105 protein-coding genes and 1 other annotated feature (2 of these 106 cut by a window edge) are annotated in these 115343 nt (G+C 46.9%); of the genes, 74 read left to right on the top strand and 31 right to left on the bottom strand.

What is annotated here, in order from left to right; genetic code table 11:
• A protein-coding gene (locus tag PTQ21_RS28575) for a right-handed parallel beta-helix repeat-containing protein (protein ID WP_274567995.1) crosses the window boundary here: on the bottom strand, nt 1-1247 show its 5' portion. Its footprint begins 244 nt before the window's first position; the window shows 1247 of its 1491 coding nt (coding positions 1-1247); it begins with the start codon at nt 1245-1247; its stop codon lies beyond the left edge, outside the window.
• Nucleotides 1248-1378: 131 nt separating this feature from the next.
• Between PTQ21_RS28575 and PTQ21_RS28570 the strand changes: the two genes are divergently transcribed.
• Nucleotides 1379-2035 carry a DUF2625 family protein gene (locus PTQ21_RS28570; RefSeq protein ID WP_274567993.1) on the top strand — a complete coding sequence of 219 codons (657 nt, stop codon included), beginning with the start codon at nt 1379-1381 and terminating at the stop codon, nt 2033-2035.
• Nucleotides 2036-2067: 32 nt separating this feature from the next.
• Nucleotides 2068-2532 carry an SMI1/KNR4 family protein gene (locus PTQ21_RS28565; protein ID WP_274567992.1) on the top strand — a complete coding sequence of 155 codons (465 nt, stop codon included), beginning with the start codon at nt 2068-2070 and terminating at the stop codon, nt 2530-2532.
• A gap of 118 nt (nt 2533-2650) precedes the next feature.
• On the opposite strand, the gene PTQ21_RS28560 is transcribed toward PTQ21_RS28565, so the two are convergent.
• Together PTQ21_RS28560 and PTQ21_RS28555 are read right to left on the bottom strand one after the other, a co-directional pair.
• Nucleotides 2651-3994, bottom strand: a complete 1344-nt coding sequence (locus PTQ21_RS28560; RefSeq protein ID WP_274567991.1) for an MFS transporter — start codon at nt 3992-3994, stop codon at nt 2651-2653.
• A 154-nt stretch (nt 3995-4148) separates the two neighbouring features.
• Nucleotides 4149-6800: a cation-translocating P-type ATPase gene (locus PTQ21_RS28555; RefSeq protein WP_274567989.1), complete on the bottom strand. Its 2652-nt coding sequence runs from the start codon at nt 6798-6800 to the stop codon at nt 4149-4151.
• 331 nt (nt 6801-7131) lie between these two features.
• Here PTQ21_RS28555 and PTQ21_RS28550 point away from each other — a divergent pair, with 331 nt between their 5' ends.
• The 4 genes from PTQ21_RS28550 to PTQ21_RS28535 all read left to right on the top strand — a co-directional run bounded on the left by PTQ21_RS28550 (nt 7132) and on the right by PTQ21_RS28535 (nt 12314).
• Nucleotides 7132-8490, top strand: coding sequence for a PTS transporter subunit EIIC (locus PTQ21_RS28550; RefSeq protein ID WP_274567987.1), 1359 nt, complete (start codon nt 7132-7134; stop codon nt 8488-8490).
• 83 nt (nt 8491-8573) lie between these two features.
• Complete coding sequence (locus tag PTQ21_RS28545; RefSeq protein ID WP_274567985.1) at nt 8574-10184, top strand: helix-turn-helix domain-containing protein; 1611 nt, start codon at nt 8574-8576, stop codon at nt 10182-10184.
• Nucleotides 10185-10301: 117 nt separating this feature from the next.
• On the top strand, nt 10302-11276 hold the full coding sequence (locus PTQ21_RS28540) for an ABC transporter substrate-binding protein (RefSeq protein ID WP_274567983.1): 975 nt from the start codon (nt 10302-10304) through the stop codon (nt 11274-11276).
• Nucleotides 11277-12314 (top strand): NAD(P)/FAD-dependent oxidoreductase, encoded by a 1038-nt coding sequence (locus tag PTQ21_RS28535; protein ID WP_063565413.1) that lies wholly within the window; start codon nt 11277-11279, stop codon nt 12312-12314.
• Nucleotides 12315-12430: 116 nt separating this feature from the next.
• Here PTQ21_RS28535 and PTQ21_RS28530 read toward each other — a convergent pair whose 3' ends face one another.
• Nucleotides 12431-13144, bottom strand: a complete 714-nt coding sequence (locus PTQ21_RS28530) for a MerR family transcriptional regulator (RefSeq protein WP_274567980.1) — start codon at nt 13142-13144, stop codon at nt 12431-12433.
• Between the two features lie 111 nt (nt 13145-13255).
• On the opposite strand from PTQ21_RS28530, the gene PTQ21_RS28525 reads away from it, so the two are divergent.
• Nucleotides 13256-14209, top strand: a complete 954-nt coding sequence (locus tag PTQ21_RS28525) for an alpha/beta fold hydrolase (protein ID WP_274567978.1) — start codon at nt 13256-13258, stop codon at nt 14207-14209.
• Between the two features lie 2 nt (nt 14210-14211).
• Here the strand turns inward: PTQ21_RS28525 and PTQ21_RS28520 are convergent, their stop codons facing one another.
• Nucleotides 14212-14982 carry an undecaprenyl pyrophosphate synthase gene (locus PTQ21_RS28520; RefSeq protein ID WP_274567976.1) on the bottom strand — a complete coding sequence of 257 codons (771 nt, stop codon included), beginning with the start codon at nt 14980-14982 and terminating at the stop codon, nt 14212-14214.
• Between the two features lie 363 nt (nt 14983-15345).
• Here PTQ21_RS28520 and PTQ21_RS28515 point away from each other — a divergent pair, with 363 nt between their 5' ends.
• Nucleotides 15346-16116, top strand: a complete 771-nt coding sequence (locus PTQ21_RS28515) for an SDR family NAD(P)-dependent oxidoreductase (RefSeq protein WP_274567975.1) — start codon at nt 15346-15348, stop codon at nt 16114-16116.
• Between the two features lie 39 nt (nt 16117-16155).
• Here the strand turns inward: PTQ21_RS28515 and PTQ21_RS28510 are convergent, their stop codons facing one another.
• Nucleotides 16156-16812, bottom strand: coding sequence for a TetR/AcrR family transcriptional regulator (locus PTQ21_RS28510; RefSeq protein WP_274567974.1), 657 nt, complete (start codon nt 16810-16812; stop codon nt 16156-16158).
• Nucleotides 16813-16967: 155 nt separating this feature from the next.
• On the opposite strand from PTQ21_RS28510, the gene PTQ21_RS28505 reads away from it, so the two are divergent.
• The 3 genes from PTQ21_RS28505 to PTQ21_RS28495 all read left to right on the top strand — a co-directional run bounded on the left by PTQ21_RS28505 (nt 16968) and on the right by PTQ21_RS28495 (nt 20782).
• Entirely contained in the window at nt 16968-17510 is a 543-nt protein-coding gene (locus tag PTQ21_RS28505; protein WP_072734587.1) for a CueP family metal-binding protein, read from the top strand.
• 231 nt (nt 17511-17741) lie between these two features.
• Nucleotides 17742-18737, top strand: a complete 996-nt coding sequence (locus tag PTQ21_RS28500) for an ABC transporter substrate-binding protein (RefSeq protein WP_072734586.1) — start codon at nt 17742-17744, stop codon at nt 18735-18737.
• A complete protein-coding gene (locus tag PTQ21_RS28495; RefSeq protein ID WP_063565417.1) occupies nt 18734-20782 on the top strand; it encodes an iron ABC transporter permease in 2049 nt (682 codons plus the stop codon). Before PTQ21_RS28500 ends, PTQ21_RS28495 begins: the two co-directional genes overlap by 4 nt.
• A 124-nt stretch (nt 20783-20906) precedes the next feature.
• Here PTQ21_RS28495 and PTQ21_RS28490 read toward each other — a convergent pair whose 3' ends face one another.
• On the bottom strand, nt 20907-22091 hold the full coding sequence (locus PTQ21_RS28490) for an aminotransferase class I/II-fold pyridoxal phosphate-dependent enzyme (RefSeq protein WP_274567973.1): 1185 nt from the start codon (nt 22089-22091) through the stop codon (nt 20907-20909).
• A gap of 181 nt (nt 22092-22272) precedes the next feature.
• On the opposite strand from PTQ21_RS28490, the gene PTQ21_RS28485 reads away from it, so the two are divergent.
• Entirely contained in the window at nt 22273-23298 is a 1026-nt protein-coding gene (locus PTQ21_RS28485; protein WP_274567972.1) for a hypothetical protein, read from the top strand.
• Nucleotides 23299-23374: 76 nt separating this feature from the next.
• Here PTQ21_RS28485 and PTQ21_RS28480 read toward each other — a convergent pair whose 3' ends face one another.
• Nucleotides 23375-25660, bottom strand: a complete 2286-nt coding sequence (locus PTQ21_RS28480; RefSeq protein ID WP_274567971.1) for a helix-turn-helix domain-containing protein — start codon at nt 25658-25660, stop codon at nt 23375-23377.
• Between the two features lie 264 nt (nt 25661-25924).
• On the opposite strand from PTQ21_RS28480, the gene PTQ21_RS28475 reads away from it, so the two are divergent.
• Genes PTQ21_RS28475 through nagZ form a run of 7 tightly spaced genes read left to right on the top strand, consistent with a single transcriptional unit; the run spans nt 25925 to nt 37147 of the window.
• Nucleotides 25925-26893 carry an ABC transporter permease gene (locus PTQ21_RS28475; protein ID WP_090953579.1) on the top strand — a complete coding sequence of 323 codons (969 nt, stop codon included), beginning with the start codon at nt 25925-25927 and terminating at the stop codon, nt 26891-26893.
• Nucleotides 26894-26906: 13 nt separating this feature from the next.
• The gene (locus PTQ21_RS28470; RefSeq protein WP_072734581.1) at nt 26907-27776 is read left to right on the top strand and encodes a carbohydrate ABC transporter permease; all 870 of its coding nucleotides are present in this window, start codon (nt 26907-26909) and stop codon (nt 27774-27776) included.
• A gap of 48 nt (nt 27777-27824) precedes the next feature.
• Nucleotides 27825-29384 (top strand): extracellular solute-binding protein, encoded by a 1560-nt coding sequence (locus tag PTQ21_RS28465; protein ID WP_274567968.1) that lies wholly within the window; start codon nt 27825-27827, stop codon nt 29382-29384.
• Nucleotides 29385-29443: 59 nt separating this feature from the next.
• The gene (locus tag PTQ21_RS28460; RefSeq protein WP_274567967.1) at nt 29444-31720 is read left to right on the top strand and encodes an Ig-like domain-containing protein; all 2277 of its coding nucleotides are present in this window, start codon (nt 29444-29446) and stop codon (nt 31718-31720) included.
• Between the two features lie 39 nt (nt 31721-31759).
• Nucleotides 31760-32542, top strand: coding sequence for a glucosamine-6-phosphate deaminase (locus PTQ21_RS28455; protein WP_079696274.1), 783 nt, complete (start codon nt 31760-31762; stop codon nt 32540-32542).
• Nucleotides 32539-33696 carry an N-acetylglucosamine-6-phosphate deacetylase gene (locus PTQ21_RS28450; protein WP_274567965.1) on the top strand — a complete coding sequence of 386 codons (1158 nt, stop codon included), beginning with the start codon at nt 32539-32541 and terminating at the stop codon, nt 33694-33696. The genes PTQ21_RS28455 and PTQ21_RS28450 overlap by 4 nt, the downstream gene beginning before the upstream one ends.
• A gap of 16 nt (nt 33697-33712) precedes the next feature.
• Complete coding sequence (nagZ, locus tag PTQ21_RS28445) at nt 33713-37147, top strand: beta-N-acetylhexosaminidase (RefSeq protein WP_274567964.1); 3435 nt, start codon at nt 33713-33715, stop codon at nt 37145-37147.
• A gap of 376 nt (nt 37148-37523) precedes the next feature.
• Here the strand turns inward: nagZ and PTQ21_RS28440 are convergent, their stop codons facing one another.
• The 3 genes from PTQ21_RS28440 to PTQ21_RS28430 form a co-directional block, all read right to left on the bottom strand.
• Nucleotides 37524-38381, bottom strand: coding sequence for a type II CAAX endopeptidase family protein (locus PTQ21_RS28440; RefSeq protein ID WP_274567963.1), 858 nt, complete (start codon nt 38379-38381; stop codon nt 37524-37526).
• Nucleotides 38382-38676: 295 nt separating this feature from the next.
• Entirely contained in the window at nt 38677-39396 is a 720-nt protein-coding gene (locus PTQ21_RS28435) for an SDR family NAD(P)-dependent oxidoreductase (protein WP_274567962.1), read from the bottom strand.
• Nucleotides 39397-39440: 44 nt separating this feature from the next.
• Entirely contained in the window at nt 39441-39803 is a 363-nt protein-coding gene (locus PTQ21_RS28430) for a winged helix-turn-helix transcriptional regulator (protein WP_063565429.1), read from the bottom strand.
• 199 nt (nt 39804-40002) lie between these two features.
• Between PTQ21_RS28430 and PTQ21_RS28425 the strand changes: the two genes are divergently transcribed.
• Nucleotides 40003-40557, top strand: coding sequence for an NAD(P)H-dependent oxidoreductase (locus PTQ21_RS28425; protein ID WP_274567960.1), 555 nt, complete (start codon nt 40003-40005; stop codon nt 40555-40557).
• Between the two features lie 291 nt (nt 40558-40848).
• Here PTQ21_RS28425 and PTQ21_RS28420 read toward each other — a convergent pair whose 3' ends face one another.
• Nucleotides 40849-42096 carry a hypothetical protein gene (locus tag PTQ21_RS28420; protein ID WP_274567959.1) on the bottom strand — a complete coding sequence of 416 codons (1248 nt, stop codon included), beginning with the start codon at nt 42094-42096 and terminating at the stop codon, nt 40849-40851.
• A 302-nt stretch (nt 42097-42398) separates the two neighbouring features.
• Here PTQ21_RS28420 and PTQ21_RS28415 point away from each other — a divergent pair, with 302 nt between their 5' ends.
• Both PTQ21_RS28415 and PTQ21_RS28410 read left to right on the top strand, forming a co-directional pair.
• Nucleotides 42399-43439 (top strand): NAD(P)/FAD-dependent oxidoreductase, encoded by a 1041-nt coding sequence (locus tag PTQ21_RS28415; protein ID WP_090809806.1) that lies wholly within the window; start codon nt 42399-42401, stop codon nt 43437-43439.
• 229 nt (nt 43440-43668) lie between these two features.
• Entirely contained in the window at nt 43669-44256 is a 588-nt protein-coding gene (locus PTQ21_RS28410) for an imm11 family protein (protein WP_274567957.1), read from the top strand.
• A gap of 61 nt (nt 44257-44317) precedes the next feature.
• On the opposite strand, the gene PTQ21_RS28405 is transcribed toward PTQ21_RS28410, so the two are convergent.
• Entirely contained in the window at nt 44318-45154 is an 837-nt protein-coding gene (locus tag PTQ21_RS28405; protein WP_274567956.1) for a sulfurtransferase, read from the bottom strand.
• A gap of 108 nt (nt 45155-45262) precedes the next feature.
• Nucleotides 45263-46207, bottom strand: coding sequence for a DMT family transporter (locus PTQ21_RS28400; protein ID WP_274567955.1), 945 nt, complete (start codon nt 46205-46207; stop codon nt 45263-45265).
• A gap of 229 nt (nt 46208-46436) precedes the next feature.
• On the opposite strand from PTQ21_RS28400, the gene PTQ21_RS28395 reads away from it, so the two are divergent.
• The 3 genes from PTQ21_RS28395 (at nt 46437) to PTQ21_RS28385 (ending at nt 49064) form a co-directional block, all read left to right on the top strand.
• A complete protein-coding gene (locus PTQ21_RS28395) occupies nt 46437-47339 on the top strand; it encodes a polysaccharide deacetylase family protein (RefSeq protein ID WP_274567954.1) in 903 nt (300 codons plus the stop codon).
• Nucleotides 47340-47380: 41 nt separating this feature from the next.
• Complete coding sequence (locus PTQ21_RS28390) at nt 47381-48034, top strand: YkyA family protein (RefSeq protein ID WP_063565438.1); 654 nt, start codon at nt 47381-47383, stop codon at nt 48032-48034.
• A 142-nt stretch (nt 48035-48176) separates the two neighbouring features.
• Nucleotides 48177-49064 carry a hypothetical protein gene (locus PTQ21_RS28385; protein WP_072734570.1) on the top strand — a complete coding sequence of 296 codons (888 nt, stop codon included), beginning with the start codon at nt 48177-48179 and terminating at the stop codon, nt 49062-49064.
• Between the two features lie 138 nt (nt 49065-49202).
• Here the strand turns inward: PTQ21_RS28385 and PTQ21_RS28380 are convergent, their stop codons facing one another.
• Both PTQ21_RS28380 and PTQ21_RS28375 read right to left on the bottom strand, forming a co-directional pair.
• Entirely contained in the window at nt 49203-50375 is a 1173-nt protein-coding gene (locus PTQ21_RS28380; RefSeq protein ID WP_072734569.1) for a mannitol-1-phosphate 5-dehydrogenase, read from the bottom strand.
• 47 nt (nt 50376-50422) lie between these two features.
• A complete protein-coding gene (locus PTQ21_RS28375; protein ID WP_072734568.1) occupies nt 50423-51091 on the bottom strand; it encodes an HAD family hydrolase in 669 nt (222 codons plus the stop codon).
• Between the two features lie 207 nt (nt 51092-51298).
• Between PTQ21_RS28375 and PTQ21_RS28370 the strand changes: the two genes are divergently transcribed.
• The 9 genes from PTQ21_RS28370 (at nt 51299) to PTQ21_RS28335 (ending at nt 58785) form a co-directional block, all read left to right on the top strand.
• Nucleotides 51299-51475, top strand: coding sequence for a hypothetical protein (locus PTQ21_RS28370; protein ID WP_274567953.1), 177 nt, complete (start codon nt 51299-51301; stop codon nt 51473-51475).
• A gap of 21 nt (nt 51476-51496) precedes the next feature.
• Nucleotides 51497-52420, top strand: a complete 924-nt coding sequence (locus PTQ21_RS28365) for an ADP-ribosylglycohydrolase family protein (protein ID WP_072734566.1) — start codon at nt 51497-51499, stop codon at nt 52418-52420.
• A 25-nt stretch (nt 52421-52445) separates the two neighbouring features.
• A complete protein-coding gene (locus PTQ21_RS28360) occupies nt 52446-53696 on the top strand; it encodes an MFS transporter (protein ID WP_274567952.1) in 1251 nt (416 codons plus the stop codon).
• 59 nt (nt 53697-53755) lie between these two features.
• Nucleotides 53756-54922, top strand: a complete 1167-nt coding sequence (locus tag PTQ21_RS28355) for a DUF3298 and DUF4163 domain-containing protein (protein ID WP_274567951.1) — start codon at nt 53756-53758, stop codon at nt 54920-54922.
• 148 nt (nt 54923-55070) lie between these two features.
• A complete protein-coding gene (locus PTQ21_RS28350) occupies nt 55071-55280 on the top strand; it encodes a hypothetical protein (RefSeq protein WP_063565446.1) in 210 nt (69 codons plus the stop codon).
• 49 nt (nt 55281-55329) lie between these two features.
• The gene (locus PTQ21_RS28345; protein ID WP_063565447.1) at nt 55330-55509 is read left to right on the top strand and encodes a hypothetical protein; all 180 of its coding nucleotides are present in this window, start codon (nt 55330-55332) and stop codon (nt 55507-55509) included.
• 130 nt (nt 55510-55639) lie between these two features.
• Complete coding sequence (gene sigK / locus PTQ21_RS28340; RefSeq protein WP_076288009.1) at nt 55640-56338, top strand: RNA polymerase sporulation sigma factor SigK; 699 nt, start codon at nt 55640-55642, stop codon at nt 56336-56338.
• A gap of 199 nt (nt 56339-56537) precedes the next feature.
• Nucleotides 56538-56660 (top strand): hypothetical protein, encoded by a 123-nt coding sequence (locus PTQ21_RS31535; RefSeq protein WP_420800347.1) that lies wholly within the window; start codon nt 56538-56540, stop codon nt 56658-56660.
• Between the two features lie 1069 nt (nt 56661-57729).
• Nucleotides 57730-58785, top strand: a complete 1056-nt coding sequence (locus PTQ21_RS28335) for a cysteine peptidase family C39 domain-containing protein (RefSeq protein WP_274567947.1) — start codon at nt 57730-57732, stop codon at nt 58783-58785.
• A gap of 799 nt (nt 58786-59584) precedes the next feature.
• On the opposite strand, the gene PTQ21_RS28330 is transcribed toward PTQ21_RS28335, so the two are convergent.
• Together PTQ21_RS28330 and PTQ21_RS28325 are read right to left on the bottom strand one after the other, a co-directional pair.
• Complete coding sequence (locus PTQ21_RS28330) at nt 59585-60139, bottom strand: ABC transporter substrate-binding protein (protein WP_274567946.1); 555 nt, start codon at nt 60137-60139, stop codon at nt 59585-59587.
• 5 nt (nt 60140-60144) lie between these two features.
• Entirely contained in the window at nt 60145-60648 is a 504-nt protein-coding gene (locus tag PTQ21_RS28325) for a TroA family protein (RefSeq protein WP_274567944.1), read from the bottom strand.
• Between the two features lie 166 nt (nt 60649-60814).
• Here PTQ21_RS28325 and PTQ21_RS28320 point away from each other — a divergent pair, with 166 nt between their 5' ends.
• A complete protein-coding gene (locus PTQ21_RS28320; RefSeq protein WP_274570581.1) occupies nt 60815-61891 on the top strand; it encodes a FecCD family ABC transporter permease in 1077 nt (358 codons plus the stop codon).
• Between the two features lie 2 nt (nt 61892-61893).
• Nucleotides 61894-62661, top strand: coding sequence for an ABC transporter ATP-binding protein (locus tag PTQ21_RS28315; RefSeq protein WP_063568424.1), 768 nt, complete (start codon nt 61894-61896; stop codon nt 62659-62661).
• A gap of 225 nt (nt 62662-62886) precedes the next feature.
• Here the strand turns inward: PTQ21_RS28315 and PTQ21_RS28310 are convergent, their stop codons facing one another.
• The gene (locus tag PTQ21_RS28310) at nt 62887-63441 is read right to left on the bottom strand and encodes a TetR/AcrR family transcriptional regulator (protein WP_274570580.1); all 555 of its coding nucleotides are present in this window, start codon (nt 63439-63441) and stop codon (nt 62887-62889) included.
• Between the two features lie 278 nt (nt 63442-63719).
• Here PTQ21_RS28310 and ssuD point away from each other — a divergent pair, with 278 nt between their 5' ends.
• On the top strand, nt 63720-64880 hold the full coding sequence (gene ssuD, locus PTQ21_RS28305; RefSeq protein WP_072734559.1) for an FMNH2-dependent alkanesulfonate monooxygenase: 1161 nt from the start codon (nt 63720-63722) through the stop codon (nt 64878-64880).
• A gap of 124 nt (nt 64881-65004) precedes the next feature.
• On the opposite strand, the gene PTQ21_RS28300 is transcribed toward ssuD, so the two are convergent.
• Nucleotides 65005-65571, bottom strand: coding sequence for a DUF421 domain-containing protein (locus PTQ21_RS28300; protein WP_072734558.1), 567 nt, complete (start codon nt 65569-65571; stop codon nt 65005-65007).
• 225 nt (nt 65572-65796) lie between these two features.
• Between PTQ21_RS28300 and PTQ21_RS28295 the strand changes: the two genes are divergently transcribed.
• The 14 genes from PTQ21_RS28295 (at nt 65797) to PTQ21_RS28230 (ending at nt 79614) form a co-directional block, all read left to right on the top strand.
• On the top strand, nt 65797-66288 hold the full coding sequence (locus PTQ21_RS28295; protein WP_161490660.1) for a HEAT repeat domain-containing protein: 492 nt from the start codon (nt 65797-65799) through the stop codon (nt 66286-66288).
• Nucleotides 66289-66369: 81 nt separating this feature from the next.
• Complete coding sequence (gene rnhA, locus PTQ21_RS28290; protein ID WP_274567941.1) at nt 66370-67032, top strand: ribonuclease H; 663 nt, start codon at nt 66370-66372, stop codon at nt 67030-67032.
• A 210-nt stretch (nt 67033-67242) separates the two neighbouring features.
• On the top strand, nt 67243-68112 hold the full coding sequence (locus PTQ21_RS28285; protein WP_274567940.1) for an alpha/beta fold hydrolase: 870 nt from the start codon (nt 67243-67245) through the stop codon (nt 68110-68112).
• A gap of 156 nt (nt 68113-68268) precedes the next feature.
• The gene (locus PTQ21_RS28280) at nt 68269-69258 is read left to right on the top strand and encodes a serine/threonine protein kinase (protein WP_274567939.1); all 990 of its coding nucleotides are present in this window, start codon (nt 68269-68271) and stop codon (nt 69256-69258) included.
• A 254-nt stretch (nt 69259-69512) separates the two neighbouring features.
• Nucleotides 69513-70826, top strand: a complete 1314-nt coding sequence (locus tag PTQ21_RS28275; RefSeq protein WP_274567938.1) for an ABC transporter substrate-binding protein — start codon at nt 69513-69515, stop codon at nt 70824-70826.
• A 68-nt stretch (nt 70827-70894) separates the two neighbouring features.
• Nucleotides 70895-71776: a carbohydrate ABC transporter permease gene (locus PTQ21_RS28270; protein ID WP_099859299.1), complete on the top strand. Its 882-nt coding sequence runs from the start codon at nt 70895-70897 to the stop codon at nt 71774-71776.
• Between the two features lie 26 nt (nt 71777-71802).
• A complete protein-coding gene (locus PTQ21_RS28265) occupies nt 71803-72621 on the top strand; it encodes a carbohydrate ABC transporter permease (protein ID WP_274567935.1) in 819 nt (272 codons plus the stop codon).
• Nucleotides 72622-72646: 25 nt separating this feature from the next.
• Nucleotides 72647-74200, top strand: coding sequence for a DUF4127 family protein (locus PTQ21_RS28260; RefSeq protein WP_274567934.1), 1554 nt, complete (start codon nt 72647-72649; stop codon nt 74198-74200).
• Nucleotides 74201-74217: 17 nt separating this feature from the next.
• Complete coding sequence (locus tag PTQ21_RS28255) at nt 74218-74925, top strand: N-acetylmannosamine-6-phosphate 2-epimerase (RefSeq protein ID WP_274570579.1); 708 nt, start codon at nt 74218-74220, stop codon at nt 74923-74925.
• Nucleotides 74912-75739 (top strand): MurR/RpiR family transcriptional regulator, encoded by an 828-nt coding sequence (locus tag PTQ21_RS28250; protein WP_274567933.1) that lies wholly within the window; start codon nt 74912-74914, stop codon nt 75737-75739. The genes PTQ21_RS28255 and PTQ21_RS28250 overlap by 14 nt, the downstream gene beginning before the upstream one ends.
• Nucleotides 75740-75767: 28 nt before the next feature.
• Complete coding sequence (locus tag PTQ21_RS28245; RefSeq protein ID WP_274567931.1) at nt 75768-76715, top strand: ROK family protein; 948 nt, start codon at nt 75768-75770, stop codon at nt 76713-76715.
• Nucleotides 76716-76717: 2 nt separating this feature from the next.
• Nucleotides 76718-78304: an FAD-dependent oxidoreductase gene (locus PTQ21_RS28240; protein WP_274570578.1), complete on the top strand. Its 1587-nt coding sequence runs from the start codon at nt 76718-76720 to the stop codon at nt 78302-78304.
• A gap of 230 nt (nt 78305-78534) precedes the next feature.
• A complete protein-coding gene (gene imm48 / locus PTQ21_RS28235) occupies nt 78535-78993 on the top strand; it encodes an Imm48 family immunity protein (RefSeq protein ID WP_274567930.1) in 459 nt (152 codons plus the stop codon).
• Nucleotides 78994-79077: 84 nt separating this feature from the next.
• Nucleotides 79078-79614 carry an RNA 2'-phosphotransferase gene (locus PTQ21_RS28230; protein WP_274567929.1) on the top strand — a complete coding sequence of 179 codons (537 nt, stop codon included), beginning with the start codon at nt 79078-79080 and terminating at the stop codon, nt 79612-79614.
• Nucleotides 79615-79802: 188 nt separating this feature from the next.
• Here PTQ21_RS28230 and PTQ21_RS28225 read toward each other — a convergent pair whose 3' ends face one another.
• The 5 genes from PTQ21_RS28225 to PTQ21_RS28205 form a co-directional block, all read right to left on the bottom strand.
• On the bottom strand, nt 79803-80660 hold the full coding sequence (locus PTQ21_RS28225) for an SDR family oxidoreductase (protein ID WP_274567927.1): 858 nt from the start codon (nt 80658-80660) through the stop codon (nt 79803-79805).
• Between the two features lie 137 nt (nt 80661-80797).
• Nucleotides 80798-81223, bottom strand: a complete 426-nt coding sequence (locus PTQ21_RS28220; protein WP_063567255.1) for an Rrf2 family transcriptional regulator — start codon at nt 81221-81223, stop codon at nt 80798-80800.
• A gap of 103 nt (nt 81224-81326) precedes the next feature.
• Entirely contained in the window at nt 81327-82151 is an 825-nt protein-coding gene (locus PTQ21_RS28215) for a carbohydrate ABC transporter permease (protein ID WP_072734532.1), read from the bottom strand.
• The gene (locus tag PTQ21_RS28210) at nt 82152-83024 is read right to left on the bottom strand and encodes a carbohydrate ABC transporter permease (RefSeq protein ID WP_072734531.1); all 873 of its coding nucleotides are present in this window, start codon (nt 83022-83024) and stop codon (nt 82152-82154) included.
• A 114-nt stretch (nt 83025-83138) separates the two neighbouring features.
• The gene (locus tag PTQ21_RS28205) at nt 83139-84440 is read right to left on the bottom strand and encodes an ABC transporter substrate-binding protein (RefSeq protein WP_274567922.1); all 1302 of its coding nucleotides are present in this window, start codon (nt 84438-84440) and stop codon (nt 83139-83141) included.
• A 176-nt stretch (nt 84441-84616) separates the two neighbouring features.
• On the opposite strand from PTQ21_RS28205, the gene PTQ21_RS28200 reads away from it, so the two are divergent.
• Both PTQ21_RS28200 and PTQ21_RS28195 read left to right on the top strand, forming a co-directional pair.
• Complete coding sequence (locus tag PTQ21_RS28200; RefSeq protein WP_274567921.1) at nt 84617-86497, top strand: cache domain-containing sensor histidine kinase; 1881 nt, start codon at nt 84617-84619, stop codon at nt 86495-86497.
• 11 nt (nt 86498-86508) lie between these two features.
• Complete coding sequence (locus tag PTQ21_RS28195) at nt 86509-87261, top strand: response regulator transcription factor (protein ID WP_274567920.1); 753 nt, start codon at nt 86509-86511, stop codon at nt 87259-87261.
• A gap of 52 nt (nt 87262-87313) precedes the next feature.
• Here the strand turns inward: PTQ21_RS28195 and PTQ21_RS28190 are convergent, their stop codons facing one another.
• Nucleotides 87314-87943: a YfbR-like 5'-deoxynucleotidase gene (locus tag PTQ21_RS28190; RefSeq protein ID WP_063567261.1), complete on the bottom strand. Its 630-nt coding sequence runs from the start codon at nt 87941-87943 to the stop codon at nt 87314-87316.
• A 251-nt stretch (nt 87944-88194) separates the two neighbouring features.
• On the opposite strand from PTQ21_RS28190, the gene PTQ21_RS28185 reads away from it, so the two are divergent.
• Nucleotides 88195-88902 (top strand): metal-dependent hydrolase, encoded by a 708-nt coding sequence (locus PTQ21_RS28185; RefSeq protein ID WP_090809895.1) that lies wholly within the window; start codon nt 88195-88197, stop codon nt 88900-88902.
• 150 nt (nt 88903-89052) lie between these two features.
• Here PTQ21_RS28185 and PTQ21_RS28180 read toward each other — a convergent pair whose 3' ends face one another.
• Nucleotides 89053-90126, bottom strand: coding sequence for a M42 family metallopeptidase (locus PTQ21_RS28180; protein ID WP_063567263.1), 1074 nt, complete (start codon nt 90124-90126; stop codon nt 89053-89055).
• Nucleotides 90127-90742: 616 nt separating this feature from the next.
• Between PTQ21_RS28180 and spoVAC the strand changes: the two genes are divergently transcribed.
• From spoVAC to leuS, 17 genes are all read left to right on the top strand, one after another.
• Nucleotides 90743-91246, top strand: coding sequence for a stage V sporulation protein AC (spoVAC, locus tag PTQ21_RS28175; protein ID WP_063567264.1), 504 nt, complete (start codon nt 90743-90745; stop codon nt 91244-91246).
• Nucleotides 91243-92259: a stage V sporulation protein AD gene (spoVAD, locus tag PTQ21_RS28170; RefSeq protein ID WP_063567265.1), complete on the top strand. Its 1017-nt coding sequence runs from the start codon at nt 91243-91245 to the stop codon at nt 92257-92259. The genes spoVAC and spoVAD overlap by 4 nt, the downstream gene beginning before the upstream one ends.
• Nucleotides 92260-92262: 3 nt before the next feature.
• The gene (spoVAE, locus tag PTQ21_RS28165) at nt 92263-92613 is read left to right on the top strand and encodes a stage V sporulation protein AE (protein ID WP_053781314.1); all 351 of its coding nucleotides are present in this window, start codon (nt 92263-92265) and stop codon (nt 92611-92613) included.
• A gap of 207 nt (nt 92614-92820) precedes the next feature.
• On the top strand, nt 92821-93777 hold the full coding sequence (locus tag PTQ21_RS28160; protein WP_063567266.1) for an AAA family ATPase: 957 nt from the start codon (nt 92821-92823) through the stop codon (nt 93775-93777).
• Between the two features lie 75 nt (nt 93778-93852).
• Nucleotides 93853-95028, top strand: a complete 1176-nt coding sequence (locus PTQ21_RS28155; protein WP_274570577.1) for a DUF58 domain-containing protein — start codon at nt 93853-93855, stop codon at nt 95026-95028.
• Entirely contained in the window at nt 95025-97238 is a 2214-nt protein-coding gene (locus PTQ21_RS28150; protein ID WP_274567913.1) for a transglutaminase TgpA family protein, read from the top strand. The genes PTQ21_RS28155 and PTQ21_RS28150 overlap by 4 nt, the downstream gene beginning before the upstream one ends.
• A 109-nt stretch (nt 97239-97347) precedes the next feature.
• Nucleotides 97348-97875, top strand: a complete 528-nt coding sequence (locus tag PTQ21_RS28145) for a YqeG family HAD IIIA-type phosphatase (protein WP_064636329.1) — start codon at nt 97348-97350, stop codon at nt 97873-97875.
• Nucleotides 97872-98999: a ribosome biogenesis GTPase YqeH gene (gene yqeH / locus PTQ21_RS28140; RefSeq protein WP_024628522.1), complete on the top strand. Its 1128-nt coding sequence runs from the start codon at nt 97872-97874 to the stop codon at nt 98997-98999. The genes PTQ21_RS28145 and yqeH overlap by 4 nt, the downstream gene beginning before the upstream one ends.
• Nucleotides 99000-99040: 41 nt before the next feature.
• The gene (gene aroE / locus PTQ21_RS28135; RefSeq protein ID WP_274567911.1) at nt 99041-99904 is read left to right on the top strand and encodes a shikimate dehydrogenase; all 864 of its coding nucleotides are present in this window, start codon (nt 99041-99043) and stop codon (nt 99902-99904) included.
• A gap of 316 nt (nt 99905-100220) precedes the next feature.
• Nucleotides 100221-100514, top strand: a complete 294-nt coding sequence (gene yhbY / locus PTQ21_RS28130) for a ribosome assembly RNA-binding protein YhbY (RefSeq protein WP_063567269.1) — start codon at nt 100221-100223, stop codon at nt 100512-100514.
• 15 nt (nt 100515-100529) lie between these two features.
• A complete protein-coding gene (locus PTQ21_RS28125) occupies nt 100530-101120 on the top strand; it encodes a nicotinate-nucleotide adenylyltransferase (RefSeq protein WP_063567270.1) in 591 nt (196 codons plus the stop codon).
• The gene (gene yqeK, locus PTQ21_RS28120) at nt 101104-101670 is read left to right on the top strand and encodes a bis(5'-nucleosyl)-tetraphosphatase (symmetrical) YqeK (protein ID WP_274567908.1); all 567 of its coding nucleotides are present in this window, start codon (nt 101104-101106) and stop codon (nt 101668-101670) included. Before PTQ21_RS28125 ends, yqeK begins: the two co-directional genes overlap by 17 nt.
• A gap of 22 nt (nt 101671-101692) precedes the next feature.
• Nucleotides 101693-102040 carry a ribosome silencing factor gene (rsfS, locus tag PTQ21_RS28115; RefSeq protein WP_072734522.1) on the top strand — a complete coding sequence of 116 codons (348 nt, stop codon included), beginning with the start codon at nt 101693-101695 and terminating at the stop codon, nt 102038-102040.
• Complete coding sequence (locus PTQ21_RS28110) at nt 102037-102942, top strand: CvfB family protein (RefSeq protein WP_274567907.1); 906 nt, start codon at nt 102037-102039, stop codon at nt 102940-102942. The genes rsfS and PTQ21_RS28110 overlap by 4 nt, the downstream gene beginning before the upstream one ends.
• Before the next feature lie 139 nt (nt 102943-103081).
• Nucleotides 103082-103852 carry a class I SAM-dependent DNA methyltransferase gene (locus tag PTQ21_RS28105; protein WP_063567273.1) on the top strand — a complete coding sequence of 257 codons (771 nt, stop codon included), beginning with the start codon at nt 103082-103084 and terminating at the stop codon, nt 103850-103852.
• A gap of 178 nt (nt 103853-104030) precedes the next feature.
• Nucleotides 104031-104987 carry a phosphotransferase family protein gene (locus tag PTQ21_RS28100; RefSeq protein WP_274567905.1) on the top strand — a complete coding sequence of 319 codons (957 nt, stop codon included), beginning with the start codon at nt 104031-104033 and terminating at the stop codon, nt 104985-104987.
• 98 nt (nt 104988-105085) lie between these two features.
• Nucleotides 105086-105352: a binding site (T-box leader), on the top strand.
• 71 nt (nt 105353-105423) lie between these two features.
• Nucleotides 105424-107868: a leucine--tRNA ligase gene (gene leuS / locus PTQ21_RS28095; RefSeq protein WP_063567275.1), complete on the top strand. Its 2445-nt coding sequence runs from the start codon at nt 105424-105426 to the stop codon at nt 107866-107868.
• Here leuS and comER read toward each other — a convergent pair.
• A complete protein-coding gene (gene comER, locus PTQ21_RS28090) occupies nt 107849-108694 on the bottom strand; it encodes a late competence protein ComER (RefSeq protein WP_063567276.1) in 846 nt (281 codons plus the stop codon). The two genes, leuS and comER, sit on opposite strands and share 20 nt — an antisense overlap.
• Nucleotides 108695-108881: 187 nt before the next feature.
• Here comER and PTQ21_RS28085 point away from each other — a divergent pair, with 187 nt between their 5' ends.
• The 3 genes from PTQ21_RS28085 (at nt 108882) to PTQ21_RS28075 (ending at nt 112806) form a co-directional block, all read left to right on the top strand.
• On the top strand, nt 108882-109469 hold the full coding sequence (locus PTQ21_RS28085) for a ComEA family DNA-binding protein (RefSeq protein WP_274567904.1): 588 nt from the start codon (nt 108882-108884) through the stop codon (nt 109467-109469).
• A 95-nt stretch (nt 109470-109564) separates the two neighbouring features.
• Entirely contained in the window at nt 109565-110086 is a 522-nt protein-coding gene (locus tag PTQ21_RS28080; protein WP_063567278.1) for a deoxycytidylate deaminase, read from the top strand.
• Nucleotides 110087-110190: 104 nt separating this feature from the next.
• On the top strand, nt 110191-112806 hold the full coding sequence (locus PTQ21_RS28075; RefSeq protein ID WP_274567903.1) for a ComEC/Rec2 family competence protein: 2616 nt from the start codon (nt 110191-110193) through the stop codon (nt 112804-112806).
• A 219-nt stretch (nt 112807-113025) separates the two neighbouring features.
• Here the strand turns inward: PTQ21_RS28075 and PTQ21_RS28070 are convergent, their stop codons facing one another.
• The 3 genes in view from PTQ21_RS28070 to PTQ21_RS28060 are tightly spaced (at most 19 nt apart) and all read right to left on the bottom strand, a layout consistent with a single transcriptional unit that may run on beyond the window.
• Nucleotides 113026-113832, bottom strand: a complete 807-nt coding sequence (locus tag PTQ21_RS28070; RefSeq protein WP_274567902.1) for a TniQ family protein — start codon at nt 113830-113832, stop codon at nt 113026-113028.
• Between the two features lie 19 nt (nt 113833-113851).
• Nucleotides 113852-114964 (bottom strand): ATP-binding protein, encoded by a 1113-nt coding sequence (locus PTQ21_RS28065; protein WP_274567901.1) that lies wholly within the window; start codon nt 114962-114964, stop codon nt 113852-113854.
• On the bottom strand, nt 114951-115343 hold the final stretch of the coding sequence (locus PTQ21_RS28060; RefSeq protein ID WP_274567900.1) for a TnsA endonuclease N-terminal domain-containing protein. It continues 2304 nt past the right edge of the window; 393 of the gene's 2697 nt are visible here — the last part of the coding sequence; its start codon lies beyond the right edge, outside the window; the stop codon is at nt 114951-114953. The genes PTQ21_RS28065 and PTQ21_RS28060 overlap by 14 nt, the downstream gene beginning before the upstream one ends.

Below are 115343 nucleotides of genomic sequence, written 5' to 3'. Positions count from 1 at the left end.
TCATTGTAAATGAGCACGTCAGAGCTGCTCGATACGAGAATGTTTCGTTTGAACGTATTGTTCTTCGTTCGGGCTTGCAAGAATAACTGCCCATTGCCTGCATCGAGTAGGTCGTTATCCACTAACGTATTGTACATAATCGTACTGTCCTCAGTAGAACCGCGTTCCTCATCATATCCGCCCATGGCGATGCCGGTAAGCCTGTTATGAAAAATCAGATTATCCTGCAACGTAATGTGGCTGGTGGAACGCCCGGCATGCTCCGAAGCAATCTCGATTCCGATATCGTTACGATATACCCGATTGTGGTCGATGATATGATTTTTGCCTCCATCTACATAGATTCCCCCGGCAGAATTGCTATCATTGGGGAGGTTCGTTCCATAAGACGGATTAAGATTGGAAGAAATATTATAGACTTCGTTTCCCCGTACAATCCCGTTTCGCGCCTGATCGTAAGTGTCGTCCTCGGAAGTTCCTTCATACCCAATCAGATCAATGCCGATGTTGTCGGTATCATGGATCGTATTGTCGAGTAGGGCAAACGTATCCACATTCCCGTTGACTGCGAGTGACTCACTTGAACCTAGCACGAGATCATACAGTTCATTATCCTTGATGATAATATCCCGTAATGCTTGGGGATGCTCCGTACCATAAATCGCGATTCCATGGGCGTCCCTGCCCTGTAAATTGGGTCCTGAAGGTTTAGCATCATTGGCAATGGAATGAACGGTGTTGCCCAGGAGTTGAATGTGCTCTCCTGACCCGTGAACATATATTCCAGTAGGCACTTGTCCCCGAAGTGAGGTTGTAAAGTTGCGAATTTCGAGATTTTGAATCGTAATATAACTGGCATTTTCGACTTCAATCAAACCCTCTATGCCGCGTACCGACAGACCTTCACCATCAATGATGGCCTTTTCCTGTGGATAGCTGGAGAATAGGGTTGGATTACCCGAGGAATTACCGCTTTGAGTAATTTTGACCTTTTGGTGATAGACACCTTCTCGCAAATAAACGGTGCTTCCCGGTGTAGCATGGTCGGCAGCGTGCTGCAACGTTTTCCAGGGAGATTGAATGGTTCCTTTGTTCGAATCGTTTCCTTGTGGTGATATGTAAAACATCTTCTGGGTATCCGGTACCTGCACAGCCTCGGGAGAAGGGACGGATGAAGCCTCATCCTTCTGACAACCGGTTGCGAACAGGATCAGGGCCAGGAGTGCAATTGTAGCTATACGATACAAGATGATTCCTCCTCATGAATTAGCTATGAAGTTTTATTATAGCAGATTTGAATGGTGAATTAGGGCGTGATATGCTCATACAAAACAAGCATGTGTGGAGGAATAGCAGCAGCTGGAAGGGAGAAATGATCATGCATAAACTATCTGCAAACGAATTAGTGGATCGGGAACATCACGCTTGGGAGGAACTCAAGGAGCTATTGGACCATGGACAAAATAAGTACACCTATGTTCCTGCACAGCTGGAGGCCGCAGAGGATGCGCTCTATCGCCTCCAAGTAAGCACCAAATCCTATTTGGGAGCCGTTGCCTATGAGACAGCGGGCATCCTGCTGGATGATGGCTGGATTACGTTACTTGGATCGGGTGGTGACCACATCTTTGGGAGTCTGACCAGTTGGAATGGTGAGGGAGACAAGCCGTGTGTGCCAGCACTGGAAGGCATGATGGTCGTCGCCTACGATGCGGCGGGTGGATTTTTTGGAATGGATATGGGTAAGTATGGCCGTACGGGACATGTATACTATTTTGCACCTGACACGCTGGAATGGGAATCGACAGAACTGGCTTATTCGGGCTTCATCAACTGGTTGTCCAACGGTGATCTGGAGCAGTACTATCAGACCTTTCGTTGGAGGGGCTGGCAGAACGACATGGGACAGCTTCAGACAGGACAAGTATTTGCTTATTATCCACCGCTTTGGACGGAGGAGGGCGGCGGCGAGAGCAGCAGCAAAGCTCCTGTAGCGGTGGAGGAAGCCTGGAAGGCAGCATTGGCTGGGAAATGATGTGCTATGACAGGGCTGTAGGGAGGGAGTGTATGAATAACTTGAATATCAATAACATTCAGAAGCATTACGACATTGTGTTTCCGCACGAATATCTGGAGTTTCAACGGGAGACCGATGGTCAAACATTTGATATGATTGAAAATGGAGAGGTCATCGATTGGGAAATTTGTTTCTCTGCTCTCGATGATCGGTTCGTTGCGAATAACATCAATCTGGTAGACGATGTGAATCCCGATCCACGTCGTATTATTCCGTTTGCTTGGAGTGTCAGCAGCGGCAATAACTATTTATTGGATTACCGAACGAATTCAGAATTTCCTGCCGTACTGGTTATGGATCATGAAGAGGCGATGGTGCGCGAAGATGCCGAGAGTGAATCAGAGACGCCGGAGGAAGCCCAGAAACTGCTGGAGGGAAATGTACGAGAGATCGCTGCCAATTTCAATGCATTCATAGCTTGTTTAAAAACCAGACCGAGTGATCCAGTTGAGTGATTCGTCGTTTGAACAACGGGATGAACAACAAAAGGCTCGCGCTATGCGCGGGCCTTTTACTCAATCGAATACATGAATGTTTTGATTGAATGATATAGAATACATCCTAGTTTGCAACCTATCCAGTCTCAGTCATCGTAACCGTAGAAGTTGATCGTGCAGCACTGTTGTGCCAGACCACGATGACAAGCGAGGCCAGACAGACCAAGAGCAGACATCCATATACATAATGATAGGCTTCCTCTACCGGAACACCCGGAATGCCGTGCAGCATAAGCCCGCAGACAGCTACGGATACCGAACCGCCAAAAAACTGGATCAACTGCAGCAAGCCCATACCGGAACCGATTTGCGCTTTGGGCAGCACCCGAGACGCTTCGTTATTCAGTGAAGCTATGGAGGCGGAGAGTGCCGGGGAGAAGAAGAGATATCCTCCGGTGATGATCAGGGCAGACTGATTCAGTCCCAGCATAAACAGAGCAAGCACTGCGGCAAGCAAAATGTGTCCGATCATCAGAAAACGTATATTGCCATAACGATCGATCCAGCGACCTACAAAACGGGTACAGAATGCCGAGACGATGGCTCCAGGAGCAATCAGCAGACCAATAGCCAGTGACGAGCGTCCAAACAGATCAGCGAGCACTAGCGGCATCAGGAATAGATTCCCCAGATTTACGACCAGAACACAGAAGCCGATGATCAGTAGCCGGGTAAACCCGGGTGTTCGGAATACATGTGGATTCACAAAAGGAAGGCTCGCCCTGCGAATATACACGATGTGCACAACAAGTGAAATGACACCGATGGCCAGCCATAACCAAGACTGCTGAGTAATGGCAACCAGAAGGGTGGTTGCATTAATCACGGTTAATGCAGCACCGATCATATCAAAAGGATTCTCCGGTTTGGCCGTTTCACGCGGGAGAAAATAGAGCAGTACGGGCAGTGCAAGCAGGACAAGCACCGTAATGGCGAAAAGTCCATTCCAGCCCCAGTACTCACTAATGAGTCCGCCGACAATGGGACCAAGCCCAAACGCCATGGCACTTCCTGATGAGATCAGTGCGATGGCAGCTCCGCGTCGTTCCACTGGGATATAACGGCTCGCGATGACAAGTCCAAGCCCGGCCATGACTCCTGCACCCGCAGATTGCAAAATACGTGTCAGCAAAAGGATCGCAAAGCTGTGCGCAAATAATCCCAGCAATGAAGATAAGCCCAGAATAAGCAATCCCACCGTCAACAATTTGCGTACCGGAATACGGTCAGACAATCGACTGTAAATCACCGTCGACAAGGCATAACCAATGGAGTAGCTTGAAATGACCCAGGACCCCAGGTCTGATGTAATCTGAAGATCATGAATAATAACGGGTAAAGAGACGTTAAACATGGTGGTATTCATCACAACGATGAATAGGCAGCAAGTCCAGAGAGGCATTACAATTTTATCTTTCACGTAACCATTCCTGTCTATGAATTCAATAAACCATTTTACGCTCAATCTATGTATATGGCAATAATGTCATAGGAATTCATTGGGTGGTTAAACAAAAACGGCGTCCTGACCCAGGACGTCGTTTTTGCACATGAGCATTTTCATCTGTTTATTTTTAGGACGTAGTAGCTGGTGTGCCACGATTGCGAATCCACTTGATGACATCCATCAGAATGACCGCTGCGAGAGCAAGTCCCCCTGCGATAAGGAACTCATTCCAGCCAAAGGCTGCCGGGATGGCGAAGATGCTGCGAACCCCTGGAATCAGCGTGATTCCATACAGGCAGAGACAAACCAAGATGGAGCAGAGGACATATTTGTTAGTGGTGAAGCCGACCTGGAAAATCGTCTGTGTGTTGGAGCGCGCTGCAAAAGTTTGCAGACTCCGTGCCAGAATCAGGGTCGTGAAGGCCATTGCCACACTCATTTCCTCCGAGATCCCAAGTCCAATATATTGGGACACGATAACAGCCACCCCGATCAGAACACCACGTGTAATGACAGCCTGCAATGTTCCGCCGGCAAAGAGACCTTCGTTGATATCCCGCGGTTTTCGACGCATGACATCCGGTTCAGCTTTTTCCGTACCCAGTGCAATAGCTGGCAGGGAATCATTCACCAGATTGATGAAGAGCAGCTGGAGGGCTGTGAAGGGGTTCACCCAACCGACTATAAGTGCAAACAAAATGGCGATAATCGCCCCCAGGTTTCCTGCAAACAGGTACGCAATGGCTTTTTTGATATTATCGAATACCATACGCCCTACACTGACTGCATTCACGATGGAGACAAAGTTATCATCCGTCAAAATCATGGCTGCCGCGTCTTTCGCGACATCCGTCCCGCTGCCCATCGCTACGCCGATGTCTGCCTGTTTCAGTGCAGGTGCGTCGTTGACGCCATCTCCGGTCATCGCTGCAATCTTGCCTTTGCGTTGCCACGCACGCACGATGCGGATTTTATTTTCAGGAGATACACGTGCATACACCGAGATATGTTCGAGCTGCTGATCGAGTTCTTCATCCGACAGTTTGTCCAGCTCTGCTCCGGTAAGGGCCAGATCATCCGGGCCTGCAAGTCCGATATCAATACCGATCGCTTGGGCTGTTGTTTTGTGGTCGCCAGTGATCATGATCGTGCGAATGCCTGCCTTCTTGGATTCTTCGATGGAACCATATACCGCTTCACGCGGTGGATCAATCATGGCTGTCAGACCAACAAGTGTTAGATCATATTCGTCCTCTACCGTGACCTGATTTTTGTCTTCAAACTTTTTGTAGGCGTAGGCTAGCACACGGAAGGCCCGTTTGGAGAAAGCTTCATTCTTTTCTTCAAACTGCGTGCGAATCTCAGGTGTCAATGGCTGAACTTCACCGTTCATAAATACATGACTACAGCGACTGAACAGCACATCCGGGCCACCTTTGGTCAGCAAAGCCGTCTGTCCTTCAAATGTGTGCACAGTACTCATCAATTTCCGATCCGAGTCAAAAGGAAGCTCGGCTTCACGCGGAAACTGGTCACGAATTTCATTGTAATCCTTGTTCACCCGGTTACTGAAGGCGATGAGCGCGACCTCGGTGGGATCACCAAGTTCCTTGCCTTCCTGGTTAATATTCGAATCATTGCAGAGTACTGCAATATGTAACAAGCGCCGTTCCTCTGCAGACCACTGTTTGGGATCATCGGGGAATTGGTCTTTCGTGCCATGGGGAATGTAATAGTCCACCACGGTCATTTTGTTTTGAGTGAGCGTTCCTGTTTTGTCGGTACAGATGATACTGGCAGAACCCAAAGCTTCCACAGCTGGAAGACGTCTGATGATGGCGTGCTGCTTGGCCATTTTATTCGTTCCCAGAGACAATACAATCGTCACTATGGAGGAAAGGGCTTCTGGAATGGCGGCGACAGCGACGGCAACTGCGAACATTAGGGCATTCACTATGGATGGCCCGATATTTTCGGTTCCTTCAGTTAACCAGACACGTCCTGCTTCGATGGCGAAAATAAGAATCGATAAGCCCAGGATAAAGAAGCCAAGCTTCTTACTAAACGATTCCAATTTACGTTGTAGCGGGGTTTCCTTCGCTTCTGCATTTTCAATCAATTCGGCAATCTTGCCGATTTCCGTTTTCAGTGCTGTACCCGTAATGACAAGCGTACCCCGACCATACACCACCAGTGATCCACTGAATGCCATATTGCGACGGTCACCGATCGGAGCTTCTTCCGGGATGGCATCTGCATGTTTCTCCGCTGCTTCGGATTCACCTGTAAGCATTCCCTCGTTGATTCGTAAGCTGCCTGACTCCAAAATGCGGCCGTCTGCAGGGACATGATCCCCTGCATCCAGCAAGACAATATCACCGGGAACAAGTTCCCGCGCGGGAATCGTTTTTTTCTGCCCGTCACGAATGATTTTGGCTTCGGGAGCAGACATCTGCCGGAGTGCATCCAGGGAACTTTCGGCCTTTTTGGTCTGCACAACGCTGATTACCGCATTTAACAGAATGACGAGAAAAATGATTAGCGATTCGATCAGGTGTCCAAGGACAATCTGAACAGTGGCTGCGATAAGCAGCACGATAACCATAGGATCTTTAAAATTTTCAATAAACAGCTTCCAAATTGGTGTTGCAGCTTTTCCTTTTATCTCGTTATAGCCTTCCGTCTCCAGTCTCTTCGCAGCCTCAGAGGTTGTGAGCCCATTAGTGGAACTCTGAACGTCCTGAAGTGTCTCCTCTGCACTATGTCTGTAATATTGCAAATGACCAGCTCCTTGGATCATAGATTTCAGATATTAGGTTTCCTTGTGTATATAACCTTGCAGGCGTCTAAGAACCAGTGAAACTTTATCAATTTTATGAACTCCATAGGTAGAATCTCCGCGTCTGGTAAATCTCATTCGTTTGCTATGCGGTGTGTTGGATATACTTTTGCTGTTTATTTTGATTAGGTCATTGTACCTTGCGCAAAAACCATGAAATAAAAGGGGAATTAGTTTTTTTATCCTATTGAAGTTTTTTCATGGAAATGCGTATATAGATAAGGGCATATCATAAAACTCGGGTTTACCGCAGCATAAGGAGAAGGTACATATGAATGACAAGCAAATCGAAGCACTATTGAAACTCGCAGGGGGAAAGGAAAATATTCGTCATGTGCAGCATGACATGGATACCACTACGCTGACATTGCGTGACCGTACTCGAATGGATCTATCAGTATCTGATGTATTGGATCTTGGCGCCGATATTCGTATAACAGGCGATTATTGCTCCATAGCATATGAGGACGAGTCCTCCCAACTAAATAATACGCTACAGGGCATGGGAGTGGGGAAAGCAGAAGGGGACGCACTGCCTGAAACAAGGCGTACCCGTAAAAAATCATTGTTATATTTTATTTCCGATGTGTTCAGGCCTCTGATGCCCGCCATCCTGGGAGCTGCAGTGCTCAAGATTGTTCTAGCCGTCATTACGTTATTTAACGAATCCTCACTGATGGATAGTCAGACATTCCTGATATTTAAATCCATTGGAGATAGTGTGTATTATCTGTTGCCAATCCTGGTAGCCATCAGTACAGCCTATCGGTTAAAAAGCAATATTTATGTTGCCGCAGCGATTGGCGGACTAATGTTCTACCCGCAAATGACCGCTTTATTGTCAGGTGAAGAGGATGTTCATTTTATGGGTGTATCCATTGTGTCACAAGCGATCTTTTTTTCAGCTTCAATTTGGGTGATTTTGACGATATATGCGGCGTCCTATCTGGATAAAGTCGTTGAGCAAAAAAGCCCAAGAGTTTTTAAAGGAATTCTTGCTCCATTGTTGACGTTTCTGATTCTAGTTCCACTGGTTCTAATGATACTCGGTCCAATTGGTACTTGGATTGATCAGCATTTACCGGATGTGGTAGATTCACTACTGAATGATGCCCCGATTGTAGCAATTATGCTGCTGGGAGCGGTTTATTCCCTAATGATGATCGCTGGATTACATTACTGGCTTTTACCTATCATAATCAATGAATTGATGGTTAATGGTTTCTCCCTCATTCTCCCTGTCATGTTAGTTGCCTTCGTTGCACAAGCAGGAGCTTCACTCGCTACTGGGCTAAGAAGCAAACAGCGGGAATTCAGGAAGCTGGCTTTCTGGGCAACAGGAACTGCTTTATTAGGTACCCCAGAGCCTGCGATGTATGCGGTCAATATGAGAAAGAGGGCCTCTTTTTATTCGGCATTGCTGGGCGGTGCTGCAGGAGGACTGTGTTTCGGGCTGATGTCCGTCAAAGCAGTTGCATTGGGTGGGTCCGGAAGTCTGCTGGAAATTCCGCTATTTATGGAGGAAGGGAGCCTGAATCTGTTACATGCCTGCGTTGGTTTGATTATTTCCTTCTGTGTGTCAGGTGTGCTCACCTATTGGATGATAGGAAAAGAACGGAAACACGTATAAATTAAGAAAAGCCCGTACCTGATGGTGCGGGTTTTCGTGTATTGTAGAGTTAATAACACAACAGCCACAGAAAGGATAACAAAATGCCCAACAACATAGAGTGGATGGCTCAATGGAAGTCAACTAAGCCACTTACAGACCAATGGATGAGTGCGGGCAAAAGGCATCACTTTTCAAGTCATGCCTTAATACTTATCCTCGACGGGAAAGCGATCTGGAATATTAATGGTCATAGGGTTCAGGTATCTTATGGGGAGTTAGTTGCAGTGCAAGAAAACACCGTGATTGAAGTGATTGAGGGTGGCAATCTGGATCTGGCCGGATGGCATGTTCAGTTCGATACATACGCGATGTTCCCAGACCGAGGTGAAGTAGTGAAATATGAATGGCATGTACCGTCAGGGGACACGTATCAAAAAGTAAAATTAACCGGTGGCACACTGGCGAGTCTTAGCCAACATTGGAATGGAGATGGTTCTCCTAATCCCAATGTAATCCGTGTAGGAAATCAGCTTTTGGTGTATGAACTGTTGCAACATGTATACCGGGAGCTGTTAGAAGAGGAACCGACCGTGGAACAAAGCATTCTCCGCACTGTGGATTACATGCAGCAGCATTATGAACAGGTCATCACACGAAAGCAATTAGCTGAGATAGCAGGCATAAGTCCTTGGCATTATTCCCGCAAATTCAGTGAGCGGTATGGAAAGCCGCCTCTGGATTATCTGGCTCATTACCGGATCTATCGTGCTCAAGAGGAGCTGTTGTTATCAACGGCAACATCTCAGGATATTGCGAAGAAGACCGGATTCGAGGATGCACATTATTTCAGTCGTCGTTTCAAACAGTTAACGGGTGTGTCGCCGAGAAATTATGCACAAACGCTACCCCAGCGTAAAATCGTATGTCTTTCCCCGCTTTGTGCGGAAGTGCTGATTCACTTGGGGATTATTCCACATGCGGTTGTAGTAACTCCCTTGCTTTTGCATGAACATCAACATGAACTATTTGAAACGCATCAGGTGAAGATGTTGGAAGTCTCACAATATGAGCTGGATGTGGAACTGATTCGGCAAGTTCATCCTGAATGCATTATGGGAAATTGTTGGACAGAAGAGATCAAACAAAAGCTGCGCACAATTGCACCCATCATAACCGGTTTAAATAACGATGTGGAGGCTCTGCTCCGTCAACTGGCAGGCTTTTTTCACCGAGAAGATACAGCCCATAAACTCCATATGCAGATGAAATTGAAAGTAAACGCAGCACAGCAGCAACTGCAGCATCTTGTCCAATCTTCCTCTACCGTGATGGTACTGAGGGTAGAACCGTTTGGTTATCGATATTTGGGTGGTCATTCTAATGGGGTATCCCATTTACTGTACGAACAGCTCCGTTTAACTCTGCCACAGCCGCTGCAAGCAGGGGAGGCGTGGTTTAATCCTTGCTCACTCGACTTGTTGGCCAAAGCCAATCCCGATTACCTGTTTGTGGAGAAACGAGTTATGCAGCACTTTAGTGCTGAAGAAAATATGAAGAAGTTAGTGGAGAGCTCTCAATGGAATGGCTTGGAGGCTGTAAAAAACAACAGGGTATTTCTCGTGGATACTCGCCTGTGGGTGGATGGCCGTGGAATTATTGGACACCGAATGATTTTGAATGAAATTGTAAATAGTCTGGTCGCCAATGTCTAGTAGAGCACAATAATCCAACTAGATACGCACCATCTCCTATGGAAGGATCTCTTCCTATTTGCTAGTATTTGATAATAATTATCATTATCAATATATTACATAAGGGGCGAGTAGATCATGTCACGAAGGTTTAAGGGTTTGGGAATGGTGCTGTTGGCACTAAGTTTGGTGCTTTCCGCCTGTTCCGGTTCTTCTGATAAAGAAGTGGAAGCTTCAGCAAAAACGGCAGAGAAAAATGAGACGAAAGTTGTTCGGGATCAGTTTGGAGAGGTGACGATTCCTACGAATCCTCAAAATATGCTTGTACTAGATTCCATCTATGCCGAGTACTTGATCGAGATGGGCGTTACACCGCAGATGGTTATATTTGTTCCGGAGATTGAACCGGACTATCGTGCGTCTTATTTTGAGGAACACGGGGTCCAAATGATTGAAGCGGAACAATATCAATATAATTATGAACAATTGCTGACGTTGTCACCAGATATAATTGTTACCGCAGGCGTAGGTATGGAGCAAGGCGTATATGATGAACTATCCAAGATTGCTCCAACGGTGGCTCTGGATTCCAACAGTGAAATGCAGATTGCCATGCCGAAGTTGGCTGCCGTCTTTGACAAGACAGAGGAATCTGCCAAAGTGCTGGCTGAATTTGATGAGAAGGCGAAGCAGGCACAGGAGAAAATTGCTCAAGCGATCGGCGGCAAAACCGTGCTGGTTCTTCGAGTAGAGCACAATCGTTACCGTTTCATGGGTCCCAAAGGAGGAAGCAGCAGTGTCTTTTTCTATGATACTTTGGGTCTGAACAGCCCTGAAGTCATCAAAGACTCTACAGATTGGTTTAGCCAGTTTTCCCTGGAATTTTTGCCGGAAATGAACCCGGATTATATATTTCTAGAAGACAGGACGCTGAAAGGCTATGATACGAAGGAATCCATGGATAACCTGAAAGAAAGCAAAGTGTGGGCGAGCTTGAACGCCGTGAAAGACAATCATGTCTTTCCGCTGAAAACGAGTGATTTTGTAACAGGTGTGGGCCCTATTGGGTCGGCCAAGTTGTTGGATTATGTCGTTGAAAAGTTGGTGCCCTAGATGAATACTGAAGCAGAGCAGCAATTGGACATTTACGATATAACGATTGTTGGTGGCGGACCGGCAGGAATGTATGCTGCATTTTACAGCGGGATGAGAGCCATGCGTACCAAAATCATTGAAGCCAAAGAGGAATTGGGCGGATTTATGCGCACGTACCCGGAGAAACTGGTCTGGGATGTAGGTGGAGTTGATCCGATTCGTTGTGAGAAATTGATTGATTCCCTGGAAAGACAGGCAAGAACCTTCGATCCAACCATTGTATTCGGCCAGGAAATTGCTCAGATGGAACGACGCGATGATCAAGTATTTGTACTCACCTCAAAGACAGGAGAGCGTCATTACACGCGTACGATTTTGTTATGTGCAGGCAGAGGCATGACGCAGGTTCAGAAGCTGGATATTGAAGGCGCAAATCGGTATGAGCTGACTAATCTACACTATACCATTACGGATCTGTCCAGATTCAAGGATAAACGTGTGCTGATCTCGGGAGGCGGGGATTCCGCAATAGATTGGGCGAATGAAATGGAGGGATTGGCGCGGGAGGTCATTGTGGTGCACAGACGCCAGGAGTTTACGGCACATGAGCTGCCTGTTGCCCAGATGAAAGCTTTTGCCCAAGTCTTGACTCCTTACAGCATCTCGCGCTTATATGGTACAGGAGACAAAATAGGCCGCGTCGAACTTGCCCATGTAGACAATGGGGAGATCATGCCAATTGAAGTGGATGAAGTGGTTGTAAGTCATGGATACGATCGTGATTTCGGTAACCTGGTCCATTGGGGACTGGAACGTGAAGATTACGGTATCTCGGTTGATCCGCGAATGTGCACAAGTCAGCCGGGAATCTTCGGAGCAGGTGATTTCATTACCTATGGAAGCAAAGTCCGTCTGATTGCTGGTGCATTTAATGATGCCGTACTCGCAGTGAATAGTGCCAAGCTCTATCTGGAGCCGACCGCTTCCGATATGGCAGGAGTATCGTCCCATAATGCAAGGTTCTTTGAGAAAAACAAAGCCATTTCTACCCTGTAAATCAGCATGTTAGAACGTGAAGTAACAGTAAGAAGCCCGACCGGTATTGAGAATAATTTCTCGAACATGTGTCGGGCTTTTTTTATTAAAACTTCCAATCTCAACTAACCAATAAGTTACCCCTGTGGTTCCTGAAATAATTCAATATATGTCATAAGTTCCTTCACGCCTGCAAATTGTAGGGACAGTTGGCTGTTAAGCTTTTGCAGAGCCAGTTGGAAGGCATTATTAATCTGTGTATAATCCTGCGTGCCGACAGTGTTCAGAAGCTCTTTCATATGTTCAATGTAGTAGACGGATTTTCTTAAACTGCTAATGACCAATATCTTTCTTAATTCGTCCCGGGTATACATTCGATAACCGTTGTTAGGGTCTCTTTCTGAGCAAATCAAGCCTTCTGTTTCCCAATGCCTGATAGCAGAAGTGTTGACCCCGGCTGCTTCGGCAGCTTTTCCAATCGTCATCGCCTCCGTCGTTCCAACCTTTCGATCCTTAGCAAAATCCACCTGTTGCACCATCTTCCATATGTCCTCCATTCGTTGCTTCTCCAGTTGGCTGTTGTACAGCTGCTGGTTCATAAGCCAGAGGGCATCCATCGTATCGCCCTGTTTTACTTTTCTCATAACCTCGTATACTACGGGAATCTCAGACCCTTTCAATAATAAACGAATGGCAACAAACGCCTGAAGATGAACAGGGGTATAGTACCTGTGATTGCTGGAGGTCCGTGGAACGTCAGGAATCAGGTTCTCCTTTTCATACCGTCGCAGTGTAGTTGTACTTACATCCAGCCTTGTGGCAATCTGCCCAGGTGTATATCTTCGGTTCATGTTTCTTCTCCTCATGCTTCAAGTAAAACCTTCAAGTGCTACAGTAACATACAACACGCCCAAGTCCATATTTTATCCACATTTTATAATGAAAACCGAAAGATTGCATCCATGTTATACACTGAGGATATCAACAGTAAAGGAATGATTCAATTGCAGAAAATGATTACATTGTTGAATGGCTCGCAGCTTGAAGTAGGTCTGACGGGAGCAGAAGATCGTAGCGTCATTATGCTGCCCATAGCCAAAAAGTCCGTAACCGGACAAGAAGCCGAAACCCTAAAGTTATGGGGTGTTGATCCTGAATTGGGTGCAAAATTTATCGACGGACTTTCCGGTGAATTTCAGATCCTGCATTTTGATTATGAAGGCCACTATATGGCACATCCCCATCCGGAACATTTTACGACCGAATATATCACTCAGGATTTGTTACGAATTGCGCATCAGATGAATGTGAATCGATTTAGTTATTATGGATACTCCTGGCTGGCTCTCGTTGGACTGCAGTTAGCCCTGCGGACTGACCGTATGGAAAGTCTCATTATGGGAGGATTCCCTCCATACGAGGGGCCGTATGAGGAAATGCGAGTAGTGACCACCAAGACTTATGAGGGAGCATTGAAGCAGCATGAAAAATCGGGAGAAATACACTCAGCAGAAGCTCTAATGAAAGTAGAAGAATTGAGTCCGGATCAATTGGATTGGGACAACGTGGAGTTAAAGATCGATCCGGCTCAAACGAAACAATTTGCGACCTTGTATCAAGGTTTAATTGATTTCGATGATCAACGTATTCAAACTCAGTTGAATATCCCCAGATTGGCTTTTGCAGGAGAGAGAGATACGATTGTGTACGGTGAGAAATTTGGCAATGTGACGGTCGATATCGCTGGACGATTGCAAAAGCATAAATCCGTTCTTGAAAACCTCGGCTGGACCGTCGAAATCATCAAGGGAGCGGATATGGATCACACCAAAGCCATGCAGCCCAGCACCGTTCTCCCTATTATCCATCCCTGGTTAAAAACTCATTTAAGCTCAGGATCGGCAAAAACGAGTTGATATTACTGTGTGATATCGTCTAAAGCTCTTTGTTTGCGCTGCTGATAATCCAGAATGGATTCGTATAACAATTGCTCATTGAAATCCGGCCACATCACATCCGTGAACCAGAGCTCGGAATAAGCGGCTTGCCATAATAGAAAATTGCTTAACCGTTTCTCCCCACTGGTTCGGATCAGCAGATCGGGGGCAGGATTGAGTCCGGTATACAAAAACTTTTCAAAATCCGCCTCGGAGATTTCCGAGGTTTCTTTGTTTTCTTCATTATTTTCTACGATGTACGTTTTGATCGCTTGTACAATATCGTTTTTACCCCCATAATTCATCGCAAAATACACAGCCATCCCGCTGTTCGTTTGGGTTAGTTCCACCACTTTGCGCATCGCTTCCTGTGTTTCTTCTGGGAATTTTGAGATATCACCGATAAAATTAACTTTGATATTATTCTGATTCAGTTCCTGAACGGTTGTATCCTGTACAAATTCGACCACCAAACTAATGATGTAATCGACCTCTTCCTTGGGCCTTTTCCAGTTTTCCGTAGAGAAGGCGTAAAGAGTGAGCGAAGCAATCCCGTTTTTGTGGCACATGCTTATCGTTTCCCGCATTGTCTGCATTCCTGCATAGTGCCCAGCACTTCGGGGCAGCCCTCTTCTTGTCGCCCATCTTCCATTTCCGTCCATCATAATAGCGATATGCTTCGGGATTAATCCGTTCCAGTCGATAGAATGGGGTGTATTCGGTTTTTCTTTATGTACACGGTACCACTTCATTGGAAATTCCTCCTGATCCTCAAGCTAGAATAAGTTAGACACGTATAATGGATTCAAATGTTCGAAATGATTTCCATAATTTATGGTTATTATATAGGATTGCACAGGGACAAGCCATGATAGGTTTACAATGTCACCAAGATGCAGAAGGCTCACCTCGATGCTAAAACAACAAATAACCTTTCATCTGTGGGATTACTTACAGGGAATGAACAAAGCCGCACCCAACTATCGGTTATCCTACAAAGAGCTGCTTGTTTGCTGATTGAAAGAGCTTTCATTTCATCCGTATACTAAAGGTGTCAACAAGGTCGGATGTGTCTTTATGGGGCATCCATCTTCATTTGGAAAGGATGATTGGACATGGGAAGATTAACTGGAAAAGTTGCAATTATAACTGGAGCGGCAAGCGGTATGGGATTGGCTGGGGCTCAATTGTTTGCCAGAGAAGGAGCGAAGGTAGTTGCTACCGATGTGGCAATTGACGTTTTGCAGGAACAAGTGAAACAGATCGTAGCTGACGGCGGCGAAGCGATTGCATTAAAGCTGGATGTATCCAGTCCGGAATCATGGAATGCAGTTGTGGAAGAAACCATCGCAAACTATGGCAAAATTGATATTCTGGTCAACAATGCCGGCATTCACATCGCCAAAGGCATTCTGGAAGCAGAATTGGAAGATTGGGACAAGGTCATGTCCATTAACGGTACAGGTGTATGGCTGGGAATGAAGGCGGTTATCCCTTATATGCAGCAAAATGGACAAGGCTCCATCGTAAATACATCCTCCATCGCTGCCATCATTGGAGGAATTGCCGATGCTCAGGGCGCAGCATACAGTGCTTCCAAGGGATCTGTGCGTTCACTGACCAAACATGGTGCACAGTGGTTCGCCAAAGATAACATTCGTGTGAACTCTGTACATCCAGGGGCTGTGTTTACCGGCATGGTGGAAAAAGCGGGCATCAAGTCCCAAGTGGAGATGGGAGAGCATTACAAAAATCTCGCCCCACTGCCTCCGCATGCCGGAGAGTCCATGGATATCGCTTATGCCTACTTGTTCTTAGCTTCGGATGAATCCAAATTCATCACGGGTGTGGAGCTGCCAGTAGATGGTGGCTGGATCAGCAACTAACAGCAAAGTGATCGAAGCATTCAAAGAGGTACTGGCTTCTCAGTTGTCATGAGAGACGGTGCCTCTTTCCATTTCATCCAATGATGGATTCAGATTCGAACGGTAAACTTCATTGGAGCGATTCATGCGTGTAAATTCCAGCAGCTGCTCCGCCATATAGGAGGCACTGTATTTGAAATTGCTTTGCACCCATCCTGTAATTAAACCAAGAACTGCATTGGCCTGATAACAGGCAAGAAGCTCCTTGTTCACTCGGGGGTCTGGCGACATATCGGTTACATCCTCCAGATACAGAGTTTTGAGCGTTTCATAGAGTGTATCTCGAAAACCCGAGAGCATGTTTGTGTTAACCAGCAAGGCATAGAAGGTGGCATGGCCAAGAACATGGTCGAAAATTTTGATCGCTGAAGCGTTCAGGTCCATGATTCCGAAATCCCGGTAGTGCTGGTAAGGGGCACGATAGGCGAAGATCAGATCTGCCATCACGTCTTTCAAAATTTCATTGAGCAAGTCTTCTCTGTATACATAATGTTTGTAAAAGGTACTGCGGTTCACATCGGCCAATTTCACGATATCGGTAATGGTAATACTCTCGAATGGCTTGCGAGACATCCACTCTAACAATGAGGCTTTCAGGGCCTGTTTGGATCTGTGGACTCTGCGATCCATGTCGGGTATAGATAGGGATTTATGCATATACACATCCTCCTTTGCTGATCAATGATACATCTAACATAATGCGAATGAAGCATACAAATATGTGAATAAATGGTTAATTACATACGCTTTCAGTCCATGATGGTTCGTTCTCCATTATAATAAACCAAAACGGACGAGGAGATGAACTCCAGATGAAAAAACAAATGTGGATCATTGCCAGCTTAGTGGTTGTAATTGTGTTGGGGGCCTTCCTTATTGCAAACAATGTGGGGACAGAAGAGGCAGGTAACGCGGAAGCACCCAATATTAAGAAATTAGTAGAAGATATCAGTACAGGCAAGGAGACACCGGAATCGGCTTCCATTAATGCCACCCAGTTAATCGTCACGGATAAAGGTAACCAAACGACAACCTACGACTTGCCTGAAAAGGAGTTTTTCCTTTCCATTGCACCCTATGTGGATCAGACTCATCCTTGTGCAATTCATAGCCTGACCGGATGTCAGGGCGAAATGAAGAATAAGAAGTTCATTGTGACGATTCATGACTCTGAAGGAAATACGCTTATGAAGGATGCTGAGATGAAGGCCGGCTCCAACGGTTTTATGGATTTTTGGTTAGCCAGAGATAAGTCATACCTCATTCGTGTGGTGCATGATGGAAAGGTTGCAGAGACACAGTTATCTACATATGAAGAAGATAATACGTGCATCACAACGATGCAGTTGAGTTAAATCGTCGTACGGTGCATTCTAACATCATTTCAAAAGACTCGATGTGATCCAGGCCCGCCTTGAATGCGGGTTCTTTCATTTTTTTCTGTTTATGCTGTGACAGTGAAGATTTTGCAAAATGAAAATAATAACTCTTTTGAATTGACAAAATCGCAATCCTACGGGATAATCCATTAGTGATAATGATAATTGTTATCATATAAATACATATAAATAGGGGAGAAGTAGGATATGAAAAAAAGCTTAAACGGATTTTTATTGCTGACGGTTTTGGCGCTTGCTCTGACAGGTTGCGGTAAAGCCAGCAGCACAACAGATACAAATGAAAATGCCTCTTCCGGCAGCACGCCGACTGAAGAGACAGCAGGTCCTGTTACAGTTAAACATAGTGGTGGAGAGCTTAAACTGGACAAACCAGCTAAGAGAGTTGTTACACTGGAATGGACATATACGGAAGATGTAGTAGCACTGGGTGTTCAGCCAGTAGGTAGTGCAGATAACGCCAACTATAAAGTCTATGTGACTCCCGAAGCAGCTTTGGATGACACGGTGACGGATGTTGGAACACGTGACGAGCCAAATCTGGAGGCGATTGCAGCTTTGAAGCCGGATTTGATTATCGCCAATTCCAATTCGAATATCTATGATCAGCTCAATGCCATTGCACCAACGCTTGAATATGACCTGTATACGGGTGATGGCTATAATTATGACAAAATGACGGAAACGTTCAACAATATCGCGGTTGCTCTTGGAAAAGAAGACCAAGCGAAGAAGGTACTCGATGAACTCGATCAGCACTATACAGAAGCCAAAGATAAACTTGCTGCTGCCGACAAATCGGAATTCCATTATGTACTGACACAAGCATTTACGTATCAAAATGCAGCAAGTCTTCGCATGTTTACCGATAACGCTGTCGTAATTGGCACGTTGGCGAAGGTTGGACTGGTTAACGACTGGCAGCCGGACAAGATTGAAGGATATGGCTTCTCAACGGTGGGTATTGAATCCTTGCCTGCTGTTCAGGACAGCAACTTCATCTACATCACACAACCGGATGATGACGTTTTTGGCACAGCAATGAAAGACAATTCAGTATGGAAAGGTCTAAATTTTGTCAAAGATAAACGCACTTATCAACTGGATAGCACAACATGGACGTTTGGTGGACCTATCTCGTCCAAAGCTCTGGTTGACGGGGTTGTTGGAGCGATTACCCAATGAGTTCGGTCCAACATTCCCGACCAGTGTTTAACTGGCGTACATTAAGCATTTATGGGGGCGGTCTAACCGCTCTCATCGTGCTTTTTTTTGTAAGCCTGTGTTATGGAGAAGCTTCAATTCCACTCCATACGGTTGTAGATTCACTTATGGGCAGGCAGGACACACTGGAACATAATATGATCTGGGATCTGCGCATGCCGCGAACAGTAATCGGTATACTCGCTGGAGGGGCGCTTGCTGTTGCTGGTTCGTTGTTACAGACCATTACACGCAATCCGCTCGCGGCATCGGACACACTCGGCATCAATGCGGGGGCCTATTTTGTCGTGGTGTTGGGAACGATTTTTTTCCCAGGCTTGATGCAGCAATCGCCTTTCCTTTTCGCCGTACTCGGTGGATTACTGGCAGCTGCCGCAGCCTACTTCATGGGCGGGGGGAGAACGTCAAGTCCAGTGCGACTTGCGCTCTCTGGCATGATTGTATCGATGGTACTTGGTTCTTTTACAAGCGCGCTGCATATTTTCTTCTCTCAGGAGACTCAGGCATTATTTCTATGGGGATCAGGAACACTTGTTCAGAATGACTGGAGCGGTGTAATTTACGCATGGCCTTGGGTCATTGGAATTACGATCGTTGCCCTGGTTTTATCCCGGCAGTGGGATATGTTGGAACTGGATGAATCAACTGCTTCCTCACTCGGGCAAAAAGTAGGCATGGCCCGTGCCACGGGGTTAATTATTGCTGTGTTGCTGGCTGCGGTCATTGTCAGTGTAATTGGGCCAATTGGCTTTGTGGGTTTGGTGGCACCTCATCTGGTTCGATTGAGTGGAATTCGTTCAAATCGATTGTTATTGCCTGGTGTTTTCTTGTGGGGCGCAGCACTGCTAGTCGGTGCAGACGTACTTGCCAAGATGGTTCATAACTCCAGTCTGGAGTTGCCGACAGGGGCCGTGATGGCAATCATTGGTGCACCATGGCTAATCTGGCTTGTACTTACACGCATGAAGGCAGCAAATGGATCAGGCATGTCTACCTCAATGAGCACAGGAGCACGTTCGCGTCGCTGGGCATTCGGCCCTATTGCTATTATCTTTACGGTACTAACGTTAGCATTGGTTCTCCTTAGTACGATGTTTGGCGGGATGCGCATTCCAATGGCTGATCTTCTGCCAAGCCTGTTTCAATCGGATGGGCTATACTCGGCCATTGTGCAGCTTCGCATTCCGCGAACTCTTGTCGCCGCAGGTGCAGGTGCTGCGCTGGCGATCAGCGGTGTGCTTATTCAGATGGCCGTTCGCAACCCGCTTGCTGACGCGTCCATCGTGGGCGTATCGTCAGGCGCAGGCTTGGGTGCGATGATGGTCATCATCCTATGGCCTGGTCTTCCGGTGTTCTTGCTGCCTATAGCGGCGATTGTTGGGGCAGGGCTCGCTGCAGCAGTCGTATTCTCTTTGTCCTGGAAGAAGGGTCTCAATCCTTCCGCAGTTGTATTGCTGGGTATCGCCATGTCTGCAATTGCAGGCGCAGGCATTCAGGTTCTGATTGTTCGCGGCGCTGTATATGGCAGTAGCGGTTTTATCTGGCTAACAGGCAGTACTTATGCACGTACGTGGGATCAAGTGAAGATCATTGGGGTGTTCCTGTTGATTTTGATCCCGCTTGCGTGGTGGCTGGCGCGAAGATTCGAACTGTTGGTATTCGACGATAATAGTGCTTCCGGTCTTGGCTTGAGTGTTCGTCGGACGCGTCTGCTGGCTATGACCGTTGGTGTTTTGCTTGCCGCAGGTGCAGTCGCCTGTGTGGGAACGGTTGGATTTATCGGGCTAATTGCCCCACATATGGTCCGTCTGTTGACGGGAAACAAGTTAAGACGGTCGATGTTTCTGTCGGCTTTGGTCGGTGCAGTGATGCTGGTGCTGGCGGATACAATCGGAAGGACCATTATGGCACCAACCGAGATTCCATCCGGATTGTTAATTGCAATCATTGGAACGCCGTATTTCCTTTATTTAATGTATCGTTCCAACTGGCGCAAATCAGCTTAAACATTCGATCCTTAAATAAAAAATCCCCTCTGGTTTTCAGTGTTGAGTTCATGTAGACATGTTCTCTTTTCTCACTGCTTACCTAGAGGGGATATTTTATTATGATAGCTTTTTTTCATTTGTGTTATAACTTCGTTGTTTTTTCTCTTAGCATTCCACTGTTATCTACCGATAGGATCGCTTGCTGCAACGTCTCTTTATCCTGAACCAAAGCGAATCTCACATATCCTTCACCCGAAGGTCCGAATGCACTCCCAGGCGTTACGATTACACCCGCTTGTGTAACCAGATCCATGGCAAACTGCTCTGAGGTATCGTAGTGGTCTGGAATCCGACTCCAGATGAACATGCTGGCTTCGGGTTTGGCAATATGCCAACCGAGGTTGCTGAATCCTTCGCAAAGAATATCTCTGCGCTCCTCGTAGATATCTCTGACCCGCTCAACTTCACTCTGATCCCCTGTGATTGCAGCAATGGCTGCCTTCTGAATCGGAAGAAACATGCCGTAATCCATGTTGGATTTCAACTTTTTAAGCACAGATACCACATCCGGGTTCCCCACACAAAAGCCGATTCGTGCCCCAGCCAATCCATAGGTTTTGGATAACGAGTTGAATTCAATGCCGACATCCATCGCCCCGGGATAAGCAAGGAAACTACCGCACGTTTTCCCATCGAACACTAGTTCGCTGTATGCATTGTCATGAAGAACGATAATGTCATATTTCTTGGCAAAATCAATTAGATCCAGATAGAACTGATCGGGAGCCATTGCTGTCGTGGGATTGTTGGGATAGGATACAAGCATGAATTTTGCTTTGCGCGCAACAGCTTCAGGAATGTCCTGAAGTTGAATAACATATCCATGTTCTTCTTTTTGGGGCATATAATACAGCTCGGCTCCTGCAAGTAGAGGTCCATCAGCAAAGACCGGATAACAAGGATCGGGTACAAGAACCAGATCTCCTTCATCAACGATCGCCAAAGAGATGTGGGCGAGACCTTCCTGTGATCCAAGCAAGGAGCAAATTTGGGTTTTCGGATTCAGTTCAACATGGTAACGGCGCTTGTACCATTCACTGACTGCTTGCAGCAATTCGCTCTGATCATTTACAGCATATGTATAGTTTGAAGCATCTGCTGCTGCCTCGCATAAAGCCGTCATGATATGTTGGGCCGGGGGAATATTGGGTGTGCCTACACTTAGATCGATGACAGGTTCTCCATTCTCCAGTCGTTGCCTCTTGATTTCCAGCAAACGTGTGAATATCCCCTCACTGAAATGTTCCATACGTTTAGCAAACTTCATGATGATTATCCTCCATCCTGATCTCCCCTTGGGGAATAACACTTGGAGGTATTATAGCAGAGTTTTCAGGTGATAAGTAACCACGGAATGTGTATTCGACTTCTCAATGTACTCTTCTTGATTTACAATTAAAGGAAAGCTAGACATGGATAAGTATCAGAGAATTGGAGGGTGACCAGTAATGAACGAACCGTGGGCCGCTTCGATGAGTGGAGTTCCCTGGAACGAGGATAAAATGGACAAGGCTATCGTACAACTGCGGAACAGGGCTACGATTAGCTTTGTTGTCGGGCTGGACGAGATGCATGATCTGCGAACACTGGATGAACATGTGTTTGCCAAACGACCCGATTTGATTTTAAATGTGTCCAATACAGATGTGAAGGGGCGGTATTCAGAAGAGTTTCTGGAGGCACTTGCTGGTTTAAAACATGTCACCGCTTTGCAGCTGGATCTCAAGCAAACACAAGATTTGAGTATATTGAGTGCGCTGCAAAAGATGGAGTTTCTGAACATTCGCTCACCCAAAAAGCAAAACCTAAACTTCATCCGGAATTACAAATACTTGAATTACCTCGCACTTAGCGGGAAATTTCCCGATATCTCGCCGATTGAGGACTGCATTCGGTTGAGTACCCTCGTCTTGAACTGTGACATTGATCAGCTTGAATTTGTTGTAGACTTGCCATTTATCGAATATTTGGCTCTCGATCACTGTACATTGACTGGTTCACTCGAAGTACTGGCTGATTCGAATATCCGTATGCTGAGATTATCGTCAGTAAAGAATCTGACCGAGATCGATGCAGTGGGGGCATTACATCATCTGGTCTTTCTGCACCTTTCGCTTCCCAAGATTGAGCGGTTGTGCGACTTCTCGCACATGAAAAATCTGCGGCAGCTTGAACTGGATTTCATGAAGTCTCTGCAAGAGATTGAGAACCTGTGGACTGCGAATCAATTGGAGGTGCTGGAACTGAAAGAGATACATAAGGGGATCAAGGCTGAGTCATTTGAACGTTTGACCGAAATGCAAAGTTTGCGACAGGTGGATTTTCGTTTTATTGATCACAGTAAGGGTCGTATTGCTACTATGCGCCAACAAATGATTGAAGCGGGGAAAGGGCACCTGCTCTATGAACAAATTCCTGAAGAACAGCGAATTCCTTCAATGGCTCTTGTGCACCTGTCCAAAATTCTAATGTAGACCATACACAAATGCCCGCCTCCGAAGCGGGCGTTTGTGTATTTACAATCTTCGGTTCTTGCCCGCTCACATCTGGTTAGCCATGGCTGGAGGAGATGAATGGCTCATCACCCGCATGACGCTTGCGGTATTCTCCGGGGGTCAGCCCGTATCGACGCTTGAACATGCGGATGAACGAATTCACATTTTGATAGCCGACCTGTGTCGCAATGTCCTGAATTCGCAGATCTACATTCACAAGCAGTTCTTTGGCCCGCTCAACCCGCAGATTGTTCAGATATTCGCTGAAGTTGATGTTAGTCTTTTCCTTGAAAATACTGGAGAGGTACCCCGATGTTAAATTCAACTTGTCGGCGACGATATTCAAATTAATGTCTTCCCCATAATGATGATCCAGGTAGTCCAGCACAAAGGTGATAACCGGATCACGCGTTTCCAGCTGGCTGCGTACTGCCGCAAGTACCGGTTGAGCCAACGCCTGAAGCCATTCCCTGTATTGCTGCATGGAATGGAAACCAGCAAATGCCTCTCCCGGAGGAGAAGAGCGAAGCTCGGATTCGATGTTCGTCAAATTCAGCTTCATCACCGTCTTGCTGATCTGTTCGACTGCACCGATGGCAAAGGTGCGGAAGTCTTCTGCGGCCGCATCCTTGTGCTGCAGTTGCTCCAGCTGGCGATCCAGCCAAGCGAATACGGCCTCTTCATTGCCGGATTGCAGCAGGTTGTGCAGTTCCTCCCCATAAGTGACCTTCACATGGAAGGCATTTGACGAAGAAGCACGCGGCTCCACAATAACTTGTGTCTCCCCATTCAGCCTGCGCTCTTTTAACAGCATGGACAGATTGCTGTACGCATCGGTAAACGGAATTTCTCCGGAATACACCGGACTTACCGCAATGGTCAGATAAAGGGTTTCCTCGACAGCCAGCAACTCCTTCAGTGTATCGAGCGCTTGAAGAATACCACTCTGTGGACCTGGATCGAACAGCAGCAAGAGCAGTTGGTCCTGCTCGGGCTGAATGGCCACGCTATTGGTTTTGCTACTGGTAAACAGGCTCTGAATCAGCTTCCATAATAACAGGGTATGTTGCCCGAATTCATCCGGCTGGAATTTGAAGCCTACCTTGAACAGAATGGAGACATAAGGCTGCTCGGATTGCTGGGCATCCTCAAGCTCCGCCAGATAGGAGCTGAGCGGTATATTTTTTACTTTATGGATATAAGCGTACTGGCGTACGAGAGAGTTCTTCTGCGCAAGGTCGCTTTGAATATAACGGTTATTCTCCAGAATAGAGCTCAGGCGGTCGCCGATCATGGCGAATTCTTTTACACTGCTCCATTTGTCTGGTCCGCTGTCCGGATTTCGGTCCAGAGCGGCAATAAGACGTTGGAGTGGCTGGTTTAATCTTATACTGAAAAACAGGGAGGAGAGCACGCTAATTAGTACAGCAGCGCCAAGCAGAAAAGCCAGCAGCAGCTGCATGCCGCGCATTTCCGCGGCGATTACCGCGGCCTGAGTGACCCGGACATAAGTAAACCCGGTTTGTTTACCTTTTTCATAGAAGTAATACTGATCCCCAATACGTTCATGTTTGCTTCCGTCTGCAGGTAGCTGCGGATTCTGCAGTTCCCCCTCCTTCGTAGTAAAAAGCAGGCGTCCCTCGTTGTCCAGAATGTAGAACGGATTATTAGCGGCATCGCCATATGTGTCCTGCATACGTTGTGGATCCAGCATAACAATGCCGTACACATCTTCGTAAGGAATGGCTTTCATCATGACCGGCATCAGTTGACCGAGGGAGCGGGACGAGTGAAGGGTATTTTCCGTAAAAGCTGCGGCAGGCATTACTTTCAGGAACTGGTTGTTCATCGTTTGCGTTTTCCAGTAATCCGGAGGATATTCTTTACTATAATAATATTTACCGAACATATCGCTGGCACTGCTAAGACCTTCCTTCTCCAGTACATAGTCTTCTTGCTTGAAATAGAGAATGAAATTGTCGATATGCAGAAAAGGATTGGCGTACAGCGTGGAGAGGTCCGACTTCACCTCTGCGGGAATATCGTAACGGCGGTTCTCCTTAATATGGCTCAAAATGCCCAGGTTGGCTGTCCAGGTATCCGATTGAGTGAGGGCCAGAATCATGTTCTGGGTCAGTCGGAAATGATTCTCATACCCTTCAACGGTCTGCGCAAGGCCTAGTTCATTTTGTCTGACCATCTCCTGATAGACCTTGTTGCTTAAGTACAGATGGGAGAACAGATTAAATGAAGCCAAAATCAGGATGACACTGAGGAAGCTCAGCATTAGCTTGACAAACAGTCCATTCAGCGCAAATTTGCTTGTAAGCAGTCCCTTCATTATGACATTCCCCCTTGAGTACAGCCCTGGATCGAGTGGCTAATCCTATCATAGCGGCATAAATCTGACACAAACAATATACACTTTTACTGAATTATACGCGGATATCTGGAAAAAAGGAGTAAAGGCGAAAAGTTATATAACATGTAGATAGCGCTTTCTAAAGGTTTATAGCTATAATTCGAATACGAACCCAGGAATTCCAGGTTAAGTTAGCTGACATACAAGTCGAATTAACTCATCTAAGCAAGAGGGGGCATGCCGATGGCTGATGCTAGCGTAACGCAACGCACACTGCAAAAGGAAGCGCACCGGCCGCCTCGGCGGAAGTCGCGTTTGATCAGAACCTGGAACAGGAACAAGGCGCTATGGCTGCTATTCCTGCCATGCCTCCTGTATTATTTGATCTTCCGCTATGCGCCGATGTTTGGTCTGGTCATCACGTTCAAGGATTACAATCTGTTTAAAGGAATTTGGGCGAGTGATTGGGTGGGATTCAAATATTACCGGATGTTTCTGGAGAATCCCGATTTTTGGCCGCTGATGAAGAATACGTTTCTGCTGGGACTGTATAAGCTGGTGTTCGGCTTTCCAGCCCCAATCTTGCTGGCCATTCTGCTGAATGAGGTGCGAAGGGCAGCATTCAAGCGTTTTGTACAGACGGTCAGCTATCTGCCGCATTTCATCTCAAATGTAATTGTGGCGAGTATGGTGATTATGTTTCTGTCCCCAACCGGAGGACTGATTAACAATTTGCTGGCAGGTATCGGCATTGGACCGATTAATTTCATGAATGAGCCGGGGCTGTTCCGGGGCATCTATGTCCTGTCAGAAATCTGGCAGCATATCGGCTGGGAGACCATTATTTATCTGGCCGCGCTGACGGCCATCGATCCGCAATTGTATGAAGCCGCGGATATGGACGGAGCAAGCCGATTGCGCAAAATCTGGCATGTTACACTGCCCGGTATATCTCCCGCGATCGTCATTACATTGATTCTAAATATCGGCAAAGTGCTGGAGATCGGATTCGAGAAAGTCTTCCTGATGCAGAATCCGGCGATCTACGATACGGCGGATATTATCAGCACGTATGTCTACAGGGTAGGCATGGTACAGGGGAATTTCAGCTATGGTGCGTCCATTGATTTGTTCATGGGTGTCATCAGTCTGATATTCATCTATACGGCCAACTGGCTCAGCCGCCGATTAAGTGAGACCAGTCTATGGTAGAAAGAGGTGTGGCGTGAACTCACTCCGATTTTCCTGGTTTAACGTTGTGGCATCGCTGATTCTCCTGTTCGTTGTGGTAGTCACACTCTATCCGTTCCTTCATATGCTGGCGGTTTCCCTCAGCAGCAACGTAAACGTCATCCAAAACAATATTTCCTTCTGGCCCAAGGGCTTTAATCTGAGCATGTACAAATTGGTGCTGGGCGATCCGCAAATCTGGACGGCTTACCGAAATACGATCATTTACACCGTGCTTGGCACACTGATCTCACTGGTGGTCACCTCCACCGGAGCCTACGCTTTGTCCAGAAAAGACATGGCACTGCGTAATAGTTTCACGGTCTTGATTGTAATTACGATGTTCTTCAGCGGCGGGATGATTCCGACCTTCCTGGTGGTCCGTTCTCTGAATCTGGTGGATACCGTATGGGGCATGGTTCTCCCGGGTGCAGTTAGCACCTGGAACCTCATTCTGATGCGCACGTTCTTCTCAGGCATCCCCAAAGAGCTGGAGGAATCGGGACGGATGGACGGTTTGAACGATATTGGAATCTTCATCCGTATTATTGTACCGCTGTCCAAGGCATCCTTTGCCACGATTGCCCTGTTCTATGCCGTGGGTATGTGGAACAACTTTATCTTTCCGCTGCTCTATCTACGGTCTCCCGATTTGTTTCCGCTCCAGGTGCTGCTGCGTAATCTCGTGTTGGCCGGCAGCGCAAGCTCAGGCGACGTAACATCCATTGGGGGTGATAACTTGGTGGTTGAGGAATCGCTTAAGTATGCGACCATTATGGTCTCAACGCTGCCAATTCTGGTCATCTATCCGTTCGTACAGAAGTATTTCGTCAAGGGAGCCATGGTTGGTGCTGTCAAAGGTTAAAGTGAGGCAAGAAATGTACCGCGAATTCAGATTAAGGGAGAGAAGCTTATGGGCAAATGGAAATCGGTAATACTTCCCCTGCTGATTGCAGTAACGATGGTGGCAGGGTGCAGCGGCGGCAATGGTGCCGCCCCCCAAACAGATACCAAGGGGAACAGTACCGGAATAACCGGTAACTCCACTGGGGCGGGAAAGACCTTTACGGCCCTGCTGGACAACAATGCCACTTTTCCTTATTCCAAGAGCTGGCCCATTTGGAGCTGGTTGAAGGAAAAGACCGGTGTCACGCTGGAAGTGCAGACCCCTTCCGGCAAGCTGGATGAGAGCCTGAACCTGGCGATTGCCTCCAAAACGCTGCCTGATCTGATGTATATGCCCAATCGCAAGGATTCGAACAAGTTTGGTCAGCAGGGCGCACTGGTGGATCTGATGGAGTATATGGACAATATGCCGAATCTGAAGGCATGGATGAAGCAGTATCCCGAGGAGGCGAAGGCTGCCCTGTCCGCCGACGGTAAAATGTATATGTTCCCCAATCAGGGTTTCGGCGAGACGAATCGTATGATCTGGATGTACCGCAAGGATGTTTTTGACAAGGAAGGCATTCAGGTTCCAACAACTTATGAAGAGTTGCATGCGGCGCTGAAGACGTTGAAGGAGAAATACCCGGACAGTTATCCGCTCTCGATCCGCTACGGTCAGATCCCGGATGAGATGAATGCCAATATGACGGTGAACTACGGAACGGGTGAGGGTGCCTACTATGATTTTGACCAGAAGGAATGGCGTTATGGACCGACTGAAGACAACTACAAGGCCATGGTAGGGATGTGGAAAAGTTTTTATGATGAAGGGTTGGTCCCGCCCGATTTCTTATCATTGCAAACCAAACAGTGGCAGGATATGGTCTCGACTGGAAAATCATTTGTAACCATTGATTATATCAGCCGGATTGACTTTTTCAATAATGCCATGCAGCCGGAGAATCCGGAGTTCAACATACAGTTTCTGGCCCCTCCGGCAGGCATTTCAGGCGGCAAACAGCTGAATCCGTATTTTCATTATATGGAAGGCGGATTGACGGTGGCCTCGACCTCCAAGAACATTGATGATGTGATGAAGTACATGGACTTTTTCTATTCTGAGGAAGGACGTACGCTGAGCAGCTGGGGTGTAGAGGGAGAGACCTTTATAAAGGAAGGCGATACGATCAAGTTCAAGCCGGAGTATAACGATGTCATTGAAATGCGCAAGCAGACAGGGCTTCAGACCAGCGGGACCTATACCTGGATTGATTTCAACGCGCACTTGTCGCTGTTCTCGGACGATCTGAAGCATGCCTATGAAGAAGCGGTCAAATATGATCCTCCCGCAATGCAGCCAAGACCTGCTTTTACAGAAGTGGAAAATGAGGTCATATCCATTACCGGTCAGGCGATCAAGAAGCACCGTGACGAGAGCTTTGCCAAATTTGTTACGGGTTCACGGAGTCTGGCAGATTGGGAGAAGTATGTAGAGGAAATCAACAATCTTGGGGTAGATAAGCTGCTGAACACCTATAAAGAAGCGTATGACCGTGTTCAGAATGTCCAGCTGAGCGCGAAATGAGCGAATGTACGGCACAGGAATCCTAGACCATTACAGAATGGCAAAAGGAGGCTTCGCTTATGAAAAAGCAGCATCTGCGTGTGTACTCCGGATTCAAACTGGGATTGTTTCTGTTGATCTGTATGGTGACGATTGGAATAGCTGTCCCTGGCAAGGCAGAAGCGGCGGGTTCAATTTCACTGGACGCGCCTGCGGGTGGTTATGTGTCGGATGGAGGGCTGGTGGAAATTGGGGGCAGTTATACCGACCTGTATGACATTCGACTGTTTGTGGACGGAACGGCTCAATTCGAAGTGGTATTAAATGATCCAGATGGGGATGACAGCGGCACATGGTCTTATATGCTGGATACCTCAGCCTATAACGGGACTGTGGAACTGGTGGTTCGTGGACTGGATACGTCCACCCGTTACGGGGTATGGGGAGCGCCTGCCATCCTTACCGTTAATAACCCGGCAGGTGCTGTTCCTGTAGTAACCATCACGGGACCATCTGAGGGCGTTTCTCTTAGCGGCCAGGTGGAGATCTCTGTCGAGACCAGCTCTCCACTTCCGATCATGCTGGTAGAGGTTCGGGTGAACCGCGGGCCATGGGAGGAAGCTGTTCAGCAAGGCCCTGCATATGTATACACCTGGGACACGGCGGGTCTTGGCGATCGCACGGTCAGTCTGGAGGCCAGAGCGGCCAGTGCACCGGAGCGTTACGGTTATAGCCCAACGGTGTATGCTCAGGTTGGAACCGGGACGCATGAGTCTGCCGTTCCTCTTCCTGTACAGGAGCGGGCCATGTGGATCTGGGAACCGGAGAGTTATAAGCTGCTGCTGAACCCTGGATCGCGCCAGGTGCTGGAGTCATTCATCACCGATACGCAGACATTTGGCCAAACACCAGTCCAGACGCTTTATCTTGCAGTAGGCGGTTATGCCGGATACGATGCACTGGAAGCCCAGGAAGTGGAGTTGCGCTCTTTCGTGAGTTGGGCGCACAGCAAAAATTTGCAGGTGCATGCGTTAATTGCAGGCGGCACTACACCGGCCTATATGGGCGCTTACGAGAAATATCACCATCATGCTGTGCAGGAAATGGAGCAGGTGATCAATTACAATCTTGCAGCGGGGGATACGGAGAAGTTTGACGGCATCAATGTGGATATTGAGCCTTATATCTCTCCCGACTTTAAAGACCCAAGTCATTTCCTGCAGAAGGAATACCTGGATGGCCTGCAAAAGATGATTGATCGCCGGGATACCGCAGGTATTTGGCTTCCGTTCGGTCCTGCTGTGCCCAAGTGGTATGACACTTCGGATCAAGCAGCGAATATTTCATGGAATGGCTCCAGCAAATGGCTTTCTGAGCATGTTCAGGATATATCAGACTATATCTCCATTATGGATTACCGGGATACGGCGGATGGCTCCGCTGGCATTATTGCCGGGGCTGCTGGAGAGCTGGCTTACGCGGATCAGATCGGCAAGCCGAATTCCGTGGTGATTGGTGTGGAAACGCTGGATATCGCCAATAGCGGAGACCCGGAGACCATTACCTTCTGGGAGGAGGGGCGTATCCACATGGAAGCCGAGCTGGATAAGGTATATGCAGCTTACGGGCAGAGCAGCGCCTTTGGCGGTATTGCCGTCCATCACTATGATTCCTACCGGGCACTTCCTTCTTATTGGGGGCCGGGCGGTGTAGTTTGGACAGCGCCGGATGATCAGGAAGCTCCTTCCGCCCTTTCAGGGGTTCCTTCCATTGAGGCGACTGATTATCAGACTGTACATCTGAATTATGGAATGGCTTCGGATAACATGGAAGTGGAACGCTATGTGATATACCGAAGTACCGTGCAGGGGTTCACGCCTGTCGCTGCGGATATCGTTGGACTCGCCCGCGCCCTGAATTACCAGGACAAGGGACTGCTACCGGATACGACATACTATTATCGTATTGCGGCGCGTGATCTACGTGGCAATATCGGGCCTCTCACCGATGAAGTGTCGGCGACCACTGGTAGCACCCCATTGAAGCCACTGATTGTAACGGACATGAATCTGGTCTATGGGGGATCAGGGGTATCTGTCACTCTGAAGGTCAGAGATTATGATACAGGCGCGGTACTTGCGGGGGCGAAAGTCGAGGGGAGATTTACTTATTCTGCGGGGCGTTACACCAGCGGGACAACCGGAGTGGATGGGAGCGTGACGCTTGTCTCGGAAGCGGTGGGACCGGGCAGACAGGTTGGTTTTGAACCTCGCAGAATCCGTTATAACGGCTATTACTACGCAGTAGGTCATGATTCGCCGCATACAACGCTGCTGATGTTGAATGTCAGCAACTGAACAAGTAGACGAGAAATGGCTTGAAGGAGGAGGAAGCACATGAATGTGAATGACTTGGTGGAACCGCTCAAGACTCATATCGTTGAGCATATGTCTGTGCAGGTTTATGCTGATCGGAATCAGATGGGGGCAGCGGCTGCAGCTGCGGTTGGGGCCAGATTAAGACAGCTGCTTCAGGATTCGGAGCGTCAGGTACGCATGGTGTTCGCTGCTGCTCCTTCGCAAAACGAATTGTATGAAGGTCTGGTACGGGAGCAAGGTATCGATTGGTCAAGGGTCTGTGCCTTTCATATGGATGAATATATGGGGCTGGCGGACACAGCTCCCCAGCGCTTCGGACGATATTTAACGGATCGGCTGTTCAATCGGGTGCAGCCTGGGCGGGTGGAGCTGTTGGATGGGCTACACGATGTGGAGCAGGAGTGTCAGAGATATGGGGAACTGTTGCGTGCGGCTCCTATTGAAATCGTCTGCCTCGGGATCGGAGAAAATGGGCATATCGCCTTCAATGATCCGCCTGTTGCCGATTTTAAAGACTCGAGGATCGTCAAAGCGGTAAAACTGGACGAAGCTTGTCGCCGTCAGCAGGTGAACGATGGCTGCTTTGCCCATCTGGATGATGTGCCTGCGGAGGCGTTGACCCTGACTGTGCCAACGTTGATGGCTGGAAGGGAGCTGTTCGTAATTGTACCGGGAGCATCCAAGCGGCGTGCACTTGCGGCAGCTTTACATGATCCGATCAGCACGGCATGTCCTGCCACTATCCTGCGTACACATCCCGGAATCACGATGTTCACAGACCGGGAAGCCTCCGGCCTGTGAGCGTGTCAATGATCGGGAAGCACTACAGAACAGGGCTACCCATTGAGGTGGGGACCAGAGATGGACGTATCACTGCTATTACTGAACTTGAAGTGTCGCCTCCCGTAGATTGCCTGCCCTGGCTTGCGCCCGGACTGGTGGATTTACAGGTGAACGGCGGATGGGGGCTGGATCTGAACACAGCTCCGCTATGTCCAGATACGGTAGTGCAGCTGACCCGGAAGCTGCAAAGCCAAGGTGTTACAAGCTATTGCCCGACGTTGATTACGAACAGTTCCGTACGGCTGGCTGAGGCGGCTTCCGTCATTGCAAAAGCCGTTCGGCTGAACCCGGATGCAGCCGAGGGGATTGTGGGCATTCATCTGGAAGGCCCATTCCTCTCGCCGGAGGAAGGCCCACGCGGCGCCCACTCAAGGCAGCATATTGTTCCGCCTGACTGGGAGGCCGTTACCCGTTGGCAGGAAGCCGCCGAAGGATTGATTCGCATCATTACCCTTTCCCCGGAGTGGCCTGGTTCAGCTTCATTTATTGCCCGGTGCTGCGAATCCGGCATTCTTGTCTCGATTGGACATACGGCAGCAACGTCAGAGCAGATCAGGGAAGCAGTCTCTGCAGGAGCAGTGATGTCTACACATCTTGGCAACGGTGCACACCTGACGCTTCCTCGTCATCCGAACTACCTGTGGGAACAGCTGGCAGCCGATGAGCTGTATGGGTGCATGATAGCGGATGGTCATCATCTTCCGCTGTCCGTGCTGGCCGTAATTCTCCGGATGAAACGAAATCGCGCCATTCTGGTCAGCGATGCCGTCTCGTTGAGCGGTATGCCACCAGGTTCCTACCACCTGCATATCGGTGGAGATGTGGTATTGACGGCGGAAGGTCGGCTGCACCTTGCCGGCCAGCCGGAGCTGTTGGCTGGCTCGGCGATGATGCTTCCGGATCAGGTGGGGTATCTTGTGGAAGCGGGGTTGTGCGGGCTTCCCGATGCCTGGGACTGTGCATCGGTGCATCCGGCCCGGTTACTTGGGCTTGAACAGGCTGCTGGCCTTGAGGTTGGAGCACCCGCCGATATCGTTAGCTTCAACATGGATGGTGGAAAGTTAAGTGTCTTGCAGTGCTGGAAGAATGGCCGGATCAGTCCACAGAGCTGAGAATAGGAGGAGAGCGATGCAGAGCTTGATACCACAACCGAAGCAGATTGCAGCGAGCGAAGGAGAAGCCTTGCGACTGAATGGCGAGGAAAGATGGAGTCTTTTCATGGAACAGGATGATCCCAGATTGGAAATTCATTGTCGCCGGGCATTTCCTGGGATGGAATATACTTGCTCCAGAATAGAAAAGGGTTATTTGTTAATAATCAGACGTCTCTCAGAGCAGGAGACACTGCAGGTAGTCGATGAGGAACATGGAGCCCCTGCCATTCATGAAGTCCTGGGAACACAACAGAAGAGCCCGACCATCCCTAGTTTCAGTTCGTTTACTCAACAAGACAGAACGGATCTGACTGGGTTGGACGGACGTCCACAAGGGTATAAGCTGGAGGTGTCGGCCGGAAGGGCTGAAGTCTACGCACTGGATGCGGCGGGTCTATTTTATGGATTGCAGACATTGGTACAACTGAATGGACCCGATGGGGTTATCCCGGCGGTGTCCATAACCGACTGGCCGGATACACCTATGCGGGCAATGAACTTTGACCTGCGTCAGACGTTCTCCAAGCCGGAACTGTTGACGAAGTATTTGGCTGAATTCGCCCGTTATAAGACGAACGCGATTTTGATTGAATATGAGGATAAGTTCCCATTTCAGTCGCATCCCGAGTTCGCACATCCAAAACATGCGTTAAGTCGTTCACAGCTGGAAGAATTGAAGCGGAGCGCCCACGATCACTTTATAGAGATTATTCCGCTCCAGCAGAGCTTTGGACATCTGGAATATGTATTACGCCACGAAGGTTGGCGGCATCTTCGCGAGACAGAGCAGTCCACCGGGGAGATCTGCCCATCGCATCCGGAAACCTTTGGGTTGATAACCGCTCTACTCGAAGAGATGATCGACGCCCACCCGGATTCGCGTTATATTCACCTCGGGTGTGACGAGGTCTATAGCCTATGCGAATGCGAACGCTGCAAAATTGAGTTTGGAGGCGTGCGTGAACGAGCTTTTATCGCCTTTGTGAACCGTCTGATTGCATTTACGGCAGAACGGGGGAAACAGCCGATTTTCTGGCATGACATGCTGGATAAATGCCCGCCTGAGGAACTGGCTAAGCTGGATCAGCGAAGTGTTTCCATGATCTGGATCTACAACGGGCGCAATATCGAAGCGGAGGTTACTTCGCATGCCAATAAATTCAGGGCGCTCGGCATTGAAGTTATGGGAGCGCCAGCAGTCCGCAGCTTTGATTGGGCTGAGCACCAGAATTACCCGGTATTGCTGAACCGGACAGACAACTTGCTTCAGTGGGCAGAGACGGCCGACAAGCTGGATCTTGGCTGCGTGGTTGCTACCAACTGGACGGGGCCTTTCAGCCTCGGTGTTCCATATGGTATTTTTGAAACCACTTGGTACCCCATGCTGCTGCATGCGGATTTGGCCTGGAACCGCAATGCGGATACCGCCACCTTTATCGACCGATTTCTGGAACGGTTTCATGGCATTGATCCTGTTACCGGACATAACCTTCTCGGCAATTACAGGATGGAGGATTATTATGATGTGATCTGGAAGCTGATGGACGAAGTGCGCGAGCACAAGGAAGAAGCGGAACTGATTGCGATCATGCATAATTTTGAGGTGGCGACAGATCGTTCGCGGGCGATCCATAAGTATGCCTACCGCTGGGAGCTGTATCCCGGAGACGATGCGGAGTGGCGCTCACTCCATAACAATTATACGAGAAACCGCCGTGGACGTGAGGGTGTCCTGCCTCGGATGAAGGCTGCGCTGGAGCGTTACCAGCCCTCTGATATGGCGGAGCATTTTGTGAAATCGAGGTTCTATCTGCATGATTATCTGGAGCGCACGCTCTATCAAGAACTGGGTCTGAACGCAATCCATACACAAACTGATCTGACGGCATTGAGTCTGGAAGACAAAATAGCCCTGATGTGCGTAGTAGGCACACCATCGACTGGGGCCGAGCCGGAGTTTCGCGGCAGAATGGCACAGCACCGATTCGGGGGTATCGGCATCTTCCCCCATAATATTGAGAGCGAGCAGCAGACACATGCGCTACTTGCTGAAGTAAAGAACATAGCTAGAGAGAGTGGTAGTCCTCTGCCTTATTACGTTTCAGTAGATGAAGAGGGTGGAACCCTATCCAAGTTTAAGTCCTTTTTTCCCTACGTCCCTGGCAACAGGGCAGCGGGGTTAAGTGAAGATCCGGAAGCCGCCCGTTTGCTCGGTAAAATCATCGGCAGTGAGCTGCACTCCCTTGGTATTCCCATGAACTGGGCACCAGTGCTAGATGTGAACACGAATATAGATAATCCGGTTGTGGGTGTTCGCTCCTTCGGAGAGGACCCACAGCTGGTGGCCCAATTCGGCCGCGCCTATATTCAGGGGATGCATGAAGCAGGTGTAGCCGTGACGGCAAAGCATTTTCCCGGCCACGGGCAAGTGAGCGGAGACTCGCATATTGTCCTGCCCGAGTGTGAGCTGACGATTGAACAGTTGATGGAGGGTCCGTTGCTTCCCTTTGTTGAAGCAATTCAAGCCGGTGTGGATTCAATCATGATGGGTCATCTGGTGTTTCCTAACATTCCGGAATCGGGCGGACTTCCGGCCTCACTCAGTCCTTTTTTTGCCACGGAACTGCTGCGGAAGCAGTTGGGCTTTAAGGGGGTGATCTGCACGGATGATATCGAAATGGTGGCAATTCGCAAAAATTTCAGCCCGGAAGAGGTAGGGGTTCTGGCCGTTCAGGCGGGGAACGATATGATTCTGATGTGCCATACGCCGGAGTTTCAGAGCCAGGTCATCGCGGGTATTCTGTCAGCTGTACGGGATGGGAGAATCAATGAGGAGCAAATCGACGAGTCGGTTCTTCGTATTCGGCAGCTGTATGACCAATTCCGGCAGTACCAGGCGGCTGCACAGCCGATTCCTAGAGAGCAGTGGGAAGAGGCGGCACTGAAGCTGGCTCGTATGACCGTGAAAGTTAGCCGGGACCCACAGGGCCTGGTGCCACTCAAGGATTCGCTGAAATATTTGCTTATATTGCCGCTGCAGGAGCAGCTGACCCAGGCCGATAATAGTGGTTCTGCGGAGATCAGGTTAGCCTCCCTATTGAGGGATGAAGGCTTGGCTGTGCAAACGTGCTACTGCGCAATGAAGCCGGATACCGAGCAGATAAAGTCCCTGGTTCTACAAGCTGCTGATGTGGATGTCGTTATCCAGGGCACCCTTAATGCCCATCTATTCACAGGCCAGCTGGATCTGGCTGAGGCTTTGGCTGCGGTTAAGCCACTGCTAAATCTGGTGCTGCGCAATCCCTATGATGACACCGCACTGCCACAGACAGCCGCATACATTCTGCTGTGTTCCACCTCCGATTACTCCCTGCGGGCACTGGTGGAGTGCATGACAGCATCAAAGTGACTTTTCAATGATGAGCTGTTCAATAGGGTAATGAAACATATCCAAAAGCACAAAAACTCAAAATGTTAAAAGCACAAAAGCACAAAAGCACAAAAGCTTGCATGTATTTGCCAGCCTTTATTCTTACAAGCGACCTAGTCTGAAAGCCAGGATCCAATGACGGAAAATCGAAAAGCCCGCTACTTTGCGGGCTTTTGTCAATTTTAAGACTTTGATGTTCTTCCCTAGACAACACGTTCACTTAGCTTCGAATTCCGTAACTCGCTTCTTGTGCAAAGACGTTATTAGGATAATGGGCCATAACCCGTTGGCTAACTAGACTACAACAACGTCGTCTTCTCAAAAAGTTTTATATATCCTCACCTATAGCAATAGTTTATAGCTGCCTTATGACAAGAGGCTTTCTCGACATCAACCATGCTGCAATCAGCAAGGCGAGAGCCACTAATATTCCGGATTCTCCAGTCCATAGCAGAACGTTCTTGCCACTGGAAGATATATCAAAGGCATCCTGAATCACGGCATTCCAACATGCATGGAGGAGAATCGCAGGCCATATGCTGCCCGTTGTTAAGCGCAAGCGGCTGATCAGATAACTGAAAGAGGTCACTGAAATCATAAACAGGATAACCGATAAGGCAGGATATGGACCGGAATAATAATTTGCAAAAAGCATTACGGGAAGGTGCCATACCCCCCAAATAATTCCGCTCGTCAGCACGGGTCTAGGTACACGGGCGTTGATTAGACGAGTGAGCATATAGCCTCTCCAGCCGAGCTCCTCTCCTGAACTGCTGATTATACCGATTGCAGTACCCGCAAACATTTGAAAAAGTATCGTTCCTGCAAGGATAACACCAGATGGGCCTTCAATGAATGAGTCCGGTGTAACATACTGAACTAGCCCCGTAATCCATGCGATTCCATAAGCAAATAAACCAATAACAACTGGAAAAAGCAAGATGAAAGGCAATGACTTCACTGTCTGCTTCCCACCAATCCGCAAGGAAATATCCGAGATGCCTTCACGCAGTACGATACGGGCGAAGATGGAGGACAAGCCAGGTGTCCACATGAGGAGCAGACCGAAAACCGGTGCTTTCATGATCAATACATAACTAAGGATGGAGAGCGGGATGAGCATGGCAAAGAAAACGAGCAGTCCTCGCCTGGCTTTTTGGACTTTTTCCTCCTCTGAACTCGTGCTGGGCATGGTGCTGAAATTTGTTCTCATTGTGATAGCTCCTTTTATCAAAATATGTATATCGCTTTGCAGTATAGCAGTGGATTTGCCATAATCAGAACAAACTCAAGCCCAGTCTTTGTCCAAGACCCTAGCCCAGTAAGGACAGGACTAAAGTATAGTGAGGTTTTTTAAAATTGAAATGAATTTAAGCCATCTGTTAGTCCATTTAATAAAATGTTAACTTCCTTTGCGGCAGCACAAAGAGCACGTTTCCAACGCGCTCTTTATGTTTGTTCTTCTCTGGTTGTCATGGAAATTATTTTTAATCCCGTTGAAATTTTAATTAAGCATTCAAATCCGTAATTGCTGGAATATTAATTTCTTTTACACAGGCTGCATTGGACAGGCTGACGATGCATTTTACGATAGAAACCATATCCTGAAGAGGGATGCGTGTACCATTATATTCGGAAAGAGCGCGGTCAATGCCATCTTTATATGGAACTTCGGCTGCGAGTTCTCCCGGGTTGATACACGTAACCGCGATTCGGTCTTTTCTTGTATGTTCTCTCAAGGCTTCTGTAACCCCACGAATGGCAAATTTGGAGGCCACAAAAGATACCTGAGTGCTGTTCGCATTGCTCAGACCCGCAGTCGAGCCAATAAGAATGATTTTGCCTGCTGTTGATTTCCTGAGGTGGGGTAATAAGGCCTGAATGCACACAATAGTGGATGTTACATTCACATGAATCAGATTACTGATGTCGGCGGGGATGTCCTTATCGAACGTATAGTGGTCCTCGAACCCCTCTTTTTCCCAAATGCCCACATTGTAAATGAGAACATCCAAAGTCTCGTTCTGAAGCGCATCGCAGATCTGTTTGGATGCATGGAGATCAGACAGATCTGCCTGTATCCATATGCGTTCTACGCCATCGTCTAGCTTCAAGTTGTCAGGTTTCGTGCGAGACACGACCCAGACTTTATCGCCTTGCTCGGGCACACCCCTGACAAATGCATCTCCTAATCCTTTGCTAGCACCAAATACAAGATAGTTTTTCAATTCTAGTCACCTTCTTTTCAAAGTGTCGTTCTATGGGTACCAGCTCAAAGAGCAGGCTCTTTATTTTCCAATAGTATAATTTCTTCTCCTTGTTGTTGCCTTAATGCTATATTTTCCCGCCCCCATGTGCACATCACATCCACAATCTTGTTGGCGGTAACTCCATACTCTGTAAGGCTGTATTCGACTTTGGGCGGCATCTGTTGGTAAACATGTCTTCTGACAAGGCCGTCCTTCTCAAGCTCACGTAATTGCTGGATCAGGACCTTTTGCGAGATACCGTCTATACTGCGCTGTAATTCGCCTGTCCTTTTCACGCCAGACATTAATAAACATATGATTAGCGCTTTCCATTTGCCGCCAATAATTTCGAGTGTCGCTTCGATTCCCAGGTTATATTGCTTCATGACATATCACCTCGTTCATGTTACATCTTGTTGATGTGCTATAACTAATTATTTTCTCACAATATGGCTGATGAAGTCCATACACACTTTGAAGTAACCATCTTACTTTCGGGTGTGTATTTTCTTTTTTTCAGGCTTATATGATAATGGCCATATTCGAAAAAGAAGTCTGAAACTGAACCGAGAAAGGAATGTAAATATGAGAACACTCGTCATTCTGGCGCATCCCAATATAGAGGTTTCAAGAGTAAATCAACGCTGGAAAGAGGAGCTGCTGCAACACTCGAGCGAGATTACAATCCATGAGATTTATAAAGCATATCCTGATTGGAACATCGATGTGTCCAGAGAACAGAAGTTACTCGAAGCATATGATCATATTATTTTGCAGTTTCCGTTATATTGGTACAGCTATCCGCCTTTGCTAAAAAAGTGGCTAGATGATGTTTTTACTTATGGATGGGCGTATGGATCAACAGGTAACAAACTGCATGGGAAAAAGATGGGTTTGGCCATATCCATTGGCGATAAGAAGGAAAATTACACGAGGGAGGGTTCAGTATCTTTTACCGTAGATGAGGTAGTCACGCCTTTCAAAGCCAGCATAAATCATGTTGGCGCCGTAGCCTTACCGTATTTTGCAGTCTTCGGTGCCTCATTCCAAGCAACCGATGAAGAAATTAACCAAAGTGCACAAGATTATATCCGATATATCTATGAGTATCAGAATGAGGTTGGGAATCTATCAATTTAAACAGCAAATGACCTGGATCTTCTTTGCTGATATTTGGGGAAAAGTAGATTTTTAGCCCCTTCTAGATGCTGAGCATATTTACGGCTTTTATATCTACTTGGATTACCACTGCCATATTATAAATAGGTATGTCCAAAAGCCCGCTTGGTACGCGGGCTTTGGTCAAAGCTATTCTTCTCCAGTAGCCATGAGATTGTGATCCATCGCTCTAGTTTCCGGTATACAGCCTTGCAGAGTTTATATCCAGTTTGAAGTGATTGAATAATATCTGAAAATCTCTGGACTGATATTTTAACTTGCTAAAATTACGTTGATGTCCTTAATAGTTTGATTTGTTGCTTCATTCGTACTTAATCCGTATTTTGTATAAAATTTTATTCCTTCTATGATTGACGAATTTAAGAATGAATACGACCCGTTATAAAGAAGTTCTAAAGATGCTTGATAAGGTGTAGCGTCGAGAATGACATGTGAATTAAACGTTATGTTAAGATGTGCTCCTTCATTTATTAAATAGGTTCTAACTGCTCCCTTGGTAAAGGCGCCGTTAGCCGTATTTAATAGAGAAAAGGGTGGCATCAAAGGGACTGATTGGTTAGATTCAAAAGTTTGTAACAAATCCATCTCTATCTGACTCTCTATACTTGAAGCATCTGCACCAATAAATTTGTAAAACTTGCTACCATAATTTTTAGTGATCTTTAACATATTTGAATCACTTTTAGATTCTTTTAAAAGGTATGCATAAGTCTCGAGAATAGGGAAATCTCCAAACGATTTTTTGAAAGTTGGATTAAAACTATAGGCTACGTTATATAGGTAATCCTCAAAGGATAAATCTCCAGTAAGATCAAACCTAATCTTATTATAAGCAGTGATTTCATCAAGCCCGAGAGAAGTATAGAGTTGCTTACCAGTCGTAACTACATTCTGTTCGAACTGTCTGTCCAATTCAGCTTCTTTAAGATTCAATGTATAAGTTTTTAACATGTTAAGCTGTTTTTCATTTAGATTGTAGTCAGAAAGACTATAAAGCAAGTAGTTTTCTTTCAGAGAGATATTTACATCACTGTTAAAGGTGAATCTTGGATACTTCGTATGTGGAATCAGTGAAGAAATCCCAAGATAACTGAAGTTATCATTGATATAATGGTTAGGATGCGTTCTGTAGTGAGGTCTGACATAAGTACCGTCTTTTCGATAATATCCGTTTACGTAAACTAAATTTTCTGTATCCGTAGTTCCTGCATAATTCTGTCCTTTGTACAAATTGATTGTGTTTGATAAGCCATAATAATTCTTAGTTTCAGTTTTTTCAGTGTATGTAGGTGTGTAAGAATTGTAACTTGAATTGCTATCTACTGTTCCGCATCCCCTGTAGTATCCACTCACCCTTGTTCCATTCTTCTTTGTATAACCACTTACATATGTGCATTTGGCTTCTGCATAATCTGGGAATAACGAAATAATCGGTATTGAGAGCAGTACTACAGAAAACATAACTAGTAGAATTTTTCTTAACCATTTGTTTATAGACAAATATTATCTCCCCTTAGGACTTTAGTCTGTTTCCAACTTCCTTATAGTACCATTTTATTGGGGGGTATGAACTATTTTTTGTGTATTCTGTAGATTACTAAAGAATCATCAAAGGATTCTGGTGAAGTTAGTTTTAAATAGGAAACCTGATTATGAGAACTGAAAAGAAAGGCAGTAGCTATAAGAAGATACACCAGATTCTCCTCATAACTAATTTATTCACTCCAGTTGCCCTCACATGTTATATCGCCTGAGTATCATAAGGCCTATGTTACAATAGGGTGAAAAAGGAGGAGTCATTATTGAATAAACAAAAAATCGTGATTATTGGCGCAGGGATTGTCGGGGCATCCATGGCCTATCATCTGGCCAAACGAAATCAAGATGTAACCGTTATTGAACGACATCCTGCAGCGGCGCGTGAAGTCACGGAAAAATCGTTTGCCTGGATACATACTACTCATAGGGTGGCTCCCGATTACTGGCATTTGTACGATGCATCTTTGGAAGAATATCATACGCTTCAGCAAGAGTTACCCGAGCTGAAAATTCATTGGCATGGAGCGCTAACTTGGGACACTCCACCCCTAAGGGAGCAACCCCACTTTCAAAAATTAAACCGGGAGCAGCTTGAGGCATTGGAGCCGAATCTGCTGGACTATCCGGACGAAGCGATGTATGTCAGCGAAGAAGGTGCGGTAGACCCCATAGGGGTAACCGAGCTGTTGTTGAACAAAGCGAGGGAGTACGGAGCAAAGGTTCAGTTCGATACCAACGTTACACAGCTTCAGCAAGAAGGTTCCCGCTTGGTCGGCGTGCATACGTCCAACGGTTTTCTGGAGTCGGATGTCGTAGTATTGGCCGCAGGTGCAGGCGTCCCCGAACTTTGCAACCCGTTAGGTTGTCCTGTGCCGGTTACGTCGTCGCCTTCCATTCTGATTCGGATGAAATCGACGAATAAATTGATACATACATTAATCTCAAATGCTCAATTTGAAGCGCGTCAACTGACAGAATATACGCTGCTGGCTGCGGAAGATTATATCGACGAGTCGGAGGAAAACGGACCAGAGGCGGTTGGTAAGCGAGCGTTCGACACGTTGCGTCGCAGTCTGAAAGATGGGAATCAACTGGAACTGGAAAGCATAAAGGTCGGGTTGAGACCAATGCCTGAAGACGGCTATCCGATTGTGGGCTTCCAAGACCACGTAAAGGGACTTTATCTAACAGTGATGCATTCTGCAATTACGCTGGCGCCACTGATTGCACGTCTGGCTGCAAGTGAAATCATCGATCGGGAATCAAGAAGTGAATTAGACCCTTGTCGACTCTCCCGATTTTAGGACTATACGAAAAATAAAAGAGTACATCGCCACATGACAGATGTACTCTATATTACATACTATATATTTGCTTAATTCTGCTATTCCTCCTCCGTCGCCACAGGATCCCCCTCATAACTAATCCGTTCGCTCCAGCTCTCGGAATACAACTCCATGTTCGTAAACCCTGCCATTTAACCTCTTTGTAGTTGATTGAAAAGCACTTCATTCGGAAAGGAGATATCATTCTATGAACTATTATTTTCTGGAATCTCAATATCCACGTAGAGGTTTTATTAGTGGCGGAACGACCTTCACTCCCGAATTAGATATGAATTATTTGGCCATAGAGAATCCGCTGCCAGAGGGGACAACGGCAGATGTTGAGTTACTGTCTACGGTGCGCAACCTGAATGTAGATTATTTTGAGACGATCACAGGAACGAGACACGTATCAGATCGTTTTAAAACGCTGTTGGAGGAAACTAAAACAAACACACAGTTTATTCCGACAAGTGTGTGTTACCACGACGGTCGTTCGGTTGAAAAAAAATATTGGCTTGCACATCAGCTTGATCGTTTGGATGTTTTCGATTATGAACGTTCGGAATATGGGCGCAAAACGGTCATTGCTGCAACTGTACAACAGCCTCCACGTAAGATCGTCAAAGTTGTAGCTCGAATCTGCCTTCATGAAGAGCGAATTGGCGAGCATGAATTTTTTATGCTGGATTATATAAATATCTTCAAACCCATTATTTCAAAAGATTTTTACGAAGTATGCCGAAAACATAAACTGAATCTGAACGTTACAGAAGTCGGAAATGTAAGCATCTAAAATTCTACATGGATATAATGAAGCACAAAAAGAGCCCACGTTTGACGTGGGCTCTTAGTCCTTATTCTTCCCCAGTCGCCACCGGATTCTCCTCATAACTAATCCAGTCGCTCCAGCTTCCGGAATACAACTTCACATTCGTATATCCCGCTTCCTCCAGCGCAATCACATTCGGGCAAGCCGAGACGCCGGAGCCGCAGTACACGATAATTTCCCCATCCTTATCGAGCTTCGCGAACCGCTCCTCCAATGCCTCAACACCAGACCAGCGACCATCTGCACCAAGCACATCTTTCCAAAAATAATTCACCGCACCCGGAATATGTCCGGCCTTGGCATCGATCGGTTCCTCCAGCCCCGCATAACGGCGGGCATCGCGGGAGTCGATCAACACAGCGCTGCCAGTTACCGAGGCTTGCTGCACATCCTGCACACTAGCCAGCATCAGCGGCTGGATGTTCACCTCAAACGAAGCCGGAATCTGAATCGGCACATCCGTAGTCACTGGAAACTTGGCATTCTGCCAGGCAGAGAACCCTTCGTCCATGACATACACCTGTTCATGTCCCAGATAACGAAGCAACCACCACAATCGCGATGCGTTCATGCCGCCTTGGTCATCGTAGGCAATAATGCGTGCATTCGAGCCGATGCCGGCTTTGGAGAGGCGACTTGCCAGTGCAGCCGGATCTGGAAGCGGATGACGTCCTCCGTGCGCAGATACGGGAGCGGACAAATCTTTTTCCAGATCGAGATAGACAGCACCTGGAATATGTCCAGCCTCGTAAGCTTGTCGTCCGGCATCCGGTTGACCGAGTAGGAATCGGCAATCGGCAATGACGACATCGGGTTCATACATTCTGGCGAGCAGCCAGCGCATGGATACAATATTTTTCATGAAAACACACCGCCTTATATGTAGTGGGATGGATTCAACCGGAATCTGCGTAATGCAGGTTCACAGGTTCCGGTTGTTTTTTTACAAATATTCGAATACAAACACAAGTTACACCACTGTAGGTTCGATTGGCCCTTTTCCAGCTACAGGAGCATCTGAGGGGATGGGCTGTGGTTTGGTTTTGCCATATCGAATGAAGATCCATACCCCGAAAATAATGACAACCCCGGCAGACAACTGAAGCCCATTGAGGGATTCACCGAGTAGCATCCAGGCCAGTAGAGAGGAAAATACAGGTTCCCCCAGTACCCCCATCGATACCGTTGTAGCATTCATATACTGAAGCAGCCAGTTGAAGAGATAATGTCCAAAGATTGTTGGCACGATTGCGAGCAATAGGAAAATTCCCCACTCGGAAGCCGCATAACCACCAAATGGGTGACCATTAACCAGATTATATACCGCAAGCGTACAGGCAGCTACGAAAAATACCCAGAAGTTATAGGAGAATGCACTCAGTCCGGCACGTAAAAACTGTCCTAGCAGCATGTGTACCGCCACAGCGATTGTTCCGAGTAAAGAAAGAATATCCCCTCGCAGCGCTGTGCCTGCCAACTGGAAATCTCCCGCTCCAATAGCGATCGATCCAAGCAGGGCAACGCCCATACCGATGATCATCATACGGTTGATTTTGGCTTTGAACAGCCAGACGGAACCCGCAAGAATTAATATAGGCTCCAAAGCGAGAATGACCGTTGAACTAGCTACACTCGTGAGCCTAAGCGATCCCATCCAGAGCAGGAAGTGCAGCGCCAGCATCACGCCGGATGCGAGAAGTAAAGCCCACTGTCTGAAGTTTAAACGCATCATCTCATGCCGATATTTCCACACAAAAGGCAGCATTAGCAGATTGGTGAGGAACAATCGGTACATCGCAATGACGGCGACGTCCGCTGTGGACCAACGTACAAAGATGGAAGAAAACGAAATGGCAATAATGCCGACAAAGAATAGCAGATAGATCGACCTGCCGGCACGGTTCAAGCTAGTCATGGATGTAGCTCCTTCTTGAAGTCAAATGGCGTAAATCAATTTATTATACAGGAGAATGCATCTGCAGGAAAAGTATAAGAGAAGAAATAGATAAGTAGATTGTAACCGGGCTTGTAACTATTCTGTCATTCTCCAGGACCATTTTTCTATTAATCTTCTATATAGAGACATGAAACGATATAATGTACCAATAATCGGGAAAAAATGAAAGTAAGGAAGTGGCCTGGAAGTGAGAGTTCAACAACAGAGAGCGGGAGAGAGTGGCGGCATTCCGCATAGAACAAGCCGAACCAAGACGCATGGAAGAAGAAAAATCCGGTATGGGAGACTGAGTGCTGCGCTGGCGCTTCTGGCACTGCTCATTATCGGTTTAACATATGCATTCATTGGCATGACGCACTGGATCAAGGATTATGTAGCACCTCCGCCAGTAGCTGCGATTGAACAGCCAACCAAGCTTGGCATGATTGAAATGACACCGGAGTCCAAAGAGGAACCTGCGCGGTTCCAGGGTCAGGTGCGCAAGCTGGCATACATAACGTTTGATGATGGACCAAGTGTATATACCGATCAACTGCTGGATATTTTGAAACAGCATGAGGCAAAGGCAACCTTTTTCATGATTGGACGTCAGTTGAATCAACACAAGGAAGCAGTGGAGCGGCTTGTCAAAGAGGGCAGTTATCCTGGGCTTCACAGCATGACACATAACTATAACAAATTGTATAAGAGCGGAAGCTCCTCTAACTTTGTGAAGGAGTTCAAGAAGGAGCAGAAGATGGTCAAGGATCTGATCGGTTTTACGCCGCATCTGATTCGTGCTCCGTATGGCAGTAGCCCACAGATCGGAGATGACTTCAGGGGCGACATTGCTGCGGCCGGATTCAAACTGTGGGATTGGACCACCGACTCCCTCGACTGGAATCTTCCAGGTCAGCCGGACAAAATCGTGGAGCGGGTTAGCAGCAGTGTGCATCGGGATAAGGAAGTGATTCTGATGCATGAGCGCGAGCAAACGGTACAGGCACTGCCACGCATTTTGAAGCTGCTTGAAGATCGGGGTTATGAGTTTGAGGTCTACGATCCGAATGCTCATTGGGTATCCAATTTTAGCGCAGACACCCGCTTGTAAGAATAACAACATAGCAGTTGCAAGAGAGGAGGCACCCCGAGGTGCTTAGAAGAAAAAAGATAGCTCTGGCCGGGGTCAGCATATTGCTGGCTCTGCTTGTCAGTGCTTGCGGAAAGCCGCAGGAACCTGCGGCAAATCAAGTTAATCAACTAATTCTTACCGATCAGGAGATGAACCAGAGCCTGAAGGAACTTGTTCATCATGAACGGGAAGACATGGAATTATACGGATCGATACTGAGTAAAGGAAAGAACAAAAACAGTAATCTGGAGGCCTTGCTCGATCAGGCAGACGGACATATTGCCGAGCGAAGAACACTGCTGGAACAAGCTGAAGCGGTGATGAGCCGGACTAAAGAACAGATGGAAGAGCTGCGAACTTCGTTGGATCAATTATCCTTTGAAAAGGAAGAGAACCTGGCTCAAGCCCACACGGTATTGGATCAGTATGAGCAAAGAGCTGCGTCATTTGAAGCGTTTGTTGCCTCCTACAGGCAGAGCCTTGATGCGGACGAGCAGTTATATGGATTGATGAGAGGCAGTGTGGAGCCCAATCTGGTCAAAATCAAACGTGCGATTCGGGAACGGAACAGCCAATATGCCAAAGTTGCCGAGTTAAGACAGCAGTTTAACAAGCAGACAAAAGCTTTTAACGGAGCCAACGCGAAACTTGTGCAAATGGAGCAAGCTGGCTGACTATTCATGGTGTCAAAGGAGCATTGAACACTTTCGATGATTGAGCGACGGGTCAGCCGTGTAAGTAATACTAAGCTGTCAAGTTAACAAGTCAGGCAACATGGACAAACATCATTGCGTATAAGCTAACGGAGGTGTTCATATGCGAAATACTATGAATATTAGTGCATCATTACTTGTTTTGGTTATGGGATTCTCGCTTGTGGCCTGCGGCAATAGTAGCCCTACTGCTCAGCCACCCGCGAATAATACAGAAGAACAGACACCGGCACCAGGGAAGCAGCCTGAGGAAAGTGCTGTGATTGAAGCGGAAGGCATTTTGACTGGATGGGCAGATCCGCACACGGTTGAAATTCGTGTGAAAGAGGAACCGATGTCTTTCCAGGTGGGTGAAGATCTGCAGAAATCTTTGGATGACATTGACGATGAAGATTCCGTTCAATTCAAATATGTAGAGAAAGCCATTCAAGGCGATACAACGATTAAACAGCTGGTGCTTACGGAAATCGCCAAGGTCGAGTCCAATGATGGTAACGGTACGAATGCAGGTGGTAATGTTACATCTAATCGTGCCAAAACATCCGAGCTGGAAGTGACCGTGGAAGGCATGACCGAAAAGCGCCCGGTTACACTGGCTCAAGGCAAAGGGTATTCATTATATGTGTTTGAACCAATGGTTTACGATGCGGATGATCATGAATTGACCATGAAGATTGATCCGGATTACGAGGTAGAGATTGACAAGCTGCCTTCGGATTATAACCTGAAGGAACTGAAAGTGGATGCGAAGAAAGAGCTGTCAGAAACCGGAGCGGTCAAGCAATTAAGTGAGGAAAAGCTTAGCAACGGCCCGATGAAAGAGGCAAAATTGTTCATGATGTCTCAAAACAATAAGAAAACAGAGTATTTCATCGTAAAAGAGCTGGATGGCAATGGCTTCGCTTTCCATATCCATGCACCGGTTGGCGAACCTTCAGAGGGCTTCCTGCCTATGGTTTATGCCTCCATCAATTCCATCATGAACGAGTAAGCGTGCTTCGATATTAAATAGGTATGTCGTGAATTTGAAAAAGCCGGAAGGAACGATGCGATAAGCATAGGTTCCTCCCGGCTTTTTGTTCGTATGTCTATTCAGTTTGCGGGATCAAACCCATTGACCTATTGTTAATCAGGTTAAGATGGTTGATTCCTGTCGCCCTTTGAGCTCTTCATAACGGGCAACGGCATGCTGATGAACGGGATGTTCGTCGGGAATTCCCATGCGCTCACGAATGAAGGCAGAGACGCCATCTTCGCGAATCAGGTGTTGGAGCTTTATGGCTTCCTCGTCATGTTCATGATTGAACAGCATCGCGGCTGCCATAGCGGAAGTTAAATGAGGAATTTCAATTCCGAATTCGCTGGCCTGCATCGCTGGGCGAACAAGCCGGTCGTAAGGCGATAACTTGCGAAGGGGCGAACGTCCGACCCGTGTTACCTGATCCGTCAGGTTCGGATTGGCAAAACGTTCGAGAATCGTATCGATATATTTGCTGTGTTTCTGTGGATTAAAACCGTGCTTGGCGATGAGCATGGCTCCGGTTTCTTCCATCACTTTGCGTACCTTGGCACGAAGAGGTGCATGACTCATAGCTTGCCGGATCGTCTTAAATCCTTCAAGATATCCGAAGTATGCGGCAACGCAGTGACCGGTATTTACCGTAAACATTTTGCGCTCAATATAAGGTTCAAGAGAGTCCACGTAGTGCACACCTTCAATTTCCTTAAATCCTTCCAGCAGTGCAGGGCGATGAACCACCCATTCATAGAAAGGCTCAACGGTAACTTGCAGCGGGTCTTTATGATCCTGAGCGGGGACGATGCGGTCAACCGCTGCATTGGGGAATGAGACATAACGTTCTGCTTTTTCACGGGTTTCTACATCCAGAAACGGATATACCCGTTTTTTCAGCCGAGTGCTGCCTCCGATGGCATTTTCGCAAGCGATAATGTGAAGTGGTGCAGAATTATTATTTTTCATACGCAGATAGATGCCTTTGGCGATCGGTTCAGCGATATCTTCCAGCGCCGATACACCGACGGCTGTTGTGATCAGATCTGCTGAAGCAATCACTTCAGCAACGCGATCCTGTTCGCCGACACTAATGGCGGTTACGTTATTCACAATCGTTGTATCCTGATCCGCATTTGCGAGGGTAATGGGATATTCCTGCCTCTTTTGAAGCATGGCGATTTTCTTCGGGTTACGTGCGACAAAGCAGACTTCATAATCGGAAGCGGACAACATATGACCGATAAATCCGCGGCCAATATTGCCCGCACCAAAATGTACAGCTTTCATGTGTGAACTCCCCCTTTAAAGTTTGAAATGCGAAATTCGTTCAGTCTTTAGACCGTAGTGACGAGTGGTTTCGAAATCAAATCGTTAAATTCGAGGTCGGTCAGGCATGACAGCCGTTGGTGAGGCATATCGAAATCAAGTGTCCCGGTAATGGTATTCGAGATGACAACGCAGTGAATACCAGCCGCAGCAGCTGCACGCGCGCCGTTAGGTGAATCCTCAATCGCTACGGCTTCGTCTGCAGTTACTCCAAGGGCTTCAAGTGCTTGATTGTACAATGCAGGATCAGGCTTCACATGGGCAACATCATCTGCGGTGCGAATGACTTCAAAGTAATCCTTCAGCTTGAGCTGCTCCAGATGCTGTTCAACCCACTCTCGTTTGGAGCTTGAAGCGACAGCAAGTTTCAATCCAGCTTTGCGTGCAGCATCAAGGTAGTTCTGGATACCGGGTCTTACCTGTTCTTTGTTCATTAATGCTGCATGATGCAGCTGAACAGATTCCCTGAACGCTTCCCGATCGATCGGAAGATTCAAATCTGTGATGAGGTACTCATAAGGATTAAATGTTTTCAGACTGGTACCGATGCATTGCGAGTACATCTCCAGGGTTAAGTTTACGCCGTGTTCCTTGTAGGCATCACGAAAAGCAACATACCATGCTGTCTCCGTATCAATAATCGTTCCATCGAAATCAAAAATCAGTGCCTTAATCATAAATTTGTTCCTCCTGTTTCAGAATTAGTTTTGGGATAAAGCTAAATGAATTTCTCTGCAAATACACACCGTAATCTTTTAACTTGCGGTACATTAGTTGACGTGAAAGCAAAGTTATAAATATTAATTTGGGAAAAAAAGGTGTATAAGCTAATAAAACCGTAACATAGGACAAACGGAAGGGTCAAGCGCGTTATGATTGTTTACATGGAAAATTTGCACATGGATGAGATGTTTTCAGAAAATGATAAAAGTGGAAAAGCGTTATACCCTTTGCGTGTAAGCGGTGTACTGAAAAACCTGTATTTTCAGTGTGAACCTATTAAAATTCTTTACGCCATATCAAGCCATGTGGGAGAATGGAAGAAGTTATTTGAGAGTTAAATCGCGGAGGAGGGATCAACGATGCTGCATAAGGATCGTTTCCAAGGTTGTTTCATTGGGCTTGCCGCGGGAGATGCACTGGGAACCACAGTGGAATTCAGCAGTCCCGGCACATTTGAGCCTGTTACCGATATTGTGGGCGGCGGGGTATTCGATCTGGCGCCTGGACAGTGGACGGATGATACGTCGATGGCCCTGTGTCTGGCAGAAAGCTTGGTGAGAAAAGAGAACTTTGATCCCGGGGACCAGATGCGCAGATATACGAATTGGTATCAGGTGGGTTATATGAGCAGTACGGGAACCTGCTTTGATATTGGCGGGGCTACTCGGGGTGCCCTTGAACGGTTTGCAGCAACCGGTGAAGCGTATAGTGGTTCAACCAACCCGATGACTGCGGGGAATGGTTCAATCATGCGGCTCGCACCTGTAGCCATGGCATATGCCAACCAGCCGGATCAAGCAGTGAGGTATGCTGGGTTGAGTTCCAGAACGACACATGCCGCCCTTGAAAGTGTGGAAGCATGTGAAGTACTGGCGGCAATATTGGTTGCAGGACTGCGCGGAGCGGACAAGGATGTCATGTTACGGCCTGATACCTGCCGTCAGTGGAGGGAAGAGAAATCTTTTTCACCAGCGATTGAAGAAATTGTCCAAGGATCATACCGGGATAAAGCACCGCCTGATATTCAGGGAAGCGGCTATGTTGTTCGTTCACTTGAAGCAGCGTTATGGGCATTCCATCGATCATCGACCTTCGAAGAGGGTGCGCTGCTCGCAGTGAATCTGGGTGATGATGCGGACACCACGGGAGCGGTATATGGGCAAATCGCCGGAGCGTATTATGGATTAAGCGGCATTCCGGCACACTGGCGAGAGAAGCTGGCCATGCAGGATACGCTGGGCGAATTGTCAGAGGCATTGTGGTCAAAGGCGGAAGCTAGATAGAAGAGACAGGAGAAGAGAACATCATATGCGTAAGACAGATTCATCTCAAACGGAATCGCAAGTTACGAAATCTGCTAAACGAGGGGCGTTTCCTTTATCCCTTTTATGTCTGACGGTAGGGGCTTTTGCCATTGGCATGACAGAGTTTATTATTATGGGCCTTCTGCCCAATGTAGCGACGGATTTGAATGTGAGTATCCCCCAAGCAGGGCAGTTAATTACGGGCTACGCGCTTGGTGTGGCGGTGGGTGCGCCTATACTAACCGTGTTCACGCACAAGATTCCCCAGAAAAAACTGCTCGTACTGCTGATGTGTATTTTTATCATCGGTAATGCATTGTCTGTTATTGCACCAACTTACGTGTTGCTCATCTCGGCACGTATTCTAACGGCATTTGCCCACGGTACGTTTCTGGGTGTAGGCTCGCTGATGGCAACACGATTGGTTGCACCGGAGAGAAGGGCAGGGGCAGTATCCGTAGTCCTGGCTGGATTAACGATTGCCAACATTATCGGTGTGCCGTTTGGTACCTTCATTGGGCAGCAGCTAGGATGGCGGTCATCGTTTGGAGCTATTACCATTCTGGGCATCATCTCATTGATTGGTATCATTCGTTTCATTCCGGTGATTCAGCAGGGACCGCCAGCAAACCTTGGCCAGCAATTCCGGAATCTGGTTCGCCCCCAAGTGTTATTAATATTGCTGATTGGTGCGCTGGGCTGTGGAAGTCTGTTCGCTGTGTTCACCTATATAACACCAATGCTTGTCGATATTAGTGGTTTTGCTGAGCAGAGCGTGACCTGGATTCTGGTACTGTTCGGTGTCGGCGTTACTTTGGGTAATATACTTGGTGGTCGTCTGGCAGACTGGAAGCTGATGCCTTCCTTGATGGTTAACTTCGGTATATTGGCAGTTCTGTTGGCGGCCTTAACGTTGACGCTGGATAATCCGTATCTCGCGGTAATCACCATCTTCTGCTGGGGCGTTGCGGCTTTTGGTATTATGCCAGGGTTGCAAATTCGAATTATGAATATGACTCGCGAAGCACCGCTGCTGGCGACAACGTCGAGTCACTCAGCCTTTAATCTGGGCAACGCAGGTGGTGCCTATTTGGGCGGGTTTGCAATTACGCATACGGGGCTCATCTCGGTACCGTTATATGCAGCAGTTATTGCAGCACTTGGACTTGTGGGATTATTCGTTAGCGTGACAATGGAACGCAAAACGAGGGTACCGGAAATCGCCGATGCCGTAGAGCCGGCACCAGTGAATTAAATATAGACAGGTAGATGCAGCCTTCACTCCGCATTAACGTGTGGGATGGAGGCTGTTCTATGGAAGGATTACAGTTTCAACTAGAAAAAGACAAACCAGCCAAGTTACAGTATTATTGGTATATCATAATAATTAGAAGGAAGGATTTCAATTTGAACAAAACATTTGCTATGTTAATAAGCTTCTTATTGGTGTTTCTATTTATAATCCCAATAAGTGATGCGAATGCAGCCGGGTCGAGCACAGTAACGACAAAAATTTACTCGTATAAAGGGCAAAAGTATGTTCAAATTATTGGCGGCGAACAAAAGGTAATTGATAAAATAAATAAAACACTCAAAATCCATGCCGTAAATGCCGCTATACAGAATACATATCTAAAAAAACAGCAAGATTACTTTTACTGGAATACCACTGCACAGACTAAATACAATCAAAACAACCTACTATCTATTGTATATACAGATTATAATTTCAGAGGCGGCGCGCACGGGTATGAAGAAGTAACGACTTATAATTATGATCTAACAACAGGAAAACGCCTCTACTTGAACCAGGTGGTTCAAACCAATAAACAAGCTGTTAATCTAGCTGAGGGTATTGAATCAGACCTAAAGAGTAATGAGAATGTTTTCCCGGAAAGTTTTTATAACTTTCCCTTGTCGAATACATCTAGCTTTTACTACCAAAACACAGGAATTGTCTTGGTATTTAATCCATACGAAGTTGGGCCTTATGCGGCCGGATTTATAGAGGTAAAAGTTCCTTTCTCCAAAATTCAGTCTGAACTGAGCAGACCATTTTTTGATTTAAATAAAAACTCCATTCAAGAGTTGAAGAGTGGGAGAATACCGGGGTTTGAAAATATAAGTTTTGGACAAACGAAAGCAGAAGTATCAAAAGCGCTGAAAAGTTCAGATCGTGAACCCTATTATGAACCGGAAATGGGAGGGCTTTTCTGGATATTTGAAGGGATAGAGTATGCTTCCTTTAATTTTGGGGAGGGAGACACAGACCGTCTTGACCATATTTATATGAGTTGGAAAACTCTCCCTATGAAAACCTTCAGTGACATTGAGAAGATATTGGGAAAAGGTCAAAAGGGTGTGAACCCTGATATTCAAGAAGAATATTTACTCTCCTATCGTCTTGGGGATACCCGGGTCCATTTCGCCTCCAATTCAACCGAGGGAATCATTCATGGCATAACCATCTCACATTACTAGAAAAAGATGCTGATTTTGTACTCTCCAAGTGTCGGGGCGGAAACATTGTACCATAGAAAGTCGCTAATCTAGCGGCTTTTTTACTTTCGTTGTAAGAGCTGCTATTTATTATTTCCAGTTTCCACTCGAACCTGAAAGGATCGTTACTGTGAGAAAAATAATTAATTATATTCTGATCTTGCTGATCATTTGGGTAGCGCTATTGTATCCTATTCGTTCTGCATGGTTTGAAGGTGTAAATCAGATTCCTGAAGATCTTCATGGTATTTATTTACTTTTCTTGTTCTTTGGATATCTTATTTTTTCATCTGGTATGGGGCTTATGCTTTACAAGATGTGTTTTAAACGAAAAGAATAGTAGTTACAGTAGGTGAGATCATTCATTTTTCCAAGGAGAAGGTGACAACTTGTACTACTACAAAGGTGCGTTCAGAGAAACGGACAATTTTATTTATTTCAAAAGCGATGTTCAATTAGCCGAGAATGATGTCGTGATATTTGGTGAGAAGAAGTATTTTATCGATAGTGTCGAGAAAGAATTCCTCATCCTTCAAAAGGTGGGCTCCATCGTTTCAGTGAGTGTATGAAATCTTCGCGGAAACATTTCCTTTTTCAAGTGTACGTGCACTTCTGGGCACACGCCTACATACAATAAATCGACCCTGTTCCCACATGTGCTCAGGCCAGATCGTTGTAAAACTGCAGGAGGTGTCATCTGTGCCCGGATTGTTTACCGCAATTGCCCTGTTCATCAAAGAGTTAACGTTGCTCGTCTCGTATGTCAAAAATAATGCATTTCCCCAGCCACTGGCTGAGGATGATGAAGCCAAACATTTACGCCTTATGGCTGAAGGCAACGCACATTCACGTAATTTGCTTATCGAACACAATCTGCGCCTCGTCGCGCATATCGTCAAGAAATTTGACAATACTGGCGAAGACCAGGAAGACCTGATTTCAATTGGAACGATTGGTTTGATTAAGGCGATCGAAAGTTTTCAACAAGGCAAAGGGACCAAACTCGCTACGTTTGCTGCCCGTTGTATCGAAAACGAAATACTTATGCATCTTCGCTCTCTGAAGAAAACACGCAAAGACGTATCTCTACATGATCCAATCGGAACGGACAAAGAGGGCAATGAGATCACCCTTATAGATATCCTCGGAACAGAAGCCGACGACGTTGTAGATAAGGTGCAACTCAAGATTGAAAAAAGCAAGATTTATCGCAATCTCGACATCTTGGATGATCGGGAGAAGGAAGTTGTTATTGGCCGATTCGGCCTGGAGGCAGGCGGGGAAGAACGCACCCAACGCGAGATTGCCAAGGAACTTGGCATCTCACGTTCCTATGTATCACGGATTGAGAAGAGGGCGCTGATGAAGCTGTATCATGAGTTTTATAAACACAAATAATCGTTGACCAGATCAGAGGGCGCCTTTTACAAAAGGTGGCCTCTTTACTGCGCGAAAAATATCTAAAAGAAGGATATTTTAAAAAGTCTCTCTATGGGGTGTTTTTGTTGTATACCAAGAAAAAGAGAATGGAACTGAGATATTTCAATGACTAAAAATTCAGATCGAGAAGTGAGACAAACTTACCGCCAACCCATATGTGAACTCCGTATCTACGAAAGGAATCACATATAAAGACGAGTTCAAACAACTCTTTATTGCATCGAATCAGCAAGGAAAGTTACCCAGAGATATTTTTGAGACTTGTGGATTCGACTTTTAGATTATAGGGAATGACTTGCATCAAAGCAGCTAAAACACAGTGGAGAGCCAGTTACAGAGAACAATGCGCACAGTACACATTGCAAGAGGCAAGCCGGCCCATAGTACAAGCCAATGATGAAGAAGACCCACGAACATCGGACCCTGCCTAACTTTTACAACGTCACTTCAAACAGGGCGTGCCCCAGCAAAGTGCTGCTAAGCACTATTACCTACTTACTCTCTGGCAAAGGGAATCGAGCTATTCTGTCTACGATCAAGGAAGCTCCATTAATGAATTTCTGGCTTAAACATGTGTCGGAACGAATCACCATGGATCTCGTGAAAAATACCTTGCTTCACTTACAGAAGAATCGAGGATTGAAGAAGACTAAGAATGTCTTCATTCTGATCAAGGTTCCGGCTACAATAATCCGCATTTTAATAATAAAGTTAAATTTATGTTATTGATTTAATGAATTACAAATAAAGAGTGGTTTATGGGATTATTCTCCTCAGGAATCGTTCTTTGGTCATTTCAAGAATGAATCTTCACTAAAGAACTACACGACATTAATTGAGGTGAAACGAGGAATCAAAGTATATACAACTATAACCACTACAGATACCAATGGAACTTCCCCTGTAAAGTACAGAGATGACCTTCTTCAAGCTAGGTAGGTCTTTTTTTAGAAATGTCTTTTACATAGGGAACAACTTATGAATAAGACAGTCGATCTACACCTTAAAAAGGGTTGGAATATAATTTTGTAGAAAAACGAGGCAAAATTTATGGATCAGGAAAGGACAGAGCTCGAACGTCCCGAAGATCCAGAAGTGAAGCTCAAATGCCTTGAAGCGGAAAATGAAATGCTAAAAAAGCTCTTACAGATGTAAAGGAAAGAATCTACGCTGTATCTAGTAGCCATCATAATCAGCATTGAAGCCTAAGATAATCGTATGAATGCTAACATTATCATATGGATCTCATATAACTCAGGTGTTAGAATATGGAATATATTGATTATTATTATTATGAAATGTGAATCTTAATCAAATAAATGGAAATACCCATAAAAGGAGTGATATTTGTGAATAAGAAAGTGCTTCCTATACAATATCCAATTGTTTCGAATTACCCGCAACATGCCTATTACTTTTCAATCATATCAGCTAATGAGAATTGCCTTCCATGGATTTATAGCAATTATTTAAATATGTGTTTAATGCAATCTGGGAAAGATTGCTTTTTAGATTATTATGCACAATCCCCTGAACATCATTTTCATCCGTGTTTTACAGATACTCAAAGAATATTGAGGTCAACAATATTGAAATTTATTCCAGATATAGTTGAGTTCTTAAAAGAACAAGTTCAACAAGATAATTACATATGGCTTCATGTAAATGAATATTACATTCCAGGCTCGCCAGCTTATCAAAGGTTCACATTTCCACATGCAATATTTATATATGGATTTGATGATAACGAGAGACGTTTTAATATTTCTGGTTTTTTAGAAAATAGAAAATATAAATCTACCTATGTTTCATATTCAGATATAGAGAAGTCATTTTATGATTTTGGGAAAACTCATATAGATAGTGACGTTACTCAACATGTTAACTATATGCACTTGCTGAAATTACATCCAAAACATCATCAAGGATTATCATATCAATTTGATATGAAATTTGTTGCGGAACAAATCAAAGAATATTATGAATCAAAAAATCTATCCTTAAATTATCAATCCTTTTATAGTCATAAATCATATTCAGAGTGGACTTACGGAATAGACATTTTACCAAAATTAATAGAATATTATTCTTTACATTTGGAGGACAGTACTCAATTAGATGTTAGACCACTTTATACGCTTTACGATTATAAAAAACTCATGGTATCAAGAATAAAATATATAGAGGAAAACAAACTTTATGATCTTAACCCTGTGTTCTCAGAAGGTTTTAAGAATATTGAGAATAAAAGTCAAAATATACTTAATTTATATATGAAATATGCATTAACGCAAGATAAGAAATGTTCTCAAAAATTGATGATTCTCTTTAATGAATTGTATCTTAATGAGCAAGTACTTCTAGAACAATTGCTTAACGATTTCTCTAAGAACTCTCTATTGTAAAAATATTTCACCTTAATCAAGTTAATAAAATTATCAAAAGCGTCTTTTTATAAATGGCGGATTGACAAACCGTGGGGCAGTTCCTCTGTAAATGATTCGTATGATATCCTCATAGCAGTCATGTATATGTTCAAAAAGAAAAATATGTAGGAAGGAAAACTCTATCAGCTTTGCTTTGAAACATGAGGGGATTTGTCGGTGAATGTTGTTCTATCTTCAGGAAGATACACGGATTTGAAGACTGTGGCTGATCGAATTGTTAAATATTAATTTTATCATCAAGCATACATTGCCCAGGTGGATATGTTTACAGCGTACGGATGTTTTTATAACACATGCGGAATGAACAATACTAGTAAGGCACTTTATTACTTTTCCGTTGGTGATGATTCCATTAACGTTGGATCATCCTCTTGTAGCCAATCGGGTACAGTAGTTGGGAGCGGGTTATCACTTTAAATAAGTATAGCCTCGATGCAGCTGATTGGAGGAGGCATTAGGAGAAGTATTAAGCAATCCCAGCTTTATAAAAAACAACAGGCTTGCCTCATCGGTGAATCTTTATGGCAGGCTGGTAGTTATAGGCGGGCCGCCGAAATGATAATGAATCAGTTTGCCAAGGTTTAATCTCCATATTCCATCATTTGAATACACCTCTTCTGGACTCCAGTGGTGCCACTCGGTCATAAGTGACTCATCGTAGGCACAGCGTAAAAGCAAATGAGCAGTGAGAATGTCTTCTCCTACTCATTTGCTTTTATTTCATTACATTACAATATCACAAGCCAAAGCCCTGCAATTACTTAATCGGATTTGCTTTCATTTCCTGTTCCATCTTCTCAATGCCGTCCAGAATTTGATATCCATAACCCCAGAACTGACTGAAATCTGTTACGTAAATTTGTTTGTTTTTGATGGCATTCATGCTTTGCAGTGCAGGGTTGGCATACAGATTTTGAATCAGCTTGTCGATATCCGGGGAACCGGCATAGGCAGATAAGAGCAAGTAGTCCGGGTTTGCCGTGATTAGCTGTTCCACACTGACTTCGCCTTGCACGCCATCAAATGTATTTTTCAGTTTCAACAGGCTCAGTGCATCCAACTGATACGTATCATTATGCATACTGCTCACAGTAATCGTGTCTTCCGTAGCAGGGACGATGCAGGCAAAACGATGCTCAGATTGATCCGCCACACTTGACTTGATGGCTTCAACACGAGCTTTCAGACTTTCTGTGAATTTTGCGGCGTTGTCCTGTACATCGAAGATTTGACCCAACTGTGCAATATCATTATAGAGGCTGTCCAATGTCCCTTGATGATTCGTGGTTTGCAGGAAGGTCCGGATGTTCATGTCGTTCAAGCCATCCACGGTACTACACCCCAGTCTGCGTCTGCAAAGAGGTCCCCACGTCCCAGCACCAGATCCGGACTTGCGCCTACAACGAGCTCTTTACCCACATAATCTTTGGACAAGACAGGAATTTTCGCAAAATCATCTGCGACATCAGGAGTAACCGTGCCATACAATGCGGCGACTCCAACCATTTTATCGGTCAGTCCAAGCTTGATCAGCATCTCTGCAGCAGATTGGGTATTGGCCACGACATGCTCGGGAGCTTTCTCGAATGTTTGTGATTTCGGTTTCCACTCGCCACCTTCACCTGATATGGTAAAGTTCTCAATCGTGAGCGGATAGGATGTTTTGCTTGTATTTTCTACTTGTGTTGCCGTTTCGGATGAATTGCTTCCCTCCACAGCGGGGGTGGCAGTGGTGGAAGAGGATGCATTGGAACATACTGCAAGCAAGAGCAACAGGAGACTTAAAGAAGCGAACCAAATGGTTCTGAATTTGAATTTCATCTAGCGACGAGCCCCTTTTCTTTATGTTTTTAAATTGACAAAGATAATCATTCTCAATTATAATCCGAGAAAATGCTTTGTAAACAGCTAAATTTTTATTATTCAAATTCAAGTGGAATTGATGGGGGAAGAGATGGCACAGACGGCTCAAATTCAGAAGCAGCGTATGGGAAAAAGGGAGTCCCTGATTTACAGCAAATCCGGTTTTGCAGTATTGATTGCCGCTTTAATCATCGTAATGGTTATTTCGGTTGGAATTGCAGTATCCATTGGACAGGTGAGCATTCCACTCGCTGAGTCTTATCGCATTCTGTTGTACAAATTAACCGGATTTCAATTCGGCTCTACGCCGATTGAGGCGGGGTCTTTTACGGATATTATCTGGCAGATTCGCTTTCCGCGTGTACTGATGGCCATGTTTATCGGTGCCGGGCTAGCTTTATGTGGTGCAGTTATGCAGGCTGCCGTGCAGAATCCACTTGCAGACCCGTATATACTGGGGATCTCCTCAGGAGCTTCACTCGGGGCCACGTTTGCCATTCTGATTGGATTCGGCGCAATTGGTTGGCTTGGTCAGACCGGGGTGGCTTTCTGGGCATTTGCCGGTGCCATGGGGGCGTCCTTGCTGGTCCTGGCTCTGGCAGGTATTCGGGGGAAAATGACATCGGTCAAGCTGGTGCTTGCCGGAATGGTCATTAATGCGCTGTGCAGTGCCTTTTCGAACTTTATCATTTATTTTGCTAACAATGCCGAAGGCATCAAGACCGTAACATTCTGGACCATGGGCAGTCTTGCCTCATCCGGATGGAACAAGCTTCCGCTGATTAGCATCGTTGTGCTCGTAGCCATTCTGTTCTTCCTATTGCAATCTCGGGTCCTTAATACGATGCTGCTGGGTGACGAAGCCGCGGTTACGCTAGGGATTAATCTCAGTGTATATCGCAGGTTGTATATGCTGTTAACGGCTCTCGTCACCGGCGTAATGGTGGCAAGCTGCGGCATGATCGGTTTTGTTGGATTGATTATTCCGCATATTGTGAGAGGGCTGGTTGGATCGGACCATCGTAAAGTCATGCCTGCATCCGTACTATTCGGTGCCATCTTCCTGATCTGGACGGATGTTATTGCACGATCACTGATTTCCAGCGTTGAATTGCCGATCGGGATCATTACAGCGATGATTGGTGCGCCGATGTTTATGTATATGTTAGTCAAAAAAGGCTACGGTTTTGGAGGAAAATAAACATGAAACTGAATGTAGAAAATGTATCCATATCGGTGCTGAACACGGATATTATCCGGGACATTTCTTTACAGGTAAAAGGCAAGCAATTCGTCGGACTGATTGGCCCGAATGGTTGTGGCAAATCAACGCTGCTCAAGAGCATCTATAAAGTGATCAAACCACAGCAAGGCAAAGTATTTCTCGATGATACGGACATTTTGAAATCCAGTCCCAAGGTTGTGTCCAGGCATATGGGCGTTGTGGGTCAGTTTAACGAATTGAGCTTTGATTTTACTGTCCGTGAAATGGTCATGATGGGTCGCACCCCTCACAAGAAGTTGCTGGAGACGGATAATGAACGGGATTATGAAATCGTGGAACAGGCGTTGGAAAAGGTACATCTAACCGGACATGCGGACCGCAATTACGTGTCCCTGTCCGGCGGGGAGAAGCAACGTGTGGTCCTCGCACGAGTGCTGGCGCAGCAGCCCGAATTTCTGATATTGGACGAGCCTACCAATCATCTGGATATCAAATATCAGCTTCAGATCCTCAACATTGTGCGGAGTCTGGATATCGGCATATTGGCTGCCCTTCATGATCTCGAACTCGCCGCAGAGTATTGCGATTACCTCTATGTTGTGAAGCAGGGACAGATTGTGGTTCATGGCAAACCCGCCGATATCTTGACCCGTGAAATGATTGGTGAAGTATTCGACGTGGAATGTGAAATCTATGAAAATCCGGTTACCGGTGGCTTGGGTATTGCCTATTTGAGTACACGGTGAGACAAGGACTGTCTTAGCTGAAACTCACACATGTTCTCTCATTATCTCTTCCACTATAACTCCGGTTGCACAGGCAATTATGGAATAAGTAGTAAAAGAAGAACTGTCTTTAAGCGGAATATATGCTTAAATGACAGTTCTTTTTGTTCTAGCCTCAAGTATCAAATGTCACGTTTATTCAGATGCCATGTATCACTTTTTTTTGGAGAGGATGGGCCACTCACTCTAAACCGATGCTCCCATCGCTTTATATGTTCCTAACAGGGCAATGCGGGTTAATTGAAGAGCCATATAATGAGGTGAGTATACCTTACTGTCAGCAAGCCATTTGTGAATAATTCCAATGGTGGAGAAGCTGATATAATCCAGCAAAATATCCAGAGGCACTTCTTTTTGTTCCATACCTAATTGGGATATCCGATCCAAAAACATCTCTCTAATCACTTCATTCAACCGACTGTTGAAATTCCCTGCAGGATTGATTAGTACCATCACCCGATAGAATTCATCATGCTCCAATATATGCTCGAACAATACTGCAAAAATGGGATCTGGCTCATTAAATGAAGGTAGATTCTCAAGGTGAGCATTCCGTTCCGCCAGTAACTGCTCAAGCAGTTGAAATTTCGCATTCACCATGCTATCCAATAAATCATCCTTGTCTAGAAAGTGGGCGTAAAAGGTAGAGCGATTGATATTCGCTTGTTCGACGATGTCCACGACACTAATTTCGGTAAAGCATTTCTGTGGCAGAATTTTCAGGAAAGCTTCGGAAATCATCACACGGGTCCGTAAAATTCTTCGATCCACTCATCGGGATTCATTCACTTCTCATCACCTCGAAAACAACGGATTGATCAACTTTGTTGAGCCTTCAAATGGTTTGGGAATGTAGATTAATAAGACATTTCGCAACATATCGGTCAAATGCGTTGCTTAACCGTCAGATTCTGCCTAATTGATCGTTGATATCCAACGGATAATAGCTATCATAATAAATAAAACATACCAAATCAATCGGAAAAATAAAATATAAAGATAGAAATGAGGACATACCTATGGAACTGTTTTGGTTTATTCCCACTCACGGGGATGGCAGGTATCTTGGAACAAAAGAAGGAGCCCGGGCGGTCAGTTATCACTACTGCAAGCAGGTGGCACAAGCCGCGGATGAACTTGGATATGCCGGTGTTTTGTTACCTACTGGAAAGTCGTGTGAAGATGCGTGGATTGTGGCTTCATCGCTGATTTCTTCCACGGAAAGGCTTAAGTTTCTTGTCGCTGCGCGTCCAGGTCTGATGATGCCAACCACAGCTGCACGCATGGCCGCAACCCTGGATCGTTTCTCCAAAGGAAGGCTGCTGATCAATGTGGTGGCTGGTGGAGATCCAATTGAGCTTGAAGGAGAAGGGCTGTTCCTGGACCACGATGAGCGCTATGCGTTAGCCGATGAATTTCTGACCATTTGGCGCAAGGAATTGGAGGGAGAGGCGGTTGACTATGAAGGCAAATATCTGAAGGTTAAGGGTGGCTCCGTCCTGTATCCGACCATCCAAAAGCCACATCCCCCACTCTATTTTGGAGGTTCCTCGGATGCCGCAATGGAAGTGGCAGCGGACCATGTCGATGTGTATTTAACGTGGGGTGAGCCTCCGGGTCAGGTACAAGCCAAAATTCATCAAATGCGGGAGCTGGCTGCGAAAAAAGGAAGAAGCATTCGTTTTGGCATACGCATGCATGTTATTGTGCGTCCGACCGCAGATGAAGCATGGAAGGCCGCAAATGAACTGATCTCCCACCTGGATGAGGAGACGATAGCCGCTGCCCAGAAGATCTATGCTCGCATGGATTCCGTAGGACAGCAGAGAATGGCCAAGCTGCATAATGGTGATCGTTCCAACCTAGAGATTAGCCCCAATCTGTGGGCGGGCATCGGCTTGGTTAGAGGTGGTGCCGGAACCGCACTTGTCGGTGATCCCGATCAGGTCGCAGCCAGAATCAGAGAGTATGAAGAACTGGGGATCGAGACCTTCATTTTATCCGGTTATCCGCATCTGGAAGAATGTTATCGTACCGCGGAGCTGTTATTTCCAAAGCTTCAGTACTCGCAACATGGAGAAAGTGGCGATCATTCCTTTATTGGACCATTTGGAGAAATCATTGCCAATAACAACATTCCGGACCACATGGTCAAAACGGAAGTTACCTCCAAATCCTAATTTCATAACGGATTGCAGATTAAGGCAAAAAAAGACACCTGAAGGCATTCGGGTGTCTTTTTTACATGCTGTAGAAAGGGGCCACCTGCGGCCAGCCATCTCTATATCTGTTCAACTATTTCATTTACTGTATCTTGGAGTCAATTGGACGCGAGTGTCCATCCTGGATGACCTCTTGGAAAAGTTCTTTGGATTCCGTGGGCCACGTACCTTGCTTCAGGAGTGCTTCCAAATCGCCTATGGTTACTGGGCGTGCGTGCCGTTTGAGCACGTAACCGAGTTGCCCGTTTGGTTCCATCGTAGCCGTTTCCAGATCGGCAATGCTTGTAATCCCTTTTTCCCGCAACTGCATCTCCAATTGATCCACGGAGAAGCGCATGCGTTTCAAATTCGGCAGATTCAACTTCCCATCTTCCACAACAACCTTCGATTTTCCGCTCATCAGTTTTTCAAACCAATTATACTTCAATTGTAATTGTTCAACGATCAGAAGCATTAGGATAAATACCGTCGCTGACCCGATCGCTTTGCCTAACTCATGGTTCGCAATGGGCTGCACGATCGTTGTACCAATCGAGATAATAATGACCGTTGTGGCTACACTCATCTGCGAGATGGATTTACGTCCAGCAATCCGCAGCAGAATCATGCCAATCAGTACAAGCAAGATGGATTTCCATATCCAGTCCATTGGTTGTATTCCTTTCTGTAGCAAATCATGTGTCTATTTCTTAGCCTGTTCCTGATCTGGTTGAAATATACAATTGCTTAGGACAAGAGATGTGGATAAGGAAAATAGTCCCGGCATGATAAGGACCATTATACTACATCCTAAAATAAGGAAATGACCGATATTATTATGGAGAGCTTTCTTCTAACTAAATGAGGAGTGATACAACGTACAATGTATACAAACATGATACAAAAGCATCTTTCCCAAGGAGATATGGAAGGCGTTGTTAAACAAATATCATATATTGGTGAAAAAAAGGATATAACTCAATTCGCTTTCTTGATTGAACTCCTGAAATCTACGGACAACGCCATACTACGCAACACAATTGCTATCGCTTTATCTGACATTGGAGATGATCGAGCAGTCGAACCGTTAATTGAAGTCATCACAGACTCCAAGACATCAGGAAGCAGAGGCACATTGCTATACGCTCTTGAAAACCTGAATTACATAGTACATATTGAGAACATTATTCCATTTATCGGTGATTCCAGTCTGGAAGTGAGCGCGCAGTCATTCATGTTGCTGGAGCAAATGATGGATAAGTTATCGGATTTACAAAACCTTAGGTGTCAAACAATTATTGAAATGCAAATCTCACATAACCAAAGCAAGCTCCTGGAAGTAGCATTAGACATGTTGAAGAAATGGAGGTATCAAGTGCAGGAATAAGATAAACACGCTTCTTTCAATCTCACCTCCCTATCGTTTACAATAAGGAATTGAATGCAGCAAACGAAGGAGCGGGTCATATTGGCAAAGCAGAAATACTATGTCGTCTGGGCAGGAAAGCAGCCTGGCGTATATAGCACATGGTCGGAATGCAAAGCACAAACGGATCATTTTACCGGAGCAAAATATAAATCGTATGAATCGAAAGCTGCCGCCGAAGAGGCATATCGTGCAGGATGGAAAGGAAACTGGGGTACGGGTGCCAGTGGTTCAGGCGCTTCTTCGAAGACGAAGTCTGGCAGTAGCGGAAGAAGTGCGGGCATGGAGACCTCCGCAGAAATTGACTATGACAGCATCTCGGTTGATGTTGGTACGCGTGGGAATCCAGGGCCGGTGGAATATAAAGGCGTAGATACCCGCACGGGTGAGATTATTTTCTCCGTTGGGCCAATTTCCAAAGGTACAAACAACCTTGGGGAATTTCTGGCCATCGTACATGCCTTGGCGTATCTCAAAAAAGAGGGCAGTAGTAAGACGGTATATACGGACTCCGTCAATGCGATGAAATGGTTGAAGCAAAAAGCGGTGTCCACCACGCTCGCAAGGGATGCTTCCACCGAAGAGATCTGGCTGATGATTGACCGTGCTGAGCAGTGGCTCCGAACGAATACGTATAGCAATAAAGTGCTAAAATGGCAGACCAAGCAGTGGGGCGAAATCAAGGCAGATTACGGCCGAAAATAGCCCTAATTCTCTACAATTTCTGTATTATTAATTTTCTATGAGAAACGATGTTTACAATTTCCAGTTTCCATTCTATAATCAGTTCATTATGATAAGTTACACATATGAAGGAGCCTGTCATCAGCGGGCTCTTTTATATTTATGGACCTTATATTTATGGACCTTAAAATCCATAAAATCTTGAAAGAGTATACTTTGCAGGAGGCAGACATGAGTTCCATTTATAGAAGTGAAGAAGGCAAGAGCAGCATACTTGAGGAATACGAAGCGTATGTTGAGCAATTGGGCGAAGGTTTTACACGAGAGTACGTCGAGACACGTTTTGGACAAACGCATGTTTTATTAACAGGTCCAGAAGACGGTAAGCCGCTATTTATTCTCCAGGGCGGAAATTGTGTGAATCCGATGACGTTGTCATGGTTCTCTTCTCTTTTCAAAGATTACCGGATTATCGCGCCGGATACGATCGGTCATCCAGGCTACAGTGAAGAAACACGAATTTCGGCAAGGTTTGATAGTTTGGCTTTGTGGATTTCTGATTTGCTGGATCACTACAAAATCGAAAAAAGTGCGTTTATCGGTCCTTCCTTTGGAGGCGGAATTATCCTAAGACTGGCAACTTACATTCCGGACCGAATTGCATGTTCTGTTCTGGTAGCACCCGCTGGACTGGCCGTAGGATCCAAAATTAAAATGGCTCAGGATATCGTGTTGCCACTCGTAACGTACAAAATGACTTCTTCTCCAACTTCTTTGCAAAAGATCGCGGATATCATGTCATGCAGTTGTATGAAAGAAATAGATAAAAATATAATCGGGAAAATCTTCAAATACGTCAGTCTGGAGCAGGATATGCCCAAGCTTACGGAGCAGGACGAATTGGTGAATTATACATCGCCAACACTGCTGCTGGTGGGAGAAAAGGATGTCTTTTTCCCGGCAGATAAGGTCATTGAAAGAGCTCAGAAGATTATTCCGAATGTCAAAGCAATCAAATACGACACAGGTCATTTTCCATCTCAAGACGTGTTGATGCAGATGAACCAAGAAATTCAGCAATTTTTACAGAAGAATTATTAAATTTAGAATTTTTTTTAATATTTCCGCATGGTTGTGATTCAAATTGCATCATTTGGTTTATATACATGGTTGGCGATGAAACGCCTGTCTGGTTGGACCAAATGATGCAACATGCGGCAAGTCTTCCGATCGACAAGGTTGAAAAGAGGGTCTGTTATGAAAAAGGACAATTGCAAAATGGCATTGCAGCGCAATGTAATTTTAAACGATACATATCAGGTAAGACATCTCATGGCTAGCAGTGAGCTGGCTATTGTATATGCAGGAAGAGATCGGAATACAGGTGCAAAGGTAGCGATCAAGGAGTTTTTCCCCCAGAGGCTTGCAGCACGTCAGGCTGACAAACGGGGAGTGTTCTGTTCTTCACGAGGTTTCAGTGGTCAGTATCAGGAACTTCTTGCTGTATTTTTGGTAGAAGGAGAGCTGTTATCGACATTGAATCATCCTCATATTGTGTCGTATGTGGATCATTTCGAAGAAAATGACACAGGGTATCTTGTTATGGAATATTGTACAGGGGTAACCTTAACCGAATATCTGATTGAGCGAAATCATGCGCTGGACGCGGCATTTATCACGGAGACATTGCTCCCGCTGGTAGATACACTGGACTACATTCATAAGCAGGGAATTCTTCATCGCGATGTGAAGCCATCCAATATTATGGTGATGGAAGACGGTACGCCCAAACTGCTGGACTTCGGTTCAGCAGCTCGTTGGCCTGTACAATCCGGGGAAAAACAGGCGATCTTTACATCGGCCGGGTATTCCCCGCTGGAGTTCTACTCGGAGAAATCCAGTCAGGGACCGATGTCAGACATATATAGCCTGGCAGCGTTGCTTCATTATTGGACATGCGGGCAGCCTCCTATGGATGTAAAACAGCGACTGTTCCGCGATGAATTGCCATCTGTACGTTCTCATAATGAGTATGTGAACCGATGGCTCGCACGCGTTATTCACTGGGGATTATCAGTTCGTTCCGAGCAACGTTGTGCGTCCCTCGCATGGGTTAAGAGATCACTTCAAGTACAGGCCTGGATGTGGAAAATACGCAAACCTGGCACGGTAGAATGGGCTTTAGCTGAAAATGAACATACCCAAGTCTATGAAGCAGAGCCGAAGAAACAGCATGAGACGGCTTAATTGCAGCCTTGTCTTATACATATAGTTGTAACAAATAAGCCAGTTTGGTCCTTTCACGGATCGAACTGGCTTGTTTTTTGTGTTTTTGTAGCCTAAAAGAAAAATTATTTCTTTTTTTTTATTAATTTCTGGAAGAATACTTCATTCTAACTCCAGAGTTTGCATATACTCCATTGGAAAGATGGAGTAATTAGCCAGGATATCTGACGTAAGCGCCGGCTCCCGTCTTATACCAAACTGAGGGGGAATGTTGTGTGACCACCAACAGAAAGGGCTTCACCGTATCTTTGCTGCTAGTCGTTATGATGTCTATGCTGCTTGCCGCCTGCGGAGGAAATGACAATACGGCTGGTACGCCGAGTCCGGGAAGCACTGGGGAGACGGGTACGGAAGCGGGAAAGCCGGTGACGCTGGAGTTTTGGACGATTGCTTTACAGCCAACGTTCAACGATTACTTCAATGAATTGATTGCCAAGTATGAGAGCAGTCATCCTGGCGTGAAGGTCGAGTGGAAGGACTATCCATATGATGCCATTTCACAGCGTTTATTGACCAGTACGGCCAGTGGCAAAAGCCCTGATGTGGTGAACCTCAATACCGAATTTGCCAGTCAATTGGGAAGTAAGGGAGCGCTGCTGAATCTGAGCGAATACCTGACAGATGAGGAAGCGAAGAGTTACTTTGAAGGCATTTATAATTCTACTGTTTTGGATGGCAAAGCTTACGCGCTTCCTTGGTACACAGGTACCGAAGTGCTGTTCATGAATACCAAGTTGGTGAAGGAGGCAGGCCTTGATCCGGCAAATCCGCCGCAGACCCGAGAGGAACTTGTGGAGTGGGCCCGTCAGGTCCATGAAAAGACCGGAGTGGCCGGTTATGCGCAGCAGCTTGTCTCCAAGCTATTTCCAATCGACGGCATTCCGATTTTAAATGAGGACAAAACGGCCGCCGCTTTCAATACGCCGGAAGCAGAGGCGATGATCGCTCAAATGCGTGATCTGATGGCCGAAGGCGTGGTGCTGAAGGAGGATGCGGAATTCAGCAAGCAGATCCAGTATTTTTCCGGGGAGCAGGTCGCTTTTCAATTGTCGGGTCCAACCTTTATTAACTTTATCAAGAAATCTGCACCGGATGTTTACAAGAATACGATTGCAGTAACGCTCCCAACGGGCAAAGCGAACCTGCGGCTCTCCAATTCCATGGATCTCGTTGTGCCACAGAAATCCAAAAACCCCGAACAAGCGGTGGAATTTGCCGCCTTTATTACCAATGCAGAGAACCAGACTGCCTTCTCCAAGGTAGCAAACACGCTGCCGTCGAGCAAAGCCTCCATTGAAGATCCGTTCTTTACGCAATCCGACGGATCGCTGGAAGCCGAAGCCAAGGTAGCCTCCTCTCAAAGTCTAGATAAAGCAACTGATTACATGGTCGGCGTACCGAATGCAGGAGATATCAACTCCGCATTGGCACGGGGCTTGCAGGAAATTTTGATGAACGGAGCAGATATTAAAGAAACGCTGAACGCAGTGGAGAAGGAAGTTAACCAAATTCTTAACCAGGATTCCTGAACTTGTGCGATACAGTCTGATGAGGGGGAGTACTCCCCCTCGATCCTAGAAGAGAGGGAGGCGTAGCCGTGTACAAGGCGATTCGATCCGAATCTTTTGCTGCATGGGCGTTTATGGCACCGGGATTGTTGTTTCTGGCGGTTTTCACCTTTTGGCCGATTATTTACGGGATACCCCTCTCATTAACCGATTATTCTGTCATTACAGAGACACATTTCGTTGGTTTGGATAACTTTACCCGGGCCTTTCAAGATCATAATTTCCTGATTTCGCTGTGGAATTCGTTGGTGTATGTGCTGGTTGTACCGGTGATTCAAATCATCTCGATCCTCATGGCCATTCTGGTTAACAGCCGAATTCCAGGTGTCAAAATGTTCAGGGCAGCCTACTACATACCGGTTGTAACTTCCATGGTCGCAGTGGCGCTGATCTGGAGCTGGCTGTTGGGCAATAACGGCGTAGTCAATTACCTGCTGCTGAAGGTTGGCATTCTCAGTGAGCAAGTCTCCTGGCTTTCCACGAGCAGTACGGCGCTGTATGTGCTGATGTTCATCACCATGTGGAAGGGTCTCGGCTATTATATGATGCTCTATTTGGCTGGGCTTCAGGGAATTCCGGCAGATCTATACGAAGCCGCCAGAGTGGATGGAGCAGGACCACTGAGACTGATTATTCATGTGACGCTTCCGTTGCTGCGGCCGCATATTCTCTTTTGCACCGTAATTTCGGTGATGGGGGCCGTTCGTGTATTCGATGAGGTCTATATTCTCACCAAGGGCGGGCCGGGAACGTCCACGCTGACCTCAAGCGTATATATTTTTCAAAAAGGGCTGGAGCAATTCAATTTCGGGTATGCCTCGGCGCTTGGGCTGATCGTCAGTGTGATGGTAGCGGCGCTCAGTGTGTTGGTGTTCCGGCTGAACCGGAGAGGCGGGGTGAATACCTATTGATTCGGTGTACGTTTTCGTCTAAAAAAATGAAAAAAGCCCTTCGTCATTTGATCATTTATGTACTGTTGATTTTGCTTGCCCTGTTTATGATGGGTCCTTTTCTGTGGCTGCTCAGCGTATCGCTGATGCCTGGTCGTAATGTGTTCGCGAATCCACCAGCAATTCTCCCTACCTTCATTTCTTTCGATAACTACGTGCAGGTGTGGGAGTTCATGGATTTTCCACGCTACATCATAAATACGGTGGTGATTACGCTCCTTGGGGTAGTGTTTAACATCTTTTTGTCCTGCCTAACGGCGTATCCACTCGCGACCTTTCGGTTCAGGGGACGTAATCTGGTGTTCACGCTGCTGATTTCGACCATGATTATCCCGTCGGCAACGGCGATGATTGTGCATTATTTAACCATCCAGGCCTTTCACTTGGGCAATACGTTTCTTGGTGTTGTGCTTCCGGCCGCGGTGTCGGTATTTAACATCTTTCTGATGCGACAAACGTTTCTGGGCATACCGACGGATATTCGGGATTCTGGCAAAATGGATGGAGCCTCCGAGTTCCGTATCTTCGTGCAGCTTGTCATGCCATTGGTGAAACCAGGGGTTGCCGTCATTGGCTTGCTTGAGGTTATGGCATTCTGGAACAATTTCCTGTGGCCGATTGTGGTGCTGGATGATCCGCAGAAATATCCACTGGCTGCGGCCCTGACGTATCTGAACGGTCAGTTCTCGTATAACTTCGGCTGGATTGCCGCCGGCACCATGATCTCGGTACTGCCGATTATCATCGTGTTCCTTTTCACTCAAAAATACTATATGGAAGGCATCGCCGGAGCGATTAAAGGATAAAAACACAGAAAGGGTGAACGCATTCATGCCGAAGCAGTATAAGCTAACCTTTGTTCCGTTAGATGAACGGCCTTGCAATTATGAGTTTCCTTATTTGTTGGCACAGGGAACGGAATTCACAGTGGAGCGTCCGCCACTTGAAATCATGGGCCTGAAAAAACGTCCGGGCGATGTAGAACAGTTATGGACCTGGTTTGAGGAGAGCTGTGCAGGGGCAGATGGAGCAATCGTTGCCTTGGATACGTTGCTCTACGGCGGGATTATTCCTTCCCGGCTGCATCAGTTGAAGCCGGATGAACTGACGGCCCGTCTGGAGCGCCTTCGGGGGATCAAGCAGCAGTACCCGCAGCTAACATTGTATGCGTTTCAACTGATTATGCGCTGCCCCCAATATTCCCTGTCCGATGAGGAGCCGGATTATTACGCCGACTGGGGAAGAGAGATTTTTCGCAAAGGTTTCATCAGCCATCGGCTGGAGCTGGGGATTGCGACGGATGAGGAGATCCGCGAGCTGGCCGATATCGATAACCGTCTACCAATGGAAGTGCTGGAAGATTACCTGGGACGCAGGGCCGTAAATATTGAAGCAAACAAGCAAGTGCTGGCTCTGGTCAAGGAAGGAATTATCGACTTCATGATTGTGCCCCAGGATGATTCAGCGCCTTATGGACATACAGCCAAGGATCAGGAGAAAGTGAGAGCCCGGATTACCGCCCTTGATCTGGAACTTAAAGTCTACATGTATCCTGGTGCGGACGAAGTTGGTTGCGTACTGCTCTCCAGAATGATGAACAAGGCTCGCGGCCGGATGCCGCTGGTGTACCCACGATTATCATCTGTTCAGGGGGCGTTTGTTACCCCGCTATTCGAGGATCGATTTTTCTATGAGACGCTCAAATATCAGATTTTGGCTGCAGGTGGGTTGATTGCATCCAGTGCGACTGAAGCAGATCTGGTGCTGTTGATTAGCACACCCGGAGAGACGATGGCGGAAGCGGTGTCGCAGCAGCATTCTTTTTACAGCTACGATGTATACCGAAACCTGATGGAACTGGTGGAATATGGACACTTTCTGCTCAGGAGCAAGAACAAGCCGGTGGCTGTAGCGGATGTGGGATATGCCAATGGTGGGGATCAGAAGCTGGTCAAGATGCTGCGGCAAAAAGACATGTTATTTGATCTGGCTGGATATGCCGCCTGGAATACCAGCTCCAACTCGCTGGGAACCGTCATTTCGCAGGCCATGATCTACCTGCTCTATGGTCGTACACAATCGCATCTTGATTTCCTCGCTCTCCGCTATGCTGAGGATGTCTGCTATTGTTCAGTCGTTCGGGGAGAACTTAGCAATGGCCCGGTGCAGGAGATGGGCTATGGCAAGTACTTGCTGGATGGGTCTCGTGGCCTTGTTGCCGCCCGAGTAGAGGAAAGGTTGCGTCAAGAGCTTGCTGTGCGGATCGATACTGCAGCAGGGAGTATCCAGATTACCGATTGTTATATGCCATGGAACCGGATGTTCGAAGTGGGCCTGTCTGTACGATTCGTACCATCCAACCCAGGTAAGGAAAGCAGAATATAAGAGAGAGGGTGAGAACCCTGACAAAGGTAGTGCTGGAGAAACTGCATTTGGGACTGATTGTTTCCTGCCAGGCGCTGGTTAACGAACCGCTGCATGGCGCGGCGATGATGGCCCGTATGGCAGCTGCTGCTCAGGAAGGAGGGGCCGCGGGTATCCGTGCGAATGGGGCAGCAGATGTACGTGCGATCAAGCAGACCGTCTCATTGCCGGTTATTGGCATCGTGAAGCGCAATTACCCGGATTCTGCTGTATATATCACCCCAACCCTCAGAGAAATTGACGAGCTGCTGGAGGCCGGAGCAGATATCATTGCATTTGATGCGACCCGCCAGACCAGGCCGGAAAATTATACATTGGAGCAAATCACCGCCTATCTGAACGCAAATGGGGTGGTTTCCATGGCAGACATCTCCATTCTGGAGGAAGCTTTATACGCTGAGTCACTTGGAGTCAGCTGTGTTTCGACTACACTATCGGGTTATACACCGTATTCGCGACAGCAGGAAGGTCCAAATTTGGAGCTGCTGGGGATGTGTGCACAGCGGTTGAAGATTCCGGTCATTGCCGAAGGGCGGATTAGTAAACCCTCTCAGGTAGAAGAGGCGCTTGATCTGGGGGCATACGCTGTTGTGGTGGGCTCGGCAATAACTCGGCCACAGCTAATTACCCGACAGTTCGCAGCAGTGACCCGAAAAGCGAGGATGAAGAGTAATGGAGATGAATGACCGAATTAATACGTATTATCCTTCCATGACCAAGTCGGAGCAGAAGGTGGCCAGGTGCGTACGGGACAATCCGGATAATATCATCTATTTTTCTGTGACTGAGCTGGCTGATTTTGCTGGTACCGGAGAGACCACGGTGATGAGATTCTGCCGTAAAATCGGGTTTAAAGGCTATCAGGATTTCAAGCTGATGCTGGCCCAAGGGCTGCCGAAACGGCAGAACCAGCCAGACGGCGAGCAGGGAGAGGACGATTACGCCGACCATTTATATGCCTCGATGGTGGGTGTGCTGCAATCCAGCTTGGGTATGCTGGATCGCAATCAGTTGGAGCAGGCAGTAAAGTGTCTGGACAGCGCACGACATGTGCAATTCTTCGGCGTGGGCTCGTCAGGCATTACCGCTATGGATGCCAAGAACCGTTTTCTGCGCATCGGCCGACATGCGGAAGCGAATTCCGACAGCCATATTCAGTCCATGATGGCGGTAACGATGGGAGAAGGTGACGTGGCTTTTGGCATCAGTGTGTCCGGCAGTACGCTGGATACCAACGATATGCTGATGAAGGCCAAACAAAACGGGGCTAAGGTGATTGCCATGACGAACTATGCCAAATCCCCCATTGCTTCTATTGCGGATATCTTGCTCTTGACCGCGGGGAAGGAGTCTCCCCTTGAAGGCGGTTCTGTAGGAGCTAAAATCTCTCAGCTGTTTATTATCGACTTGCTCTGCCAGGGACTGGAGCGCGAGCATGGCGAAGAGACTAAAAAGATGAAGGAATTAACGGCCAGGGCCGTTATCGACCGTATTTATTGAAGGGTTTGTGTGAATAGGGGGAAAGCAAATGCCACAGGTCATTGGCGTAGATGTAGGTGGCACAGGCATTAAAGGGCTTGTAGTCAATGAAGCCGGAGTCGTTCTGGTGGAGGCTACATGTGCAACGGAGGCCCGGTTGGGCCGGAAGGCTATACTTGGCCAGCTGCACGGGTTAGTAAGTGAACTGTTGTCTAGCTGTGAAGAAGTGAAGGCCCTGGGTATTGCCTCGGCAGGAAGGGTGAATGTGGAAACGGGTGAAGTGATCCACGCAACGAACAATTTACCTGGCTGGCAGGGAATGCCACTGACACAGTGGGCAACAGCGGAATTTGGCCTGCCTTCAACTGCTGATAACGACGCCAATGCTGCACTGCTCGGCGAGGCGTGGCTTGGTACCGGCCGCGGTAAGCAGAACCTGGTTATGCTGACACTCGGAACTGGGGTCGGTGGGGCCAATATGGCAATTGGCAGGATGTTACGGGGAGTAGACTGGCGCGGTGGGGACTGGGGGCACAGTGTGCTGGTGCCTGACGGTCGGCCTTGCAATTGTGGCAAATGCGGCTGCGTGGAGCAATACATTTCCGGTAGTGCACTGATGCGGTTGGCGCGGGAACAGAAGGGCAACACGTATACTCACGGCCGAGAGATTATGACCGCTGCAAGCCAGGGAGAAGCAATAGCGTTGTGCATTCTAGAGCGTTACATATCTGATTTGGCCTTGGTTATTGCGAATATATCTGCCTCGATAGATCCGGAATTGATTATTCTTGGTGGCGGTGTGACCCATGATCAGGCTATATGGTGGCCGATACTTACCGCTAAGTTATCCAGTGTCGGGTTGGGAGACCGGGTTTCAGTGGCTGAACTCGGTAACTGGGCAGGCTGTTTCGGGGCGGCGCAGCTGGCCTTGGAACGCCTGCGTGAGGACGGTGTTGGCTGGTCTGAAGGCAGTGACAGGGAGGAGACAAAGCATTGAGTATTGAACAGGAGAAACACAGTGATATCGTCATTATTGGCGGTGGTCTTGGCGGGACTGCGGCTGCGCTGGCTGCAGCCAAGGCAGGGCAACGGGTACTTTTGACGGAAGAGACGGACTGGCTTGGCGGTCAATTGACCTCACAGGCAGTACCGCCAGATGAACACCGCTGGATTGAACAATCTGGCAGTACAGCATCGTATCGTGAGTTCCGCAGCCGAGTCAGAGATTACTACAGACGGAACTACCCGCTTACGGATGTCGCCAAGAGCGATCCTGTTCTTAACCCCGGCAATGGCTGGGTGAGCCGCTTGGCGCATGAACCGAAGGTCGCGCTTGCCGTTTTGCACGAGATGCTTGGGCCTTACGTGAACACCGGTCGAATCGAGGTGCTCTATCATACTGTGCCAGTTCAGGTAGATACAGCAGGTGACCGGGTGACTGGCGTGACTGTGCGTGAAGAGCGAAATGGGGGATTAATTAAGCTCCAGGGTGCCTATTATCTCGATGCTACAGAATGCGGTGATCTGCTTCCCCTTGCGGGAGTAGAGTATGTAAGTGGAGCGGAATCTCGGCGGGATACGGGTGAGCCACATGCCCTGGATGAAGGGAATCCGCTAGACATGCAGTCGATTACCCATGTGGCGGCAGTGGATTATGTGCCGGGAGGAGACTTCACGATCCCTCGTCCGAGGGATTATGATTGCTGGCGTCAGTATGTTCCCTCGTTCTCACTGTATCCGATCCTGAGCTGGTACGCTTCGGATGCCAATGATACCTCCAAGCTGAAAGAGTTCACGATGTTCCCGAATGATCAGGGCATAACCTCCCTGTGGGATTATCGGCGGATCGTTGACCCGGCTATATGGACAGAGTCACTGAATGATGGTGAAGTCACGCTGCTCAACTGGGCACTGAACGATTATTACGCCGGGCCGATCATTGGTGTATCGCCGGAGGAACGCGAGCGGCATCTGGAAGCGGCGAGGCAACTAACTCTTTCCTTAGTGTACTGGCTTCAGACAGCAGCTTCCCGACTGGACGGCGGAAAGGGTTATCCGGGCGTAAGGCTGCGTGGAGATGTGCTCGGTACGGAAGACGGTCTCGCGAAAGCGCCGTATATTCGGGAATCACGGCGAATCCGAGGCGTATATACCATTACCGAGCAGGATGTGAGCAAGGAATTGCGGGGAACAGAGGGAGCCAAACGTTACGAGGATAGTGTGGGTGTCGGCAGTTATCATCTGGATCTCCATCCGACAACCGTGAACCAGCGGACTTTTTATATACCGAACCATCCCTATGAGATTCCGCTGGGTGCACTCATCCCGGTGCGAGTCAAGAACTTGCTCCCAGCTTGCAAAAATATTTCCATGACCCAGATTGCGAACGGTTGTTACCGTCTGCATCCCACCGAATGGAATATTGGCGAGGCTGCTGGCACCCTTGCCGCTTATGCCATTGCACAGCAAGTAGAGCCCTCAGAAGTGAGGGCTTCGACGGAGCATCTTCATGCCTATCAGGCACAGCTGATTCGCCAGGGTGTTCAACTTCATTGGACAGATGCGGAACTGGCAGGGAATTGTTAGATAGACTTTTAAGAGAACTATATGAAACAAATTTACGCAAGGCGTTATTCGGGCATCTGCTTCGGATAACGCCTATACTATTTCTTATGTTATAGGCATAAATCGAATATTTTATTTTGCTTGTTTTTCCTGAAACGGAGGTAATTAATCATTTCATTTGAACTCACGACCCAAACTTCGATACAATGTTCTCATAGAGTCTGAGAGAATGGATCAAATACGGAGCAGAAATGGAGAAATACAATATGACTGGATTTATCAACGCTGACGATATTAATGACGTAATTTTGGCTGCGGCGGCTTCAGAGTTGGAGCAGATGGTGGGCAAAATATGTGAACTGATCGGTACACCTTTGGAACAGACAACGGAACTGGAGCGTCAGGTGATTGCTGCTTTTGGATTTGGTGCGGTATATGGCATCACTCATCGGGATCAGCTGGCGGAGCCACAGGCTCATGCACTGAGCATCCGTATGCTGATTAAACCTTTTAACTATAGTGAGCAGCAGGCTGTAGATTTTGCCGATGATCTGATCCGGGTGGCTTCCGATCGGGAAGTTCATCCGGTGATGAACACGATTATTCATCGTGGCATCGATGGACACCGCCAGTTTAATCAGGAAGATGATGAGGGACTCGCCCGCAACATTCAGGAGATTTTGGCGGCAGTACAACCGGAGAGAACCTGAAGAAGCAGAGCGTTCACCCTTTCATGTAGTGGTACAGACAGTATTTGTCTAATGAATTGTTAACTTAATTGGGAGATGATCGCAATGGATCTGATGAAGTTAAGTAAAGAGCTCTCATACGCCTTGCGTCACGCCCCTTGGGAGTACGAGCTGGAGCTGGACGAAGAGGGCTGGGTAGAGATTCCGCAATTGCTGGTGGCTTTACATGAGAGTCCACAGTGGCAGGACGTCACGGAAGCAGATCTGGAGCGGATGATTCAAGCTTCGGAGAAGAAGAGACATGAGGTCCGTTCTGGACGCATTCGGGCATTATATGGTCATTCGACTCCGCAAAAGATATCCAAAACACCTGCCGATCCACCGGAGATACTCTATCATGGCACGCCAATGCGGTCGGTTGCTTCCATTATGGAGCAAGGTTTGCAGCCTCGGCAGAGGCAGTATGTTCATCTGTCCGCAGATATGGATACCGCCAATCAGGTGGGACGAAGACGTGATGACCAGCCGGTAATACTGAAAATTAACGCGGCTCAAGCGTTCAAGGACGGAATTCTTTTCTATCATGGAAACGAAAATATTTGGCTGGCCGATCACATTCCGGCACGATATATCGAGCAATAATCGATGTAACGGTGATGGGGATTATCGATATCTATATTGAATTTATATCACAATTGAACTAGTTTAGTATAAATAGTACGTTCAACTGCTATATCTTTTTATAGATCGCTGTTACACAAAAAGGGACACATCCAACATTCGTTGGTGTGTCCCTTTTTGATATCCATTCTATTCTCTTCTATTTAGACTTACTTGCCTACAATTGCTTTTACACCCTCACTCAATGGTTGAGCTGAACGGCCAAGCAATTTTTCCAATGTATCGCTCTCTACAGCCAGTGCGCCTTCACGGATGGCACTCTGCATATCAACGAGCATGGAGACTACAAAGTCAGGCAGACCTGCACCTTTCATAATGTCAGCGTAAGCAGCATCATCCACGTTTTGCACGTTGATATCCTGTCCAAGCACTTCCCCAACGATGGCTGCAAGCTCAGCTTGAGTACGAAGTTTACCAGACAACTCATATACTGAATTTTCATGTACCTCACCTGTCAGTACTGCAGCGGCAGCATGCGCATAATCACTGCGAGTAGCCCAGCCCACTTGGCTGGCATTAGTTGCATGCACCCAAGGTGCGCCCTGGGTAGCTGCTTGAACGCTACCTGCTTCATTTTCCAGGTACCAGTTGTTGCGCAGGAAGGAATAAGGAATGCCGGATTCGCGGATAGCCTGTTCTGTGGCACGATGTACTTCAGCCAGTGAAAGGGTGTTTTTCTCCGCATTCACAACACTGGTATAAGCGATGAATCCAACGCCTGTTTTCTTGGCAGCGTGCACGGCAGCTTGATGTTGGCGAATACGCGTTTCATTGTCACCGTCTGTAGAGATAAGCAGCAGCCGATCCACGCCTGCAAATGCTTTTTCCAGCGTTTCCGGTTGATCGAAATCACCGTGACGAACGTCCACACCTTGAGCACGCAATGCTTCCGCTTTCTCCGGGTTGCGTACACTTACAGCCAAATCCCCAGCAGATACCGTTTGTAACAGAGCCTCTACGACCAGTGAACCCAAGTGACCTGTTGCTCCAGTAACTAAAATTCTCATTGTATTATCCTCCTATAAGGTATGGTTTGTGTCGACACTAATGTGAAATGTCAATCTACATGAATGGATGTAATCGTATATGTTATAACAGGTGTGATTACAACGAAAGGTTTAAAAAAAGCTCGTAATGAGCTTTTTTATTCAGAGACGTGAACCTGATCCATCATCTGTTGTATCGTTACACGTTTCAAACGCTGCTCCATAGCTAGCTGAGCCTCAATGAGTTCGGCGCGCAAGGTTTGTTCGATCATGCTGCCAACCGGACAATTTGGGTTTGGATGCTTGTGGAAGTTAAACAACTCGCCATCCTCCACAACCTCAAGTGCACGATATATATCCAAAAGCGTAATGTCCGCGGGGTCCTTTAACAAAGAAGCACCGCCGACACCGGGTCTGACCTCGATCAGGCCGGCCTGTTTCAGCTTGGACATAATCCGCCGAATAATGACGGGATTGGTATTCACGCTTTTGGCGATAAAATCTCCCGTGCACTCATTGGGCACAACAGCGACCAGGGACAACGTATGAACCGCAATGGAAAAGCGACTACTGATTTGTTTCATGCATGATCACCACCGTTGTAACTATAATAGTTACAAATAAACACGATGTCAATGATGAATTTCAAAGTAGCCCGGTGTATTGAATTCTCATTTCGGATACATCTCAACCCTTAACCGCCCCGGAAGTCAGACCACCCACAATATATTTTTGCCCAATCAGGAACACAATCAATACAGGTAGGGACGTAAGCACGATATCCGCACTGACCAGATTCCACTGAGCACTGAATTGTCCGAAGAAGTTATAGACAGCGAGCGTCATTGGCCACATCTCGACGGTATTGAGCATGTAGAGCGGGGCGGTAAACTCATTCCAGACACTCAGGAAATTAAGAACAAATACCGTCACCAGCACGGACGTGAGCAAAGGCACAATAATTCTGAGAAATAGCTTGATCCCGTTGCATCCGTCCATGATCGCTGCTTCATCCAGTTCTTTTGGAATATTGGATACAAACGCATATGTGATGAATAGCGAGATCGGAATGCCCATCGCGGTATAGAGCAGAATCATGCCCACATGCGAATTAATCATGCCCAGCGACTTCATGACCTCCATTAGTGGAATGTAGTTCAATGGCAGCGTAATGCCCAGAATAAGAAAGAAATATAGGAACTTGCTTAACTTCGAATAATTACGCGATAAAGTGAAGGCTGAGAACGCCACAACAAACACCAGCAGAAGGGAAGAAGCCGTTGAATGCAGCAAACTGTTGAAAAAGGAACCACCCAAGTGTCCCTGCTCATAGACGATTTTATAATTTTCAAAGATGAACTTCTCGGGCAGGGTCAGTTTGAGCACTTTGGCTTCGGCATCGGACTTGAATGAATTCAGCACAATGACGACAAAAGGAATCAGGACCACCAGGCTAAGAAGCCAAGCGAGTACATTTAATCCGATGGAAACCAGCCGTTTTTTCACTCGCATCTAGTATTCCACCTTTCGGTTCATCAAGCGGATGATAAAGAAGGAGATGATCGCCATAATGACAAACAGAATCGTGGATAATGCACTGCCGAGCCCCCAATAGCCTTTAGCAAAAGAGGAATACACCGCTGTGTTAATCACATCTGTAGCGTTGCCTGGTCCACCATTGGTCAGTACATATACCGCATCAAATACCCGCAGCCCATACGTAATATTGAGTACCGTGGCGATGGTAATTGTCGGCATCAGCATTGGGATCGTGATTCGAAACAGTTTCTGCCAGAAGCCGGCACCGTCAATCGATGCCGCTTCATAATAATCCCGAGGAATGGCGAGTAGTCCAGCAATGAACAGCACCATAATGTACCCCATGCCTTTCCACGTATCCACCGCCATAATAGATGGCATTGCCCAAGTAAGGGAGCCCAGCCAGTTCTGGGCCAGAACGTCCAGCCCCAGCGAACGCAGTGTCACGTTAACGAAGCCGTTGTTGGGATCGAGCAGGCTTTTGAAGACCAGGCCGACAATCAGGAACGAAAGTACTTGGGGTGAAAATATGATCATCCGGTGCAGATTGGCGGCCTTCACACCGCTGACCAGCAATAGAGCTAGGAATAGGCCCAGAACCGTCTTGGCGATCGAAGTAATCAGAGTGAAAAGGACTGTATTCTTAATGAAAAGTAAATACGTTGGATCACCCGCCAGAATGGTTCGGAAATGCTCCAGACCAATAAAGTTTTTCTCCGAACTGTAACTGTTCCAATCGGTGAAGGAATAATAGATGCCCAGCAGGGCGGGAGCGACGATGAACAGCAGATACAGCACAATCGCTCCAGATGAGAAATACCAAGGATATATCTTATTTACATTCATAAACTGTTACACCTGTCCTTCCTGCCAAAATGCATGAGTGCATGGTGCCTCACCTCGCTGCATTATAATGGTGGTTAGCCACATGCCTCATGTGTTTACCCAGAATACGCGCTGTTATTGCCACGCCTCATCCTTCAGCACTTTGGCTTGCTCAGCCCGGCGTTTATCAATATTTTGCAGAATCTGATCAGGGGTCATGGCTCCGGCGAACATGCCGGAGAGATCCTTGCCGATATCCATCCATTGCGGATCAATGTACTTCACAGCGGCCTGCATGACCGTACCTTTCTCATGATTTTTCTCATAATCGATATAGTCCTGTGTCAGCTTCGGTTCAATTTCAGGCCAGCAGATGGTCAGATTGCCTTCACCACCATCGAATACACGCTGCAGATGATCATGCTCCGTAATCCACCGGAAAAACTTCAGTACCTCTTCCGGGTGCTTGCTGTTTTTGTTGCCAAACATCGCAGCCGAACCGCCCGGATTCACACCAATCGTCTGATTATCGCCCCATGGCATCACGAAAAATCCCATATTGTCCTTCATGTCTGGATACGCCTCAGACACTTCCTTTTCGGTGCCCGGAACTCGAAGTAGCATCGCTGCCTTCTCCTGACCAAAGGATTCAATGCCAGCCTCGACCGTGTTGGACAGAAAATCCTTGCCGAAGTAACCCAGATCCGCAAATTCCTTTAACTGTTCAATGACCGTCTTGAGCTGCGTCAAATCCGCGACCTTCATCTCATTGTTGTTCAGCTTCTCGTACGTTCCCGGCGCAGCTTGCTCATAGTTTGGACCGGTTTCGAACAGAGGCAGCACCTGATACCATCCGCTGGCAGGAGCCTGATAGAACGGAATGATGTCCTTGTCCTTGATTTTCTGGCTGATCGCCTTGAACTCGGCGTAGGACGTTGGCGGCTGGATGCCGAGCTCTTCAAAGATGCGTTTGTTATAGTACACATACCATATTTTCGATGGTGCAAAAGAAACCCCGTACACCTTCTCTTTATAGCTAACCGTTGGTAAAATCTCTTCGGACATGCGTCCTGTAAATTCCTCATTGGTCAGATCAATTGCATTTTCCTCAGGTCTTACGTTGGCAGGCATGCTAAGTGGATCCACATCGACATTAAAAATATCAGGAGCTTCGCCGGAGGCGAGCTTCACCTTAATCAGGTCACGCCACTGGGCATCAGGGACCACCTGAAAGTCAATTTTCACACCCGTTTCCTGCTCATATTCTTTAGCCATCGTTTGCATGATACCCGTACGTGGAATGCCGCTCTGACTTGTTCCGAACGTTAGTGTTACCTTCCCTGAACCTTCGGAACTTTCACCGGAGTTGCACCCGGCAAGAAGCAGGCTGGACAGCAACAGCGCACCTACGAGGGATAATAGAAATCGTTTTCTCATCAATGAACCTCCCATGGAATAAAGAATAATAGATCTTGCCGAAACGCTTCATGTAAGCGTATTCTTATGTGAATAACTTTACGCGGAACGAAGAATGCGCTCAATAGACAAAAGCGTTCTGTTGGGTGGACATTTTCGAGTAAGTTGCAAGACATCATCCGATAACGAGGTGTGAGATGGTTAAGTACCGATTCAGAACGCTTCAGCAAAGTCTGTTTGCCTACTACTCTGCAGTCTTTATTGTATTTTCATTGATTGTGGCCAGTCTCTTGTATGTTTTTCTTGCCAATGACATTCGTAGTCGAAGTGCCGAACAGCAGAAACAGTTGGGGAATTCGATGGTAGGCAATCTGGATCAGGAAATCGTCAAAATGAATAATTTCTCCATGAACATCGTATATTCCAATCTGGTCAAGGAGCACTTCAGTCACTATTTATCTCCAGCGGAGGACAATGAACAGACGCTGACAAGTGACCCGGCGTTTTACAAGGATACAACAACGCTGATTGATGTCATTCTGGCGATCATTAGCAGCTCCAACACAGCGAAACAAGCTAATATCTATGATGTGAACGGTAAAATGCTGGGGGCCGGTGCGTTCAATGGACAGCTGTCCGTAGATCTGACCCAAAGACCGTGGTACGAGGAAACGTGGGGGCGCAATGGCTGGCGTGTCATAAGTTTACTGGATGGTGGGGCATTACCGATGCCAACAGGGCAGGGGGAGTCAGGTAAACCATATCTTTCCCTTACCCGGGTGTATAAGGATGGAAATTATGTCTCGCAAGGAGTAGTGGAAATTTTGCAGGATGCAGGAACCGTGTTCCAGCATTTAAACGATGTGCAAGCGGGGAACGAAAATCTGAGCGTCTATGTATTGAATGAACGTCATGAGCTTTTATATCCTTTTTTGTCCAATGAACATCCGTTAAATGCAATCCATTCCGACGTTGTTAACTTGATTCGAAACGATCAATATCCACCAGGAACGATGCAAGAAGTCGTAGATCCCAATGGAAATTCGAAGCAAATGATGACCTACACGACCTCGCTGGAGACCGGATGGACGGTTATTGTGATGCAATCCAAACAATCCCTGTTTGCGAATTTGAATCGCATGGCTCTTCTGTTCATGGGGGCAACTTTAGCTACCTTGATGCTTATTCTGCTCCTCTCATACCTGATCTCCAAACGTGTTACCTTACCGCTCCATCGTTTGCAGCGCATTATTCAGAAAACTGGCGTCCACGATCTGACCACGGGTCAGGACTCTGGCCAGTTGTTCAAGTTGGACTATCCGGGTTCCATTCGTGAAATGGATGAGTTGAATGATACCTTTATCCAATTGAATCAACAGCTTGTGCAGTCTTTTCAGGACATGCTGGCGATCAAATCTCAGGAAACGGATGCCAGGTTGCTGGCGTTGCAGTCCCAGATGAACCCTCATTTTCTGTATAACAACATTACGAACATCAGCATCATGGCGGAAGAGGGCATGAATGAACAGATCGTTGCGTTCTGTGGTCACATTGCATCCATGCTGCGTTACATCTCGACTCCGAACAAAAGCGGTGTTCCATTGGAAAAAGAAATCGACTACTGTGAGCGGTATTTGGAGTGTATGAAAATTCGGTTCGAAGATGATCTGCTTTATGAATTCCATGTTCCGGACTTGATGAAAAATCTTCAGGTCCCCATGCTGCTAATTCAGCCTTTGCTGGAAAATGTCATGAAATATGGACTGCGTGATACACCACCATGGAAGTTGCATATCATTGGAGAGCTGGACACTTTGCAGGAGACTTGGCTAATGACCGTCGAAGATAACGGACCTGGCATGGAACCTGAGGCGCTCGCGCTCATCCAACAGTACATACAACAATCACAGGAGTGGGAGCGTATGCCTGAACTTGAGATCAACGGGATGGGATTGAAAAACATCTGGATCAGACTCAAATTATGGTATGGTTCCGCGGCACTTATGCATATTACGAATAAACCTTCTGGCGGCGTCAAAATTTCGATTGGCGGTTCCATTCGAAAGGAGCACAGTTAAAACTCATGGTGATGACATATAGAACCATTATTGTGGAAGATGAGGCGTTAATTCGCCGCAACGTGTCCCGGAAATTCAGCGAGCTGGGCACACGGTTTGAGGTTATAGGTGAAGCTAGAAATGGACAGGAAGCATTGGAACTGATTGAACATACAGTGCCTGATCTGGTCGTTACCGATATTCAGATGCCCGTCATGAATGGGCTGGAACTGGCGAAACATCTGTATTTTGCCTATCCGCATGTCAAGATCGTGATCCTTAGCGGCCACCATGAGTTTGAGTTTGCACGTCAGGCGATCAGTTACAAAGTGGAGGATTATCTGCTTAAGCCCCTCATGGAAGAACAGCTTCGATCGCTGCTGGATGCAATGGAATTAAAACTTGGCAAGGCAGAGGATTCGCTGGCACATGTTAGTGCAATGCTGGATGAACAGGTGAAGCCGGAGGATATCGCAGAGGCAGTCAAGTTGTATCTGAAACAGAACTATATGCATGAAATTACGTTGCAGGACATGGCAGGACAGATGCATTTTAGTGTAGATTACCTGGGGAAGTGTTTCAAAAAGGTGACGGGTGAAACCCCGCTCAAATACATGACAGGGCTTCGAATCAACGAAGCAAAACGCATGCTCGCGGCCTTTGAAGATATGGATATCAAGACAGTAGGTAAAGCGGTGGGATATAGTGATTCCCATTATTTTAGCCGTATCTTTAAAAACAAGACAGGACTGTATCCCAGCGAGTATCGCCAAAGGTTACAATAACGAAAAAAAGCCCTGTCCATGGCTCTTGAAGAACCACGATGACTGGAGCTGATTATTGTAACAAAGCATCTTCTGTGATTTGGCGGATATCAAATGGGGAGCGGTTACCTTCCTCAATGATGTCGGGGAGAATATGTTCGAGGAAATAGTGTACACAGTGGAGGTCAATATTTTTGATTTTGATCAGGGCATATCGGTACATCACGATAAATTCCTTTTCTGTATTGCCACGCTGCAGTTCAGCAAACGCTTCGTATACCTGATCCATTTTGTCTGCCACTTCCAGAATAAGTCCTTCGACAGAATTGTCTTTGCCTTCACGCAGCTGTCTACGGAAAATCGGCTGGAACTCTTCAGGAATATTTTCGTTAATAAAATGCTCAACCATGCCTTCTTCTACCTGCTGTAGCATCGAACGAAGCTCCAGTGAATAATGTTTAACCGGCGTTTTGATATCACCGATGAAAATTTCACCATAATCATGACTGCTGGTGATTTCGTAAAGCTTCTTCCAATCGATGGCGACCCCATGCTGTTCCTCAATATCGGCGAGTGTTTTGGCATACTGCACGACTTTCCAGGAGTGGGCGGATACGCTGTGTTCCTCGAACTTGAATTTCCCCGGCGTACGAATAATGCGTTCGAGATCGTTGAGTGATCTAAAGTACGTATGAATTCCCATATAAGTAATCATCCTTTGTTGGTTGGGTATGAACCGACTATACACCAGTGATGTTAACACAGGATTAACGCCGTATGAGGTAAAGGTAAAATCAGTTCACATATTAGTCTGCCCATAGATCCCATCGTAATTACACGGTGTGGAGTAAGTAAATTAAGAAATGCGAACTATTGTTCTTATATTGTTTTCGTTGTAAAATCTGGAGTGGGCAGTTTATGTTCCCTATTTCTTCGAAAGGAAGTTTTTGCACCATGATGGGAAGATCCCACCTGATTATCGGGACCACTGTATCCCTCTCTGTTCTGCAATTGGCCGGTATGACTGTGACTGCACCGGCGGTTACCGTGGCTCTGATCGGTTCGCTCCTACCAGACATTGATGAGCCCAATTCACTATTGGTATCCAAGGCGTTGCCGAACAGCCTCATTCGGCTGTTACAGACAATTCTGCTGCCTGTCGCCGTATTTGTGTACTTCTATGTTCAGGCGAAACCATGGAATCTGCTGCTCGCGATTCTGATTGCGATGGTATCTTTCCTGCCATCCCGTTCCCTGCGCAAAGTGTTGATGTTTGCAATCGGATTGGGACTTGTATTCTATGGGCATGCATTCGCACCATGGAATCTAATTGCTGGCAGTCTGTTAATGCTGTGTACCACCTTAACCCACAGGGGATTGACACACACATTATATGGAACCGCCGTATGGACTGGGTTGCTCTACAGTACAACTCATTTGCAGGGGCCTGAGATCTGGGTAGCTGGAGGCACAGCCTATGTCATGCATCTATTGGCAGATTCGTTGACGAATCGCGGCATTCGTCCATTGCCACCACTCAAGTGGCGTATAAGAATCAATCTCATGAGTACGGGCACGAAACATGGTGCCGTTGTGGAAAATGTGTGCATTGTGCTGGCTCTTATTTTGGCCTGGATTGCATTCTCCCCTTTATTTCTGTAAACCAAATCATGCCAGCTTCTGCTTATGCAGAGGCTGGCATTTTGCAATTCATCACTACATCTTAATTTCCCCTTCATCTTTAGGACGGATTTCGTGTTCTAAACATCAAAAAAGATGCCCTGAAAATCAGGGCATCTTCTATAGAAAAAGTTACGCGTTTCCGATAATCGTGTTCAGTGTTGTCTGATCCAGACCCTTCACCAGTTTCACGAGCAACTCTTTTGCCGCATCATAGTCATCCGTATGAATGATGGAAGAAGAAGTATGAATGTAACGGGCGCAGATGCCAATTACCGTTGAAGGCACACCGATACCGCTCAAATGAACCGCTCCGGCATCCGTACCGCCAGGAGAGATGAAATATTGCATTTTGATCTGATTTGTTGATGCTGTGTCCTGAACATATTCAACAATACCACGATGGGTAAACATGCCCGGGTCGAAGATACGCAGTAAAGCGCCTTGTCCAATATGTCCGAATGATTGTTTGTCTCCTGTCATATCATTCGCGGCACTGCAGTCCAGTGCAAAGAAAATATCCGGTTCAATTAGATTGGCAGCCGTGCGTGCACCGCGTAGTCCCAATTCTTCTTGGACTGTTGCACCGCAATAGAGGGTGTTTGGCAATTTTTCTTTATGCAATGCTTCAACTAGCTCAAGTGCAAGTCCTACGCCGTAACGGTTATCCCATGCTTTTGCCATGATTTTCTTCGGGTTAGCCATCGGTGTGAACTCACAGATCGGCACGATCTGCATGCCCGGGTGAATGCCCCAAGACTCTGCTTCTGCACGGTTATCCGCACCAATATCCAAGTACATATGGTTAAGATCAACCGGTTTATTACGCTGGGATTCATCGAGTAGATGAGTAGGTGTTGAACCAACAACCCCTGTAATCCGGCGATCCGGAGTGATGAGTTCCAGACGTTGAGACAGCACAGCCTGACTCCACCATCCACCGAGTGGGCGGAATTTGATCATGCCTGTTTCCGTAATGCCTGTGGTCATGAAACCAACTTCGTCGAAGTGACCTGCAACCATGACTTTGGGTCCGGACTCCTCTCCCCGCAATACGCCAAAAAGGCTGCCCAAGCGATCCTGGACAAATTCATCCGTATAAGGAGACATTTGTTCTTTCATCCATCCGCGAAGCTCGCGTTCAAACCCGGAAACGGAAGGGAATTCCGTTAACGTGCGAAACATTTCCAACGTTTTTTGATTCATGTGTCGACAACTCCTCTGCTTGTATGTAGATCAGGTCTCAGCAGAACGGCTGCCGGACTGTTGTCCTTCGGAAGAGAAGAACGTTTTATTTAACCACTGGTCACACTACAGTATGAACCTTGCGCAAGTAATTGTCCATGGTTATGTCACGTATCTCAGGCATGAATGGTTGCTCGTTTAATGTTTCATCGGGCCATAAAATCCGCACCAAGCACAGTCGCCAAGCAGCTGCATTGAATATGCATATAGTAAGGAACCGTTTTGCTTAACCAGTATTCCATAAGGTATTTAATGACCCACTAATTTCACTTGCCTCACAACAGGAAGGAGCTGGGACAATAGATGACGCCACCCGATGAAGGCAATGAAACCATCCTTTGTATCGTCCTTTTTATTTTGCTCGTGATCATTCTGCTTTATTTATAAATTTCACAGACCTCTGATCCGGCGCTGAGCGACTCATCTCATTCGGCAGCTTAATCGTGCTGGAAACATATGCTGTCTTTCGCCGGATACATAACTTTCCCAACCTTAACAAACAATGAATACAGGATTACACACAGTACATGCAGTCACATCTGTTGACTTATTTTCATTTCAAGGGAGGTTCTGTATCTTGCCAGCTCAAACTAAGGGTAGTAGTAAAAAATCATCATCATCCCTGTCCATCAGTGAACAGGAATATAAAAAAGTCGCCAAAAAACATGAGCCTGCCCGTCCAATCTGGACGAACTGTATTAAGGCATTCTTCGTCGGCGGATTCATCTGCGTCATTGGACAGGCTATCCAGGAAGCGTTTATGGCCGGGTTTGACATGACATCGAAAGAAGCTGCCAGTCCAACCGTTGCGGTCATGATCCTCATTTCAGTCATCCTGACTTGCCTCGGTGTCTACGATAAAATGGCACAATGGGCGGGTGCTGGAACGGCTGTCCCTGTCACCGGGTTTGCCAACTCCATGTGTTCGGCAGCACTGGAGCATCGCGCCGAGGGACTCGTGCTTGGGGTTGGTGCCAACATGTTCAAGCTGGCAGGCTCAGTTATCGTGTTTGGTGTCGTTGCTGCCTTTATCGTGGGGATTGTATACGCCATCCTCGGCTTCGGAGGTGGACATCTATGAAACGCTTGGGCCAACAAACCTGGCAATTTGAGAACCGTCCACGGATTATCGGCAGATCGGCAGTCGTAGGACCGGATGAAGGCAAAGGGCCTCTAACATCAGATTTTGATTATGTGTATGACAATTTGGAAATTGGGGAGAAAACCTGGGAAAAGGCAGAACGCAAGCTTCTTGAACAGGCTTCCCAAATGGCATTAATCAATGCGAATATCACAAAAGAAGAGCTTCAGTTCTTTGTTGGTGGAGATCTGATGAATCAGATTATAAGTAGTTCCTTTTCTGCCCGCAAGTTGGGTGTACCCTATCTGGGGGTATTTGGTGCCTGTTCAACGTCGATGGAAACGTTGGCTCTCGCCTCACTCATTGTGGACTCGGGTGCAGGGGATTATGTACTCGCGGGTACGGTGAGTCACAACTGTACGGTGGAAAAGCAATTTCGTTATCCAACGGAATATGGTTCCCAGAAGCCGCCATATGCGCAGTATACGGTCACCGGTTCTGGCTGTGGTGTGGTTTCTCGTACCGGCGAAGGTCCTGTAGTTACCAAAGCGACTATTGGTCGAATTATGGATATGGGCATCAAAGATCCGTTTAACATGGGATCTGCGATGGCGCCTGCGGCAGCGGATACTATCGTTTCCCATTTTCGGGATACAGGGTTGGAACCCGGTTATTATGATCTCATTGTGACAGGCGATCTGGCATCCGTGGGACTTCCCATTACCAAAGAATTGCTGCAAAAAGAGGGTATTCCCATGGAACAGACGGTTTTCAATGACTGCGGACTGATGATTTATGATCGGGAGAAGCAACCTTACGTTGTCGCTGGAGGCAGTGGCTGTGGATGTTCTGCAACAGTGACTTACGGTCACATTTTGAACCGGATGCAAAAGGGTGAACTCAATAAGGTATTAGTGGTCGCTACCGGTGCATTGTTGTCTCCACTTTCATATCAGCAGGGCGAGAGCATTCCTTGTATTGCGCATGCCGTAGCCATAGAAAAGGAGGGATAAAGGATGCAGTTTTTATGGGCATTTATTGTTGGCGGGTTGATATGTGTCGTGGGACAACTTCTGATGGATGGTGTCAAACTGACTCCTGCACATACAATGAGTACACTTGTTGTGGCTGGTGCGGTTGCGGATGCGTTTGGGCTGTATGATCCACTCGTCAAATTTGCAGGGGCAGGAGCTTCCATCCCCATTACCAGTTTTGGTAACTCCCTCGTGCACGGGGCATTGACGGAACTGGAGAAAGAGGGATGGATCGGTGTCATTACGGGGATATTCGATTTGACCGCGGCGGGTATTTCCTCAGCGATTATCTTTTCTTTTCTCGCGGCATTGGTGGTTCGGCCGAAAGGGTAACAGAGCATGGCAGAGCTAGCCATTATATATGGAATCAGCAGAGGCTTCGGATAACTTCTATCCGGGCCTCTTTTTGTCGTAATCATGCGATAACTGCGGTGAATCTGACGGCTGGAAACAAATTATGAGTTCCTTCGAGTGTACTCGCGCCCTTGGATCATGTACAATAAAAGGAAATCTGTATGCTTTTTTAGGAGGTTAGACCATATGCCTGTGCGCAAAGAGTCGATCCAAATCATATCAGCAGTTCGTTCTAATCTGGAATCATGCATAATGGGGAAATCCTTTGAAATTCAACTTTTGCTCACAGCTTTGCTTGCAGGCGGACACGTTCTGATTGAAGACGTACCAGGAACAGGCAAGACGCAGTTGGTTAAAGCGTTATCGAAATCCATGCGCGGAGAGTACCGCCGCATTCAATGTAATCCTGATATTTTACCAAGTGACATCACGGGGGTATCCGTGTTCCATCCACGTGACGAGCGCTTTTACTTCCGTCCAGGTCCGGTCATGACCAACATTTTGCTGGCAGACGAGATTAACCGGGCAACTACCAAAACGCAGTCCGCTTTGCTGGAAGTCATGGAAGAGCGCAGTGTGACGGTAGATGGCGATACGTATGATCTGCCTCATCCATTTATGCTCTGTGCAACCCAGAATCCAATCGATTTTGAAGGAACGTACACATTGCCGGAAGCGCAATTGGACCGGTTTATGTTGAAAATAAGTCTGGGTTATCCCGACAAGGATATCGAGAAAACGTTGCTGAAGCAGCATCAGTCGGGTCAGCCTGTTGATCGGCTTGAATCCGTAACCCATATGGATCAGATATCAGCCATTCAACAGGAAATCAAGGAAGTATTCATCGGTGATCCGGTCATGGATTATCTGCTTGATGTGGTTCGCAAAACTCGCTCCCACCCATCCGTATTGCTGGGCGCCAGCCCGCGGGCAGCCATTTCATTTATGATGGCCGTGAAGGCTTTTGCCTTTTTGCAGGAACGTGACTACGTGCTTCCGGATGACGTGAAAACGATGGCACCTTATGTCATCTCCCATCGGATCGTGCTGCGTCCCGAATCGAGACTGGACAGCATGAGCTCCGAGGCTGTATTAAAATCCGTACTTCAACAGGTTCGAGTGCCCGTCTCCATGGGGCAATAATTGATGAAGCCGCTTTTGAGTACAGTCAGAAGGGGAATACGCCACCCCCGCGTATGGAGCATCGCGGCGGTGTGGATGTGCTGTTTGGCTTATGTTTTGTTCCAGGGCGGGAAGACCTCCCTGATGCTGCTGTCGATGGTGACTCTGCTTTGTATTTACCTTGCGATTGCTGGTTTTAGCGGTGTACGTCGTACTCATGGCGTGCGCAAGCTCTCTTCTGGTCAGGATCATGAAGAGCTGCTGCATGCCGGTGACCAGGTACAGGTGCAGTTAAGTCTGAACATCCCGGGATTTCTGCCACTTCCTTATGTGGTTGTGCGCGAAATGCTGCATCGGCATAACGGCGAATCCTGGTCTTTCAAAGAAAGCCTCATTCCGAGCATGCGAGGGTATGGTGAATTGTCTTTTCAAACCCCGCCGCTGGAGCGGGGAAAGTATGTCTTTTCCGAAACGGAATGTGCCAGCGAGGACATCTTTGGTCTGATCGAGCATCGGGGAACGTTCAAAGCCAAAGGGGAATTCCGGGTGTTGCCGCGGACGGTATTTATCCCGTACTGGCAGCTATATGATCGCAAATCACGGTTATCCGGTCCACAGACGGCCTTGACCCGCTCGCGCAGGGAAACGACCCAGATTAACGGCGTGCGTGACTACGTTTATGGCGACCGACTTTCCCGCATTCACTGGAATGCAACGGCAAAGACGGGAACGTGGAAGTCCAAGGAATTTGAACATGAGTCGGTTCCGAAAACGATTCTGGTGCTGGATGCGCTGTCAGGCAGCTATGAACATGGTGAGGCCTTTGAACTGGCTGTGTCCACGGCTGCCTCGCTGCTGGAGTATGGAACAAGAGAACGAATGGGTATGGGGCTGCTGACACTGTCGGAGAAGACATCATTTTTTGCTCCCAGTGAAAGTCCGATGGAGCGGCAGAAGATGATTCATCATCTGGTAGATATCCAATATAACGGCCAAGAGAATAGGCTGCTGCCCGGTGTTGAGAAGATGTCACGTCAGTTTCCTCAAGGCGCGTATTTTGTAGTGATTTCTCCCCAGAAGGATGAAAAAGTTCTCGAACTGCTCCGATGGGCCGACACACGAGGGATGACCCCTTGTCATATTCTGATTGAACCCACTGATTCCCGCCGGAGTTCCGAGTGGAATGCGATGCTGCGTGGAAGAGGTACAAGATCCTTTACCGTTTCCCATTTGCAGGAGCTTCCAACGGTTATGGGGGGAGGTAGTGTATGAGTACTAAAGGCAAAGAGCTGACAGTGGGGAGAAGATCCTGGTATCATGCGGCTTCGTTGCTCTGGATTTTCCTGATTGGCATGCAGTGGATATCATTCACACAGGAATCCTGGTATACCGAGACCACTTCATTGGTGCTGTGGACGCTCGCAGCGGTCAGTATTCTGGAAGTGATTCTGCCTTTCAAAATAATGATTCGAACCATAATCAAGGCGGTTGTCCTTGTATATATTTTGCATAAGACATTAATCGATTACACCGTTTATATTCCTTACGGCACGTTAATGGAGCGTACAGAGCAATTTGTGCTGCACCTGGCACCTTACATCTGGTTCTCCCTGTGCGCGTGGGTGATGCTTGAAGCTGCCCTGCGCCTGGTGACTACAACGCGCCGAATTCTCGTTTTTCTGGGCATTAACATTATCTCGATGGGAATTCTCGACTCCTTTACCCAGTTTCCACTCTGGATTGAAATCGCCTGGGTTATGTTTGCAGGAATGGGATGGCTGGTATGTCAGCACTTCCGTAATTTCCAACTGCAATATCCACAAGGGTGGAAGCGAATTATCCGACATCCCTACAAAATTCTGGCCAACATTGCCATCATATTCTCTTTGATTATCGTAGCCAGTGTGAATATGCCGGAAGTTCCTCCTACCTTGACGGATCCTTATACCGCGTGGCGTAACTACACCGGAAGTTCGGGGAGTCAGACAGGCAACGGCACACTGGACATTCCGACAGCTACCGAGTCAGGGTACAGCAGGGAAGACAACCAGCTTGGCGGAGGGTTTAACTTCGACTATACACCTGTCATGTCTGTCACTACCAATGAGCGCAGTTACTGGCGTGGTGAGACGCGGGCAGAGTATACGGGAACAGGCTGGGATGATCGCGGACGAGGTGCGACAGAGGATGTTGAGGCGGGACAAGCACTGGAGAATGATGAACCCGGAAATGTAACCACCAAGCAAGTCACTCAGAAAGTGACGATGTTGAATGATAACGTGTATCCGATCCTCTTTGGAGCCTATTCCATCTCGAAAGTCACATCTGTCAATGGTGAGGCAAATTCAGACCGGATGTTATGGAATCCAGAGCAGGCAGAACTTCATGTCGTAACAGACCGTCAGCAACCGCAATATCCAAAGACGTATACGATTGTATCGGAAGCGCCAGTTATTGTGGAAGATGAACTTCGTACCAAATCTTTTGATGATCTGTATACGAGCAATCCGGCAGATGATATGTACCTGCAGCTGCCATCCAGATTCCCAGATCGGGTGACGGACCTGGCCACTGAAATTACAGCATCGGCAAATACGCCGTATGAAAAAGTGGCATTACTGCAAAACTATTTACAACAAAATTTTGATTACACAAACAATCCGGATTTATCCCGAAAAGTAAGCAGTGACTTTGTTGAAGGATTTTTGTTTGACATTCGTGAAGGGTATTGTGATTATTTCTCGACTGCACTGGTTATGATGGCGCGCTCCGAAGGGATCCCCGCTCGTTGGGTGAAAGGGTACGCACCTGGACAGCTTTCGCTGAATTCAGACATGCAGGCTCCCCGCCAACCTGGGGCTGAGATCGAGACAACTTACACTGTAACGAATGCAGACGCGCATTCTTGGGCTGAAGTTTATTTTGGCGAGTATGGATGGATTCCGGTTGAAGCGACGCCGGGCTTTGACATGCCGTTGCTCACGGAACAACCGGATGTACAGCCGGTAGATGAGCCTGAAGAACAACCTGAAGAGGAACCGGTAAAAGAGGAAGAGCAGACTCCTGCGCCTGAGCAGGCTTCATCCAGCATCCCGACTTTTGTAATCTGGGTTGCGGGAGCCATCATCGTATTGTGGGTGGCTTATATGTTCTGGCGAAATCGCCTCTCGCTTCGATTCTTCGTGCTTCGTCTGCGGACAGGTGGACCGTTAACCCCTGAACAAAAGGTAGTGGCAGAGACCGAACGCTGGATACGTTATGCGAAGCGCAAAGGATTGACCCGAAGCGGGGATGAGACACTTCGTGAATCGGTAACCCGCTGGAGCCAGCTGAAACCAGCTGCAGCAGCGACATTGCATGAACTTCTAGCGAAGTTTGAACAGACTCGCTATAGTCCAGCGTCTGTAACTGCAGACGATTGGAAGGCCGTCTATCAGACTGCTTCGAAGCTGCGTAAGGAACTTAAAGCGGAACGGGCGTAATGTCGCCCGTCCCGTTTTTCCTTTTTTCCTATACCGTGAGGCGCTGTATGCATTTTCAGGAAAGACGGATTTGTGATATAGTGTGTCGTATGAAACTGAGGTGACTTCTTTGTTTGAAATGTTAATGCCCAAGCTGCGTGTAGACACGGTTTTTGACATTAATCTGGAAGAGCTATACGCTCAAGGCTACCGTGGAATTATAACTGATCTGGACAATACACTCGTTGGGGCGAAAGCTCCTGATGCCACGCCCGAACTGATTGAGTGGTTCGCACGTGTCAAAGAGGCTGGTTTCCAGCTCATGATTGTGTCCAATAACAATTTGAATCGTGTATCCCTGTTTGCGACGCCACTGGATATCCAGTTTGTGCATAGTGCACGCAAACCATCGAATGTTCCGTTTCGTAGAGCAATGAAGATGATGGAGTTAACTCCTGAAAAAACGATTGTGGTAGGCGATCAGATGCTTACAGATGTCTATGGAGGGAATCGACTGGGACTCTATACGGTTCTGGTATTGCCGATCTCCATTGGAGATGAAGGCTTCATGACCCGCTTCAATCGGCGCGTGGAACGGATTGCTCTAACGAGTTTGCGCAAGAAAGGCTTATGGCTTGAGGAGGAAAAGAAGAAATGACAGAACCGCATAACGGCAATATTGCCGTAAGGTGCAGCGGATGCGGAGTGCATCTGCAAACGGAAAACCCGGAATTACCAGGATTCATCCCCGAAAAAGCGTTGGATCGTGAACCCGTCATTTGCCAGCGTTGTTTCCGTATTAAAAATTACAATGAGTCATCATCCGTTACAGTGGATCAGGACGAGTTCTTGGCCCTGCTCAGCAAAATCGGGGATAAGGATGCACTTGTCATCCATATCGTTGATCTGTTTGACTTTGATGGCAGTATCATCTCTGGTTTGCAGCGTTTTGTAGGCAACAATCCGGTATTGCTAGCCGTGAACAAAACGGACTTACTTCCTAAAGTAACCAACTGGAACAAGGTTCGCAACTGGGTGCAAAAACAGGCCAAAGAACAAGGTTTGCGCACCGTGGATGTCGTTCTGTGCAGTGCGAAGCAAAATCAGGGCTTCGACCGACTGCTTGAGCTTGTCGGGACGTATCGCGGAGATCGTGACGTATATGTGGTTGGTGGTACCAATGTGGGCAAATCCACACTGATTAACCGTCTGATTCGTGATTACAGTGATCTCGAGCAGGAACTCACGACATCCCGTTATCCGGGGACGACGCTGGATATGGTTAATATTCCACTCGACGATGGAAAAGCTATTATTGATACACCGGGAATTGTATACCCTTGGCGTTTCAGTGAGATTGTATCCCGTAAAGATCTGGCTGCCATTATGCCAGAAAAACCGCTTAAACCGGCCGTTTATCAATTGAATTCTGGTCAGACGCTGTTCTTCGGCGGCATGGCTCGTTTTGACTTTGTAGAGGGAGATCGTCAGTCCTTCACTTGTTTTATCAGCACTGCGCTTGATATTCACCGGACGAAGTTGGAACGTGCAGACGACTTGTATCGTGACCATCTGGGTGAGTTGCTGTCTCCACCAACACGTGAAGATGCAGCAGATATGCCTGAATGGACCAGACATGAGTTCCGAATCAAACGTGGTAGTCAGTCGGATGTATTCATTTCCGGACTGGGCTGGATTAAGGTTAACGGTGAGAATGGGGCGCTTGTAGCTGTTCATGCTCCAAAAGGTATTCGTGTACTGATCCGCCCATCCTTGATCTAATGTAATTACAGCAGCATTTTCACCAGATCGGAGGCGGAAGTATGTCGGAACAGAAAAAAACAAATCCTTCACTCCCTGTCCTGCTTGGCGTTATGGGTGATCCCATTGCACATTCCAAATCGCCTGCTATGCATAATGCGGCTCTGCAGGCTGCAGGAGTGAATGGAATGTATATGCCACTGCATGTTCGTCCCGAGCAGCTGGAATCAGCCATTCGAGGCATTGTGGCGCTGGGGTATCGTGGTGTGAATGTAACCATTCCGCACAAAGAACAGGTCATGCAGTATCTTGATGTCATTGATGAAAGTGCACGCATGATTGGCGCGGTGAACACCATTGTCAATGAAGAAGGCAAGCTGACAGGGTATAATACGGATGGCATCGGTTATGTGCGTTCCTTGAAGGAAGAAGCTGTTCCTGAACTCGCAGGCAAACGTATCGCTGTTCTGGGGGCTGGCGGAGCAGCAAGAGGTGTGATATACGCTCTTGCTTTGGAGAAGCCTGAACGGATTAGTATTCTTAACCGTACAGCCGACAGAGCCGTTGCCCTTGCTTCCGATCTGCGCGCTCATGGACTGGGTGACATCACAGGTAGTGGAATGGAAGAGGCTGCTGCGGTACTGGCTTCGGCTGATATCGTGATTAACACGACAGCAGCAGGCATGCATCCGCATGTAGATGACGTACCTGTTGACCCTGCACTCATTCGAGCAGGCGCAGCAGTAAGCGACCTTATTTACAATCCGCTGGAAACACGCCTGCTTCGCGAGTCAAGGCAGCGTGGATGTACTGTGCATGGTGGTCTTGGTATGTTTATATACCAGGGTGCGGTAGCATTCGAGCACTGGCTGGGCATCCCGGCTCCCGTGGAGACGATGCGGCGAGCTGTGTTAGACAGTTTTTGATATTGTAAAATGAAAACAAGATTACACGATGACGAAGAGTGCAGAACCAATCTGAAGAAACGAAGTGCTCGCCTCAAAGCTTTCTGTAGGAAAGCTGCTTCGGAAGCATAAGCTTTCACCGGATTTCCCCCTTTATAAATGAAATGAAGAAATCTGGGGATAACAGCGATCGTAAGATGGTACTGCAATCGTAGTCACACTGTGTAAACTTTGTTAGTTCGTTTTATGAATGTAAAAATATAATTGAACGGTCAGGCCTAGGGCAGACATTGTGCTGTTGCTAAGGCTTGCTCACCATAAGGAGTATGGAGTATTCATGTTAAACGGTAAACAAAAGCGCTTTTTGCGTTCACAGGCACATCATCTGACCCCTGTATTTCAAATCGGCAAAGGGGGAACGAATGAGCACCTGTTCCGTCACATCGAAGATGCGATTGAGAAGCGCGAATTGATGAAAGTGCAAGTGCTCAACAACAATGACGAGGACAGAAAAGAGATGGCCGAAGAAGTTGCCCGTGAAACGGGTAGTGAGCTTGTACAAGTCATCGGTAACACAATCATCCTGTACAAAGAATCGCGCGATAACAAACAAATCGAACTACCTAGATAAGGGAGTGTGACGCGGGTGAAGATCGGTATCATGGGTGGTACGTTTGATCCGATCCACATGGGACACCTCCTGGCAGCTGAAGCGGCAAGGGATTCGCATGCACTGGATGAGATCTGGTTCATGCCTTCCCATGTTCCACCTCACAAACGCGGCGCCGGAGCTTCGGGACAGCAACGTCTCGAAATGACGGAAGCGGCTGTGAAAGGTGTGCAGCAATATGAGGTGCTGGGTATCGAGATGGAACTTGGCGGTGTGTCCTATACCATTGATACCATGAAGGAGCTTTGGCGCCGCTATCCGCAGCATGAATTTTACTTTATTGTTGGAGCGGATATGGTGAACTATCTTCCCAAATGGGAGCAGATCGAAGAGCTCGCCGAACGTTTAACCTTCATCGGTGTGGGAAGACCGGGATTCCAGTTACATCTGGATGACCTGCCGGACGCGTTGCAGGATCGGGTATTGTTGGCTGAGATGCCCCTAGTGGATATATCATCCACAGCCGTACGCAGACGTCTTGCCAAAGGTCATTCGGTACGTTTCATGATTCCTGATGAGGTGCACCAATACATTGTAAGGAGCGGTTTATATGGGACTAAGCCGTGACGAACTGATCCGCGCAGTTTCCGGTCAAATGCCGGAGAAGCGTTGGAAGCATACGCTGGGTGTCATGGAGTCGGCAGTGTTATTGGCTGAAAAATATGGTGCTGATCCTGTAAAAGCGGATTTGGCAGCAATCTTGCATGATGTGGCCAAGTATTGGCCCGTATCTGAGATGGAAGCGGTCATCCGTGATAATGGTTTGAACGAAGAACTTTTGCAGCATGACAAGCAGCTCTGGCATTCCGAAGTGGGTGCTTTTGTTGCTGAACGTGACTACGGCATCGATGATGCCGAAATTATTAATGCTATTCGTTGGCATACCTCGGGTCGAGTGGGCATGAGCCTGCTGGATAAAGTGGTATGTCTTGCGGATTATATTGAACCGGGAAGAGACTTCCCGGGAGTAAATCATATTCGCGAACAGGCTGAGCTCAGTCTGGAAGAAGGTTTAATTGCCGGTTTTGACTCAACGATCAGCTTGTTGATCTCGCAGCGCCGTGTCATTTACCCTTTGACCATGTTGTCGCGGAATGACTTGATTACACATTTATAGATTAGATTATGGAGGTTGGTTCATGACAGTATCATCGAAAGAACTTATGAATATGGCGGTTGCGGCCGCTGACGATAAAAAAGCATCTAACATTGTAGCACTGGATCTGATTGGTATCTCGCTGGTAGCGGACTATTTTGTTATCTGTCACGGGAATTCCGATACTCAGGTACAGGCGATTGCAACAGAGATTCGTAAACAGGCGCATGCTGCCGGCGTGAACATCAAAGGCATCGAAGGTATGGATTCGGCACGTTGGGTATTGATGGATATGGGTGATGTGGTTGTTCATATCTTCCACCGTGACGAGCGTGAGTATTACAACATTGAACGACTGTGGTCTGATGCCAAAGTGGTGGAAACGGTATGAGTTTGATCGCAGGAACAGTCGTCAACTTGCCGGTTTCACGTGAAGTGTCTCCATTTGGCTACTTTTTGACGACAGGATCGGAAGATGTACTGCTTCACTATACGGAGCTCACACGGGACGTGAAAATTGGAGAAACGCTGGAGGTCTTTGTGTTCTTTGATACGGAAGATCGCCTGGCGGCAACCATGAAAAAACCATATCTCACTCTAGGCGAAATGGCACGTCTGGTTGTGGCTGACATTCATCCACGCCTTGGCTGTTTCCTCGAGATGGGGCTTGGGCGGCAATTGCTGCTCCCGATTCGTGAATTGCCTGAGTTGGAAGAATTACGTCCTCATGTAGGCGATGAAGTTTTTGTCCTTATGGAGCATGACAAGCAAGGGCGTTTGCGTGCGAAATTGGCTGGAGAACGTGAGCTTGCACCATTGTCCTTCCATGCGCCAACCACTTGGGTCAACGAATGGGTTGAAGCAACGGTGTACAAGCCACTTCAGATGGGTACTTTTGTACTTGTTGACGGTGGTGTGCTGGGCTTTGGCGCTATTGGCATGATTCATTCCTCGGAACGAAACCGTATGCTACGTCTAGGTGAAAAGGTGAAATGCCGGGTAACCATGGTACGTGAAGATGGACGTGTCAATCTGGCGATGTCTCCTCTCAAAGAGGTTGGTCGCAATGAAGATGCAGACAAACTGCTTGCTTTCATGAAAGATCGCCCTACGGGCGGCATGCCGTATTCGGATGCAACCCCGCCGGACATCATCAAGCAGCGTTTTGGTATCAGTAAATCCGCTTTCAAGCGGGCCTTGGGCAAACTGATGAAGGATGGTCTGGTAACTCAAAAGGAAAACTGGACTTATCTGACAGAGTCTGTACCTCAGGATCAGAACGAGGACAAGTAGACAAACGGGTAGAATGGATCAAGCATACGCTTGAATCCACAAGTAAAGGCAGGGCAAGGCTGGGTGAACTCCGGACGCCCCTGCTTTTTCTTTTGTTCAAAAGAGATTCGAAAATGAAATTGAAAGTGCGGTGCCTGACATGTCTTACCGGAAATTTGCCTATGTGTACGATGAATTAATGGAGGATATGCCTTATCCGGACTGGATAAGGTTTGCGAGAACGGCTTGGGAACGGCATGGCATGCCGAAAAGTGTGGCTGAACTGGGCTGTGGAACCGGCTCAATTACGATCCCACTGGTGAACTCCGGCTTTGAAGTTACAGGTATTGACCTGTCAGCGGACATGCTGTCTGTTGCACGCAGTAAAATGGAGGCCACGCCTCAAGGCCACCGCTTATATCGGGAAGGCAGTGTCCGCTGGGTGCAGCAGGATATGCGGGACTGGAGAGTGCCGGAGCCTGTGGACTCGGTGATATCGTTCTGTGATTGCGTGAATTATCTGCTTGAAAAAGAGGATATCGTTCGTACCTTTCAGCGTACTTACGAGATGCTAAAGCCGGAGGGCACATTCCTGTTCGATGTACATCATCCGAATACCCTTATTCGATACGAAGAGGAGCAACCATTTGTGTTGGACGAACGCTCCGTATCGTATATTTGGACCTGTGATATGGATCATGAACGGTGTGAGATTGAGCATCATCTAAGTATCTTTTCGCGTGTGGCTGAGAGCGGCAAGGATATGTACCAACGGTTTGAAGAGGTTCATGTTCAGCGTGCGTATGATCCGGACTGGATGAAGCTGGAGCTCACGAAGGCTGGCTTCAGAGATGTACGTGTATATGCTGATTTTGAGTGGAAAGAGGCGGGAGAAGGCGCACAGCGTCTATTCTATGTAGCCGTGAAATAGGATTAAGATAAAGAACTGTCCTTATGATGTATAAGGGCAGTTCTTTGTTTATAAGAATGTTTTTTTATATGTAATAAAAGTTATTGCCAGTGGGGTTAAAGGAAGCCATAATAGTTGGATGGAAAACGTTTTCTAATTAGTAGAATCCTGAAAAATTAAATTCTGGGTGGGATGCAGAATGGAAAGTACATACAAAACAAGGCTTACTTCCGAACAATTAGACAGAATTGTGCAGCAGCACTTTAACACAGGTGTCCAAGAATACAAAGAGATGATTGACGGGTGGGCAAACCACGCTTACTTTATTACCAAGAAAGACGGACAGAAGGTTGTACTCAAAATAGCTCCTTCTAATGGCATTAAGCTGATGCGCTGCGAACAGCATGTCATGGTTGCTGAGGTTGAAGCACTACGACTCGCGGCAGAACTTCAGGATGTACCCGTTCCTCGGGTATTGGCCTATGATCCATCGCTCACCCTGGTTCCGGCAGAATATTTTATTATGGAGTACATGCCAGGAACGCCGTATAACAAAGTCAAAGATCAGTACAGTGCAGAAGAGCAGGAATCCATAGAGCAGCAGCTGGGTGCATACAATCGTCGGATCAATGAAATTAAAGGAGAGAAGTTTGGTTACTTTTCTTCAAAGAAATCGCATTATACAACGTGGAAAGAAGCTTTCATGAGCCTAATGGATGATATGCTTGCAGATAGCAAAGCAGCGGGTGTGGAATTTTCGATTCGTTATGAGGAACTGGAGCGTTTGATTCAAGAGAATTCGGATGTGCTGGATGATGTCAAAGAGCCTGTGCTTGTACATTGGGATTTGTGGGATGGGAATGTATTTGTAGAGGCGGGGAAAATCACCGCCATTATCGATTTCGAACGTTCCCTTTGGGCAGATCCTTTAATGGAGCACTATTTCAGTCATTTTAATAATACACCGGGATTCCTCAAAGGATATGGTAGAGCAGTTACAACAGACAGTGAACGAAAAAGAAGAAGTTTATATGATCTGTATTTTGATCTGGCGCTGAGAATCGAGTGTCCATATCGTCAATACGATAACAAGGAACACATTCAGTGGTCGATTGATAATCTAGAAGAAGGAATCAAGCGATTCCAGTCGTCTTAAGGTGTATACTGATGCATAGCATTGCTTATACTCAACAGACAGTGTAATATTGACTTTAATGCTTCTTTTTTATATAATGTTTCCGATCATATCGTATACATATTTCGATGATAAGGATCAGTAGTGAGTCCTGTACATGACAGAGAGCCGGCGCTTGGTGCAAGTCGGTTGACAGTATTTCACGAACTCGCCTTGGAGAAATGCGGTGATTACACCATCTTGCAACCGACTGATTAACACTCGGGTTCAGGAATGGAAATCCGCATCGGTTAACCGCCGTTACAGGTCCAAAGGGAGCGGATGACGAAGCACGATCGTCCGCTAACTAGGGTGGTACCACGGGAATTCAACCTCTCGTCCCTAGCGCTGCAAACGCTACGGGATGCTGAGGTTTTTTTGTTGCAATAAAAGCGAATAACCAGAGGAGGAACAATAGATGAGTGAGAATCAACAGCCGAAACACGGCTATAAGCCACAAGACATGGAGAAAAGTTGGCAGCAATACTGGGATGACAATAAAACGTTTAAAACGGGTGAAGACCCCGCTAAACCGAAGTTTTATGCCTTAGATATGTTTCCGTATCCATCCGGCTCAGGCCTGCACGTAGGTCACCCGGAAGGATATACGGCAACGGATATCGTATCCCGTTTCAAACGTATGCGCGGTTTCAATGTATTGCATCCAATGGGTTGGGATGCTTTCGGCCTGCCTGCTGAGCAGCATGCATTGGATACTGGTGAGCATCCACGGGATATTACATTCCGCAATATTGACAATTTCCGTCGTCAGATCAAATCACTGGGTTTCTCATATGACTGGGATCGGGAGATCAGCACAACAGACCCTGACTATTACAAATGGACGCAATGGATCTTCATCCAGTTGTACAATAAAGGCCTGGCTTATGTAGATGAAGTGCCTGTGAACTGGTGCGAAGCTTTGGGAACGGTACTGGCGAACGAAGAAGTTATCGACGGTAAGAGTGAGCGTGGTGGACATCCGGTCGTTCGTAAACCGATGCGCCAATGGGTATTGAGAATTACGGAATATGCAGAGCGTTTGCTGGAAGACTTGGAAGAGCTGGACTGGTCGGAAAGTATCAAGGATATGCAGCGCAACTGGATCGGCAAATCGACCGGGGCGGAAGTTACTTTTGCCATTGAGGGTCATGAAGAAGTTATTAAAGTGTTTACGACACGTGCAGATACTTTGTTTGGTGCAAGTTATGCTGTATTGGCACCTGAGCATGAGCTGGTTGAAGTCATTACAACGGCTGAACAGCGTGAAGCAATCAAGGCATATCAGGAACAGGCTGCTCGCAAGAGTGATCTGGAACGTACTGATTTGGCTAAAGACAAAACGGGTGTGTTCACAGGAACTTATGCAATCAATCCGGTAAACGGAGCGAAGGTGCCAATCTGGATCGCCGATTATGTTCTGGCTGGATACGGCACAGGGGCGATCATGGCTGTTCCGGGACATGACGCTCGTGACTGGGAGTTTGCAAAACAGTTTGGTCTGGACATCATCGAGGTTGTACAGGGTGGCGACGTGACACAAGAAGCGTATTCCGGAGACGGACCGCATGTGAACTCCGATTTCCTGAACGGATTGAACAACGAAGAAGCGATTGCTAAGATGATTGCCTGGTTGGAAGAGAACGGTAAGGGACAAGGCAAGGTAACCTATCGTCTGCGCGATTGGCTGTTCAGCCGTCAGCGTTACTGGGGTGAACCAATCCCGATTCTGCATCTGGAAGACGGAACGATGAAGACGGTGCCGGAAGATCAACTACCTTTGCTGCTGCCGGATATTGACCAGATCAAACCTTCGGGCACTGGAGAGTCACCACTGGCGAATGTTACGGAATGGGTTAACACCGTAGATCCGGAAACGGGAATGAAAGCACGTCGCGAGACGAACACAATGCCACAATGGGCAGGTAGCTGCTGGTATTACCTGCGCTTTATTGATCCACACAATGACAAGGAACTGATCTCTCAGGAGAAACAGCAGCAATGGCTGCCAGTTGATCTGTATATCGGGGGAGCAGAGCACGCGGTGCTTCACTTGCTGTACGCTCGTTTCTGGCATAAAGTGCTGTATGATCTGGGTGTGGTGCATACCAAAGAGCCGTTCCACAAACTGGTCAACCAAGGTATGATCCTGGGAACCAACAATGAGAAGATGAGTAAATCCCGTGGTAATGTTATTAACCCGGATGAGATCGTCAATGAATTCGGTGCAGATACATTGCGTCTGTACGAAATGTTCATGGGGCCTCTGGAGGCGACAAAACCGTGGAACGCTAACGGGGTTGAGGGCATGCACCGCTTCCTGTCACGTGTATGGCGTCTGTTCATCAATGAAGATACAGGTGCAATTAATGACAAGATCACAGCAGATGGTGGAACCGATGAGTTCAAGCGGACTGCACACAAGACAATCAAAAAGGTTACAGAGGATATGGAACATCTGCGTTTCAACACAGCGATCAGCCAGTTGATGATCTTCATCAACGATGCGTACAAAGCAGATACGCTGCCGCGTGAAGCAATGGAGAACTTTGTACAGCTGTTGTCACCGCTGGCACCGCATATGGCAGAAGAGCTGTGGAGCCGTCTCGGTCATGAAGGTGGAATCTCTTACGTAGCTTGGCCTGAGTATGATGAGTCCATGACGGTGGACGCCGAAGTGGAGATTGTTGTTCAAGTGAATGGCAAAATTGTAACCCGTGCTACGATCGCGAAGGATCTGGACGCACAGGGCATGCAGGACTTTACAATGGAACTGGCACCTGTGAAACAGGCACTGGAAGGCAAGACCATTCGCAAGGTCATTGCCGTTCCAGGCAAACTCGTTAATATTGTTGCCGGTTAATCTCACCGGCTTTGAATAGTTCATCCAGCTTCAACAAATCTTCATCATATTTGTCGTGAGTCGTCTGGATCAGACTGTCAAAAACCCCATTCAGACTGACCTTTAGCAGGGCAAGTGCCTGTGCGGTGATGCCGCCAGGGACAGCCACGCGAGCCTGAAGTTCTTGCGGGGTGTATCCTCCTTCGGTGAGCAGCTTGCCTGTTCCCAGGAGCATCTCGCCGGCAAGAGCGCAGGCGTCGGCTCGTTTGATGCCTGTAAGCTTGACGGCACTCTCAATCCATTGCTCCAGAAAGAACGATATGAATGCAGGTCCGCAGCTGGAGAAGTCGGAAGTGATCCGGGTGCAGGCTTCATCCACTTGATAGGGTCTGCCGATATGACTGAGCAGCCCTTCCAGCACAGCGCGGTCTTCGGTAGTCATTCGCTCACCGTGAATACACAGGGACGCTCCGCTGCCGACCTGGTGCGTAACGCTGGGGATAACTTTGGAGACTTTGCAAGGAAGTGAAGATTCCAGATGGCGCAGCTGCACGGGACTGGTGATCGAGACGATTATATGATTGGGATTCACGACAGGCAGGATGTCGTCAATGACATGTTTGAATTCAAGTGGCTTCACGCACAAAAAGATGATATTGCTGCGGATGACGGTTTCCCGGTTGCTCTGTGATTCATGCAGACCGGGGTAACGGAGGGATAGCTGCCGTACTTTGGAAGGGGTTCTATTGCTGGCGGCGATCTGCCGTGGCTCAAGTGCACCGGATTGAATCAAGGCATAGATCAGCAGGCTGCCCATGCTGCCGGTTCCGATAAATCCAACCTTCATTGTTCAGGCCTCCTTTCATGCTTTACGGTAATGGCGCAGTTCTTTCCCTCTAGTGTATGCGTCAGGACCTGCTTCACATGACATGAAAATAGTACAGCTTGGTTTACCAGGCAAATCCAACGGTTCGGAAGCACCGCCCGTGTTCAGAATAGATTTATTTTGAATCCAGGGAGAGGTGTGGAAGAAAATGAGATGTAACAAGGGGATGACCATTGCTGCGGCGGTGGTCGGATGTATTCTGATATTATGGTCGGGCAAAAGTGAACAGCCGCCTTCGGGCTGGGAACCTATGCAGCTCGCCACCGAGAAGCCGACGATAGAGCAGGAAACCCCTGCTGTACAGTCGGCTACTTTGGTTCAGGAACAAACGAAGGCTTCCGATGCAGAACAGAGATCGTCAACAACAGAGGCCCCAGTAGAGACTAATCTGGTTGATGCCGCAGCAGGGAAAGTGTCTGATCAGACAGTTGCAGTTAAGCAAACGGATACTCCTACTGATGGGACACAAACGAAATCCGAGGCAGCGGTTGTTTCACCAGACAATAACCAAGCTTTGGTTAGTAATGAAGCTGTCGACAATGGCAAAATTGATGTCAATACAGCTCCGGCAGCGAAGCTGATGGACCTTCCTGGAATTGGGGAGAAAAAGGCGCAAGCCATTATTGATTATCGTAATTCCCATGGTCCGTTTACCAAAGTCAGCGATCTGACCAAAGTGAAAGGAATCGGAATGAAGATGCTGGAGAAAATGGCTCCGTATGTTCAGATCAGGTAATCACGCAATATTAAATATTAGGATATAAGTTGAATTGGAAATGACATAAGAACGAAGGATGGGTTCAACTTGTATCCGATGGGAGGGAAACGGTTATGAGCACGGCAGACGTACGCAAAGACTGGGATACGTATTTCATGGACATCGCATATATGGTCTCTACCCGTTCCCGCTGTTCACGCCGTCATGTTGGGGCTGTACTTGTGCAGGGGAAGAAACTGCTTGGAACAGCCTATAATGGTGCGCCCATGGGGGTTCCGGACTGCTCTGAAGCAGGATGCATGATCTCAGAAGAATATGAGCTGGTGGTAACCGACGGTCAGGAGGAAATGGTTAAAAAGCAACGCTGTATTCGTACCATTCATGCGGAGCAGAATTTGCTTTTGTTCACCGATCGAATTGACCGCGAAGGCTCTTCTGTATATGTCACGGATGAACCTTGCTGGACTTGCTCTAATATGCTCGCGAATAGCGGTATTACAGAAATCGTGTTTCATCGCCCGTATCCCAAGGACACAGGCAAGGTAACAAATATGATGAAGCAAAAAGGTATTACGTTTCGTAAGCTGGAAAATTACCAGCCTCCGCGGGAGACGATGATGACAGTAAGTGACTAGAACCAATATAATATTCAAATTTGCGGGGAAGAACCTCCGGTTGCTGTATCAGCTGCCGGGGGTTTTTCTGCGTTCATGCGGTTGACACAAAGGAGGGGGAGAAAATGAAAGGCAGACCTTTACTGGTATTTACCGTCTGCTGGTTATGCGGTAGTGGGATGGCATGTGCATTATCGGGTTGGTCCTTGATCGTGGGAATGATCGGGGCGTTCGTTTGTCTGCCACTTTTACTACGATGGATTGATATACGCGGTTGGTCCATCTTGTTACTGATTGGAGCACTCGTTAGCGGTGCTGTGCACTGGGAATGGAATGATGCGCGGAATCGGAGTAGTCTGCCCGATATCACACATACGACAGCCGAGGATTTGGACGGTTATGCAGCTACACTCGAAGGAATCCTTATGTCGGATGTACGCATAGATGGGGATCGGGCTGATTTTGAAATGCAGGTCACGTCGATGCTTCCACTATCCGATGCATCCTCGGCGCCAGCGTCGGAAGCGCGAACTGCGCCTAACGTGAGAGAACGTCTAATGGTCCAAGTTCGCCTGGCTGAGGAAGAAGAACAGCAAGTAGCAGCAGGGTGGAAGCGAGGAGATACGATCACGTTGACGGGTGCGCTTGCGCTTCCCAGCGAAGCTAGAAATTTTGGTGGGTTTGACTATCGAAATTACTTAAGGACTCTTCATATCCATTGGTTGTTTAAAGTGAAGGGTGCCAGCTCGGTAACCACCGTTCCGCCGGAAGGGCTGGGGGAACTCAATATCCTCCGGTGGAATGACATCGTCAGGCATAAACTTGGCGCAGCGGTAGAACAGATATTTCCCGAACCTCATGCGGGGTATATGAAAGGCCTGATTATCGGGATGGCTAATGATATCGATCCGGATACATATGGACAATTTTCACAGCTTGGTTTAACTCATATATTGGCGATCTCCGGAACACATGTCGCGGTGTATGTGGCATCGCTGCTTCTCCTTTTATCATGGCTTAGGTTAACCCGAGAAACCTCGCTCACCATTGTGTTGCTGCTAATACCTGCATATGTACTGTTGTCTGGCGGTTCACCATCAGTCATTCGTGCGGGTATCATGTCGATGATTGGTTTGTATATGGCGCGGCGCGGGCTTGCGAGGGATGGATTGCAGATGATCAGTGCAGCAGCGTTGTTGATGATGTGGTGGAACCCGTATTTTTTACTGAGCGTGAGCTTTCAGCTATCTTTTCTGGTAACGGCTGGACTGATGATTTACATGCCACTGATTAATCGGATATTTAGCAGTTGGCCCAAGGGCCTTGCAGCAACAGCTTCTGTGACGGTAACAGCACAGCTCATTTCTTTTCCGGTCACGATTCTGTATTTCAACCAGTTTTCACTGCTTTCATTTGTCGCAAACTTCCTGCTTGTATCTTTGATCAGTGCCATTGTACTTCCTCTTGGAACGGTTGCCCTGATTTTATCGTTCATTTGGATGCCTCTGGCTAAACCATTGGCGTGGATTGCTATTATGTTGAACAAATTGACCTTTGTAAGTGTGGAGTGGATGAACAGTTTGCCTGGATTTGTGCTGATCTGGGCTACCCCATCGCTACTGTGGATAACAGCATATTATGCCGTTCTCTATGCGCTTCTGCGGGTCCTTCACCGTGGTCGAGGTGACCAGCCTGTAGTTCAGGGCACAGAAGAGGATACGGCTCCGCTGGATCGCCGATTTGTTGGGGGAACGCCTAAAGCTGCTCTGGGGCTGTCTGGGTTGTCTAATGTATCATCACAAGGATTAAACAAAGGTGGACGTAAAGGTGGACGTGAGACTAGCCCGGGTTCGATGACAACATTAAGTGCAAGTATTGCCTGGCCGGAATATACCAGTGCATTTGCTGCGCGTGGGGCGGGTTTTTACTCTGGTGAACGGATGAACGTCTTCCACAAATGGATGTGTGCGCTGCTGGCTCTCAGCTTTGTGGTGGGATTATGGTGGGCATACCAGACACCGCAGCCTGCGGGGACAGGAGTGGTGCAGTTTTTGGATATCGGACAAGGGGACAGTACACTTATTACAACACCTGAAGGCAAACATATTTTGGTCGATGGTGGAGGTACGGTCCAGTTCGGGAAGTCTGAACAATCCTGGAAGACACGGCGTGATCCATACGAAGTAGGGGCCAAGGTGGTCGTTCCTTTATTGAAAAAGCGGGGCATTCATCGGCTGGACGCCGTAATCGTAACCCATGCCGATCAGGATCATGCTGGTGGATTACAGGCCGTGCTCGAACAGATTCCAGTGGAACGATTCATGTTCAATGGGACAACCAGCGGTACAGCCAATTTCGAGAAATTGCTGGATACCGTTATAGACAAGCAGATTCCGTTATATGCCATTCGCCAAGGGATGTCCTACGCTCCGGATGGGGAGACCAGACTACATTTTATATATCCGGATCTGGAGAAAGCGATGGATACAGAAGAAAGATTGCCCTTCTCGGAACATCAGAATCATGATTCGGTTGTCTTTATGCTGGAAATGGCAGGCGCCTCATTATTGTTCACAGGAGACATGGATGCTGCAGCCGAGCAGGATCTGCTCTATATGATTCAAGATGGATCGCTCTCAGCCTCGTTTGGACAGTACGATGCGGATGCTACGTTAGTAGATGTTACTATTCAGGAGATGTTTACACGTCATTTGGGGGAGAATCATGAGGTTATCACTTAACCAATAAGTAAGCCGAAGTTTTACCCATAAAGAAGTCATAAAACTTAAAAATCCCTTACTTTTTTTTATATTGATATTGGAACTGGAAGCATAAGTCTGTCAGAAGTCAAAAATGGAAGCATAAGTCTTCCATAATGTCGCTTGATAAATAAAAGTGGGACAGAAATCGTCTGATTTCTGTCCCACTCATGTTCCTCAATAATAATACTATTCCGATTTTTAGACTAACCGATTATCCAATAACTTATAAACGGGTAACTGAAAATAGGAACTTAATTTTACCGCAGTAGTCAAATTAGGCTTTTTACGTCTGTTACTTAATGCCACTGGATTTACTAGAGTTGCTTTGGAGAGCTGTTGGTTTTTGAGATCGTATAATTCCATTAGAAATTGAATTGAATTTTCTACTGGAATTTCTGGCATTCTTCGAGCTCTAATAATATCTAATATTTCTTCTACGTAGTCAAGCTCATCATAAGAAGCTCGATTGGTACAAGTAGTACTACTTAAGTCCGACTTACAAAACTTGCAAAAGCCATAATCTACATATGGCACCTGCTTTTTGGAACAAGATTTACATTTTTCAACTAAAATTTGCTCGTGCTCAATACATGCGTTTACAACATATAAGGTCCAGCTTAACCTCTCGTAAACAGGTTCGTTCTTTTCAGAAAGGCAAACTGGACACCAGGCTTGATGATTTCTATACAAACTGACATCAGAAATGACTTCTTTATAGTATAACAATGTCGTATTAGAAAGATCATTTCTTCCTGAAAGTTTCTCTAGACATTCTACTAATTGTTCCTGTGTAGAAAAAGCAGCAGCATGCCCATTATGAATTAAGGCTTGGGCTGGAAATTGCTCATTTAAACAATAATCTAAAAATTTACCGACATTAAGACAGTGTTCTCTTGCCAGTCTATATACATAGTGATGGAGACTTTCAACTTCAGCTGTATTTTTATACATCGGCTCAATGGAATATATGGCGCTTCTTGGAGGTATAGAAGAGAGGTGATTCATAATCGACATCCTTTATACTTTATTTTCCACAAGAGTCTCTGACTGGATTTCTTTGCCCAACTTTTTTTGAACTTTTCTTTTCATTTTTAACTTGTGTATTATTTTCTAGTGTATTTAAGCCGAGAGATTTTAATAAAAATTCTCTTTCTTCCTCTGTTTCATGAAGTTCCAATTCTCCTTCTCTTGCTTCACGAGCCATCGTGCTACATTGCTTAATACTTAGTGAAGTTTTTTCCAGGTACTTTAAAGAGAATTGGGTTTCATTCTCCATGAGGTATATATCTAGTGCACGCTGTAACCAAAGCTTTAAAGCCCCGATACATCCTATACTTCTTTCATATAAAAATTCCCAATGTTCCAAAAGATCGATCTCCTGAACAGGCATATGATCTTGTAACGTTAGAACGCTGGTTTGAAATTCCTTGAGATCCTGCTGATTTTCTGCTCTATACCTTGGTATATGAACGTCTATACTTCGATTGCTTAATTGAGCGCTTTTATTTCGAAATTTCAGGAGCTCATACGTTCCTGCAAGAACATGTGGGACTTTTGTTTGATTAGCAATGGATTTGACAACATCCATTTGATCCATCAGTTTATTACCTTTTGATATCTTTGCAATGTGTTGTGCTTCATCAACCATACAAGCTAATGGCCTTCTGTGCACTAGGGCACTTTCAAAAGCCCATCTTATTGCAGATGAAGTTTCTCTACTATGGAAACCTCGAGAATTTACTATGTTGGAGAGATGCTGGGGTATCATTTTGTGATCGATACATGGTTCATGTAACTCAATCAATCCTGCTTTAAAATAATCTTTCCAACTGAACTGGATTGATTCCGCTGCTTTGGATTCAAAGAGTACAGCAGGGACTCTTGAGAAGTCAGTGTTTAATTCATTTATCAATTCATTGACAAGATGATTGTAGAGTTTAGTTAACAAAGTAGATTTACCCACACCGCTTGGACCATAGAGTAGAATGAGTGGAGTCTTATATTTTAGTACTGCAATCTTGGCTTGGGTAAATGCTTCTTCCAGTTTCGGGTGAGAAATAAGTTTATTCTCGAAGTACTTTTTCTTCGCCTCCACAGATTGATCCATTACAGTAGGGGGGACTTTAGAATTCTCCATAACGTTCCTCCAAAATCGTCTCAATAATCACTTTATTAATTTCCTGAGTAGTGGACTTTTCAACTTTGTCTGGAAAAGATTCTATAGAGCTCTTTGTGTTAGGGGAGTCTTCTTTTTGTACTAAAGTTTGATCATCCTTCATTTGTTGCAGCAAGAGCTCATCAGAATCACAGTCTATTAAAAACTCTGCTATTTTTTTTGCCTCTAATTGAAATCTTCTTGAATGGTTCCGATTTTTCTGTAAAAGCTCTTTAGATGCAATTTTAATCTGTTTTTCAGTCTTTCCATTGAAGACACTATAATAGTCAGACATACACATAACCCATCTTTTTCCTACATATGCATAAGCTACGCCAATATTGTATGGATCGTAACGGAC

It is taken from the genome of Paenibacillus marchantiae (assembly GCF_028771845.1).
Taxonomy (GTDB): Bacteria; Bacillota; Bacilli; order Paenibacillales; family Paenibacillaceae; genus Paenibacillus; species Paenibacillus marchantiae.
Note: the sequence above shows the minus strand (reverse complement) of the source record. Positions and strands in the feature narration are given on the sequence as shown.

Bases quoted from the DNA above. Each gene is read 5' to 3' on its own strand.
- PTQ21_RS28570 (WP_274567993.1), top strand. From the start codon at position 1,379: ATGCATAAACTATCTGCAAACGAATTAGTGGATCGGGAACATCACGCT.
- PTQ21_RS28565 (WP_274567992.1), top strand. From the start codon at position 2,068: ATGAATAACTTGAATATCAATAACATTCAGAAGCATTACGACATTGTG.
- PTQ21_RS28550 (WP_274567987.1), top strand. From the start codon at position 7,132: ATGAATGACAAGCAAATCGAAGCACTATTGAAACTCGCAGGGGGAAAG.
- PTQ21_RS28545 (WP_274567985.1), top strand. From the start codon at position 8,574: ATGCCCAACAACATAGAGTGGATGGCTCAATGGAAGTCAACTAAGCCA.
- PTQ21_RS28540 (WP_274567983.1), top strand. From the start codon at position 10,302: ATGTCACGAAGGTTTAAGGGTTTGGGAATGGTGCTGTTGGCACTAAGT.
- PTQ21_RS28535 (WP_063565413.1), top strand. From the start codon at position 11,277: ATGAATACTGAAGCAGAGCAGCAATTGGACATTTACGATATAACGATT.
- PTQ21_RS28530 (WP_274567980.1), bottom strand. From the start codon at position 13,144: ATGAACCGAAGATATACACCTGGGCAGATTGCCACAAGGCTGGATGTA.
- PTQ21_RS28525 (WP_274567978.1), top strand. From the start codon at position 13,256: ATGTTATACACTGAGGATATCAACAGTAAAGGAATGATTCAATTGCAG.
- PTQ21_RS28520 (WP_274567976.1), bottom strand. From the start codon at position 14,982: ATGAAGTGGTACCGTGTACATAAAGAAAAACCGAATACACCCCATTCT.
- PTQ21_RS28515 (WP_274567975.1), top strand. From the start codon at position 15,346: ATGGGAAGATTAACTGGAAAAGTTGCAATTATAACTGGAGCGGCAAGC.
- PTQ21_RS28510 (WP_274567974.1), bottom strand. From the start codon at position 16,812: ATGCATAAATCCCTATCTATACCCGACATGGATCGCAGAGTCCACAGA.
- PTQ21_RS28505 (WP_072734587.1), top strand. From the start codon at position 16,968: ATGAAAAAACAAATGTGGATCATTGCCAGCTTAGTGGTTGTAATTGTG.
- PTQ21_RS28500 (WP_072734586.1), top strand. From the start codon at position 17,742: ATGAAAAAAAGCTTAAACGGATTTTTATTGCTGACGGTTTTGGCGCTT.
- PTQ21_RS28495 (WP_063565417.1), top strand. From the start codon at position 18,734: ATGAGTTCGGTCCAACATTCCCGACCAGTGTTTAACTGGCGTACATTA.
- PTQ21_RS28490 (WP_274567973.1), bottom strand. From the start codon at position 22,091: ATGAAGTTTGCTAAACGTATGGAACATTTCAGTGAGGGGATATTCACA.
- PTQ21_RS28485 (WP_274567972.1), top strand. From the start codon at position 22,273: ATGAACGAACCGTGGGCCGCTTCGATGAGTGGAGTTCCCTGGAACGAG.
- PTQ21_RS28480 (WP_274567971.1), bottom strand. From the start codon at position 25,660: ATGAAGGGACTGCTTACAAGCAAATTTGCGCTGAATGGACTGTTTGTC.
- PTQ21_RS28475 (WP_090953579.1), top strand. From the start codon at position 25,925: ATGGCTGATGCTAGCGTAACGCAACGCACACTGCAAAAGGAAGCGCAC.
- PTQ21_RS28465 (WP_274567968.1), top strand. From the start codon at position 27,825: ATGGGCAAATGGAAATCGGTAATACTTCCCCTGCTGATTGCAGTAACG.
- PTQ21_RS28460 (WP_274567967.1), top strand. From the start codon at position 29,444: ATGAAAAAGCAGCATCTGCGTGTGTACTCCGGATTCAAACTGGGATTG.
- PTQ21_RS28455 (WP_079696274.1), top strand. From the start codon at position 31,760: ATGAATGTGAATGACTTGGTGGAACCGCTCAAGACTCATATCGTTGAG.
- nagZ (WP_274567964.1), top strand. From the start codon at position 33,713: ATGCAGAGCTTGATACCACAACCGAAGCAGATTGCAGCGAGCGAAGGA.
- PTQ21_RS28440 (WP_274567963.1), bottom strand. From the start codon at position 38,381: ATGAGAACAAATTTCAGCACCATGCCCAGCACGAGTTCAGAGGAGGAA.
- PTQ21_RS28430 (WP_063565429.1), bottom strand. From the start codon at position 39,803: ATGAAGCAATATAACCTGGGAATCGAAGCGACACTCGAAATTATTGGC.
- PTQ21_RS28425 (WP_274567960.1), top strand. From the start codon at position 40,003: ATGAGAACACTCGTCATTCTGGCGCATCCCAATATAGAGGTTTCAAGA.
- PTQ21_RS28410 (WP_274567957.1), top strand. From the start codon at position 43,669: ATGAACTATTATTTTCTGGAATCTCAATATCCACGTAGAGGTTTTATT.
- PTQ21_RS28405 (WP_274567956.1), bottom strand. From the start codon at position 45,154: ATGAAAAATATTGTATCCATGCGCTGGCTGCTCGCCAGAATGTATGAA.
- PTQ21_RS28400 (WP_274567955.1), bottom strand. From the start codon at position 46,207: ATGACTAGCTTGAACCGTGCCGGCAGGTCGATCTATCTGCTATTCTTT.
- PTQ21_RS28385 (WP_072734570.1), top strand. From the start codon at position 48,177: ATGCGAAATACTATGAATATTAGTGCATCATTACTTGTTTTGGTTATG.
- PTQ21_RS28380 (WP_072734569.1), bottom strand. From the start codon at position 50,375: ATGAAAGCTGTACATTTTGGTGCGGGCAATATTGGCCGCGGATTTATC.
- PTQ21_RS28375 (WP_072734568.1), bottom strand. From the start codon at position 51,091: ATGATTAAGGCACTGATTTTTGATTTCGATGGAACGATTATTGATACG.
- PTQ21_RS28370 (WP_274567953.1), top strand. From the start codon at position 51,299: ATGGAAAATTTGCACATGGATGAGATGTTTTCAGAAAATGATAAAAGT.
- PTQ21_RS28365 (WP_072734566.1), top strand. From the start codon at position 51,497: ATGCTGCATAAGGATCGTTTCCAAGGTTGTTTCATTGGGCTTGCCGCG.
- PTQ21_RS28360 (WP_274567952.1), top strand. From the start codon at position 52,446: ATGCGTAAGACAGATTCATCTCAAACGGAATCGCAAGTTACGAAATCT.
- PTQ21_RS28355 (WP_274567951.1), top strand. From the start codon at position 53,756: ATGGAAGGATTACAGTTTCAACTAGAAAAAGACAAACCAGCCAAGTTA.
- PTQ21_RS28330 (WP_274567946.1), bottom strand. From the start codon at position 60,139: ATGAACATCCGGACCTTCCTGCAAACCACGAATCATCAAGGGACATTG.
- PTQ21_RS28325 (WP_274567944.1), bottom strand. From the start codon at position 60,648: ATGAAATTCAAATTCAGAACCATTTGGTTCGCTTCTTTAAGTCTCCTG.
- PTQ21_RS28320 (WP_274570581.1), top strand. From the start codon at position 60,815: ATGGGAAAAAGGGAGTCCCTGATTTACAGCAAATCCGGTTTTGCAGTA.
- PTQ21_RS28315 (WP_063568424.1), top strand. From the start codon at position 61,894: ATGAAACTGAATGTAGAAAATGTATCCATATCGGTGCTGAACACGGAT.
- PTQ21_RS28310 (WP_274570580.1), bottom strand. From the start codon at position 63,441: ATGATTTCCGAAGCTTTCCTGAAAATTCTGCCACAGAAATGCTTTACC.
- ssuD (WP_072734559.1), top strand. From the start codon at position 63,720: ATGGAACTGTTTTGGTTTATTCCCACTCACGGGGATGGCAGGTATCTT.
- PTQ21_RS28300 (WP_072734558.1), bottom strand. From the start codon at position 65,571: ATGGACTGGATATGGAAATCCATCTTGCTTGTACTGATTGGCATGATT.
- PTQ21_RS28295 (WP_161490660.1), top strand. From the start codon at position 65,797: ATGATACAAAAGCATCTTTCCCAAGGAGATATGGAAGGCGTTGTTAAA.
- PTQ21_RS28285 (WP_274567940.1), top strand. From the start codon at position 67,243: ATGAGTTCCATTTATAGAAGTGAAGAAGGCAAGAGCAGCATACTTGAG.
- PTQ21_RS28280 (WP_274567939.1), top strand. From the start codon at position 68,269: ATGAAAAAGGACAATTGCAAAATGGCATTGCAGCGCAATGTAATTTTA.
- PTQ21_RS28265 (WP_274567935.1), top strand. From the start codon at position 71,803: ATGAAAAAAGCCCTTCGTCATTTGATCATTTATGTACTGTTGATTTTG.
- PTQ21_RS28260 (WP_274567934.1), top strand. From the start codon at position 72,647: ATGCCGAAGCAGTATAAGCTAACCTTTGTTCCGTTAGATGAACGGCCT.
- PTQ21_RS28250 (WP_274567933.1), top strand. From the start codon at position 74,912: ATGGAGATGAATGACCGAATTAATACGTATTATCCTTCCATGACCAAG.
- PTQ21_RS28245 (WP_274567931.1), top strand. From the start codon at position 75,768: ATGCCACAGGTCATTGGCGTAGATGTAGGTGGCACAGGCATTAAAGGG.
- imm48 (WP_274567930.1), top strand. From the start codon at position 78,535: ATGGAGAAATACAATATGACTGGATTTATCAACGCTGACGATATTAAT.
- PTQ21_RS28230 (WP_274567929.1), top strand. From the start codon at position 79,078: ATGGATCTGATGAAGTTAAGTAAAGAGCTCTCATACGCCTTGCGTCAC.
- PTQ21_RS28225 (WP_274567927.1), bottom strand. From the start codon at position 80,660: ATGAGAATTTTAGTTACTGGAGCAACAGGTCACTTGGGTTCACTGGTC.
- PTQ21_RS28220 (WP_063567255.1), bottom strand. From the start codon at position 81,223: ATGAAACAAATCAGTAGTCGCTTTTCCATTGCGGTTCATACGTTGTCC.
- PTQ21_RS28215 (WP_072734532.1), bottom strand. From the start codon at position 82,151: ATGCGAGTGAAAAAACGGCTGGTTTCCATCGGATTAAATGTACTCGCT.
- PTQ21_RS28210 (WP_072734531.1), bottom strand. From the start codon at position 83,024: ATGAATGTAAATAAGATATATCCTTGGTATTTCTCATCTGGAGCGATT.
- PTQ21_RS28205 (WP_274567922.1), bottom strand. From the start codon at position 84,440: ATGAGAAAACGATTTCTATTATCCCTCGTAGGTGCGCTGTTGCTGTCC.
- PTQ21_RS28200 (WP_274567921.1), top strand. From the start codon at position 84,617: ATGGTTAAGTACCGATTCAGAACGCTTCAGCAAAGTCTGTTTGCCTAC.
- PTQ21_RS28195 (WP_274567920.1), top strand. From the start codon at position 86,509: ATGACATATAGAACCATTATTGTGGAAGATGAGGCGTTAATTCGCCGC.
- PTQ21_RS28190 (WP_063567261.1), bottom strand. From the start codon at position 87,943: ATGGGAATTCATACGTACTTTAGATCACTCAACGATCTCGAACGCATT.
- PTQ21_RS28185 (WP_090809895.1), top strand. From the start codon at position 88,195: ATGATGGGAAGATCCCACCTGATTATCGGGACCACTGTATCCCTCTCT.
- PTQ21_RS28180 (WP_063567263.1), bottom strand. From the start codon at position 90,126: ATGAATCAAAAAACGTTGGAAATGTTTCGCACGTTAACGGAATTCCCT.
- spoVAD (WP_063567265.1), top strand. From the start codon at position 91,243: ATGAAACGCTTGGGCCAACAAACCTGGCAATTTGAGAACCGTCCACGG.
- spoVAE (WP_053781314.1), top strand. From the start codon at position 92,263: ATGCAGTTTTTATGGGCATTTATTGTTGGCGGGTTGATATGTGTCGTG.
- PTQ21_RS28160 (WP_063567266.1), top strand. From the start codon at position 92,821: ATGCCTGTGCGCAAAGAGTCGATCCAAATCATATCAGCAGTTCGTTCT.
- PTQ21_RS28155 (WP_274570577.1), top strand. From the start codon at position 93,853: ATGTGCTGTTTGGCTTATGTTTTGTTCCAGGGCGGGAAGACCTCCCTG.
- PTQ21_RS28150 (WP_274567913.1), top strand. From the start codon at position 95,025: ATGAGTACTAAAGGCAAAGAGCTGACAGTGGGGAGAAGATCCTGGTAT.
- yqeH (WP_024628522.1), top strand. From the start codon at position 97,872: ATGACAGAACCGCATAACGGCAATATTGCCGTAAGGTGCAGCGGATGC.
- aroE (WP_274567911.1), top strand. From the start codon at position 99,041: ATGTCGGAACAGAAAAAAACAAATCCTTCACTCCCTGTCCTGCTTGGC.
- yhbY (WP_063567269.1), top strand. From the start codon at position 100,221: ATGTTAAACGGTAAACAAAAGCGCTTTTTGCGTTCACAGGCACATCAT.
- yqeK (WP_274567908.1), top strand. From the start codon at position 101,104: ATGGGACTAAGCCGTGACGAACTGATCCGCGCAGTTTCCGGTCAAATG.
- rsfS (WP_072734522.1), top strand. From the start codon at position 101,693: ATGACAGTATCATCGAAAGAACTTATGAATATGGCGGTTGCGGCCGCT.
- PTQ21_RS28110 (WP_274567907.1), top strand. From the start codon at position 102,037: ATGAGTTTGATCGCAGGAACAGTCGTCAACTTGCCGGTTTCACGTGAA.
- PTQ21_RS28105 (WP_063567273.1), top strand. From the start codon at position 103,082: ATGTCTTACCGGAAATTTGCCTATGTGTACGATGAATTAATGGAGGAT.
- PTQ21_RS28100 (WP_274567905.1), top strand. From the start codon at position 104,031: ATGGAAAGTACATACAAAACAAGGCTTACTTCCGAACAATTAGACAGA.
- leuS (WP_063567275.1), top strand. From the start codon at position 105,424: ATGAGTGAGAATCAACAGCCGAAACACGGCTATAAGCCACAAGACATG.
- comER (WP_063567276.1), bottom strand. From the start codon at position 108,694: ATGAAGGTTGGATTTATCGGAACCGGCAGCATGGGCAGCCTGCTGATC.
- PTQ21_RS28085 (WP_274567904.1), top strand. From the start codon at position 108,882: ATGAGATGTAACAAGGGGATGACCATTGCTGCGGCGGTGGTCGGATGT.
- PTQ21_RS28080 (WP_063567278.1), top strand. From the start codon at position 109,565: ATGAGCACGGCAGACGTACGCAAAGACTGGGATACGTATTTCATGGAC.
- PTQ21_RS28075 (WP_274567903.1), top strand. From the start codon at position 110,191: ATGAAAGGCAGACCTTTACTGGTATTTACCGTCTGCTGGTTATGCGGT.
- PTQ21_RS28070 (WP_274567902.1), bottom strand. From the start codon at position 113,832: ATGAATCACCTCTCTTCTATACCTCCAAGAAGCGCCATATATTCCATT.
- PTQ21_RS28065 (WP_274567901.1), bottom strand. From the start codon at position 114,964: ATGGAGAATTCTAAAGTCCCCCCTACTGTAATGGATCAATCTGTGGAG.